This window comes from Mycetocola miduiensis (genome assembly GCF_900115155.1).
Lineage (GTDB): Bacteria > Actinomycetota > Actinomycetes > Actinomycetales > Microbacteriaceae > Mycetocola_A > Mycetocola_A miduiensis.
In genome coordinates this window covers 568,192-681,179 of sequence record NZ_FOVM01000001.1, presented here as the reverse complement: position 1 = coordinate 681,179, position 112,988 = coordinate 568,192, and the positions used below count along the sequence as shown (strand labels likewise).

At 63.6% G+C, this 112,988-nt stretch carries 117 protein-coding genes, 3 tRNA genes and 1 pseudogene (2 of these 121 only partly in view); 76 read left to right on the top strand and 45 right to left on the bottom strand.

What is annotated here, in order from left to right; translation table 11 throughout:
- On the top strand, positions 1-23 hold the 3' portion of the coding sequence (locus BM197_RS03375; protein ID WP_090708761.1) for a D-alanine--D-alanine ligase family protein. 931 nt of this gene lie to the left of the window's left edge; 23 of the gene's 954 nt are visible here — the last part of the coding sequence; its start codon lies beyond the left edge, outside the window; it ends in the stop codon at positions 21-23.
- Positions 24-44: 21 nt separating this feature from the next.
- Here BM197_RS03375 and BM197_RS03370 read toward each other — a convergent pair whose 3' ends face one another.
- From BM197_RS03370 to rpmH, 8 genes and pseudogenes are all read right to left on the bottom strand, one after another.
- The gene (locus tag BM197_RS03370) at positions 45-998 is read right to left on the bottom strand and encodes a ParB/RepB/Spo0J family partition protein (protein WP_090708758.1); all 954 of its coding nucleotides are present in this window, start codon (positions 996-998) and stop codon (positions 45-47) included.
- On the bottom strand, positions 998-1,900 hold the full coding sequence (locus BM197_RS03365) for a ParA family protein (RefSeq protein WP_090708756.1): 903 nt from the start codon (positions 1,898-1,900) through the stop codon (positions 998-1,000). Before BM197_RS03365 ends, BM197_RS03370 begins: the two co-directional genes overlap by 1 nt.
- An 865-nt stretch (positions 1,901-2,765) precedes the next feature.
- Positions 2,766-3,401 carry a 16S rRNA (guanine(527)-N(7))-methyltransferase RsmG gene (gene rsmG / locus BM197_RS03355; RefSeq protein WP_090708752.1) on the bottom strand — a complete coding sequence of 212 codons (636 nt, stop codon included), beginning with the start codon at positions 3,399-3,401 and terminating at the stop codon, positions 2,766-2,768.
- Positions 3,402-3,520: 119 nt separating this feature from the next.
- On the bottom strand, positions 3,521-4,039 hold the full coding sequence (locus BM197_RS03350) for a Jag family protein (RefSeq protein ID WP_090708750.1): 519 nt from the start codon (positions 4,037-4,039) through the stop codon (positions 3,521-3,523).
- 199 nt (positions 4,040-4,238) lie between these two features.
- Positions 4,239-5,195 (bottom strand): annotated as a pseudogene (gene yidC / locus BM197_RS03345) (membrane protein insertase YidC); the annotation flags it as partial.
- A gap of 6 nt (positions 5,196-5,201) precedes the next feature.
- Entirely contained in the window at positions 5,202-5,543 is a 342-nt protein-coding gene (yidD, locus tag BM197_RS03340) for a membrane protein insertion efficiency factor YidD (RefSeq protein WP_090708746.1), read from the bottom strand.
- Positions 5,540-5,881 (bottom strand): ribonuclease P protein component, encoded by a 342-nt coding sequence (gene rnpA, locus BM197_RS03335; RefSeq protein WP_090708745.1) that lies wholly within the window; start codon positions 5,879-5,881, stop codon positions 5,540-5,542. The genes yidD and rnpA overlap by 4 nt, the downstream gene beginning before the upstream one ends.
- 29 nt (positions 5,882-5,910) lie before the next feature.
- The gene (gene rpmH, locus BM197_RS03330) at positions 5,911-6,048 is read right to left on the bottom strand and encodes a 50S ribosomal protein L34 (RefSeq protein ID WP_010204566.1); all 138 of its coding nucleotides are present in this window, start codon (positions 6,046-6,048) and stop codon (positions 5,911-5,913) included.
- A gap of 330 nt (positions 6,049-6,378) precedes the next feature.
- On the opposite strand from rpmH, the gene dnaA reads away from it, so the two are divergent.
- The 10 genes from dnaA to BM197_RS03280 all read left to right on the top strand — a co-directional run bounded on the left by dnaA (position 6,379) and on the right by BM197_RS03280 (position 17,434).
- Entirely contained in the window at positions 6,379-7,812 is a 1,434-nt protein-coding gene (dnaA, locus tag BM197_RS03325; RefSeq protein ID WP_090708743.1) for a chromosomal replication initiator protein DnaA, read from the top strand.
- Positions 7,813-8,228: 416 nt separating this feature from the next.
- Entirely contained in the window at positions 8,229-9,377 is a 1,149-nt protein-coding gene (dnaN, locus tag BM197_RS03320) for a DNA polymerase III subunit beta (RefSeq protein WP_090708976.1), read from the top strand.
- A gap of 30 nt (positions 9,378-9,407) precedes the next feature.
- Positions 9,408-10,298 carry a phosphogluconate dehydrogenase (NAD(+)-dependent, decarboxylating) gene (gene gnd / locus BM197_RS03315; protein WP_090708741.1) on the top strand — a complete coding sequence of 297 codons (891 nt, stop codon included), beginning with the start codon at positions 9,408-9,410 and terminating at the stop codon, positions 10,296-10,298.
- Between the two features lie 56 nt (positions 10,299-10,354).
- On the top strand, positions 10,355-11,539 hold the full coding sequence (gene recF, locus BM197_RS03310) for a DNA replication/repair protein RecF (protein ID WP_090708739.1): 1,185 nt from the start codon (positions 10,355-10,357) through the stop codon (positions 11,537-11,539).
- A complete protein-coding gene (locus BM197_RS03305) occupies positions 11,532-12,038 on the top strand; it encodes a DciA family protein (protein WP_090708738.1) in 507 nt (168 codons plus the stop codon). Before recF ends, BM197_RS03305 begins: the two co-directional genes overlap by 8 nt.
- 122 nt (positions 12,039-12,160) lie before the next feature.
- The gene (gene gyrB / locus BM197_RS03300; protein ID WP_090708736.1) at positions 12,161-14,170 is read left to right on the top strand and encodes a DNA topoisomerase (ATP-hydrolyzing) subunit B; all 2,010 of its coding nucleotides are present in this window, start codon (positions 12,161-12,163) and stop codon (positions 14,168-14,170) included.
- Positions 14,171-14,201: 31 nt separating this feature from the next.
- Positions 14,202-16,772, top strand: coding sequence for a DNA gyrase subunit A (gene gyrA, locus BM197_RS03295; protein WP_245762365.1), 2,571 nt, complete (start codon positions 14,202-14,204; stop codon positions 16,770-16,772).
- Positions 16,769-17,173 carry a DUF3566 domain-containing protein gene (locus BM197_RS03290; protein WP_090708735.1) on the top strand — a complete coding sequence of 135 codons (405 nt, stop codon included), beginning with the start codon at positions 16,769-16,771 and terminating at the stop codon, positions 17,171-17,173. The genes gyrA and BM197_RS03290 overlap by 4 nt, the downstream gene beginning before the upstream one ends.
- Before the next feature lie 79 nt (positions 17,174-17,252).
- Positions 17,253-17,326, top strand: a tRNA-Ile gene (locus tag BM197_RS03285).
- Between the two features lie 35 nt (positions 17,327-17,361).
- Positions 17,362-17,434: transfer RNA gene (locus BM197_RS03280), tRNA-Ala, on the top strand.
- 635 nt (positions 17,435-18,069) lie between these two features.
- Here BM197_RS03280 and dnaE read toward each other — a convergent pair.
- Both dnaE and BM197_RS03270 read right to left on the bottom strand, forming a co-directional pair.
- Positions 18,070-21,405 carry a DNA polymerase III subunit alpha gene (dnaE, locus tag BM197_RS03275; protein ID WP_090708733.1) on the bottom strand — a complete coding sequence of 1,112 codons (3,336 nt, stop codon included), beginning with the start codon at positions 21,403-21,405 and terminating at the stop codon, positions 18,070-18,072.
- Entirely contained in the window at positions 21,402-21,689 is a 288-nt protein-coding gene (locus BM197_RS03270) for a hypothetical protein (RefSeq protein WP_090708732.1), read from the bottom strand. Before BM197_RS03270 ends, dnaE begins: the two co-directional genes overlap by 4 nt.
- Before the next feature lie 454 nt (positions 21,690-22,143).
- Between BM197_RS03270 and BM197_RS03265 the strand changes: the two genes are divergently transcribed.
- Positions 22,144-22,368 (top strand): hypothetical protein, encoded by a 225-nt coding sequence (locus BM197_RS03265; RefSeq protein ID WP_143094970.1) that lies wholly within the window; start codon positions 22,144-22,146, stop codon positions 22,366-22,368.
- Between the two features lie 394 nt (positions 22,369-22,762).
- Here the strand turns inward: BM197_RS03265 and BM197_RS03255 are convergent, their stop codons facing one another.
- A complete protein-coding gene (locus BM197_RS03255) occupies positions 22,763-22,951 on the bottom strand; it encodes a hypothetical protein (RefSeq protein ID WP_090708727.1) in 189 nt (62 codons plus the stop codon).
- A 291-nt stretch (positions 22,952-23,242) separates the two neighbouring features.
- Here BM197_RS03255 and BM197_RS03250 point away from each other — a divergent pair, with 291 nt between their 5' ends.
- The 7 genes from BM197_RS03250 to BM197_RS03220 are packed head-to-tail and all read left to right on the top strand — an operon-like array spanning position 23,243 to position 30,264.
- Complete coding sequence (locus tag BM197_RS03250) at positions 23,243-24,193, top strand: substrate-binding domain-containing protein (protein WP_218151800.1); 951 nt, start codon at positions 23,243-23,245, stop codon at positions 24,191-24,193.
- 8 nt (positions 24,194-24,201) lie between these two features.
- The gene (locus BM197_RS03245) at positions 24,202-25,239 is read left to right on the top strand and encodes an ABC transporter permease (protein WP_090708973.1); all 1,038 of its coding nucleotides are present in this window, start codon (positions 24,202-24,204) and stop codon (positions 25,237-25,239) included.
- A complete protein-coding gene (locus BM197_RS03240) occupies positions 25,236-26,036 on the top strand; it encodes an ATP-binding cassette domain-containing protein (protein ID WP_090708723.1) in 801 nt (266 codons plus the stop codon). The genes BM197_RS03245 and BM197_RS03240 overlap by 4 nt, the downstream gene beginning before the upstream one ends.
- On the top strand, positions 26,033-26,935 hold the full coding sequence (locus BM197_RS03235) for a sugar phosphate isomerase/epimerase family protein (RefSeq protein ID WP_090708722.1): 903 nt from the start codon (positions 26,033-26,035) through the stop codon (positions 26,933-26,935). Before BM197_RS03240 ends, BM197_RS03235 begins: the two co-directional genes overlap by 4 nt.
- 11 nt (positions 26,936-26,946) lie before the next feature.
- Positions 26,947-27,954, top strand: coding sequence for a LacI family DNA-binding transcriptional regulator (locus tag BM197_RS03230; protein WP_090708720.1), 1,008 nt, complete (start codon positions 26,947-26,949; stop codon positions 27,952-27,954).
- A gap of 43 nt (positions 27,955-27,997) precedes the next feature.
- Entirely contained in the window at positions 27,998-29,368 is a 1,371-nt protein-coding gene (locus tag BM197_RS03225; RefSeq protein WP_245762350.1) for a hypothetical protein, read from the top strand.
- Positions 29,365-30,264: a carbohydrate kinase family protein gene (locus tag BM197_RS03220; RefSeq protein ID WP_090708719.1), complete on the top strand. Its 900-nt coding sequence runs from the start codon at positions 29,365-29,367 to the stop codon at positions 30,262-30,264. Before BM197_RS03225 ends, BM197_RS03220 begins: the two co-directional genes overlap by 4 nt.
- A gap of 918 nt (positions 30,265-31,182) precedes the next feature.
- Here BM197_RS03220 and BM197_RS03215 read toward each other — a convergent pair.
- Positions 31,183-32,700, bottom strand: a complete 1,518-nt coding sequence (locus tag BM197_RS03215; protein WP_090708717.1) for an aspartate ammonia-lyase — start codon at positions 32,698-32,700, stop codon at positions 31,183-31,185.
- Positions 32,701-33,005: 305 nt separating this feature from the next.
- Here BM197_RS03215 and BM197_RS03210 point away from each other — a divergent pair, with 305 nt between their 5' ends.
- From BM197_RS03210 to BM197_RS03185, 6 genes are all read left to right on the top strand, one after another.
- The gene (locus BM197_RS03210; RefSeq protein ID WP_090708715.1) at positions 33,006-33,545 is read left to right on the top strand and encodes a hypothetical protein; all 540 of its coding nucleotides are present in this window, start codon (positions 33,006-33,008) and stop codon (positions 33,543-33,545) included.
- Positions 33,542-34,819 carry a Zn-dependent hydrolase gene (locus BM197_RS03205; protein ID WP_090708714.1) on the top strand — a complete coding sequence of 426 codons (1,278 nt, stop codon included), beginning with the start codon at positions 33,542-33,544 and terminating at the stop codon, positions 34,817-34,819. Before BM197_RS03210 ends, BM197_RS03205 begins: the two co-directional genes overlap by 4 nt.
- Positions 34,820-34,855: 36 nt before the next feature.
- Positions 34,856-36,145 carry a dihydroorotase gene (locus BM197_RS03200; RefSeq protein WP_090708712.1) on the top strand — a complete coding sequence of 430 codons (1,290 nt, stop codon included), beginning with the start codon at positions 34,856-34,858 and terminating at the stop codon, positions 36,143-36,145.
- A gap of 73 nt (positions 36,146-36,218) precedes the next feature.
- Positions 36,219-36,980 carry a maleate cis-trans isomerase family protein gene (locus BM197_RS03195; RefSeq protein WP_177216697.1) on the top strand — a complete coding sequence of 254 codons (762 nt, stop codon included), beginning with the start codon at positions 36,219-36,221 and terminating at the stop codon, positions 36,978-36,980.
- Positions 36,977-37,726 carry an SDR family NAD(P)-dependent oxidoreductase gene (locus BM197_RS03190; protein WP_090708709.1) on the top strand — a complete coding sequence of 250 codons (750 nt, stop codon included), beginning with the start codon at positions 36,977-36,979 and terminating at the stop codon, positions 37,724-37,726. Before BM197_RS03195 ends, BM197_RS03190 begins: the two co-directional genes overlap by 4 nt.
- Positions 37,727-37,760: 34 nt before the next feature.
- Positions 37,761-38,756 carry an ornithine cyclodeaminase family protein gene (locus tag BM197_RS03185; RefSeq protein WP_090708707.1) on the top strand — a complete coding sequence of 332 codons (996 nt, stop codon included), beginning with the start codon at positions 37,761-37,763 and terminating at the stop codon, positions 38,754-38,756.
- Positions 38,757-38,799: 43 nt separating this feature from the next.
- Here BM197_RS03185 and BM197_RS03180 read toward each other — a convergent pair whose 3' ends face one another.
- On the bottom strand, positions 38,800-39,540 hold the full coding sequence (locus BM197_RS03180) for an IclR family transcriptional regulator (RefSeq protein WP_090708706.1): 741 nt from the start codon (positions 39,538-39,540) through the stop codon (positions 38,800-38,802).
- Positions 39,541-39,802: 262 nt separating this feature from the next.
- On the opposite strand from BM197_RS03180, the gene BM197_RS03175 reads away from it, so the two are divergent.
- The 8 genes from BM197_RS03175 to BM197_RS03140 all read left to right on the top strand — a co-directional run bounded on the left by BM197_RS03175 (position 39,803) and on the right by BM197_RS03140 (position 47,442).
- A complete protein-coding gene (locus BM197_RS03175; protein ID WP_143094969.1) occupies positions 39,803-41,335 on the top strand; it encodes an amidohydrolase family protein in 1,533 nt (510 codons plus the stop codon).
- A 132-nt stretch (positions 41,336-41,467) separates the two neighbouring features.
- Positions 41,468-42,427: an ABC transporter substrate-binding protein gene (locus tag BM197_RS03170; RefSeq protein ID WP_177216696.1), complete on the top strand. Its 960-nt coding sequence runs from the start codon at positions 41,468-41,470 to the stop codon at positions 42,425-42,427.
- Between the two features lie 87 nt (positions 42,428-42,514).
- Positions 42,515-43,345 (top strand): ABC transporter permease, encoded by an 831-nt coding sequence (locus BM197_RS03165; RefSeq protein ID WP_143094968.1) that lies wholly within the window; start codon positions 42,515-42,517, stop codon positions 43,343-43,345.
- Entirely contained in the window at positions 43,342-44,163 is an 822-nt protein-coding gene (locus BM197_RS03160) for an ABC transporter ATP-binding protein (protein WP_143094967.1), read from the top strand. Before BM197_RS03165 ends, BM197_RS03160 begins: the two co-directional genes overlap by 4 nt.
- A 65-nt stretch (positions 44,164-44,228) precedes the next feature.
- Positions 44,229-44,939 carry an ABC transporter permease gene (locus tag BM197_RS03155; RefSeq protein ID WP_177216695.1) on the top strand — a complete coding sequence of 237 codons (711 nt, stop codon included), beginning with the start codon at positions 44,229-44,231 and terminating at the stop codon, positions 44,937-44,939.
- Between the two features lie 8 nt (positions 44,940-44,947).
- Complete coding sequence (locus BM197_RS03150; RefSeq protein WP_143094966.1) at positions 44,948-45,421, top strand: hypothetical protein; 474 nt, start codon at positions 44,948-44,950, stop codon at positions 45,419-45,421.
- A gap of 168 nt (positions 45,422-45,589) precedes the next feature.
- Positions 45,590-46,417, top strand: a complete 828-nt coding sequence (locus BM197_RS03145; RefSeq protein ID WP_090708694.1) for an HpcH/HpaI aldolase/citrate lyase family protein — start codon at positions 45,590-45,592, stop codon at positions 46,415-46,417.
- Positions 46,418-47,157: 740 nt separating this feature from the next.
- The gene (locus BM197_RS03140) at positions 47,158-47,442 is read left to right on the top strand and encodes a putative quinol monooxygenase (protein WP_090708692.1); all 285 of its coding nucleotides are present in this window, start codon (positions 47,158-47,160) and stop codon (positions 47,440-47,442) included.
- Between the two features lie 123 nt (positions 47,443-47,565).
- Here BM197_RS03140 and BM197_RS03135 read toward each other — a convergent pair whose 3' ends face one another.
- The gene (locus BM197_RS03135; protein ID WP_143094965.1) at positions 47,566-48,720 is read right to left on the bottom strand and encodes a hypothetical protein; all 1,155 of its coding nucleotides are present in this window, start codon (positions 48,718-48,720) and stop codon (positions 47,566-47,568) included.
- Between the two features lie 775 nt (positions 48,721-49,495).
- On the opposite strand from BM197_RS03135, the gene BM197_RS16415 reads away from it, so the two are divergent.
- On the top strand, positions 49,496-49,636 hold the full coding sequence (locus BM197_RS16415; RefSeq protein ID WP_218151798.1) for a hypothetical protein: 141 nt from the start codon (positions 49,496-49,498) through the stop codon (positions 49,634-49,636).
- 460 nt (positions 49,637-50,096) lie between these two features.
- On the top strand, positions 50,097-50,486 hold the full coding sequence (locus BM197_RS03130; protein WP_090708689.1) for a hypothetical protein: 390 nt from the start codon (positions 50,097-50,099) through the stop codon (positions 50,484-50,486).
- A gap of 168 nt (positions 50,487-50,654) precedes the next feature.
- On the opposite strand, the gene BM197_RS16200 is transcribed toward BM197_RS03130, so the two are convergent.
- On the bottom strand, positions 50,655-50,804 hold the full coding sequence (locus tag BM197_RS16200; RefSeq protein WP_177216694.1) for a hypothetical protein: 150 nt from the start codon (positions 50,802-50,804) through the stop codon (positions 50,655-50,657).
- 204 nt (positions 50,805-51,008) lie between these two features.
- On the opposite strand from BM197_RS16200, the gene BM197_RS03125 reads away from it, so the two are divergent.
- Positions 51,009-51,593: a DNA-binding protein gene (locus tag BM197_RS03125; RefSeq protein WP_090708688.1), complete on the top strand. Its 585-nt coding sequence runs from the start codon at positions 51,009-51,011 to the stop codon at positions 51,591-51,593.
- 4 nt (positions 51,594-51,597) lie between these two features.
- Here the strand turns inward: BM197_RS03125 and BM197_RS03120 are convergent, their stop codons facing one another.
- The 6 genes from BM197_RS03120 to BM197_RS16195 form a co-directional block, all read right to left on the bottom strand.
- Positions 51,598-52,755 (bottom strand): Wadjet anti-phage system protein JetD domain-containing protein, encoded by a 1,158-nt coding sequence (locus BM197_RS03120; protein WP_090708686.1) that lies wholly within the window; start codon positions 52,753-52,755, stop codon positions 51,598-51,600.
- Positions 52,752-56,159 carry an ATP-binding protein gene (locus BM197_RS03115; protein ID WP_090708685.1) on the bottom strand — a complete coding sequence of 1,136 codons (3,408 nt, stop codon included), beginning with the start codon at positions 56,157-56,159 and terminating at the stop codon, positions 52,752-52,754. The genes BM197_RS03120 and BM197_RS03115 overlap by 4 nt, the downstream gene beginning before the upstream one ends.
- The gene (locus BM197_RS03110; RefSeq protein ID WP_090708683.1) at positions 56,156-56,953 is read right to left on the bottom strand and encodes a DUF4194 domain-containing protein; all 798 of its coding nucleotides are present in this window, start codon (positions 56,951-56,953) and stop codon (positions 56,156-56,158) included. The genes BM197_RS03115 and BM197_RS03110 overlap by 4 nt, the downstream gene beginning before the upstream one ends.
- Positions 56,950-58,425, bottom strand: a complete 1,476-nt coding sequence (locus tag BM197_RS03105; protein ID WP_090708681.1) for a DUF3375 domain-containing protein — start codon at positions 58,423-58,425, stop codon at positions 56,950-56,952. The genes BM197_RS03110 and BM197_RS03105 overlap by 4 nt, the downstream gene beginning before the upstream one ends.
- Before the next feature lie 279 nt (positions 58,426-58,704).
- Positions 58,705-59,364 carry a hypothetical protein gene (locus BM197_RS03100; RefSeq protein WP_090708679.1) on the bottom strand — a complete coding sequence of 220 codons (660 nt, stop codon included), beginning with the start codon at positions 59,362-59,364 and terminating at the stop codon, positions 58,705-58,707.
- Between the two features lie 2,123 nt (positions 59,365-61,487).
- Positions 61,488-61,652 (bottom strand): hypothetical protein, encoded by a 165-nt coding sequence (locus BM197_RS16195; RefSeq protein ID WP_177216693.1) that lies wholly within the window; start codon positions 61,650-61,652, stop codon positions 61,488-61,490.
- 193 nt (positions 61,653-61,845) lie between these two features.
- Here BM197_RS16195 and BM197_RS16015 point away from each other — a divergent pair, with 193 nt between their 5' ends.
- From BM197_RS16015 to BM197_RS03085, 3 genes are all read left to right on the top strand, one after another.
- Positions 61,846-62,031, top strand: coding sequence for a hypothetical protein (locus BM197_RS16015; RefSeq protein ID WP_143094964.1), 186 nt, complete (start codon positions 61,846-61,848; stop codon positions 62,029-62,031).
- A 154-nt stretch (positions 62,032-62,185) separates the two neighbouring features.
- Positions 62,186-62,530, top strand: coding sequence for a GNAT family N-acetyltransferase (locus tag BM197_RS03090; RefSeq protein WP_090708675.1), 345 nt, complete (start codon positions 62,186-62,188; stop codon positions 62,528-62,530).
- Between the two features lie 467 nt (positions 62,531-62,997).
- Positions 62,998-63,198 carry a hypothetical protein gene (locus tag BM197_RS03085; protein ID WP_090708673.1) on the top strand — a complete coding sequence of 67 codons (201 nt, stop codon included), beginning with the start codon at positions 62,998-63,000 and terminating at the stop codon, positions 63,196-63,198.
- 384 nt (positions 63,199-63,582) lie between these two features.
- Here the strand turns inward: BM197_RS03085 and BM197_RS03080 are convergent, their stop codons facing one another.
- Complete coding sequence (locus BM197_RS03080; RefSeq protein WP_177216692.1) at positions 63,583-63,825, bottom strand: helix-turn-helix domain-containing protein; 243 nt, start codon at positions 63,823-63,825, stop codon at positions 63,583-63,585.
- A gap of 106 nt (positions 63,826-63,931) precedes the next feature.
- Here BM197_RS03080 and BM197_RS03075 point away from each other — a divergent pair, with 106 nt between their 5' ends.
- The 4 genes from BM197_RS03075 to BM197_RS03060 all read left to right on the top strand — a co-directional run bounded on the left by BM197_RS03075 (position 63,932) and on the right by BM197_RS03060 (position 66,862).
- A complete protein-coding gene (locus BM197_RS03075) occupies positions 63,932-64,393 on the top strand; it encodes a hypothetical protein (protein WP_090708669.1) in 462 nt (153 codons plus the stop codon).
- Positions 64,390-65,496, top strand: coding sequence for a tyrosine-type recombinase/integrase (locus BM197_RS03070; RefSeq protein ID WP_090708667.1), 1,107 nt, complete (start codon positions 64,390-64,392; stop codon positions 65,494-65,496). The genes BM197_RS03075 and BM197_RS03070 overlap by 4 nt, the downstream gene beginning before the upstream one ends.
- A gap of 115 nt (positions 65,497-65,611) precedes the next feature.
- Complete coding sequence (locus BM197_RS03065; RefSeq protein WP_245762349.1) at positions 65,612-66,265, top strand: uracil-DNA glycosylase; 654 nt, start codon at positions 65,612-65,614, stop codon at positions 66,263-66,265.
- 183 nt (positions 66,266-66,448) lie between these two features.
- Positions 66,449-66,862: an NUDIX hydrolase gene (locus BM197_RS03060; RefSeq protein ID WP_177216691.1), complete on the top strand. Its 414-nt coding sequence runs from the start codon at positions 66,449-66,451 to the stop codon at positions 66,860-66,862.
- Between the two features lie 118 nt (positions 66,863-66,980).
- On the opposite strand, the gene BM197_RS03055 is transcribed toward BM197_RS03060, so the two are convergent.
- Complete coding sequence (locus BM197_RS03055; protein ID WP_090708661.1) at positions 66,981-67,499, bottom strand: hypothetical protein; 519 nt, start codon at positions 67,497-67,499, stop codon at positions 66,981-66,983.
- Positions 67,500-67,606: 107 nt separating this feature from the next.
- Here BM197_RS03055 and BM197_RS03050 point away from each other — a divergent pair, with 107 nt between their 5' ends.
- From BM197_RS03050 to BM197_RS03015, 9 genes are all read left to right on the top strand, one after another.
- Entirely contained in the window at positions 67,607-68,149 is a 543-nt protein-coding gene (locus BM197_RS03050; RefSeq protein WP_090708659.1) for a peptidylprolyl isomerase, read from the top strand.
- Positions 68,150-68,188: 39 nt separating this feature from the next.
- Positions 68,189-69,061, top strand: a complete 873-nt coding sequence (locus BM197_RS03045) for a rhomboid family intramembrane serine protease (protein WP_090708657.1) — start codon at positions 68,189-68,191, stop codon at positions 69,059-69,061.
- An 18-nt stretch (positions 69,062-69,079) separates the two neighbouring features.
- Complete coding sequence (locus BM197_RS03040) at positions 69,080-69,325, top strand: cell division protein CrgA (RefSeq protein ID WP_090708656.1); 246 nt, start codon at positions 69,080-69,082, stop codon at positions 69,323-69,325.
- A gap of 195 nt (positions 69,326-69,520) precedes the next feature.
- A complete protein-coding gene (locus tag BM197_RS03035; RefSeq protein WP_090708654.1) occupies positions 69,521-70,273 on the top strand; it encodes a class E sortase in 753 nt (250 codons plus the stop codon).
- A 1-nt stretch (position 70,274) separates the two neighbouring features.
- Positions 70,275-70,433: a DUF4175 domain-containing protein gene (locus BM197_RS16010; protein WP_143094963.1), complete on the top strand. Its 159-nt coding sequence runs from the start codon at positions 70,275-70,277 to the stop codon at positions 70,431-70,433.
- Between the two features lie 9 nt (positions 70,434-70,442).
- Positions 70,443-71,078 (top strand): anthranilate synthase component II, encoded by a 636-nt coding sequence (locus BM197_RS03030; protein WP_090708653.1) that lies wholly within the window; start codon positions 70,443-70,445, stop codon positions 71,076-71,078.
- Between the two features lie 244 nt (positions 71,079-71,322).
- Positions 71,323-71,967: a hypothetical protein gene (locus BM197_RS03025; RefSeq protein WP_090708651.1), complete on the top strand. Its 645-nt coding sequence runs from the start codon at positions 71,323-71,325 to the stop codon at positions 71,965-71,967.
- Positions 71,964-72,371 (top strand): phage holin family protein, encoded by a 408-nt coding sequence (locus BM197_RS03020; RefSeq protein WP_090708649.1) that lies wholly within the window; start codon positions 71,964-71,966, stop codon positions 72,369-72,371. Before BM197_RS03025 ends, BM197_RS03020 begins: the two co-directional genes overlap by 4 nt.
- Before the next feature lie 2 nt (positions 72,372-72,373).
- Entirely contained in the window at positions 72,374-73,045 is a 672-nt protein-coding gene (locus BM197_RS03015) for a DUF3618 domain-containing protein (protein WP_090708647.1), read from the top strand.
- Between the two features lie 84 nt (positions 73,046-73,129).
- Here BM197_RS03015 and pknB read toward each other — a convergent pair whose 3' ends face one another.
- The 7 genes from pknB to BM197_RS02980 all read right to left on the bottom strand — a co-directional run bounded on the left by pknB (position 73,130) and on the right by BM197_RS02980 (position 82,045).
- Entirely contained in the window at positions 73,130-74,821 is a 1,692-nt protein-coding gene (pknB, locus tag BM197_RS03010) for a Stk1 family PASTA domain-containing Ser/Thr kinase (RefSeq protein WP_090708645.1), read from the bottom strand.
- A 61-nt stretch (positions 74,822-74,882) separates the two neighbouring features.
- Positions 74,883-76,604, bottom strand: a complete 1,722-nt coding sequence (locus BM197_RS03005; protein WP_090708644.1) for a serine/threonine-protein kinase — start codon at positions 76,602-76,604, stop codon at positions 74,883-74,885.
- Positions 76,601-78,055, bottom strand: coding sequence for a peptidoglycan D,D-transpeptidase FtsI family protein (locus BM197_RS03000; RefSeq protein ID WP_090708643.1), 1,455 nt, complete (start codon positions 78,053-78,055; stop codon positions 76,601-76,603). The genes BM197_RS03005 and BM197_RS03000 overlap by 4 nt, the downstream gene beginning before the upstream one ends.
- Positions 78,052-79,398: an FtsW/RodA/SpoVE family cell cycle protein gene (locus BM197_RS02995; protein ID WP_090708969.1), complete on the bottom strand. Its 1,347-nt coding sequence runs from the start codon at positions 79,396-79,398 to the stop codon at positions 78,052-78,054. The genes BM197_RS03000 and BM197_RS02995 overlap by 4 nt, the downstream gene beginning before the upstream one ends.
- Before the next feature lie 107 nt (positions 79,399-79,505).
- Positions 79,506-80,756 (bottom strand): Stp1/IreP family PP2C-type Ser/Thr phosphatase, encoded by a 1,251-nt coding sequence (locus BM197_RS02990; protein WP_090708641.1) that lies wholly within the window; start codon positions 80,754-80,756, stop codon positions 79,506-79,508.
- Between the two features lie 3 nt (positions 80,757-80,759).
- Positions 80,760-81,302: an FHA domain-containing protein FhaB/FipA gene (locus BM197_RS02985; protein ID WP_090708640.1), complete on the bottom strand. Its 543-nt coding sequence runs from the start codon at positions 81,300-81,302 to the stop codon at positions 80,760-80,762.
- Positions 81,299-82,045: an FHA domain-containing protein gene (locus tag BM197_RS02980; protein WP_090708638.1), complete on the bottom strand. Its 747-nt coding sequence runs from the start codon at positions 82,043-82,045 to the stop codon at positions 81,299-81,301. Before BM197_RS02980 ends, BM197_RS02985 begins: the two co-directional genes overlap by 4 nt.
- A gap of 197 nt (positions 82,046-82,242) precedes the next feature.
- Here BM197_RS02980 and BM197_RS02975 point away from each other — a divergent pair.
- Positions 82,243-82,326, top strand: a tRNA-Leu gene (locus BM197_RS02975).
- A gap of 177 nt (positions 82,327-82,503) precedes the next feature.
- Positions 82,504-82,743: a PLDc N-terminal domain-containing protein gene (locus tag BM197_RS02970; RefSeq protein ID WP_245762348.1), complete on the top strand. Its 240-nt coding sequence runs from the start codon at positions 82,504-82,506 to the stop codon at positions 82,741-82,743.
- A 23-nt stretch (positions 82,744-82,766) separates the two neighbouring features.
- Here the strand turns inward: BM197_RS02970 and BM197_RS02965 are convergent, their stop codons facing one another.
- Positions 82,767-83,225, bottom strand: a complete 459-nt coding sequence (locus BM197_RS02965; protein WP_090708637.1) for an iron chaperone — start codon at positions 83,223-83,225, stop codon at positions 82,767-82,769.
- Between the two features lie 64 nt (positions 83,226-83,289).
- Positions 83,290-83,895: a LysE/ArgO family amino acid transporter gene (locus tag BM197_RS02960; protein ID WP_090708636.1), complete on the bottom strand. Its 606-nt coding sequence runs from the start codon at positions 83,893-83,895 to the stop codon at positions 83,290-83,292.
- A gap of 71 nt (positions 83,896-83,966) precedes the next feature.
- Here BM197_RS02960 and BM197_RS02955 point away from each other — a divergent pair, with 71 nt between their 5' ends.
- Positions 83,967-84,854 carry a LysR family transcriptional regulator ArgP gene (locus BM197_RS02955; protein ID WP_090708634.1) on the top strand — a complete coding sequence of 296 codons (888 nt, stop codon included), beginning with the start codon at positions 83,967-83,969 and terminating at the stop codon, positions 84,852-84,854.
- Between the two features lie 10 nt (positions 84,855-84,864).
- Here the strand turns inward: BM197_RS02955 and BM197_RS02950 are convergent, their stop codons facing one another.
- The 3 genes from BM197_RS02950 to BM197_RS02940 all read right to left on the bottom strand — a co-directional run bounded on the left by BM197_RS02950 (position 84,865) and on the right by BM197_RS02940 (position 86,516).
- Positions 84,865-85,233: a thioredoxin family protein gene (locus BM197_RS02950; protein ID WP_090708633.1), complete on the bottom strand. Its 369-nt coding sequence runs from the start codon at positions 85,231-85,233 to the stop codon at positions 84,865-84,867.
- Positions 85,234-85,403: 170 nt separating this feature from the next.
- Positions 85,404-86,096 (bottom strand): hypothetical protein, encoded by a 693-nt coding sequence (locus BM197_RS02945; RefSeq protein ID WP_090708631.1) that lies wholly within the window; start codon positions 86,094-86,096, stop codon positions 85,404-85,406.
- Between the two features lie 69 nt (positions 86,097-86,165).
- Positions 86,166-86,516, bottom strand: coding sequence for an ArsR/SmtB family transcription factor (locus BM197_RS02940; RefSeq protein ID WP_090708629.1), 351 nt, complete (start codon positions 86,514-86,516; stop codon positions 86,166-86,168).
- A gap of 129 nt (positions 86,517-86,645) precedes the next feature.
- Here BM197_RS02940 and BM197_RS02935 point away from each other — a divergent pair, with 129 nt between their 5' ends.
- From BM197_RS02935 to BM197_RS02915, 5 genes are all read left to right on the top strand, one after another.
- Positions 86,646-87,056 carry an arsenate reductase ArsC gene (locus tag BM197_RS02935; protein ID WP_090708628.1) on the top strand — a complete coding sequence of 137 codons (411 nt, stop codon included), beginning with the start codon at positions 86,646-86,648 and terminating at the stop codon, positions 87,054-87,056.
- Between the two features lie 7 nt (positions 87,057-87,063).
- The gene (locus BM197_RS02930; protein ID WP_090708626.1) at positions 87,064-88,389 is read left to right on the top strand and encodes an FAD-dependent oxidoreductase; all 1,326 of its coding nucleotides are present in this window, start codon (positions 87,064-87,066) and stop codon (positions 88,387-88,389) included.
- Positions 88,390-88,545: 156 nt separating this feature from the next.
- Entirely contained in the window at positions 88,546-89,052 is a 507-nt protein-coding gene (locus BM197_RS02925; protein ID WP_090708624.1) for a universal stress protein, read from the top strand.
- The gene (locus BM197_RS02920) at positions 89,049-89,495 is read left to right on the top strand and encodes a fluoride efflux transporter FluC (RefSeq protein ID WP_177216690.1); all 447 of its coding nucleotides are present in this window, start codon (positions 89,049-89,051) and stop codon (positions 89,493-89,495) included. Before BM197_RS02925 ends, BM197_RS02920 begins: the two co-directional genes overlap by 4 nt.
- Positions 89,492-89,866, top strand: coding sequence for a fluoride efflux transporter FluC (locus tag BM197_RS02915; protein ID WP_090708623.1), 375 nt, complete (start codon positions 89,492-89,494; stop codon positions 89,864-89,866). Before BM197_RS02920 ends, BM197_RS02915 begins: the two co-directional genes overlap by 4 nt.
- Before the next feature lie 111 nt (positions 89,867-89,977).
- Here the strand turns inward: BM197_RS02915 and BM197_RS02910 are convergent, their stop codons facing one another.
- From BM197_RS02910 to BM197_RS02895, 4 genes are read right to left on the bottom strand one after another with little or no spacing between them, the layout of a single operon-like run.
- The gene (locus BM197_RS02910) at positions 89,978-90,586 is read right to left on the bottom strand and encodes a DUF2238 domain-containing protein (RefSeq protein ID WP_090708621.1); all 609 of its coding nucleotides are present in this window, start codon (positions 90,584-90,586) and stop codon (positions 89,978-89,980) included.
- 40 nt (positions 90,587-90,626) lie between these two features.
- On the bottom strand, positions 90,627-91,442 hold the full coding sequence (locus BM197_RS02905) for an endonuclease/exonuclease/phosphatase family protein (RefSeq protein WP_090708620.1): 816 nt from the start codon (positions 91,440-91,442) through the stop codon (positions 90,627-90,629).
- A gap of 55 nt (positions 91,443-91,497) precedes the next feature.
- Positions 91,498-92,067: a hypothetical protein gene (locus BM197_RS02900; RefSeq protein WP_090708618.1), complete on the bottom strand. Its 570-nt coding sequence runs from the start codon at positions 92,065-92,067 to the stop codon at positions 91,498-91,500.
- Between the two features lie 12 nt (positions 92,068-92,079).
- Positions 92,080-93,231 (bottom strand): zinc-dependent alcohol dehydrogenase, encoded by a 1,152-nt coding sequence (locus BM197_RS02895; protein WP_090708617.1) that lies wholly within the window; start codon positions 93,229-93,231, stop codon positions 92,080-92,082.
- A 116-nt stretch (positions 93,232-93,347) separates the two neighbouring features.
- Between BM197_RS02895 and BM197_RS02890 the strand changes: the two genes are divergently transcribed.
- The gene (locus BM197_RS02890) at positions 93,348-94,076 is read left to right on the top strand and encodes a DUF72 domain-containing protein (protein ID WP_090708615.1); all 729 of its coding nucleotides are present in this window, start codon (positions 93,348-93,350) and stop codon (positions 94,074-94,076) included.
- Positions 94,077-94,121: 45 nt separating this feature from the next.
- On the opposite strand, the gene BM197_RS02885 is transcribed toward BM197_RS02890, so the two are convergent.
- Positions 94,122-94,748, bottom strand: coding sequence for a LysE family transporter (locus BM197_RS02885; protein ID WP_177216689.1), 627 nt, complete (start codon positions 94,746-94,748; stop codon positions 94,122-94,124).
- A 67-nt stretch (positions 94,749-94,815) separates the two neighbouring features.
- On the opposite strand from BM197_RS02885, the gene BM197_RS02880 reads away from it, so the two are divergent.
- From BM197_RS02880 to BM197_RS02860, 5 genes are all read left to right on the top strand, one after another.
- Entirely contained in the window at positions 94,816-95,253 is a 438-nt protein-coding gene (locus BM197_RS02880) for an Lrp/AsnC family transcriptional regulator (RefSeq protein ID WP_090708612.1), read from the top strand.
- A 79-nt stretch (positions 95,254-95,332) separates the two neighbouring features.
- Complete coding sequence (locus BM197_RS02875; protein ID WP_090708611.1) at positions 95,333-95,869, top strand: hypothetical protein; 537 nt, start codon at positions 95,333-95,335, stop codon at positions 95,867-95,869.
- 253 nt (positions 95,870-96,122) lie between these two features.
- The gene (locus BM197_RS02870; RefSeq protein WP_245762347.1) at positions 96,123-96,770 is read left to right on the top strand and encodes an ATP-dependent endonuclease; all 648 of its coding nucleotides are present in this window, start codon (positions 96,123-96,125) and stop codon (positions 96,768-96,770) included.
- A 135-nt stretch (positions 96,771-96,905) separates the two neighbouring features.
- On the top strand, positions 96,906-98,141 hold the full coding sequence (locus BM197_RS02865; protein WP_090708608.1) for an MFS transporter: 1,236 nt from the start codon (positions 96,906-96,908) through the stop codon (positions 98,139-98,141).
- A gap of 14 nt (positions 98,142-98,155) precedes the next feature.
- Positions 98,156-99,550, top strand: a complete 1,395-nt coding sequence (locus BM197_RS02860; RefSeq protein WP_090708606.1) for a YibE/F family protein — start codon at positions 98,156-98,158, stop codon at positions 99,548-99,550.
- A 32-nt stretch (positions 99,551-99,582) separates the two neighbouring features.
- On the opposite strand, the gene BM197_RS02855 is transcribed toward BM197_RS02860, so the two are convergent.
- Together BM197_RS02855 and BM197_RS02850 are read right to left on the bottom strand one after the other, a co-directional pair.
- Positions 99,583-100,953: an FAD-binding oxidoreductase gene (locus BM197_RS02855; RefSeq protein WP_090708605.1), complete on the bottom strand. Its 1,371-nt coding sequence runs from the start codon at positions 100,951-100,953 to the stop codon at positions 99,583-99,585.
- Between the two features lie 87 nt (positions 100,954-101,040).
- Positions 101,041-102,186, bottom strand: a complete 1,146-nt coding sequence (locus tag BM197_RS02850) for an AI-2E family transporter (RefSeq protein WP_090708603.1) — start codon at positions 102,184-102,186, stop codon at positions 101,041-101,043.
- Between the two features lie 286 nt (positions 102,187-102,472).
- On the opposite strand from BM197_RS02850, the gene BM197_RS02845 reads away from it, so the two are divergent.
- From BM197_RS02845 to BM197_RS02825, 5 genes are all read left to right on the top strand, one after another.
- Positions 102,473-104,287: a hypothetical protein gene (locus BM197_RS02845; RefSeq protein ID WP_090708601.1), complete on the top strand. Its 1,815-nt coding sequence runs from the start codon at positions 102,473-102,475 to the stop codon at positions 104,285-104,287.
- A gap of 19 nt (positions 104,288-104,306) precedes the next feature.
- On the top strand, positions 104,307-105,134 hold the full coding sequence (locus BM197_RS02840) for a hypothetical protein (RefSeq protein ID WP_090708599.1): 828 nt from the start codon (positions 104,307-104,309) through the stop codon (positions 105,132-105,134).
- Positions 105,135-105,292: 158 nt separating this feature from the next.
- On the top strand, positions 105,293-105,601 hold the full coding sequence (locus tag BM197_RS02835; protein WP_090708598.1) for a hypothetical protein: 309 nt from the start codon (positions 105,293-105,295) through the stop codon (positions 105,599-105,601).
- Between the two features lie 7 nt (positions 105,602-105,608).
- The gene (locus BM197_RS02830; RefSeq protein WP_090708596.1) at positions 105,609-106,151 is read left to right on the top strand and encodes a hypothetical protein; all 543 of its coding nucleotides are present in this window, start codon (positions 105,609-105,611) and stop codon (positions 106,149-106,151) included.
- On the top strand, positions 106,148-106,939 hold the full coding sequence (locus BM197_RS02825; protein WP_090708595.1) for a hypothetical protein: 792 nt from the start codon (positions 106,148-106,150) through the stop codon (positions 106,937-106,939). The genes BM197_RS02830 and BM197_RS02825 overlap by 4 nt, the downstream gene beginning before the upstream one ends.
- A gap of 26 nt (positions 106,940-106,965) precedes the next feature.
- Here the strand turns inward: BM197_RS02825 and BM197_RS02820 are convergent, their stop codons facing one another.
- On the bottom strand, positions 106,966-107,490 hold the full coding sequence (locus tag BM197_RS02820) for a GNAT family N-acetyltransferase (RefSeq protein ID WP_090708593.1): 525 nt from the start codon (positions 107,488-107,490) through the stop codon (positions 106,966-106,968).
- A gap of 214 nt (positions 107,491-107,704) precedes the next feature.
- On the opposite strand from BM197_RS02820, the gene BM197_RS02815 reads away from it, so the two are divergent.
- The 5 genes from BM197_RS02815 to BM197_RS02795 all read left to right on the top strand — a co-directional run bounded on the left by BM197_RS02815 (position 107,705) and on the right by BM197_RS02795 (position 112,295).
- Positions 107,705-108,847, top strand: coding sequence for a M23 family metallopeptidase (locus BM197_RS02815; RefSeq protein ID WP_090708591.1), 1,143 nt, complete (start codon positions 107,705-107,707; stop codon positions 108,845-108,847).
- Positions 108,848-109,030: 183 nt separating this feature from the next.
- Positions 109,031-109,591, top strand: a complete 561-nt coding sequence (locus tag BM197_RS02810) for a flagellar protein FlgN (RefSeq protein WP_245762346.1) — start codon at positions 109,031-109,033, stop codon at positions 109,589-109,591.
- An 8-nt stretch (positions 109,592-109,599) separates the two neighbouring features.
- A complete protein-coding gene (gene flgK / locus BM197_RS02805; protein WP_090708590.1) occupies positions 109,600-111,027 on the top strand; it encodes a flagellar hook-associated protein FlgK in 1,428 nt (475 codons plus the stop codon).
- Positions 111,028-111,030: 3 nt separating this feature from the next.
- Positions 111,031-111,915, top strand: coding sequence for a flagellar hook-associated protein FlgL (gene flgL / locus BM197_RS02800; RefSeq protein WP_090708588.1), 885 nt, complete (start codon positions 111,031-111,033; stop codon positions 111,913-111,915).
- Positions 111,912-112,295 (top strand): flagellar assembly protein FliW, encoded by a 384-nt coding sequence (locus tag BM197_RS02795; RefSeq protein ID WP_090708587.1) that lies wholly within the window; start codon positions 111,912-111,914, stop codon positions 112,293-112,295. The genes flgL and BM197_RS02795 overlap by 4 nt, the downstream gene beginning before the upstream one ends.
- A gap of 97 nt (positions 112,296-112,392) precedes the next feature.
- Here BM197_RS02795 and csrA read toward each other — a convergent pair whose 3' ends face one another.
- Both csrA and BM197_RS02785 read right to left on the bottom strand, forming a co-directional pair.
- On the bottom strand, positions 112,393-112,638 hold the full coding sequence (gene csrA, locus BM197_RS02790) for a carbon storage regulator CsrA (RefSeq protein ID WP_090708585.1): 246 nt from the start codon (positions 112,636-112,638) through the stop codon (positions 112,393-112,395).
- A 4-nt stretch (positions 112,639-112,642) separates the two neighbouring features.
- A protein-coding gene (locus BM197_RS02785) for a hypothetical protein (protein WP_143094961.1) crosses the window boundary here: on the bottom strand, positions 112,643-112,988 show its 3' end. It continues 413 nt past the right edge of the window; only the last 346 of its 759 coding nucleotides appear in the window; its start codon lies off the right edge, out of view — the gene reads right to left on this strand; its stop codon occupies positions 112,643-112,645.

Genomic DNA, 112,988 nt, shown 5'->3' with positions numbered 1-112,988 from the left:
CTGTCACGGCGGCCGGGGAGTAACTCCCGGCCGCCGCAGGCGATTTAGGCTCCGTAGACCGGTTCCCCGATTTCACCGAGGATCCTGTTCAGGTCGCCAATTGTCGCGAAATCTATCGTGACCTGGCCTTTTTTGGCACCAAGCGTGACCTTGACACGGGTGTTGAGTCGGTCGCCAAGGCGTTCACCGATCTCGTCGAGGTGGCCGTGGCGGGGACCCGAAGCGGGCCTGGGCTTCTTCGGAGCGAGGCCCTGCGCGGCGGCGGCTTCTGCGGCGCGCACGGAAAGGTCCTCGTTCACGATCTTGTCGGCGAGACGCTGCATCCCCTCGGGGTGCCCGACGGAGAGTACGGCGCGGGCGTGGCCGGCAGTGAGTACGCCCGCCGCGACGCGCTTCTGCACCGATTCCGGCAGCTTGAGAAGCCGGATGGTATTCGTAATTTGTGGCCGTGACCGGCCAATTCTCTGCGCGAGCTGGTCCTGGGTGATGCCGAAGTCCGAGAGTAGTTGCTGGTAGGCGGATGCCTCTTCGAGCGGGTTGAGGTTGGACCGGTGCAGGTTTTCCAGAAGCGCGTCGCGGAGCATGTCCTCGTTCGCGGTGTCCTTGATGACCGCGGGTATGCTGTCGAGGCCGACCTCTTTGGTCGCCCGGAGCCGGCGCTCACCCATGATGAGCTCGTACTTGCCGTTTTCGGTCGCGTGCTGACGCACAACGATCGGCTGGAGGACCCCGACCTCGCGGATGCTGTGCACGAGTTCCGCGAGGTGGTCTGCGTCGAAGTGGGTGCGAGGCTGCACGGCGTTGGGAAGGATGTCATTCGGGTCGAGGTTGACGAGCCGCGCACCCGGAACCTCGACGAGGCGTTCGTTGTTCGCACGACTGCTGGAGTTGTCCGGGAAGAAAACGTCGACCGGTCGCCCGTTGTCGGTCATCTCCTGCGTCGCTGTGGGGATGAGTGAACCGATTCCGCGGCCGAGACCGGTACGTTTCGCAGCCATTAGTGTGTTGCTCCTTCAGTGAGTGTTGCTGTGTTGCTGTGTGTCTTAGCCGATTTGGCGTGCCGGGCAGCGATTTCGGCGGCGGCCTCGAGATATGAGATTGATCCGACCCCGCTCGGGTCGTGAGTGATCACGGTCTGACCGAAGCTCGGTGCCTCAGAGATTCGGACGGCTCGCGGGATCACCGTGTTCAGCACCTCGACGGGGAAGTGGGCACGGACGTCATCCGCCACCTGGTGCGCGAGGTTTGTACGCCCGTCGAACATCGTGAGGAGGATCGTGGAGAGCCGCAGGGGCGGATTCAGGTGTTTTTGGATCAACTGGATGCTGTTGAGCAGCTGACTGAGGCCTTCCAGGGCGTAATATTCGGCCTGAATCGGTATCAGAACCTCTTTAGCGGCCACGAATGCGTTGATTGTGAGCAGTCCGAGGGATGGCGGGCAGTCAATGAAGACGTAATGGAACGGGTCCTCGGCGTCGGCGATGAACTGTTCCAACGCGGTGCGCAGCCTGTGCTCACGGGCCACCTGTGACACCAGTTCGATCTCGGCGCCGGCCAGGTGGATCGTAGAGGGCGCACAAAAGAGGGTGTCGAACTCCGGACTCTTCTGAATGACCTCGGCGAGAGGAAATTCATCAATGAGCACGTCGTAGACGCTCGGGATCTCAGCGTGGTGGTCAACACCAAGCGCCGTGGATGCGTTGCCCTGGGGGTCGAGATCGATAACAAGAACACGCGCGCCCGACTTCGCGAGTGCTGCCGCGATGTTCACCGTCGTGGTTGTCTTGCCAACACCACCCTTCTGGTTGGAAATGGTGAAAACTCGCGTGGTTCCGGGGAGGGGAACGGTCGATTGAGCGAGATTCTTGCGCCGGTGGGTCAAATCGAGGATCTCCCGCATGAGCGGGGATGTCTCTTCTGCGACTGACGTTGCACTCACCGACTCTCGTTCAGATTGGGGATGTTTCACGTGAAACGGTCTCCGTTCTCTCGTTGTTTCAACCGTACCTGACCCTCCCCCTGCGGCCCGCCAACGCGCCGCGTGGCGGGAATGCAACGAGCCCGGATTGCTCGTCGGCTACGCCGAAGTAGGCGGCCTTGATAATGTCGCGAACTGTTGTTTCACGTGAAACATGCCCGGCTCCGCAGGTCTTCCGACGCCCCAACTATTCATACAACCGCCCCTCAGTGCGTGCACTCAGTGTCGAGGCCCCGACATGTTTCACGTGAAACGCTTGTGGTGGCGCAATGTCCGACACCACGGCTAGCCGGAGACCCGCGCGGCTTGTGTTTCACGTGAAACATAGTGAATATCCCGCAACTCTACGTAGCGTGCCCCACACACGTACTCGAGCCGCCTCACCAGCTGATTCGGTAGCGAGGGTCGACGCGACGACGCGTACCGAGATCACCTGGACTGTTTCACGTGAAACATGCACCAGGCACCAATCGGCCACGAAAGAGGTTCGGGCGGTGGAGCCACGCCCAGCACGGCCTACCAGTGCTGGACGCGACACCTGCTTGACCGCGAGACGTCCACAGCCGTACTCGTTCACATGACGCTGCCGCTCGACTCAATAGTGATCGCCCACAACCTCGCGAGAGACGGGCAGACCGAAGTTGGGTTGAGCCAGTGGCACGAGTTAGCTGGTGGAGGAGTGTCAGTCGACCGCTGTGCGTGGAGGCTTACGCCCGCGTTTCACGTGAAACTCGTGAGCAGGCAGGCTCAGGATGATACCGAGTCGCGGTGATCAGCCCCCGGCTCTCTAGGCGCGAACGGTCCCAAGGATGACGCGGGTCACGTCTTCCGTGAGTCCTTCTCCGAGAACCTGTACGCGCGCATCAGAAACCTTGTATTTGCGCATTTCCTTCTGGGCGGCCTCGATCTCCGCCTGCGCGCCGGCCCCCTTCATCAGGACCAGCTCACCACCGTCGCGAAGCAGGGGAGCGGTCAGCGGAAGAAGTTTGCGGAATGCGCTGACAGCCCTGGCAGTCACCTGGTCCAGTCGATTCGCGAGCTTCACATCTTCAGCGCGCTCTCGCAAAACGGTCACATTGTCCAGTTCAAGGTCGCTAACCTGATCATTCAGCCAAGCAACTCGGCGTTCCATCGGTTCGATCAGCACAAACTGCACATCGGGACGAGCGATCGCCAACACCAGGCCTGGAAGACCGGCCCCTGACCCGACGTCGCCGACGAGGCCGGGTCGCAGCAGGGGTGCCACCAGTGCGCTGTTGAGAACGTGCCGAGTCCAAAGCCGTGGCAGCTCGAGCGGCCCGATCAGACCGAGTTCTTCTCCATGCGTGGCCAGATTCTGTGTGAACCGCCGAGTCAGTTCGACGCGGTCCCCAAGGAGGGTGGCTGCCGCGGCGGGCTCGATCTCAAGCGTAGAGTCACTCATGTTGCTTTTACCCTATTCGTTGGCTGCACGGTCCGGCTGTTTGCAGGTGGCATCCGCGACCACGGAAACGTCTCAGCCCGGTCGCGAGGAGCGACGCGTTTCACGTGAAACCTTCGCGGTTATCCGCGGGTGATCACCGTGTGGCGATCCCGCCCCTCGCCGTGGGACGTGGAGACAAATCCCCGGTCAGACACAACATCGTGAACCAGTTTGCGCTCATAGCTGGACATTGCCGGAAGTGCCGCGGATGCCGCGCCAGCCTCGAGCTGTGCGATCGCACTGTCCACAAGAACGGCCAGCTCTGCCTGACGGGCGTCACGGGAGCCACCGATGTCGAGGATGAGGCGTGAGAACGCACCCGTCTTGCTCTGAACGGCGAGGCGCGTGAGCTCCTGAAGCGCGCTGACAACATCCGGCTTCGACAGAACACGGATGTTGCTGCCCTCGCTGGCTGTGACCGCCACGTACGCGCGGCCATTGCGCACATCAATGTCGATGTCGCCGTCGAGGTCACAGATGTCGAGGAACTCCTCGATGTAGTCCGCGGCTACGTCACCCTCTTCTTCAAGCTGCGTCACGGTGGGGGAGTCGTTCCGAACGACCTCAACGTCTGCCTGGTTATCAATCACGTCGCTCATGGCGCTACTTTCCATCGTTCTTGGAAGCCGTTCCGGCCTCGGGCTGGGCCTTGGCCGCCGGGGCCTGGGGAGTTCCGGAAGTTGCCGCAGGTGCGGTGCTCTTGGGGGCGGTGGCCGGGTTCTTCGACGCTGGTGCCGAAGGATTCTTCGGGCCGGTCGTCGCCGGATTCTTCGGCGCAGCAACGGCCGGGTTCTTCGGGGCGGCCTTCTTGGCGCGGTTCTTACCTACCGGCTGCTGGCGCTGCGATGGCTTCTTTTCCTCGACAACGAGCGTGTCGCCAGCGGCGGACTCGGCGGGCTTGAGCTTGCCCTTGCGGGCCAGGCGCTCTTCGCGCTCCTTGGCTGCTTCGGTCCCGGGCATCGGCATGTTCCGGATGATGATGAACTGCTGAACCATGGTCCAGATGTTCGAGACCAGCCAGTAGAACATGACGCCGAGCGGGAACGCGAATCCGGAGAAGAGGAAGACGAACGGAAGGATGTAGAGCAGGATCCGCTGCTGCTTGAACATCGGGCTTGCCTTCGTCTCATCCGAGATGTTCTTCGAGACGATCTGCAGTTGAGTGATGAACTGCGACGCCGTCATCAGCACCACCATGATGGCCGCAACGATCATGACACCGACTTCGGGGCCACCAGGCGCATTCATCGCCGAGGAGAAGCTCATGTGAAGGGGAGCAAAACCGAACAGCGACGACGATCCGAACTGTTCCGAGAGCTCCTCGTTCAGCGGTCCGACACCAGACTTACCGGTCTGTGAGTCGTTGAGAACCGAGAACAGGGCGAAGAAGATCGGCATCTGCACCAGAAGCGGGAGACAGGATCCGAGCGGGTTCGTCCCTGTCTTCTTGTACAGCTCCATCGTCTCGCGGCTCATGGCCTCACGACTGAACTGGTCTTTCTTGCCCTTGTACTTGTCCTGGATCTTCTTCAGCTGCGGGGCGACTTCCATCATCCGTCGCTGGTTCTTGATCTGCTTAACGAAGAGCGGGATCAGTAGCGCACGGACGACGAGCACCAGGCCGACGATCGACAGGACCCAGGTCAGTCCCTCCTCCGGCGGGAGGCCCAGCGCACTGAACAGTGAGTGCCAGCCGACGAGAATGAGCTCGACGGCCCACTTCAGCGGCCAGAGGATGAGCGACAAGAGATCCATGTGGGATTAGCCCTTTCGGTGGCTTGCTGGAACAACGAACCCGCGCGGGGTCACGGTGTATCTGAAGTTTTTCTTGAGAGGAGCATCATCGACACCGCCGGCAGCCCAGGGGTGACAACGTGCAATCCGTCGGAGGGCAAGTCCCGATCCGATCACAGCTCCATGCTGCGCAATCGCGTGCATCGCATAAGCCGAACAAGAGGGATAGTACCGGCAGACCTCGCCGTACAGCGGCGAGATCGCTGTGCGGTAGGCGATCAGCGCTGCCACCGCAGCATTGCGAGGCAGCAACAGGATGCTCTGCCCCACTGCCAAGTCCTGACTCTGGTTCGCGGTGACACCGGTCATGACTTCTCAGCCAACCGCGCGGCGGAGCGTTCGACCTCGGCCGACAGCACCGCAAAATCTGCCGTTGCCGACAGCGGAAGAGCCCGAAACACCGTCTCGGCACCCGCTGGAAGGCCAGGAGCCATTGACCAGGCCGCAGCCTTGAGGCGTCGACGAACCCGGTTACGGACCACGGCATTGCCCACGGATTTTGCAACAATGAACCCGAACCGCGGGGATCCGCCGTTCGGGTTCATCAGTTGGTACGTCACGCTGTTCGCGCCAGACATCCGTCGACCTCTGCGGACGACCCGTTTGTAGTCATCTGCGCTCGTGATGCGTTGAGCTTTAGCGAGCACGAGAACGACGGGTTGCCGAAGCCAGGGTGCTACGCGGAAAGTTCGGTGCGGCCCTTACGACGGCGTGCACCGAGGATGGCACGGCCGGCGCGGGTGCGCATGCGCAAACGGAAACCGTGCACCTTGGCGCGACGGCGGTTGTTCGGCTGGAACGTTCTCTTGCTCATAATCACTTACTCCACGTTTGGATCTCCGCTGCGGCGAGTCGCATGGCAGAGGAAAGAATTGGCGCCCAAGGGCACAAGTCAACTGATTAAACCTACGGCTTGAGCGTCGGATGGTCAAACTGAATCCCGTCAAACGATCGATTATCCACAGGTTTCCCAGCTACACCAGCACTGACACGCGGGCGTTTTTCTGCGGTAAATTTGGGGTAGACCGTCCGATTGGCTAGCGTGAGGGCTCAGTTATCCCCAGCCCCCACCATCCGGTTACCAATAGATCCGGGGGTGTGAGAGCATCCGTGGATAACTTTGTGAATAACTTTTTGGGGAAATATGGCAAACGAGCAAGAGTCAATCACGCAAACGTGGCAGACCGTGCTCGATGAGCTCGCAACAGACGAGCGCATCACACCTCCCCTGCATGGCTTCCTCAACCTGGTGGTGCCCAAGGGCATCATGGCCGGCACGCTCTATCTCGAGGTGCCGAACGAGTTCACCGCAGGTCAGCTCAACATGCGGATGCGTGCTCCGCTGCTCAAGGCGATCGGCACCCTTCAGGAGACTCACGGTGCGTCGACGTTCGCCGTCGTCGTGAACCCGGAGATCATCGACGAAGAATATGAGCCGCTTCCCCAGGCTCCGATGAACGCCCCGCAGCCGAGTTATGTCAATAACCAGACGTCCCACCTCTCGATGGCTGACACGGCGCTGCCGGCGCGTCAGAACGACACGCGCCTCAACTCCAAGTACTCCTTCGACAACTTCGTCATCGGCCAGTCCAACCGGTTCTCGCACGCAGCCGCCGTTGCCGTAGCCGAAGCGCCCGCGAAGGCGTACAATCCCCTCTTCATCTATGGCGACTCGGGGCTGGGCAAGACCCACCTTCTTCACGCCATCGGCCATTACGCCATGAGCCTCTACCCGGGCATCCGCGTTCGATATGTCTCGAGCGAGGAATTCACCAACGACTTCATCAACTCGATCGCCAACAACCGTGGAGCCGTATTCCAGGCGCGGTACCGAGACATCGACATTCTGCTGATCGACGACATCCAGTTCCTGCAGGGCAAGGCGGAGACGCAGGAAGCGTTCTTCCACACCTTCAACACCCTGCACGACCACAACAAGCAGGTCGCGATCACGAGCGACCTGCCGCCGAAAGCGCTCACCGGGTTTGAAGACCGGATGCGCTCGCGATTCGAATGGGGCCTCATCACCGACGTCCAGGTCCCCGACCTTGAGACCCGGATTGCGATCCTCCGTAAAAAAGCACAGAGCGAAAAACTGCAGATCCCGGACGAAGTGCTCGAGTTCATTGCCTCGAAGGTGTCGAGCAACATCCGCGAACTCGAGGGAACCCTCATCCGCGTTACAGCGTTCGCAAGTCTCAACCGCACTCCGGTGGACATGACCCTGGTCCAGACCGTCCTCAAGGACCTCATCACACTCGACGACGACAACGTCATCTCGCCGGTCGACATCATCAACATCACCGCCGCCTATTTCAAGCTCAGCGTGGACGACCTGTACGGTTCGAGCCGCTCGCAGGCCATAGCAACGGCTCGACAAATCGCCATGTACCTCTGCCGTGAACTGACGAATTTGTCGCTTCCGAAGATCGGACAGCTCTTCGGAAACCGCGATCACACGACTGTCATGTACGCGAATAAGAAGATTTCCGACCTCATGCAGGAGCGCCGGTCGATTTATAACCAGGTCACCGAATTGACCAGCCGGATCAAACAGGGCCATCGTTTTCCTCGTTAAAGCAGTGCTCACAGGCGGTTAACGCTGTGGAAACTGAGGCGTCGTACACAATGTGGATAACCCTGTGGAAACTCGCCTGAAAACTCCTCCGATTCTGTGAACGGATCTCTCCGGAATGTGCAGAACCGCCTCGGATGCCAGTAATCGCATGGAATGTAGCTGACAGCGATTGCACACACGACCAACAACTCACACAGTTGTAGTTCCCATGAAATCGCTAGCGTGTCGGAAGTTATCCACAGTTTCCACAGCGGTTAAGACCATTAACTAATCTTTAACTTTCTCTCTGGCCAATAACCTTTTCGGTCGGTCGCCTTGGGCTCGTGAACCTCGCGCGAAGACGTGAATGACAGTGCTTCTCCGACCCGACTAACATGGGGAACCACTCGTACCTTGAAACGACAGGGGATCCAACCGTGCGGTTTAGCGTCAATCGCGATGTCTTCAGTGAAGCAGTCTCATTCGCGGTGAAGCTGTTGCCTCAGAGAACGACCCTTCCGATTCTGAGCGGCGTGCTCATCGAGGCCACCAACGATGGACTGACCCTCTCGAGCTTCGACTACGAAGTCTCAGCGCAGACCCAGATCAACGCCCAGGTAGACGAACCCGGAACTGTCCTCGTCTCAGGCCGCCTGCTCGCTGACATTGCGAGCCGGCTTCCGAACGCACCGGTGCAGTTCACCACCAACGAGAACCGCATCGTCGTTTCATGCGGGTCTGCGAACTTCACGCTGTTGTCGATGCCTGTTGAGGAATATCCGAGCATCCCGCAGATCTCCGGCGAGACCGGCCTCGTGCCCGGTGAAGATTTCGCAGCAGCTGTATCTCAGGTCGCGGTCGCTGCATCACGAGATGATGTCACCCCCGTGATTACCGGCGTGCAGCTCGAAGTGACCGACAACCGGCTGAGCCTGGTCGCCACCGACCGCTACCGGGTCGCGGTTCGCGAGATCGACTGGGACAACGGCGACAACACCGCCCCAGACAGCCTCGTTGCACTGGTTCCGGCCCGCACCCTTCAGGAGGTCGGCAAGACTTTCGGCCACTCGTCGACGATTTCCGTCGCGTTCACCAGCAAGGACGACCGCGAGCTGATCGCTTTCACGGCTGACAAGAAAACCGTTACGTCGCTGCTGATCAAGGGTTCCTTTCCCCCGGTTCGCCGACTGTTCCCTGACACGAGCGAGAACTATGCCGTCATCAACACGGCCGAGTTGATCGAAGCAGTCCGCCGGGTATCCCTCGTCCTCGAGCGAGAAGCAGCACTTCGCTTCACCTTCACAATCGACGGTCTCACCATGGAGGCGGTCGGATCCGAGCAGGCACAGGCATCCGAAGCGATCGACGCCCTCCTCACCGGCGACGACATCGTCCTGAGCCTCAAACCGCAGTTCCTCATCGACGGCCTCACCGCCGTGCGCAGCGAATATGTGCGGTTCTCGTTCACGAAGAGCGAGAACACGAACAAGCCTGGCCCGATGCTGATTACCAGCCAGTCATCGAAAGACCAGCCAGGAGCTGACAGCTTCAAGTACCTGCTGCAGCCGAACCTGCTCCTGCGCTAACCCACACACCAAACCCGAAGGACTTCTCGCATGCACATCGGCCTCATCGGACTCGGCAAAATGGGCGGCAACATGCGAACCCGGCTGCGGAACGCAGGGATCGAAGTCACTGGTTTCGACCAGAATCCGGATGTCTGCGACGTCGCTACCGTGGAGGAGCTCATCGCGGCACTGCCATCGCCCCGCACGATCTGGGTGATGGTTCCCGCCGGAAAAATCACGTCGTCCGTCGTCGCTGACCTCAGCGACCGTCTCGACGCAGGCGACCTGGTCATCGATGGCGGCAACAGCCGGTTCACCGAAGACTTCAAGAACGCCGAGCTCCTCGCTGCCAAGGGCATCGACTACATCGACGTCGGTGTGTCCGGTGGTGTGTGGGGGCTGGAGAACGGTTACGGCCTCATGGTCGGCGGTTCAACAGCGCAGGTTGAGCGGCTCATGCCGGTCTTCGATGCCCTTCGACCGGAAGGACCGCGCGAAGAAGGATTTGTGCACGTCGGAGAAGTCGGCGCCGGCCACTACGCGAAAATGGTGCACAACGGCATCGAATACGCGCTTATGCAAGCGTATGCCGAGGGTTTTGAACTGCTCGAGAAGCGCGAAGACATCATCCGCGACGTCCCCGGAACCTTTAAAGCCTGGCAACGCGGCACCGTTGTACGTTCCTGGTTGCTCGAACTGCTGGTTCGTGCACTCGACGAAGATGATGATCTCTCCGAGATTGAGGGCTATGTCGAGGATTCGGGCGAGGGCCGCTGGACGATTGAGGAAGCCGTCGCGAATGCCGTCCCCGTGCCGACGATTTCAGCATCCATTTTCGCCCGTTTCGTATCGCGCCAGGACGACTCGCCAGCCATGAAGGCCGTTGCCGCACTGCGCAACCAGTTCGGCGGCCACTCGGTCAAGAAATCCGACGACTGACGCAGGCTGTCCGACAACTGACGCAGGCTGTCAGGCGTCATCGGTAGGCTTTACCGGTGATCGTCACCCACCTCAACCTCAGCAATTACCGCAACTATGCGGTCGCTGATGTGGCGATGGTGCCGGGAGCCAACCTTTTCGTCGGACGCAACGGCCAGGGCAAAACCAACCTCGTCGAAGCGCTTGGTTACCTCTCAACGCTCGGCTCCCATCGCGTCTCGACCGACGTCGCTCTGATTCGAGCCGGTGAAGACGCTGCAATCATTCGAGCCCGGCTGCAGCACAACGGTCGCGATCTCCTCGCCGAGGTCCAGATCAACCGCACGGGCGCGAACCGAGCCCAGATCAATCGCGGCCAGATCAAGCCGCGCGAGTTGCCCCGGTACTTCTCCAGCGTACTCTTCGCCCCCGAAGACCTCGGCATCATCCGCGGCGACCCGTCCGGCCGGCGCCGCTTTCTCGACCAACTGCTCGTGCTGCACACTCCCCGCCTCGCCGGGGTGCTCAGCGACTACGAGCGCACCCTGAAACAGCGCAACTCCCTTTTGAAGTCGGCCCGGGTGTCTGGTCTGAAGGCAAATCAGCTGACCACGCTTGAAATCTGGGACGACAAATTGGTGTCACTGGGTTCCGAAATCATCGACGAGCGCGTGGCACTGGTGGCAGCGCTTGAACAGCCGATCCGGGATGCCTACGCTTCCGTCGTCGGCGACGATCACGGTCCTGCCCTTTCCGCACTTCTCAGCATCGATGGGGTCGACACCGACGCGGATGCGCCGTCGACGAGCGGAAGCTCGGCAGCCTCCGAAGAACAAACCGCCGCGACGGCAGAACGGTTCCGCGCGGCGCTCGCCCTGCAGCGCCGCAGTGAGCTCGATCGCGGATTGACCCTCGTCGGACCGCACCGGGACGACGTGCTGTTCGAGCTGAATTCACTGCCGGTGAAGGGCTACGCCAGTCACGGCGAAACCTGGTCGTTCGCGCTCGCGCTCAAGCTCGCATCCGCAGAGTTGCTTCGTCGGGGCTCCAACTCCGGTGACCCGGTCCTCATTCTCGACGACGTGTTCGCCGAACTGGACCTGAACCGTCGGGCCCGGCTGGCCGCCGCCGTCGGCGGATTTGAGCAGGTCCTCATCACGGCCGCCGTTCTCGACGACGTCCCGGAGGGCCTCACCGCGCATACGGTGCACATCTCCGCCGGCCGCATCCTCGAAACGGCGGAGGAGGTTGCCCGTGGCTGAGCCGAACCAGGGAAACGAACCGCTCTCCGAATCCGCCCGGGTCTATATCCGATTCAAGGAACTCTTCGGCGGCCACAAGCACTTCACCCGATCCAAACGCAACCGCAAGATCGACCCGGCCGAGAGTGTTCCATTCGGCCACGGTCGCGATCCGAAGGGGGTCGGCGATGTGCTGGGTGCCCTCACGAGCCAGCTCGGGTGGGATTCGCCGCTCGCCCAATCCGACCTCGTCGCCAACTGGAAAGAGCTCGCCGGTGAAGAGACGGCGAACCACTCAACGCCGGTCGGGATCGAACAGGGTGTGCTCAGCGTGCAATGCGAATCGACGGCATGGGCGACACAGCTCCGGTTGATGCGCGTTGACATCATGACGCACATCGCCGTGAGGTACCCGGAAGCAGGAATCGAGAGCATCCGTTTTCTGGGACCCAACGTCCCAACCTTCAAACGCGGTCCCAGATCGGTTCAGGGGCGTGGCGTGCGCGATACCTATGGTTAACCAGACAAATCTGGTCGCCTGTCCGGTAAAAGTGGCTCAGATGGGCATATCCGCCCCGAAGCACTCTCGATCTTGATAGAATTACATGTCGAGCACGAAAACGGTTTGGAGCCTAATTTCATATGTCATCAGAACCGAACAGGTCCGCAGATAACAGCGACTACGGCGCAAGCCAGATTCAGGTTCTCGAAGGTCTCGAAGCCGTACGCAAACGTCCAGGAATGTACATCGGTTCCACCGGTCCGCGCGGTTTGCACCACTTGGTCTACGAGATCGTCGACAACGCCGTCGATGAGGCCCTGGCCGGCTACTGCGACAATATCGAGGTCACCATCCTTGCTGACGGCGCCGTACGTGTCGCCGACAACGGCCGCGGAATTCCGGTTGACATCCACCCCGTCGAAGGCAAATCGACGGTCGAAGTCGTCCTGACAATCCTTCACGCCGGCGGAAAGTTCGGTGGAGGCGGATACGCGGTCTCCGGCGGTCTCCACGGAGTCGGCAGCTCTGTAGTCAACGCGCTTTCGAGCCGCCTCGATGTCGAGGTCCGGCGCCAGGGTTTCGTCTGGCGGGCGACATTCCACGATGGAGTGGCGGATGCGCCGCTCGCCAGGGGCGAGGAGTCCGACGAGACCGGCACCACGGTGACGTTCTGGCCGAGCCCCGATATCTTCGAGACGATCGAGTTCGACTACGACACGCTTCGCACCCGGTTCCAGCAGATGGCGTTCCTCAACAAGGGACTCCGAATTGCCCTGAGTGACGAGCGGCCCGACCACCTGGTCGAGGTCTCCGCCGGCGCTGATGGCAAGGAGCCGGAACTCGGCCACCAGTCCGACGTCTTCCTCTATGAGCGAGGGCTCGTCGACTACGTGGAGTACCTCAACCACGCACGTAAGGCAGATCTCGTCAACGACGAAATCATCTCGTTCGAGACCGAGGACGACAACCGCAAGATCGCCCTCGAAGTCGCCATGCAGTGGACGACCGCGTACACCGAGAGCGTGCACACCTACGCCAACACCATCAACACCCATGAAGGTGGCACCCACGAGGAGGGGTTCCGTGCTGCGCTGACAACCCTCGTCAACCGGTACGCCCGTGAAAAGGGACTACTGAAGGAGAAGGACGACAACCTCTCCGGTGATGACGTTCGCGAGGGCCTCACCGCCGTCATCTCGGTGAAGCTGACCGAGCCGCAATTCGAAGGCCAGACGAAAACAAAGCTCGGAAACACCGAAGCGAAGGCTTTCGTCCAGAAGGTAGTCGGCGACCAGCTCGGCGACTGGTTCGGGCGCAACCCGATCCAGGCGAAAGAGATCATCCGCAAGGCGTTCCAGGCAGCGACCGCGCGGATGGCCGCCCGAAAAGCCCGCGAAACGGCGCGCCGCAAGGGACTCCTCGAGGGTGGCGGCATGCCCGGCAAGCTCAAGGACTGCCAGTCCAAGGACCCGTCGCTCTCTGAAATCTTCATTGTCGAGGGTGACTCGGCTGGCGGATCCGCCGTGCAGGGCAGAAACCCCGAAACCCAGGCGATCCTTCCGCTTCGGGGGAAGATCCTAAACGTCGAGAAGGCGCGGCTGGACCGTGCGCTCGGCAACGCCGAGGTCCAGGCGATGATCACGGCGTTCGGCGCCGGCATCGGCGAGGACTTCAACCCGGAGAAGGCCCGGTACCACAAGATCGTGCTGATGGCCGATGCTGACGTCGACGGTCAGCACATCACCACCCTGCTGCTCACGCTGTTGTTCCGGTACATGCGCCCGCTCATTGATTTCGGCTACGTGTATCTGGCACAGCCGCCACTGTTCAAACTCAAGTGGTCGAACGCGCCCCACGAGTATGTCTACAGCGATGCCGAACGTGACGCCCAGCTTGCCGCCGGGCAGGCAGCAGGCCGCCGGATTCCGAGGGAGAACGGCATCCAGCGGTACAAGGGCCTCGGTGAGATGGACTACAAGGAGCTGTGGGAAACCACCATGGCACCCGAGACCCGCACGCTGATGCAGGTCAACCTCGACGACGCAGCAGCTGCCGACGAGATCTTTTCCACCCTGATGGGCGAGGACGTCGAGTCGCGCCGTAACTTCATCCAAAAGAACGCGAAGGACGTGCGGTTCCTTGACATCTAACGACGACACCACCCCCGAAGGCGCCGAGGAGATCGTCGTAGATCCGCCGGAGGACCACGGCATCCACGGCCGGATTAGCCAGGTCGACCTGCAGCTCGAAATGCAGCGGTCCTATCTTGACTACGCGATGAGCGTCATCGTAGGCCGCGCGCTTCCCGAGGTGCGCGACGGTATGAAACCCGTCCACCGCCGCGTGATCTACGCGATGTATGACGGCGGTTACCGACCGGACAAGGCATTCTCCAAGTGCGCGCGTGTGGTCGGGGACGTCATGGGTCAGTTCCACCCCCACGGCGACTCGGCCATCTACGACGCTCTCGTGCGCCTGGTCCAGCCGTGGAGCCTGCGCTACCCGCTCGCCCTCGGTCAGGGCAACTTCGGTTCACCCGGAAACGACGGCGCAGCCGCACCGCGGTACACCGAGACCAAGATGGCCCCGCTGGCCATGGAAATGGTCCGGGACATCGACGAAGACACCGTCGACTTCCAGGACAACTACGACGGACGCACCCAGGAGCCCGCCGTGCTCCCGGCCCGCTTCCCGAACCTCCTGGTAAACGGTTCCGTCGGCATCGCGGTCGGAATGGCGACGAACATCCCGCCACACAACCTGCGCGAGGTTTCGGCAGGCGCCCTGTGGCACCTCGCCAATCCTGACGCCCCGCGGGAAGAGCTGCTTGAAGCTCTTATTCAGCGCATCAAGGGTCCCGACTTCCCGACCGGCGCCCAGATCCTCGGAGTCAAGGGGATCCAGGATGCCTACCGCACCGGCCGCGGCTCCATCACCATGCGCGCTGTCGTCAATGTCGAAGAGATCCAGGGCCGCACCTGCCTCGTCGTCACCGAGCTGCCGTACCAGGTAAACCCTGACAACCTGGCTGTGAAAATCGCTGACATGGTCAAGGACGGCAAGATCTCCGGCATCGCCGACATCCGTGACGAGACCTCCGGCCGCACCGGCCAGCGCCTCGTCATCGTTCTCAAGCGCGATGCCGTTGCCAAGGTCGTTCTCAACAACCTCTACAAGCACACGTCGCTCCAGGAGAACTTCGGCGCGAACATGCTTGCGATCGTCGACGGCATCCCGCGCACTCTGGCGCTCGACGGGTTCATCACGGCCTGGACAGCGCACCAGATCGATGTGATCATCCGCCGCACGACTCACCGCCTGATGAAGGCAGAGGAACGCGCGCACATTCTCCGTGGTTACCTCAAGGCCCTCGACGCGCTTGACGAAGTCATCGCACTCATCCGCCGCTCGGGAACCGTCGATGAGGCCCGTGACGGGTTGATTGACCTGCTCGACATCGACGAACTGCAGGCACGCGCCATCCTCGAGATGCAGCTGCGCCGCCTTGCTGCCCTCGAACGCCAGAAGATCATCGACGAGCACGACGAGATCGAACGCGAGATCACCGAGTTCAAGGCGATCCTTGCGAGCCCGGAGCGCCAGCGCACCATCGTCAGTGACGAGCTCACCGAGATCGTGGAACGCTACGGAGATGACCGGCGCACGGAGATCATGTTCGGGTACGACGGTGACATGTCCATCGAAGACCTCATTCCTGAGGAAGAGATGGTCATCTCCGTGACCCGTGGCGGATACATCAAGCGCACCCGAAGCGACAACTACCGCCAGCAGCACCGCGGCGGCAAGGGCGTCAAGGGAGCCCAGCTGCGTGCAGACGACGTCGTAGATCACTTCTTCGTCACGACAACCCACCACTGGCTGCTGTTCTTCAGCAACAAGGGCAGGGTCTATCGTGCCAAGGCGTACGAAGTGCAGGAAGCGGGGCGGGATGCCAAGGGGCAGCACGTCGCCAACCTCCTCGCCATGCAGCCGGATGAAGAGATCGCAGAGATTCTTGACATCCCGGATTATCAGGCAGCCACCTATCTCGTGCTCGCTACCCGCAACGGACTCGTGAAGAAGACCGCGCTCAGCGAATACGACACCAACCGGACCGGCGGTATCATCGCGATCAACCTGCGTGAGGGTGACGAACTGGTTGGCGCCCTCCTCGTCGAAGATGACAGCGACCTGTTCCTCGTATCGCGTCGCGGCATGTCCATCCGCTTCACCGCCGGCGATGACGTGCTGCGCCCGATGGGCCGTTCCACTTCGGGAGTCATCGGAATGCACTTCCGCGATGACGACGAGCTGCTGTCGGCATCGGTCCTTCCGGCTGACCCGGAGTCTGAGGCCTTCGTCTTCATCGCGACCGAAGGCGGGTACGCCAAGCGCACCGCCATCGAGCAGTACCGGGTCCAGAACCGCGGCGGACTGGGCATCAAGGTCGGCAAATACAACGAAGACCGCGGGCACCTGGCCGGGGCGCTCATCGTGAGTGAAGACGACGAAGTGCTTGTGGTTCTTGCCACAGGCAAGGTGGTAAGGTCTGCCGTGGCCGAAGTTCCCGCCAAGGGCAGGGACACCATGGGCGTCGTCTTCGCACGATTCGCTGACGACGACCGCATTATTGCCCTGGCCAGGAACAGTGACCGAAATCTTGTCGCCGCTGACGCAGAACCAGCCGAAGTTCTCACCGTGAACGAAGTTGCCGCGCCCGCAGGCGAGTCTGAGAAGGAAGAAGAAGTATGAGTAGCGTTGCCGAGAAGCTCGCGAACAAGTCGAGCAAGCGCACGTCGACCAAGCAGGTACGGCTGAAACTGGTCTACATCGACTTCTGGTCGGCAGTGAAGCTGTCGTTCCTCCTCGCGGTGGCTCTCGCCATCGTGACCATTGTCGTGTTCTTCTTGATCTACACGGTCCTCGATCAGACGAAGATCTTCGATCAGGTCAACTCGCTGTTTACCGAGGTTGCCGGAGCAGGCCAGGATCTCACCGCGATCTTCAACCTCGGTCGCGTGATGGGCTTCGCTGTCGTCGTTGCGATCCTCAACCTCGTCGTTGTGACCGCGCTCGGTGCGCTCTGTGCGGCTCTCTACAACCTCAGCGTGAAAATCACCGGTGGGCTGCTGGTCGGGTTCACAAACAACTAGCCGTGCTGGTCGAGGGGGCCCCAGGCCCCCTCGATTAGAACATATGGCGAAATTCAGGTAGTCTCAAAGCTGCCCAAACGGGGATATAGCTCAGGCGGTTAGAGCGCTTCGCTGATAACGAAGAGGTCCCAGGTTCAAGTCCTGGTATCCCCACTCGGGAGACGTTTTTCATAAAATTCTCCCGTAACGGGGCCTTAGCTCAATTGGTAGAGCGCCTGCTTTGCAAGCAGGAGGTCAGGGGTTCGATTCCCCTAGGCTCCACATTCCACTTTCCGCATCAACGTCCGCGCGATTAGACCCGGTCCTCAACAGAATCCCCGGTCCAAGGCTATTTCCCACGGGAAGTGGCCTTTTTGATTTGCTTAGGACGCTCCTGCCATCTCGCCTTTTCCAGTAGTTGATTGGTAGCACACGGTAGTAATACGTGTTTGGTTCGTTGCGCCTTGTGTGCCCGGGATCGTGCGGATCGTCGAGGATAATTCCTACCGGTGCGCCCGGGGTGCGCCCCTGAGCGGTCACCGCTCGTGGAGCCGGCAGGACACGACCGGGGGCCGCTTCACGAGACACTCTTTAAGGCCTTTGCACGCGGCACGACAATGGAGCGTCACTAGCGCGCGGCCCGGATCTGTCCACGTGCCGAGCAAGTGAAAATCCCCCGGTCGAAAGTTGTTAACAGCCTTATTAACAGTGTGGAATGTTATTAACACCCTTATTAACAGTGTGTATAACTACAGCCGTGTGATTACCTTAGTGCCGCGACGCTTGGCTCGACGCGGGGCAAATTCATCGGGCGCAGCCTGTGCTCTGGCGGCTACCCCGCTGCGAGTCCCCGTGCGTTGTTCTCATTGCGCCGGGGATGTCCCGATGCGTCTTAAAGCCGGTTCGCCGACTTCACCTCACACTGCGCGAAGGTGCCAACCCGCCACAGGTTCGACGTGGTGGACACCCGCTGAAGCGTGGGCATCTGCGTCTCGCTGTTCTGCCTTCAGTCTCGCCTTGACCTTGCGTTGCACGTCGAAGAGATCCCACATGTCGTCCACGGGGACGGATACTCCGCGCGCGCCGGATCGTCGAGTCTTCCCACGGATCAGCATGTAGCTGGTGCGGAACACTTTTCCGCCGATCCTCTGCTGAGCATCGCCGAAGACGACCGCGTTTGCGACCGGTCCGGACCCGTCGTCAAGGGAGAGGAACACGACCCGGCCGATGCCGTTCCGGGTCGGTGGTGTGTTCGTTGCTCGTCGGACGCCGGCGATGAGCACGTCGGTGCCGCCGGGCAGGTCGATGAGCTTCGCCGCCGGGGTCACTCCGAGTTCGCGGAACAGGTCGTGGAAGCGCGACATCTGGTGGTTCGATACGGCGACATTGAGGTCGCGAAGTTCGAGGTCGGTTTGGGTGCGGCCGCGGAGCTCGAGCGAGGTGACTGCTTTGAATCGGTTTCCTTCGTAGCCGAGCGGGGGCAGTTCGATGTTGAGGGCGAGCTGGTCGTCGCCGATGTGTAGGGCGGATCCTTGGAGTGACTGGATGTGGGCGAGGAGTTCGTGTCGGCGGTCCCGGTCGTAGCCGATGAAGCTGTCGAGTGCGCCGACGCGGGCGAGCGCTTCGAAGGTCCGGCGTTTCGGGCGGACCCGGTCGCGGAAGTCCTGGAGCGAGTCGAATGGTTGGTGCTTCGCGATCCGTGCGCGTTCGGCTTCGCTGCTGCCGTTCAGCTCGACCAGCGCCATCCGGATTCCCTGGATCCCGTCGGCCGTCTCCTCAACCCGGTACTCAAGACCTGATGTCTGCACGTCGAATCCGAGGATGGGGATACCGAGGCTCCGAGCTTCGGCGAGGATGAGGTCTTTCGGCCACATGCCGGGGTCGTGGGTGAGTAGACCGGCGAAGAACACCGTGGGGTGGTGTGTTTTCAGCCACGCGGACTGGTAGGTGGGGAGGGCGAAGGCCGCGCCGTGTGCCTTCGCGAATCCGAACGCTCCGAACCCGGCGAGGACCGTCCACGCCCGGTTGACGACGGCGTCGGAGAATCCGCGGAGGTTGGCGTGCTCGCGGACGTAGGACTCGATCGCGGGGAGCTCGTCGGGTTTTTCGAGGCGTCGGCGGAGCACGTCCGCTTTGCCAAGACCACACCCGGTGAGCTCGTCGAACATCCGCATGACCTGCTCGTGGAAGACGATGACGCCCATCGTTTCTTGGAGGAACGGCTTGAACCTCTCGTGGATGTAGTCGGGGGCGACTTCGCCGTGGCGGGCTTGGAGGAACTGGAGCGGCATGTTGTTCTGCATCGGGCCGGGGCGGAACAACGAGATTTCGACGGTGAGGTCGTTGAACACCTCCGGTTGAAGTTTTCCGACGAGTTCCATCTGGCCGGGGGATTCGAGTTGGAACACTCCGAGGGTGCGGGTGGAGCGGAGGAGCTCGAATGTGGGTTCGTCGTCGAGAGGCACTCTGTTCAGGTCGATCGTTTCACCGGTGAGCCGGCGGTGTTCGGCGACGGCGTGTGCCATCGCGGATTGCATCCGCACCCCGAGCACGTCGAGCTTGATCAAGCCGAGCGGATCCATGTCGTGCTTGTCGTACATCGACATGGGCAACCCCATCCCGGATGCCTGGACCGCGGTGCGGTCCAGCAGGGACCGGTCGGAGAGGATCACGCCGCAGGGGTGCACGGCGATGTGTCGCGGCAGCCGGTCGAGTCGCTGCGTCAGGTCGACGAGCATGTCCAGTTGCTGATCTTCCTGCACTGCCGTGGCGAGTCCGGCGAGTTCCGGGTTCTGTTTGAGCGCTTGGCGGAACTGGCGGGCGTTGAACCGCCACATCTGCCCGGCGATCTCTTTGATGTCGGCGTCGTCCATCCCGAGAGCGAGCCCGGCATCCCGGACTGCGCCGCGGCCGCGGTACGCATTCGTCATCGACAGGAGCGTCACTCGTTCCGACCCGAATTCCTTGAAAAGCATCCGGTAGATGTCGTGCCGTTTGGCGGACTCGACGTCGATGTCGATGTCGGGCAGGTTGACTCGTTCGGGGGAGAGGAATCGTTCCCAGATCAGGCCGTTGCTGATCGGTTCAACCGAGGAGGTGTGCAGGACGTAGTTGAGTACGCTGCCGACCCCGGACCCGCGCGCCTGGATCCGGATGCCTTGATTCCGGATGAGGTCGCACGCGTGCGCGACTGTGAGGAAGTACCCGGCCATCCCGAGCTGCTCAACGGTTCTCATCTCATGCTCGAGCGCGCGATGCGCGTCAGGAAGCAGCGTGCTGCCGGCGTATCGTTCGTCGACACCGTTGCGGCCACGGGCCCACAGCTCGGTGAGTGGGTCACCTGTGACCCCGATGACGGATGCTTCCGGCATCCGCGGTCTCCCCAACCCGATGTCGGTGGCACCGTCGAGGGCGCACTTCTCGGCGAGCTGCTCGGTGTCCCGGATCAGCTGGTCGACCGCACCCGGTTCGCGGGGGCCCGCGTCGACGACCATCCGTGCGACTTGGCGCATCGCCTGGCCTGATTTCAGCCACGCCTGTCCGTTGGTTTGCAGATCCTCCAGCTCTGCCAGCGGAGTAAGCATCCTGGCAGCGTCAGCGATATCGGCGGTCAGCGCCTCATCGGGGGTGCCGTACCGGACCGCGTTCGTGAGGACAGCGGGTAGCAGGGCGTTTTCGGCGAGCGATAGCATCCGAGTCGCCGGGGTTACCGATCCTGGGTTTCCTGGTTCCGCGAGGTGGCAGATGACCTCCAACGTCACTGAACCGGCGGGCATCGCCCGGGTCCAAGCCGTGAGGCGCTGCCGAGCCTCTGTTCCGTCGCGGCGTTCAATGGCCTGGCCGACGTCGGATGTGGGTCCGAGGAGCACGGTGAGCGAGTTCATTCCGGCGAGGAACGCGAGTCGTTCCCGAGACACGGATGGCTTCTTGGACCCGTTCTGGTGGGCGGCGGACACCAACCGGCAGAGCGCGGCGTACCCCCGGCCGTTGGTGTGGCCGTGCGCGAGGACGACAACTCGGCCGAGCGGCCGGTGCTCGTCATCGTGGATGGCGAGGTCGGCGCCGAGGCCCGGGCGGATGCCGGCGGCGATGCACGCACGGATGTGTTTGATGGCTCCGTAAAGGCCGTCACGGTCAGTGACGGCGAGGAAGTCGGACCCTTGCGCTGCAGTCTGTTCAGCGAGTTCCTCCGGCATGGTGACGCCGTAGTGCATCGAGTACGCGGAGTGGACGTGCAGATGCGGGAAGCTCATCCCCAGTCGAGGGCGAGCACCCAGGTGCCGTCGGCGTCTCGCCGAAGGTCGTACCTGTGCTGTTCCTCGCCTCCGGCTGCCAAGCCGGCCTTGACGGCGTCAACCCGCCACAGTTCCGTGTCGATTCGTTTCGGAGCTGAACCCTGCTCCCACCACCTGGTGCGAGTGAAGATTGCCTGCGGTTGCCCGATGATAGTGTGCTCGAACCGGTCGAGGAAGAACGCCGCCGGGTCACCGCCCGCGCTGAAGTCCACCGTGACCGGCTTGTCGATGATCGTCGGCATGAGTACTTCTTCCTTCGAACATTCGTATATGTGTTCGATTGTTGAAAGTGTACTCCCGACCGGCGACAGACTCGATACACCTGTCCAGGGTCCAACGCCGGAAGCGGTCCTTCGGGGCGCCGAATGGTTGTCGCATCCGAGGTGCCTGAGCGCGATTCTTCAACGGGCGGGGCATACGGGACTTTCCCCAGTCTCGGTGGATCCTCGCAGCCGCGCTATGGCTGGAAGTGTTCGTTTGAGCTCCGGCTTTCGGGTCGTCTGAGCGGTTCCCCGGGGATGCGACTGGACCCGCATTGTGCGGTCGGCTTCGCCCCCAAGAAGCCGCGAAAATCGTGTGTGGGCGGAGAGCTAGCCGACCGCGCCCGCGACGAGTCTTAAGGATTGAACGAGGCAAGAAGCCACCGGAAAGCTATGCCGGCGCCGGGAAGAATGGGAACCAAGCGGCATGAACTTAATGCCTGTAATGCTTATAGCGGGCATTCTGCTCGTCGCTGGCGGTGCCGCCTTCATCATTTTTGCTCGCCGCTTAGCGCCCGTCCGTTACGACGTCGAAAATGTCGTGTCGGAGAAGGAAAGGGCAAAGCGCGCGTCTCCGACCCGACTTCGTATCTGGTCGACCGGGATGCTGATAGTCGGCGTCGTTCTCGTCGCTTTGTCGCTCGGTGGTGTCTTCGGCTAAGGCTCAATAGCTGAGCGAACGTGTCCGGTCGTGGACCGGCACCGATCAGGGTCCCTGTTCTGCATGACACCGCTCTCCGTGAATCGCTTCCAGCATGGCGATGACTCCTGTACGGTCGGGGAACCCGAGCGCTGCTGATGTGGATCCTTACTGGATCGCTTTCAACCGGATCGGCGCTGTGCAAATGTCGGTGTCAGACCGCAGCTCGTGGAAGCGCGCCATATGGTGATTCGACACGGCGACGTTGAGGTCGTAGGTTGATCCTACCCCGCAACACAAAAGCCTGATCAGCGGCCTCTTTCGGTCCCTTACTAGGGAGAGCGAAAGGGCAGACTTGGCTAAAATCCGGCGCAGTGTCACACTGCGCCGGGTTTTTCTTTGCCCGTGCGACCCCTCACTCGGTGCGACTCGAGAACCCTGGGACGCGCTCGCGCGCCTGCGGTGCATGAGCGACTCCGAGCGCATCCTGCTGGCTGGCGAACTCGATGTGCGCGTTCGGGCCGGAGAATTGGAGGTAGATGCCGTCGCCGTGGGTGGTGTCGTAGACCGTCGCGTCGGACGAGTTGATGTCGGTGCCGTCCATGGTGGGCGGCGGTGTACTGCCTGCTGCGCCCGCGGTCGACAGGCTCAGACTCCAGGGATGCCCTGCGCTTGACAGATCCCTCCTGGTGATGCCACTCTACTGCTGTAGCTACTGCTGTAGATACTCGAACGACACGCCAGCTTGGCGTCACTCACCAAAGGAGTTGGGATGCATCGAAACCTGTCACGCCGTGGGCCCCTGGTGGCCGCGGCGGCCTTCGCCGGATTGGGCCTACTGCTCTCCGGGTGCTCGGCTCAGTCCGGGTCCTCGGTAAGCGAGGAAACGATCCACGTGACTATCATCACGAAGGACCCCAGTGACCCGTTCTGGGTCGCCATGGTCGACGGCGCGAAGAAAGAGGCCGAGAGCCAGAACGTCGAGATCACGGTCGCGGCGGGTAAGGATCAGACCGACAGCGACGGCCAAATCCAGGCCATCGAGAACGCCACCGCTCGCGGCGACGCCGCGATCCTCATCGCGAACAACGGCCCCGCGGTCAATGACGCGATCAAGAAGGCGCAGGATGCCGGTGTCCTCGTGCTCGCCCTGGACACCCCATTCAGCCCCGCGAACCTCGCGACCGCGACCTACGCCACCGACAACTTCGCCGCCGGCCAAGCCATCGGAAAGTGGGCCGCGGCCTCGCTTGAGGGCGAGAAGGCGGTCATCGCGATGCTTGACCTGTTCGCGGACAAGGTCGTCTCGGTCGACTACCAGCGCGACCAGGGCTTCCTTGACGGCATGGGCATCGCCCTCGGTGACCCCGAAAAGATCGGCGACGAGGCGAAGACCGGCACCTACTCCGGTGGCGAGTACGAGATTGCGTGCCACGAGTACAGCGATGGCGCGCAGGACGGCGGCCGCACGGCGATGGAGAAGTGTCTCTCGCTCAACCCGAACATCAACGTCGTCTACACCTCGAACACGGCCCCGGGCCTAGGCGCCTATCAGGCGCTGAAGGCGGCGAACGTCGACGCCCTCCTGACGTCGATCAACGGCGCATGCGAGGACATCAACACGATCATCGACGGTAAGTTCGGCGCCGGTTCGCAGCAGTTCCCGGGCAAGATGGGCGCCGAGGGCGTCAAGGCGGCAGTCGAGTACGTCCGCTCCGGCACCAAGCCCACGACGGACAACGCCGACGGCTTCATAGACACCGGTGTCGAGCTCGTCACCGACCAGCCGGTCGCCGGCCTGGAGAGTGTCACCGGCGCCGAAGCGATGAACGCCTGCACCTCCTGAGGTTGATGATGGCGACCACGATAAACACCGAACTGTCCGCGGCCGAGGCGTTCAAGACCCGCCCGCTAACCCCGCTCCAGAGGGTGCATCGCATCCTGCACCTGCATCCCGAGATCAGCCCGATGATCGCGCTAGTCATTGCGATGCTCGTATTCCAGCTGGCGAATGAGCGCTTCCTCAGCCCGGGGAACATCTCTCTGATCCTCCAGCAGGTTGCGGTCGTCGGGTCGCTTGCGGTCGCCCAGACGCTGGTGATCCTGACGGGCGGCATCGACCTCTCGGTCGGTGCGCTGATGATCCTCGTCTCGATGGTGATGGGATCCCTGGTGGGCCTAACCGGCCTGCCAGGGCCCATCGCCTTCGCAATCGGAATCCTGGTCGGGCTCCTCGCCGGCCTCCTGAACGGCGTGCTGGTCTCGGTGCTCCGGCTGCCACCGTTCATCACGACGCTCGGCACGCTGAGCATCTTCCTGGCTCTCGCGCTCCTCATGAGCAACGGCGTCGCGATTCAGGGCGAGAAGCTCGGCGGATTCCTCCTCTGGACGGCGGTGGCGTTCAGCGTCGGGCCGTTCAATTTCACGGTCGGCGTAATCCTCATGCTGCTGATGTATGTCGGGATGGGCTTCGTGCTGCATCAGACCGGGTGGGGCCGTCACGTGTACGCCGTCGGCAGCGACCCCCTCGCCGCCCGGCTGTCCGGCATCAACACGCGGCGCGTGCTGATGAGCGTGTATGCGGTCGCGGGCGTCCTCGTGACCCTGTCCGCGTGGATCCTCATCGGCCGCAACAACGCCGCGACGACCAGCGCGGCCGTCGACGTCAATCTCGACTCCATCACAGCGGTCGTCATCGGCGGCACGAGCCTCTTCGGCGGCCGCGGCGCGCTGCTCGGCACTTTCCTCGGGGCGATCACCGTCGCGGTCTTCCGCAACGGCCTCTCGCTCGCTCGCGTGGACGTGCTGTACCAGACTCTCGCGATCGGCATCCTGATCCTCTTCGCGGTCGCCCTCGACCAGTGGATCCGCCGGGCGGGGGTGAAGGGATGACCGCCGAGCCGATCCTGCGTGCGCGGGGAATTGTTAAGACGTACGGTGCGGTCGTCGCCCTCGACGGTGTGGACTTGGATCTGAACGCGGGGGAGATCCTGGCCGTGATCGGCGACAACGGCGCCGGGAAGTCGACTCTCATAAAATGTCTGACGGGAGCAGAGATCCCTGATGTCGGGAACCTCGAGGTCGCAGGGAGTGAAGTCCATTTCCGCCGCCCACAGGACGCGCACGCCGCCGGCATCGAGACCGTCTACCAGACGCTCTCGCTCGCGCCCGACCTCGACATCGCCTCCAACATGTTCCTCGGCCGCGAGATCCGCCGCCGAGGGCCACTCGGCGGCGTCCTCCGGATGCTCGACCACAAGCGGATGCGCCAGCTGGCGGCCGAGAACGTGTCCAAGCTCGGCATCCGCACCCTCCAGGACATCACCCAGGTCGTAGAGACGCTGTCCGGCGGCCAGCGTCAGGCGGTAGCGATCGCACGCGCCGTCGCGTTCGGCAGCCGCATCGTCGTGCTCGATGAGCCGACGGCTGCGCTCGGCGTGCGCGAGACCGCGCAGGTGCTCGATGTCGTGACAGGTCTGCGCGAGGCAGGACTGGGCGTCATCCTCATCAGCCATAACATGCCCAACGTGTTCCAGGTCGCCGACCGGATCCACATCCAGCGCCTCGGGCGGAGGATCGCCACGATCTCGCCCGAGTCGCACACGCCAGCAGAGGCGGTCGCGATCATGACCGGCGCCACCTCAGCGCCCGCCCACGTAGGCGCCCTATCGAAAGAAGATCGTCCATGACCTCTGACTCCCTCGTCGCTTCGACCTCTCATCGCTACGGCATCCATGCCCTCGTGTGGACCGGCGAATGGACGCCGGAGACGGCCGACGACGCGATCCGGCGCACGGCCGAGGCCGGCTACGACCTCATCGAGCTGGCGCTGCTCGATCCTTATGCGATCGACGTCGACGCGACGAGGAGATCCCTGGACCGGCACGGGCTCTCGATGGTTGCCTCGCTCGGGCTCTCGCCCGCGACGGACATCTCCAGCGAAGACGAGGAGATCCGGCGGCGCGGCGAGGACCTGCTGCACCGCGCCGCCGCGGTAGTCCGGGACCTCGGCGGCGACTACCTGTGCGGAGTCATCTACGGGAGCATGAGCAAGCACCCAGGGCCCGCGTCCCGGCGCTCCTACGCAAACAGCGTGGAGAGCATTCAGCGACTTGCGGACACGGGCGCTGCCTCCGGCGTCCGGCTCGGTCTTGAGGTCGTCAACCGCTACGAGTCGAACCTTCTGAACACCGCGCGCCAGGCTATGGACTACCTTGGCTCCGTGGACCGCGACAACGTCTATGTCCACCTCGACACGTACCACATGAACATCGAGGAGCCGGACATGGCCTCCCCGATCGCTGTGTGCGGCGACCGCCTGGGCTACGTGCACGTGGGGGAGAGCCATCGCGGCTACCTCGGGTCGGGCACGATCGACTTCCGCAGCTTCTTCGCGGCCCTGTCGAGTTCGGGCTACACTGGGCCGATCACGTTCGAGTCCTTCTCCTCGACCGTCGTGGATCCCGTGCTGTCGAACACGCTCGCGATCTGGCGGAATCTCTGGCGCGACTCGGACGACCTCGCCCGCCACGCCCGGACCTACATGCAGACGCAGATCGAGGGCGCGTCCGCCGTCCGGTTCCAGTAGGGAGGGATTACATGGTCAATCGAAATGACGTCGCGCGTCTCGCCGGGGTGAGTACCGCCGTCGTGAGCTACGTCATGAACGGGGGGCCACGAGTCGTCTCCGCGGAGTCGCGGGCGAAGGTGGAGGCTGCGGTGCGCGAGCTCGGGTACCGCCCGAACGGTCTCGCCCGCGCGCTGAAGCTGCAGCGCACGGCGGTCCTCGGGATCGTGGTGCCCGACAGCAGTAACCCGTACTTCGCGGAGCTGGCGCGCGCCATCGAGGAGGCGGCCTACGCGCAGGGAATGACGCTGCTGCTCGGCAACTCCGCGGAGGATCCCGCCCGGGAGCTCGCCTACCTCAGCACGTTCCTCAACGGACGGGTGGACGGCATCCTAATCGTCAGCTCCAGCCGGTCGCCCGACATCATTGACCTCCTCGACCGGTCGGGACTGCCCTCCGTGTTCGTGGACCGCTCGCCGGTGGGCAACCAGCACAGCGCGATCGAGGTGGACAATCGCGCCGGCGGACGCGAGGCCGTGGCCCACCTCCTCGAGCACGGCCACCGGAACGTGACGGTCGTGGTCGGCCCGTCGGCCCAGTCCGACGAGCGCATGAAGGGCGCGCTCGAGGCGGTAGTCGGACGCGACGACGTCATTGTCCGCCAGACGAGCTCCGTCCGTTTCGCCCGGAGCGCGGGGTACGCGGCCGGTCGCGAGATCCTCGCGACGGACGACCGCCCGTCCGCAGTGTTCACGGTCGCGGACGAGCTCGCAATCGGCGTGCTCCGCGCCGCGGCGGACTCGGGACTGCGCGTTCCCGAGGACCTCGCCGTCGTCTCGTTCGACGGCATCCCGGAAGCCGCCTTCACAGCTCCCGGACTCTCCACGATCGGCCAGCCCTTCGAGCGGATCGCGCAGGAGGCGGTCGGCCTCCTCATGGCGATGGTGGACTCGGACGTGCCGCCCCAGTGCGTCGTCCTGCCCGTCGCCCTGATCCGTCGCGGCAGCTGCGGCTGCCCCGACGATCTCCACATCACCTGAGCCATCCCATCCCATCCCATTCCTGATCGAGAGGCGAAAACCCATGAACGACGACCAAACTGTGCTCGCGGAGTACCGACTCGCGAACCCGACCGGCATGCCGCGCAGAAGCGAGCCGGTGTTCCTCGACGCGGTTGATACGGACTCCGTCATCTCCGTGCGCCTCGGGGACGGTCCGCTCGCGCCGGCGCAGCGACTCGCCTCCGGCGGGCTGGTCACGATCCTCGACATCCCGGATGGCACGGGGCCTTTCGTCCTCACGGTGGTCGAAGGGGCACCCGAGACGAACGGCGCCACAATCACCGAGGTGCCGGCCCTCGAGCAGGACGCCGTCGTGCGGCTTAACACCGGCCCCTTTGAGATCGAGCTGTGCCGGGGCACGGGCAAGGGTACGACAAGTTCCAAGTGGGGCATCCGGCACCTGCTCGCCAAGGAGCAGGGCGTCGACCTCATCCCGGGCGGGGACAACTGCATCGGCGGCTTCTACGCTCCGTTCTTCACGCCGGAGAACGGGCTCATCAACCCGCCCGAGCACGTCATCGCGGACGTCGAGGTCCTGGAGCGCGGCCCGCTCCTGCACAAGTACCGGCTGACCGGCCGCATCCCCGACGGGCTCCTGCCAGAGCTGCGCGGCAAGTGGTTCACGATCGACTGGCAGTTCACGGCCGGGTCCGCGTGGTTCGAGCGGCACTACGACATCTCGGACTTCGCGACGGAGGTGGACGGCCGCGCCGCCGTGAACAAGTTCACGGTCGGTGACGAGTTCGAGGCAGGGCCCGGCGACGTGCTCTTTGACCACTTCGCCTCCTGGGCGGGCACGACCTATCGCGAGGGCGACCCTTACGCGGGAATTCTCGCGGACCGCGTCCACCAAATCACGAGCGGGATCTCGGAGGAGTCCTCCCCGTCACTGCACGCGTACCACCAGGCGATCGGCGGCGACATCGAATCCGCCAACTGGGACTGGTACTGGCGGCTGTTCAGCGCGTGGGAGTCGTTCCTCACGCACGACGAGATCCGGGAGCACCTGTCCGAGGTGCGCGCCGAGGCCCACCGTGCCGCGGACTCCCCCGCGCGGGAGTGGAAGACGACGGACGAGCCCCTGGGCGTCGAGGTGCCAACGACGGAGGAGGCCACGGTCTTCGTCGGGCCCTCCAACAAGACCGCGGCGATCAACGCGGGCACCGGGTACGCCATGACGTGGTGGACGTCGAAGCCGGTCGGCCGGTTCCAGATCGTCCAGCGCCGTGAGTCGGGCTGGAGCAACTGGGGCACGAACGGCGAGAACGAGTGCCCGGAGCTGCCGACGGACGTGACCATCCGCGCCGCGTACGGCCGTTTCGCCGACTCGTGGCGGACGGTGGCCGCCTCGCTCGAGAACCCGGTACGGCTCGAAGCCCGCACCGATCGATGACCGACGTGCTCGTCGTCGGCGAGTCCCTCGTCGACATCGTCCGCACCGCCGGGGCGGATCCGTCCCACCGCCCCGGCGGGAGCCCGCTCAACGTCGCGGTCGGCGTGGCGCGCCTCGGCGTCCCCGTCGCGCTGCACACACGGATCGGAAGCGACGAACACGGGCGAGCGATTCTGGACCACTTGCGCGGGAGCGGCGTGGAGATCACCGCGGTGTCGGTGGTCGACGCTCCGACGAGCACGGCGCGGGCGGAGATCGACCCGAACGGCGCGGCCGAGTACGAGTTCGACCTCGACGCGTCCCTAGCCCCGGTCGGCGAGGCCGCCCAGGACGTCCGCTGGATCCACGCCGGATCGATCGCGGCGTTGCTCGAACCGGGCGCGAGCAGCGTGCGGACCGCGTTCGACGACGCGGGAGCGGGAGTCGTCCGCTCGTTCGACCCCAACATCCGGCCCGATTTGATCGGCGACCCCCGGGATCGTCGCGCCGCTATCGAGTGGTACATCTCCCGGAGCGACGTCGTGAAGGCAAGCGACGAGGATGCCGAGCTGCTGTATCCGGATCGCGACCCCCGGGAGACCCTGCGGGCATGGCGGGCCGGCGGCGCGCGCCTGACCGTGCTGACGCGCGGCGCGGACGGGGCGCACGCCGTGTTCGAGGGCGGCGAGCTCGCTGCGCCGGCGGCACGCGTTGACGTACGCGACACGATCGGGGCGGGCGACTCGTTCATGGCCGCGCTGATCTGGCGGCTCCTCGCAACGGCCGGCCGGGAAGGTCTCCGGATCGACGAGGAGACGATGGCCGACGCCGTCGGCGGCGCACTCGCATGCGCGGGCGTCACCGTCGCAAGAGAGGGCGCCGACCCGCCCCGCCTCGGAGAGGTGCCGTCATGGTGAGCGCACCCTGCTCGTAACGCCACGCGGTTCCTCGACGGCGGGCCATTGATCAACCGCGTGGATACGGTGGGGTTTTACTAGAGCAGCAGAGCGTGTGTTCCTCGAACACGGTCGTGGGCATATTGCTCGGGGCGTTCGGCATTGGTGTGGGAATACAAGCGGAGTCGGTGACCTCAGTAACCAGGCTGTGTTCGACTGTCCTATCCCGCAAGAAACCTCTCACGACAATCCGATCCGGCGTCAGCAAGATCGAGTATCGCCATGCTCGAACAGCAAGGAAAACACTGACTGCGATGACGGGGATAAGCACCATAGTGTCGTTCCCACCAGGAAGATCCACGTCTCGAACAAGGAGCGCCGCCATAAAGATGCTCCCGGCCGCTGGGATCATATTTGCGATCCGAGTAGCAGGGAGCGGACGGAGAACTATGGTTCGCGGTGGTCGTGTCACAGAGTTCCTCTCGCCGGCCGATCCATCCATCAGATTAGTGCTGCCTCATGGCCCTTCGCTTATGTCCCACAGGACGTACCATTAGGCGTCCCTTCTCGATCCCTCGCGGCCTCTCAGTCGACGGCCTGTTGCCGGGAAGACCACCGTGGGATACGGTCCCACTAGGACAGCTAGTTGTCTGCCACTCGAGGGGTGATTGATATGGAGTTCGATTCTTTGTTCTGGTGGAACTTCTGGGTCGTCATTCAGGTCCTCGCCGTAGCTGGGATAGTCCTGGCTTTCGCGCTTTTCATCCGCTGGGGAACACGCAAGAGCGCGATTCTTGAATCGAACAGAACCACCGAAGGTCACGGGCGGGCTGGCGCCGGAACGTAGCGAATTCAATTGCCCAACGGAGGTTCCCATAGCGGGTTCCCGCTGAGCGTCCGTGAAACAGCAAACTTGCCCCAACGGCACGACAGCGTCCGCTATTCGATGATAGGAACCGACGGTGCGGTCGCCAAGCCGGCCTCCATTCCCGAGAGACGTGCCGGCTCTAGCTCACGCATGACGTCCTCGCGACTCATGAGCTGGGATTCGACGACGAGATCCGCCACGTTGCGGCCCGTGAGTAGCGCTGTCTTTGCCAGCGCTGCGGCCGCCGAATAGCCGATGTGCGGGATTAGCGCGGTGATGACGCCGACGCTTGAGCCGACCATGGCTTCAAGGTGGTCCTCGTTGGCGGTGATGCCTTCGATGCAATTGACTCGAAGCGTCCACATCGCCTGGGTCATCCACGCGAGGCTCTGCAGCAGAGAATGCGCGATGACCGGCTCGAATGCGTTGAGCTGCAGCTGTCCGCCTTCGGCCGCCATGGTGACCGTGACGTCCGACCCGGCGACGGCAAACGCGACCTGGTTGACGACTTCTGGTATCACCGGATTGACCTTGCCGGGCATGATGCTCGATCCGGCCTGTTTGGGTGGCAGGTTGATCTCGCCGAAACCGGCTTGCGGGCCGGAAGAGAGCAGGCGCAGGTCATTGCAGATCTTCGATAGTTTGATGGCGCTGCGTTTAAGGTTCGCGCTGAACGACATGAACCCACCGGCGTCACTCGTCGATTCGATCAGGTCGGGCGCGGTCTCGAGCTTGAGACCGGTGATTTCATTGATCCAACGGATGGCGGTCGCGGCGTACCGAGGGCTGGCCGTGATGCCTGTGCCGATCGCGGTGGCGCCCAGATTGACCTCTGCCAGAAGCTGAACGGCCTCGGTGAGGCGGTCGTAGTCTTCGGCGAGGGTTGTCGCGAACCCATGGAACTCCTGGCCCAGAGTCATCGGAACGGCATCCTGCAGCTGGGTGCGCCCCACCTTCAGCACCTGGCCAAACTCGACGGACTTCGCCCTGAACGCACCCTGCAGTGCCTTGAGTTCGCGCAACAGGTGCTGAAGCGAAAGTGTGAGCGCAATCTTGATCGCGGTCGGGTACGTGTCGTTCGTCGACTGGCTGCGGTTGACGTCGTCGATCGGGCTGAGGATGTCGTAGCGCCCTTTCGCGTAGCCGGCGCGCTCGAGCGCGACGTTGCAGATCACCTCGTTGGCGTTCATATTCGTCGACGTGCCAGCGCCACCCTGGATCACGCCGACCACGAACTCGTCGTGGAACTTGCCATCGATGATGTCTTGGCATGCGCCGTCGATCCAGTCGGCCTTCTGCGCGGACAGTGTGCCAATCTCTTTGTTAGCCCTGGCGCAGGCCTGCTTCACCGAGGCGAGGGCAACGATCAAGTCCGGGTAGACCGAGATGGGCCGCTTGGCAATAGGGAAATTGTCTATCGCACGCTTCGTGTGTACGCCCCAGTATGCATCCGCTGGTACCTCGAGCGCGCCCAGTGAATCCCGTTCAATACGGAAACCTACGGCGGCCGCAGCGTGCGTCCCCGGCTCGGGAATGGGCCCGGTAGATACCTGTGGTGCTGCCACGTTTTTCGAGGCGGTGATTGGCATTCTGGCTCCTTATTGAAGGGAGGCGTTGTGGCCATTTGGCCTATCGGACGCCTCGACTTTGAAGTGATCAAACAACGCGGGCAACTTCTTGACCTGTGACGAGCGTCACACCGCACCTGCCCGTGTGCCGGACTCGCCTGGGGCGGGCACACACGCTCGAATCAGGTTGCTGTACTTATCCAGCATCAATATGACTATAATCCGTAGAATGGACATTGTTTGCGTAGAATGGAATATCGAAGACCACTTCTCGTTCCCCGGTGAACGCCGTGGTTAGAAGGTCGGCGACTGCTATCGATGCTGCCTTGAGCCCAGGAGCACTCGCTTCCGGTGCCTTCGTCCAGAACCCCGAATTCTGGAAACAGGAGCTCGCCAACGACATCGCGGCCGCCCTGCCCCTGCAGGCTGCGGCCCACCGGAGCGATGGCTGGGTAACACGTCCTGCCATCCTTCGACGAGTCGCCACCCTTATGGGCGCGAGCATTCCCGCGACAGCCGATCGCATCATCGCCTTCGGGGATGCCGCCCAGATCTTGGGCACAGCGGTTGCGCTCGAGACCGGCATACCGTTTTGTGTTGCTAACCCGCGTGCCGCAACAGAAGCGGAATTCCTGCAAACGGGAACGCTCCACGCGGGCGAGCGAGTGGCCGTGGTGAGCGTTCACCTGGACGCACCCGATCTGCTCGAATCACTCGCGGGGCACGATGTCGTCGTGGTCGTGTGGCGAGCCCTGATCTCACGCCCGGCCGATGCGACGATGCTCGCTGCAGACAGCCGCATTGCGGCCGAGTTCTCTGATGCCGGAATGGTCGCCGCCGCCCATGAGGGTGGAGACGCGGCATGACCTCGAAGCCATCTATCGGGGTTGAGGGAGCGGTCGCGCTCATTGACGCAAATCGACTGGAACAATTCATAGAGCGCATTGCGGAGATCACTGAGGCCGGCCCTGGGGTGACGAGGCTTGCCTACAGTCCGCTCGAGCGTAGGGCCCACGACGTGTTCCGGAACCGGATGTGCGAGCTTGGCCTCACCGTGACGGTGGACGCTGCGGGCAACTCGATCGCCGAGCTACCGGGCGTCGCGGAAGGTTCATCCGACGCGGTCGGAACCGGGTCACATCTCGACTCCGTACCGTCGGGCGGGCGGTTCGACGGGATCGCTGGTGTTGCCGCCGCGGTGGAAGTGGCGCGGTCCGTTGTAGAATCCGGGCTGCCTCACCGGCGCCCGTGGCGGTTTGTGGCCTTTGCGGCCGAGGAGGGTGCACGTTTCGGACAGGCGTGCAATGGAAGCCGCGCTGCATCAGGAGTTGCCACGTCCGCGGGGATCGCCGGTTTATACGACAACGGGGGGATCACCATGGCCGAGGCCATGGCTTCGGTCGGCTTGCGCCCCGATCGCATCGACACAGCGGCCTGGGCCTCCGAAGATTGGCACGGGTTCATCGAGCTCCATGTCGAGCAGGGCAACGTTCTCGAGACTTCGCGAACGCCGATTGGCATTGTCGACGTCATCTCCGGCAGCAGCAGGGTGATGGTCGAACTTGTGGGCACAGCGTCCCATACCGGAGCGACTCCCATGCACCTGCGGAGGGACGCACTCGTGGCGGCCGCCGAATGTGTGCTTTTGTGTGAGCAGATCGCCCAGAATTCGCAGCACAGAGGAACCCGCATCACGGTGGGCAAACTAGACGTGGAGCCAAGCTCGATCACGACGATCCCGGGTCGCGTCATATTCAGCGTCGATGTACGCGACATCGACGGTGACCGCCAGCGCACCACGGCACGCGACTTGCTCTCGCGGTTTCAGGTCATCGCCAAGGAACGAGACGTCGACATTGACATCCAGATCATCGGAGATACCTCGCCGGCCATCCTCCCAACGCGCCTGGTCGACCTCATTGCAGCCCAGGCCAGGGCACACGGTGTGCCGTACCGCATCATGCCGAGCGGTGCGAGCCACGACACCCAGCAGATCAGCAAGGTCACCTCGGCTGGAATGATCTTCGTGCCGAGCCAAGGGGGACTCAGCCATGTTCCCGACGAGTGGACGTCTTACCAGGAGCTCGCCCTGGGCACACAGGTGCTGCTCAGGGCACTCTACGCCCTCGACCTGGCCTGATTGTGGCGGCGAATGATGAATGAAAGAGAGCCAGCAATGAACATGCCCCCGACCGGTACGGAGGGATCGTTCGTCGTCGAAGGGGTGCGGATCCTGGGCGATGGACCCCTCGTCGACCTTCACGTCGAGCAGGGCAGGATCGTGCAAATAGCACCTGGCGATGCGACACAGGATGCAATGTTGGTGGCCTTGCCCGGGTTCGTCGACCTGCATACGCACCTGCGGGAGCCTGGGGGAGAGGACGCTGAGACAGTGGCCAGTGGAACTCGCGCGGCGGCGGCGGGCGGCTATACGGATGTGTTCCCGATGGCGAACACGAGTCCGGTTACCGACAGCGTCGACCTCATCGAGGAGCTGAGGGTCAGGGCACGCGAGGTTAGCACCAGGGTGCACCCCATCGCAGCGGCGACGCTTCGGCTGGCCGGTGAAGAGCTCGTCGACGTGGTGTCGCTGCGCAAGGCCGGCGTCACGGTTTTCTCCGACGACGGGCACTGTCTCACCGATGATGGCCTCGTCTACGAACTCCTGTCACTGCTGGCCGAGCACGGCGGCGTCTTCGCGCAGCACGCGCAGAGCGCATCGATCGTGCGCGATGGAATCATCAACGCTGAGGTGGCCGAAGAAGCAGGTTGCCGCGGGTGGCCGGGCGTGGGAGAAGAGGCGATCGTTGCCCGGGATATCGCCATCGCGAGGGCCACCGGCGGCAGGCTGCACGTTTGCCACGTGTCGACCAGGCGTACCGTTGATCTCATCCGCTGGGCCAAGTCTCTTGGTGCGCCGGTCAGCGCCGAGGTGACTCCACATCACCTCTCGCTGAGCGACCAGGATGCTGTGCGCCGAGGCGCCGCGCTGAAGGTGAACCCGCCCTTGCGTTCGAGAGACGACATCGAGGCGTTGAGGTCGGCGCTCCTCGACGGGACGATCGACGTGGTGGCGACCGATCATGCTCCCCACCCCGCCGAGAAGAAGAATCTTCCTTGGTCGTCAGCCGCATTCGGCATGACGGGCATTGAGACGGCATTGCCCATCGTGGCCGACGTGTTCGCCGTTGATGGTTTGGTCGACTGGCACGGAGTGATGAGAGTCATGTCGACCGCACCCGCCCGAATCGGCGGCATCGCCGACTGGCAGCAGCCGGAAATTGCAGTCGGGTCGGCGGCCACGTTCTGTGTTGTGCAGGGTGGAAGGCCTTGGGTGCTGCAGTCGTCCGATTTGCTCAGCAAATCGCGAAACACTCCGTTCGATGGGTTCGAATTCACACACCGAGTGCTGATGACGGTTCTGGAGGGCCGGGTTACCCACTCCTCCACCGGAGGAGGTCCGTGACCTGTCCGTAGATCATTTTCGATACGAACCATTACGTAGAACAAAGAACGGCGGAGACCATATGTTGGAAATTATGACAAACGGCTGGCGCGGCAGGATCGGTTTGATCCTGCCGGCGGACAACGTGCTCATTGAGCCGGAGTTGTATGCCCTCGAACTTTCCGGGGTGAGCTTCCACACGCTTCGAATGACTACCACCGACCATGAGGCGATGCGGCGCCAGGGTGTGGAACTCGCGAAGTCGATCACGGAGCTCGGCCTTGACGCTGTGGTCTACGCGTGTGCCGAGACGAGCTTCAACGGCGGCAGCGGTGTGCGCGAAACGCTGTCAGAGCTCATAGCCGAGGAATGTGGGTTGCCCGTTGTCACCGCCACGAACGCCATGCTGGCCGCCCTTGAAGCGATGACTGTACGACGAATCGCGGTACTGACGCCCTATAAAGAGGAGTCGGGTCAGGCCTTCGAAAGCACGATGCGCGAAGCAGGTTTGGTCGTCGTCTCAGCAGTCCATCGGGATTTCAGTCGTGAATCGACCGACGCCCGCGAATGGTTCATTACGAACCGGCAACCAGCGAGCACCGCGTACTCGATGGCGAGGGCCCTCGAGTCAGCCGATGCTGACGCGATCGTCATCGCATCCACCAATCTTGCGACCCTTGCCATGATTGCCCAGTTGGAACGCGACGCAAACAAACCCGTCGTGAGCACCAACCAGAGCATCCTGTGGTGGTGCTTGCAGACTTTGGGGATCGCCGCCGACGGCCTCGACCTCGGTTCCCTGATGGATCTGCCGCTCGGTACGCCCAAGCTGCCTGCGATGGAGGCTTTGCGATGAGGCTTGACGGCAAGCGGGCCTTAGTGACCGGCGCCAACGGGGGGCTCGGTTCGGCGATCGCCCTGGGCCTCGCCCGTGAAGGCGCGCAGGTAGCATTGCACACGCGCCGTGTGGGTGCGGCGCTGGAGCTGAGAAACGAAATCATGGAGAGCGGCGGCGTTGCCGAAACAGTCAGCGGCGATGTCTCGGTGGGAGGCGACGCGGAATCTGTGGTGGCACGCACGGTGGAAATCTTCGGTGGGATCGACATCCTGGTGAACAACGCCGGGATTATGAGCACCGCGAGCTTTTTGGAAATGCCTGAGGCGGAATGGCGCCGGGTGATCGACACGAACCTCACCGGTTACTTCCTGATGGGCCAGGCGGCATCGCGCCGCATGGTCGCCGCCGGTTCGGGTGCCATCGTCAACGTATCGTCTACCCGGCAAACGCAATCGTGGCCTGGAAGTCTCGCTTATGCATCGTCGAAGGGCGGTATCGCCATGCTCACACGTTCGATGGCCCTTGAACTCGCCCCGTTGGGAGTTCGGGTGAACAGTATTGCTCCGGGAACCTTCGTGACCAACCTCAATCGTGAGTACGCGGAAGACCCCCAATTCAAGAGCAAGCGGGTAGCGACGATACCCGCTGGACGCTATGGCGAGACGGATGAGGTGGTCGGCGCGGTAATCTACCTCACATCCGACGAGGCATCCTTCGTCGTCGGTGCCTCGCTGGTGATCGATGGAGGCCAAACACTATGGTGAGTAGCGCCCGCCCGTTAGTTCGTGAAGGGTATCCATGTTGATCCTCACCGCGTCCGACGTCTCCAAGGTCTTCGACATGGCTGCCGCCTTCGAGGCAGTGGAGGAGGCGGCCCTTGCCCATGTGCAAAGCCGCACCGCATCGCCACCGCGCACCGCGTTGAAGCTTCCGGTGGTACCCGCAGAGATCTTGGTGATGCCCGGCTCCGTGAATTCGCGGCTTTTCGGACTCAAAGTCTGGTACGCACTCGGGGAGCCCATCGGTTCGATCCCCCAGTCTTCAGCGGTTATCACGCTGCTCGATCCTGAACTCGGCCTGGAGATCGTGATGGATGGCGGCATCATCACCGATCTGCGTACAGGTGCCATGTCGGGGCTCGCCGCATCGCGACTGGCGCCGCCCCGATCGAAGACAGTCGGTCTCATTGGTGCTGGCATACAGGGCCGGGCCCAGGTGCTCGCCATGGTGCACGCCTGTGGCGAAGTCGAGACCGTGAAGGTTTTCTCGCGCGACCCGCTTCGGCGCCAGAGATTCGCTGAGATGCTCGAGGACGAGCTGGGCCAGAGCTACCCAGACCGACGCGTAACCGTGGTGCCGGCGGACTCAGCTGAATCCACCTGCCGCGGCTCGGACATCGTGGTCGCGGCCACCACGTCCAGGGTGCCGATCATCGAGGACGGCTGGATCGGGGATCGCACCCTGATATGCGGGGTGGGTAGCCATTCACCCACTGAATCGGAGATCGCGCCGGTGACGGTCGGGCGGGCCAGCCGAGTTGTCGTTGATACCTTCGGAGGCGGAGTTGACGGCGCCGGCGACATCGCGGGCGCCATCGATGCCGGACACATCAGGCGTGATGACGTGCTGGAGCTCGGTACTTTGCTGGCAGGAGAGTTAGGCCCTGCGTCCGGTGATGGTCCTACGGTGTTCAAGAGCGTTGGCTTTGGGGCGGCCGACACGGTGTCGGCCCGGCTCGTGGCGCATCGTGCCATCGAGCGCGGTTTCGGAACCACAATCGACCTGCATCGCTAGGAACCACGCGGTACGCCCATCACAGGTTCGAAAACGGTGAGGATCAGCCCAGATTCGCGGCGATCTCCGCGGCACCCTCCACAACGGCGTTAATCGCGGCTTCGCGCAACGACTTCGTTTTGAAACGCTCACCGGGAGCACCGATGCCGAGCGAACCGTGCACTTCGGTCTTATCCGTGAGGATGGGCGCCGCGGCCGCCCAAACTCCGCTGTCCAGTTCGTCGTCGCAGACGTCGTAGCCGGACACCCGCACATCGGAGAGGTGCGCGTAGACCTCTTCCTTGGTGCGAGGAGTGTTCACCGTGAACTGGTCCATGGGCTGCTCGGCGAGAAGCTGCTCGATCAGAGTTTGCGGAAGGAAGGCGAGGATGGAACGTGCGGATGCCGAGGCATGCCAAGGGAAGCGGTCGCCGACGCTCATATTCAGCCTCAGTGGGCGGCTGCTTTCGATGAGGCCGACGCAGACCGCCCGGTCGGTGGTCAAGGACGTGACATAGACGGTTTCCGCAAACTGGTGGCTCAGGCGCTGAAGTACGGGCGCCGCCAGATCCGGAAGCTTGTTCGAGCTCGCGTGCTTGGTGAACTCGGCAAGGGCTGGTCCTGCGATGTAGCGGCGGCTGAGCGGGTCGCGGATCACGTACTCTTCGTCGGTGAGGGCCGACAGGAGACGGTGCACTGTTGACGGTGGCAGTTCCAGACGGCTGCTGATGTCGTTCAGCGACAGCGGGCTCACTGATTTGGCGACGCAACGCAGCACATCTAGTGCCCGGAACACGACTTGCATGTCTGGCCCTTCCTCTTCAGTTGATGGCGGCGCGGATGACGAATCCGAGTGCCGCTACACACATTCTTGCCCAATTCCTGCCGACAATTTCCGTTCTACGGCGGTGGGTCGCTGACGCGAGGGCGACGCGTGACGGTTTGGTGTCCGGAATTTGACGTTCACATTACGATTCGGCTGCGAAGCAGATAGTTGTGTCTTTGCAGGAAGTTAACCCCTATAGTGAAAACACTTTCTATTCTACGGAACTTAACGAGGAGGCAGTGTGGTCCAATCGTCATCCAGGGTGCTGGTAATTCGGAACGGTCAGTACTTCGCAGGTCCGGGTCCTGAGGCAGGCCTCATCACCCAGGACCTCGTTGCGGAGAACGGCATCATCGTCAAGATGGGACCCGGTGTAGGAGAGGAGCTCACGCCCTCCGACTCCGTCGAGATCGTCGACGCAACCGACCGCCTGGTCCTTCCTGGGTTCATCAACGCCCATTACCACTCCCACGACGTGCTGGCCAAAGGCACCATGGAGGAAGAGCCGCTCGAATGGTGGGCACTCCTCGCGTTGCCCCCGTCCTTTCCTGCGCGCAGCACCGAAGAGGTCCGCGTGCGCACCATTTTGGGCGCTCTCGAATGCCTGCGTGGCGGCATAACGACCGTGCAAGATATGGTCACGCTTTTCCCGTTCGAGCCAGAGCAACTCGAAACGGTCGTCGAAGCGTATGAATCGATCGGGATCCGCGCAGTCGTCGGCCCCCAATATGCCGATAAAACCGGCATCGGTACCCGGCCATTCTGGGAAGAGGTGATTCCGGAGGAATACCATTCACGTGTCAAATCTTTTGCGGAACCGGACCTCGATTTTGACCTGCTCGACTACCTCGAGGAGAAGTACTTCGCAGAGGGCTCCGCGAATGGCAGGGTTACCTGGGCGCTGGCCCCCACCGCCCCGGAGTCATGCACGGACGGGCTGCTCAAGCGCACAGTCGCTCTTTCCGAGAGATACGACCTCCCCATCTTCACGCACATCTATGAGTCGAAGAGCATGGCTCTGGAAGCGCGCATCCATTACGGCGAACACGACGGTTCACTCATCAACTGGCTCGGAACGCTCGGCATGCTCGGGCCGCGGGTGAACCTCGCCCACAGCGTCTGGCTACTCGAGCATGAGCTGAAAAAACTCGCCGAGACCGACACCAAGGTGGTGTTCAACCTGCTCAGCAACCTCAAGCTGAAGAGTGGAATCCCGCCGATCGAGGCTGTGCAGCGGATGGGTATCAGCTACGCGCTCGGCTGCGACAACCCGTCGTGCAGCGACAGCCAGAACATGTTCCAGGCGATGAAGCTCACGGCCACGCTCAATGCGATCACGCACCCGGATCCCCTGCCAGAGCAGGCATACCAAGTCTTCGACGCGGCGACGCGAGGTGGCGCTCGGGCAATCGGCAAGTCCGACTCACTGGGCGAGCTTGCTGTAGGTTTCCGCGCCGACTGCTATCTCGTAGACCTGAACGACCCGTCGTGGCTACCCCTCAACAGCGCGGTCAGACAGCTTGTCTACTCGGAATCCGGCAGGGGGGTCGAGACGGTGATCGTCGACGGCGACGTGGTTATCAGGAACGGCCGCAGTACCAAGATCGACGAGGCGGCGTTGCGCGCACAACTGGCAGATGTCATGCCGACCTTCCTCACAGACTTCGCAAACGCTCGTGAACGAGTGAGCGAATTGCGCCCATACCTTCTCGAAGCGCACCAGCGGGTGTGGGCCGAGGATGTCGGGCTCAATCGCCTTTTTAGCGGGAGCTAAACGCACTTCCTGTTTGCCTCGCCCACTCAGCCTTCGGCTGGAACAGAGCAGTACATACTCATAAGGAGAAATGCAATGAATCATTCAAACGCACGGAAAGTGAAGGGTCGAGTTCTCGCGGGCTTGTCGATTGTGGCACTCGGGTTCGGTATGACAGGTTGCGCATCCAGCGACACTGCGACCGCCTCCGGCGAATCCGGTGAGGAGGTAACAGTTCGCGTTGTGACTGCTGTAGACAACGCCTACTTTTTCGCGCCAGTTCAATACCACGAGTTCCTAGGCACTTGGGAAGATGCCGGGATCAACGTCGAATTCGTCGCTGGTACGACTCCGACGCTGGGCCAGATTCTCGCCTCGGGTGAGGCGGACATTGCGCTCGGTGGTGGCACCACTGAGGCAGCCCTCCGCGATCAGGGCATCGAACAAACGATCGTCGGGTCCAACTTCTCGCCGTGGGCGATGTACGTCGTCGCGAACAATAACACCGATGCGACAACGATCGAAGAACTGAAAGGCGCGAACTTCGGCATCACAGGAGCCGGCGCACCTTCCGATTTTTCCGTCCACAAGATCGCAGAAGACCTTGGTTGGAACGAAGGCGACTACAGCACCACTGCGTTCGGTGACGTCGGATCAATGGTCGCCGGATTCCGCTCGGGCGCGGTAGATGCCATTATCTGGATGTCTGACACTGCCATCTCCCTGGAAGAAGAGGGAAGCGGCCGGATCTTGGGCGATTCCTCCGACTATGTGGGTCCGACAGTGCTCGAGTCCTTCTCGGTGATGGACAAGTTTGCGGCCGAGAATCCAGAAGCCGTGCGAGTGTTCTTCGAGAAGTACTACGAAATGGTCGAAAAGCTCCAGGCTGAGCCAGAGCTGTTTGAGAGCGTGCTCGTCGAAGAGGGCAAGTATAGCCCGGAGGTTGCCAAGCGTCTCGCAGAGCTTGAGCTCCCCCGCATGTCCGCCGATGGCCGCATCAGCGATGAGGAGCTCGACGGGCTTTCCGAAGGTGCCGCATTCAGCACCGGAGACCGCACCAACGAGAACCCGTTAGCCATCGAGTACACCTACTGGCAGGACCTCCTCAAGTAGACCCTGAAAGCGCGGCTTCGGGGCCGGCGGCCATGCACTGGCGCGCGGCCCCGATGTCGCAGTCACGACGCAGACAAGAGGCAATCATTGGATACGAAGACCATGGTCAAAGCTCCGCGCAAGCTCCCGGCTGCGCGACTCGACCCATCCGCCCTCGCACGCAAGGCGGCCCTCTACCGCACCCTCCTGGTGATCGGCTTCTTCGTTCTCTGGGAAGTGCTGGCGAATATCGGAGCGATCGACGAGAGAAGTGCGTCCAAGCCGACGGCGATTCTTGCTGCCTTCGGCGAGATGTTCGCCGGCAACACCGACACCTATCAGGCGCTCAGTGACACGCTCTACGTGCTCGTCATAGCCTTCATCATCGCCGTCGCCATCGGCATGCCGCTCGGTCTGGCGCTCGCGCTCAACGCCACCATCCGCGAGGCGTACATGTCGATCGTCATCTACCTGCTCGGCATTCCCAAGACGATCTTCCTGCCGCTCTTCGTGCTGTTCTTCGGGCTCGGAAATGGATCTGCCATCGCCTTCGGCGCAGTACTCGGTTTCCTGCAGATCACCGTCAACGTTGTCGCCGGGGTTGACTCCATCGAGCCGCGATTCTTCCGCGTGGCCTCGGCGTTTGGCGGGTCCAAATGGCACTCCTTCGTGCATGTCATTCTTCCCGGGGCGGCGCCCGCGATCTTCGCTGGCCTTTGGCACGGCGTCCGTAACGCATTCATCGGCGTTCTCATTGCCCAGATGTTCGTGTCGAACATCGGCATCGGCTACTTGGTGAAGGTTTACACCAACAATTTCAATATCGACAGCGCCATGGTTCTGATCATCATTTCCGCCGTGGCGGTAATCCTGCTCGGAACCCTGTGGGAGCTCGGCGAAGCCCGCTTGACCAAGTGGAAGAGCACGGTGAGGTCATGATGCTGCCCAATCGGACTGTCCGCGAGACGAAGGAAACCAAAATGATAAGTCACCTAAACGTCGAAAACCTCGAGATCCGCTACAACGTCAATGCTGCCGAGCCTGCGATCACCGGTGTCAACCTGGAAATCAAGCAAGGCGAATTCGTGACGGTCATCGGCCCCAGCGGCTGCGGCAAGTCCACACTGCTTCATGCGATGGGTGGCATGCTTTCACCCTCCTCGGGTGGGATCTATTTGGACGGAATTGAGATGGCACGGCCGGATCCGCGGCAGGCCGCTTTCGTATTCCAGGACTACAGCCTCTTCCCGTGGAAGAAGGTCGTCGACAACGTCGCGATGGGCCTGCGCTTCGCAGGGGAAGACAAGAAGGTCGCGCTGGAGAAGGCGAGAGCCGAATTGGGGTTCGTGGGGCTCGCCGACAAGGCCGACAAGTACCCGGGCGAACTCTCCGGAGGTATGCAGCAACGCGTCGCCGTGGCACGAGCGCTCGCCCTGAAACCCAAGTTCCTGCTCATGGACGAGCCGTTCGGTGCCCTGGATGAACAGACCCGACGCTCGTTAGGCCAGGAGTTGACCCAGATTCTGCACGATGCGGGTCAGAGCGTCGTCCTGATCACGCACAGTTTGGAAGAGGCGATATTCTGGGCGGACCGCATCGTCGTGATGAAGGCCGGCCCGGGGGAGATCAGCAAGGAAATCGTCGTCGACGAACCGTGGCCACGCAGCCTCGAATTCATGACGACGGCCAGGTTCGACGACCTGCGCGCCGAGTTGTTTCACCGTATTCAGCCCACGACAGCGAGTGAGGCCAAATGAGGCCCTCAACTTCTGCGGGCCCACGAAGGACCATCGTTTGGAGCCTGCGCATCCTCTTTGTTGTCGTGGTCTTCGGCGGGTGGATTCTGGCGAACGCCACGGGCTCCATTTCGCCGATCATCCTGCCCCAACTTGGTGCAGTTCTATCCGAATCGATCGAGCTCTTGCGCGAGTCGGAGGTCTGGGCCGCGGCGGGCATAACCGTATTCGAAATGATCGCCGGGTTCGGCATCGCGGCGGTGGCTGGTCTGTTAGTCGGGTTCGTGTTGAGTCGTAAACCTCTGCGGTCGGCCATCTTCGAGAAGCTCCTCGCCTGGGGGTACATCTTTCCGATCTCGCTGGTTTACCCACTGTTCCTCATCTGGGCCGGAGTGGGGCTACCGTCCAAGATCCTGTTCGCCGCCGCCAGTGCGTTCTTCCCGATCGCCTACAACACGATGAAGGGCCTGAGCGCGGTACCAGTGCGATACCTGAAGGTCGGACAGGCCTTCGGGGCGTCGGCGCAGGCAACCGACTGGCACATCCGTGCTGGAGCATCCCGCCCCATGATCTTGTCAGGCCTGCGGCTCGGAGTATCGATGGCTACGGTGTCGGTCGTGCTCGCTGAAATGTTGGGTGCGAACGCGGGCCTGGGCTTTATGGCGCAACAGGCGTCCAGCCAGTTCCAGATCCCCAAGGCGTATGCGGTGGTCCTTATCCTTGTGGTGATCACGTCGCTTCTGCTGTGGTTGATGGAAACGCTTCTGCGAGACCCCAACGAGAAACTAAAGAAATGAGTTCCGGTATGGCACGCGACGATCGCGAATCAACCATCGGCCTGGCAGAGGCGATTGTCGCGCTCACTGTGGTTGGCGAGGATGGCAGGGTGGATGTCGATCTCGGCCTCGACCCGATTTGCGCCGAGACCATCGGTGACACGTTGGCGACGCTGCTGGCAGAGCACAACGCGAGTTTGGTGCTGAGTTGGGCGGGCGAGAATGACACCGTGCTGGCGCATATGGTCGCAAGGCGACTCGGGGTTCCGCGGGCATCCATAGAGCTTGATTTGGGACTCCTGACTGTCGGCCAGCCGGTGAAGGAGGGCACGCGGGCCGTGCTTGTGGGCGTGGAATCGTCTGCGAGTCGGTCGGCTCAGGTCGTCGCAACCCTTCTCGCTGGGCACAGTTCCGAGCTAGTGACGGTTGGTTACATCAAGCGATCACGTGCGGATGCGGGCACTAGTGACCCCAGTGTTCCCACCGTGGTGCTCGAGAAGTAGCTAGCCCGGCTTCGGGAACGGCCGCTTCCAGCGTCATGGCAGAGAACTTCACGATGCACAGGTAATCCGAGCATTTTTGTGACAGCGTGATCGGAAAAATGATTCCGCTGTTCACGTCACGGATTGTGCACGCGTACTGCCCGATCGACCTCGAAAAGTAGAAGGACTATGACCGAAAGCGCTATCGCACCCGAGATCGCGCGTTCATGGCTGCTCGTCTCAGGCATCCGGACCAGCGATTTTGACGCGGCCGCCTGCTCCCGCGCCGACCAGATCATTCTCGACATCGAAGATGCCGTCGATCCAAAACTGAAGACGGACGCTCGAGCCTCGGTGATCGACTGGCTTACCGCCGGCGGGTCGGGGTGGGTGCGTATCAACGACCGTTCGAGCGACTTCTGGTCTGATGATGTCGACGGGCTCAAGGGTGTTCCTGGGTTGGCAGGCGTGATGCTCGCTAAGACCGAATCGGCGAGCCACGTCACGGAGACATTCGACCGTCTCGGCGGAATCGTGCCTATCCTTGCCCTTGTCGAGTCCGCGCTCGGCATCGAGGAATCGCCGTCGATCGCGCGAGCCCGGGGCGCATTCAGGCTCGGCTTCGGCAGCGGCGACTATCGCCGCGACACGGGCACAAGTGCCGATGATCTCGCGATGGCGTACCCCCGTTCACGGCTCGTCATCGCCAGTAGAATCGGCAACTTGCCAGGCCCTATCGACGGCCCCACGGTCGGAAGCAGCCATCCGGTTCTGCGCCAGAAAGCAGAACATGCTGTTGCCCTTGGGCTAACCGGGAAGCTCTGCCTCGAGCTGGATCAGCTCACGGTGATCAACGAGGCCATCAGCCCCACCCAATCTGATGCGATGTGGGCGCGGGACTTCCTCGATGACTTCGAATCACGCGGCCGCGTCATCCGGGACGGCAGCGACCTGCCGAGGCTCGGCCGTGCCGAAAAGATCGACCGCCTCGCCAAGGCCTTCGGCGTCATGCCGTAACGACTTAGCGTGGATCCACCGGTTCGGTTAATAAGCAGGTTCGTTTTCGGCGGGAGGTGAGTTTCCCGCTGCTGGGCATGCGAGGTTTCCGCTCAAATGACGCTATTCATCACAATCTCCTCCATGCAGGCGTGCCCCGCCGGCGGCATGGAGGTTAATTCATCTCAGGGAGTTCGCAATCTTTCCCCCGGACGCCTGTCGCCCACGTGCTGGAGCGTAGGCGCGGGCGTACCTCTTCTCCTTCGATTGCGTCAGAGGTTGCCTGGAAACATCCAGCTTCGTGATCACGGCAGCGCTGCTCGTGACGGTCGGAAGCTTCCTGGTCCTCGTTGCCGGCTGGGCGATTGGGGTTGTCATGGTGTAAATGTCGCGAACATGGCGAACTTAGGAAAAAGTGGGTGGCGACTCTCGTCCCGCTTTTGGTCATTCTGTCTTCTGTTCTCTAGAACGCGCGCAGTGCGACAGAAGACTTGATGCTGTTCGCGTGTTCCCCGTCTATTTGACGCTGGTTCTTCTATCACCTGCCACCTTGATCGTCGGTATCTGGTTGCTGTGGCGCGCTCGTCGGTGCACCGCAGGCTGAAGACCGGGCGGTACGCGCCGCCGCTCTCGTTAACGGCCTGTTCAAGGTTCCGAAGTGATAAGTCGCCAACACTCCGCAAAGTTTAGAAGTGCGGCCACAATTCTGTGTCCGTAGACGTCCGTCTATTGGACACCGAGTTGCGTCATATGGTGGGTACATGAGCGAAATACACCTCACCGGCCAACTCATTTGCAAGTCCGAGGATGAGGCGCGGATCGTAACTTTTCACCTCGCTGAACACATCGAGCGCACGCGCGCCGAGCCCGGGTGTGTCTCGTTCGAAGTTACCGCGGCTGGGGACCCTTTGGTCTGGTCCGTTGAGGAGCGTTTCGAGGACGAGCGTGTCTTCAAGCTGCACCAGGAGCGCGTCGCGGGGAGCGAATGGGGCCGAGTCACGGCAGGAATTGAACGCCGTTACTCAATCGAAGGCCTGGCCCGGTAGGCCATCCGCTTCGATTGCCGCGTCCCGGAGGGCGTTCCCGCTTAGGGTTCCCGGTTAGGGTCCCCTTCATCCTCCTTGATGACAGTCCGGTTTACGAGCAGTGCAGAAGGGCTCTGGTGGCCGTTACGGACGGACGACGATCACCTTGTCCCTGGGGGCGAAATCACGCGCGTCACCCTTCGAATAGGACGCGATCCACTTCATCTTCGTGATGACATTGCCCGCCTCGTCACGCCCCAGCGACGGGTACGGCTGGTGTCGCCAGTGCCCGCGGACGCTCCATGCAGGTCGGTCGATGAAATTGCTCGGGTCGTCGTTCCGATAGACCTGCGCGTGATCGGTGCCCGCCTTCACCCGCACGATGGTCAAGTCGCCGCGCTCCGGATTCTCGGCCGAAGGGCCGCGATCCGAAGTTTGATGATCGGACTCCGTGATTCCGCCTTGCGCCATCAAAGCCCAGACGGCCGCCAGGAGTTTCGACTCTGGGCGGCTTTCGTCCCAGACCGGCACGAACGGCAGCCGTCCGGCCAGTCGCTCACCGACTTCCTTGGGGTCGTTGCCGATTCCGGCAGCGAAGGTGCGCATCCGCCAGACGACCTCACCCTGCCGGTACCAGACTGCGCGGACGTGTCGCTCGCTGCCGTCGGGCCGCCGCATGATGATCGGCCGGGCGAAGACCCACAGCCCGTTGAGGTGCACGGGCAGCGGGTCGAGCTGCTCGTCGCTGTCGAGACTGTCGACGGCGAGCTGAAGCAGCTCTTCATGCAGCAGGAACGCTTCTTCCGGGCTGTCTTGGGGCGCGCTGAGGTCGCGCGCGAGCGCCGGAACGTGCTCTGGATAGAAAATCTGCGCCCTGTCTGCCAGCCGGGCGGGCGGACCCGCTAGCACCTCAGGGATCGGCTCCGAGGTGGTCGCGTCCAGGAACGGCCCCTTCGGCCGCGTCTGGAAGGACCGGCTGAACCAAGCGCGTCTGTTCGGCACGTCGACGGCAATGAACATGTTCGGGGGCATGAGCGCGTGGTCCCGGTACTGGCGATCGAGCGCACGAAGCGGACCGAGGAGCGCATCTCTGGTGACCCCGCTCGCGGTTGGCGGCATCCAAGGCTTGCGGCTCAAGGTGGATAAGCCGTACTCGGGTCGCAGACGTGCATCGTGGTAGATGACGACGACACCGCCCGCGGCAGGTGAACTGCCACAGCGGAGCAGCAGGTCGTACAGGCTTGGGATCATCTGCAGAACCGCGTTCGTGTGCTCCAGGCCGAGAACGTTTTTCGGCATCGGCCGGAGCGTCCGTTGCGGTCGCGAGAGTGTCCGTTTGGTTCGGTCGACTACCGGTCGAGCAGGAGCCCGGCGAACCGGCGGCTGCCACGGCGACTCCAGTACAGCCTCAGGTGTGATCGAGGGCACGCCAAGTGCACCGCCAAGCTTCCGCGTTAGGCCGGGGTCGAGTCGCTTTGTCGGCTCGGTCACGTCGGATCCGAGCCTCGCCAGTGCGGCGAGAGCCGTCTGCACGTCGACACCGGCGTCATTCGCTATCTCGAATACTCGCCGACTCCCCATGCTTCGATGATGTCGCATGCCATCGGGAGCCGAAACTCCCCAAGGTGGTGCCGCGATCGGGAAGCTGGAGGATCTCGACTGGTGTCCATGGATTAGGTCGACGAGGAACGGAAAAGCATGCTGAAGCACGTCTTTCCAGGGGTGAAAACCGTGCACCGCCGATCCACAACGATCAGCGGTGCGGTAATGCGCTCGATCAACGACGCTAAAGTACCTGATGAGACTCCAAATCCGATGCACATATGGCACTGCCGACAAGAACGTGCACCGCCGATTGCACCGCGACGCAAAACACGGTTTTCGCCGCCCCATCAGGCTAAATAACCCAATGCACCGTATGCACCGCGAGATTTCAACTTTTCTATGTGTGCGTGTGTGCGCGCATGTGTGTGTATAGATTCTCGAAACTGGCGGTGCATAAGGTGCATCTCTCTGGTTTCTCTATCTTTTTATTGAAAAATCAAGAGAAAACACCCAAAACCGTGCACCGCCGATGGAAATTGGCAAATCAATCGGCGGTGCAGGCAAAACCAGAAACACGTCCTCACCCGCCATTCTCACCGACGAGCATGCACCGCCGAATTTTCAATCGGCGGTGCATTTGCTGTTTGTCGCTGAAAAACAGCGCCCCTAAGCACGTAAGAGGAGGCAAATAACTAGCGCAACAGCGAGCAAGCCCTCAGCACCGCCACCGGCGAGCTCAACTGCCTGAGCACACACCGGCCCGCCTCACTCGAAGAACTCATGCACTGAGCGCCGCGCGCGATTGCACCAACGAGTTGCTTCGTTCTTGCGTCGACCAAATACGCACAGATGCGCCGCTGGCCAAATCCTGGTCCGCGATCGCCGATGCGCTCGAAGCCTTGGCAGCCTCCAACGTCCGACAGAAATACGGCACCAAGCGCACCGTCCCAAGCGCTCGCGTCCATCTCCTCGAGAGCGGAAATGGCGGCATGCTGCCGGCGGAATGCAAAAGCTTTACGACACGAAGCCCGGGACGGCAGTAGGCTGACCAGGCTGGGCATTGCACCCGACATATTGCCCGACAAGAGACCGCACTCTAGGATGACAGCAAGACCACCGGAGGTGGAATCATGACCGATTCAGCGACACGAGTCTCGGGGCCGCGGGTGCAGATAAACGCCCACGCACGGTCAGTTGAGCTCAGCGTCACCGATGTCGCCGCTGCGCTGCAAGAGCAGCTGGGCCAGGCGCTCCTCAGCGTCATCGTCGGGCGGGACACGCGGACGGTCGCCCGTTGGGTGAGCGGTGACGTTCAGCCTCCGCAAGCATCAGAGCAGCGCCTCCGCGACACGCTTCAGATCATGACCCTGCTCACGACGACGGACGCCGCGCCTGTCGCTCGAGCCTGGTTCATGGGAATGAACCCACGGCTGAATGACGAGACCCCGGCTGAGGTTCTCGCCGAAGGCCGCGCACGAGAAGTGCTCGCCGCCGCACGAGCCTTCATTAATGCCGCATAGCCGAGACCCCGCGCTCAACAAGGTGGCGCATCTGCTTTGGCGGGTAGATCCGCCACCGTCGGGCGGATATTCGGCCGCCACTTCGAGCCCGACTAGGTTGACGCTCCGACCATCACCCGGCCTCCTGGACTACCACAGATGGTTACGACGGACTGAGAACGCCTAGTATCAGCCGATCGCCACATAGCTGAGATGCGCCGAGCGACAGACAGGACACAGCCAGTACGGATGCTCAATCGTCCCTGCCAGGTCGAGCCGCACAAGGCACTGCGGGCAGTTCGGAGCCTCGAACGAGGCGTCGTCGTCGTCGTCGTCCATGGTGGCAGTATGCGCCGGTGGCCCGCAGGAGGGAAACCCCTGTTGCTACTGGCTCGACCGCGACGTCCGCGCTTCTGGTGCCCGCCGCGGCTCTTCGATAGCGACCCCGGTAGTAGTACCAGTAGTAGTAATTACGAGTAGCGGTGATAATGACACTAGTGGTAGCGTGTCGGTGGCGACCATGTTACTACCGAATTGAGGACCATGAGCGAGACCAGCACCGAAGCGCGAGTCCACGCAGCTGCCGACAGCATCGAGCGCGACGGAGGAAAGCCTACTGTCGCAACCGTCCGGGAGCGCGCCGGCGTCAACAACGCTGACGCCACCCGCTATCTCCGTGGATGGCGAGAGGTGCAAGCTTCGTCAGGCGCGACGATCGGTGCGCTTCCCGCGGCGCTCGTGGAACAGTTGCATCGAGTCGCCGGCCTGATGTGGGGGGAGGCGTCGACGCTGGCCGCTGCATCGCACGCGGCTGTCGAGCGGGAATGGCGGGCGCAGGTAATGCTGCAGGAGGAGGAGATCACCGAGCTTGGGGAGAATCTCGACGCTGCGGATCAGGCTGCGATCGTTGCAGCCGAGGCTCACGCGAACGAACGCACGGCGCTTGAGGCGGCGCTCGAAGCAGCTCGAGCCGATGAAACGCGTGCGACGGCAGAGTTGCAGGCTGCTGGACAGGCACGGGCCGATCTGGAGAGGCAGCTCGTTGAGGAACGGGTTACCAATCAGACGCTGCGTGAGACGCTCGCTGCGTTGATTGCGCGTATCCCAGGAGCCGACGAGGACAGGTAACCCTTCAGCCGCCACTTGCCACGACAGCCTTGGCGCGGGCAACTGCGAGAGGAATCCTCTCCTGCTCGATGCGGCGGTTCCGTGACCATGACGGGTGCACCAGACCGAGGTAAAGCTTGCGCTCGTCGTCAGTGAGATACGGCACGGGACGAGGCTCCCGCGCTGTCAGCACAACGCCGTGCTTGTTGACGTTGGTCCCGTACCGCTCCCAGAAATCGAACGACTCAGTGTCCATGAACATCGAGCGCGCCGGGACACCAGCTGCGCGGAAGCCGTCCAATATCTCCAGCCCGTCTGCGTCCATGTCGCCCCAGTAGATGATGGCCGAGGCGTTCACGAGCCAGCCGAAGGATGCGATCGTCCCGCCTCCTCGGCCCACCCCTTCGACGCTGATGGCACCAGGAAGCTCGGGGAAGTTGACGGCGGTGTCCTTATTTTCGGAGATGATCACAACCTGCGGGGCATACGCCGGCGCGAAGCTATCTCCAACGCTGGCGCTGTCGTGCTTGCGTCCTCCTCGCGCGAGGTAATCAGGGTCGAGATAGCTGAAGTGGATCCTCGGCGGATGATTACGGGCAAGAGCGAGGTCCGGCTTTCCGGCGAGGGTCGCTACCAGATGCTGTCTGGTGTCCAGCCATTTCGCGTGGAAGCCCTCCAGCGGCACCTGCCGTGGCGTGAGACCGTCCGCAGAGTTCTCGGCGAACCACGCGCCTGCCCGCAGCAGTAAGTCGAAGTCGACGTCGGTGAAGCCGTCGACTGCTTTCAGAAGGCCGGAGAGCCCCACCAGCTCCGGGAACCGCAGGCGCAGCTCGGTCAGCCGGTCACGACCCCTCTCAAGACGGCTCTGCCACTCGGCGCCCAAAATCCGTGCAGCCTCGTCGATCGAAGGGACGAACAGGTGCGAGGGAATCGAGTGGGTGACGACACCAATACGCTTGGCACGGTCCACGAGCTCGGCGTTGAATCCCTGCGCCCAGTCGCGCCAGTCCGCGACAACACGGACCACGGTGGTGAAGTCATCTCCGATGGCGCGTGAAGAGCCCCCCGACAGCGGGAATCGATGCGGCCACGCCGCTTTGTCGCTCTCAAGGGTGAGCGTCTGCGCCCACGTCTTCGTCAGGCGGCTCTCGATCGCAGCGACAATGTCAGCGGGTTGCTTCATACTGTGGTGCTCCCGTCATCGAGCCCACGCATCTCGAGGACGTAGGACCGGTTCGTGGTGAGGTTCTTGGCGATCTCCACGATGACCTCTGCGTGGGGCTCAAGAGAAGGTGCCTTGTCGACAGGGGCACCGATGATCAGCTGAAAGCCCAGGCCGCGCCACGCCTCAACAGCGCGCGCCGTGAACTGCCCGTCCGCCTTAATGAATCCCTCGTCGAGGAAGACCGGGGCGAACCTCGGACGCGAGCGTTGCTGGTCCCCGAGCTGGAACCGCAGTGCACTACCGACGATGAAGGCGATCAGCTCCTGCATCTCGCCACCGCTCTTCCCTTGGAGCGACGTGTAGACGCTCAGGGTGGCCCCAGCGAGGTCCCGACGCTCAGCGCTGATCTCGACGTGCTGGCGGACATCGAGAAGACGGTCGCGATTTGCCACGTCGACAAGCTCCCGAGGAAGCCGCACATCGTCCTTGCGCCGGATCTGGGCCATGAATCGCCGCAGGTCCTTGAAGCGCTTCTCCAGTTCCTCGTCGCTGAACCCTGTGGTCGCCATCCGGGCATGCTGGTGCAGTTCCTTGCGGAACTGCACCACCAGGTCGCGTGTGAGTCGGCGCAAGTGGATGTGGAGCCGGTCGCTCGTGGCGCCGAACGGCAGGTCTTTGAGGATCAGGTTGATGGGTTCGAGGCGGTCCTCGATCTCCTCGATAGCCGAGCTCAGACCAGTGGCCAGCTGCTGCAAGTGCTCGCCACTCCATACCAGCAACCGGCGCCGCCACTCGTCGCGCCGCTCGCGCAAACCTGACTGCACGATGCCATCGAGAATGGCTGCGTAATCGTCGTAGAAGGAAACCGTCTCGCCGCGATTCGGGTCGTCGTCGTAATCCTTGTTGTACCGCTTGAAGATCGCCTCAAGCTGCTGCGTCAAACGCATCACCTCGACCTGGGCTTCATCGTTCCGGCGTTTCAGTTCGGTGCGCAGGCGGCTGAGCTGCCGCTCGAAGGACTCCGGGAGTTCAGCTTCGTCTACGATCACCTTCGCCCACAGGGCGTCCAGATCGCGCGCCAACTCGTCGCGAAGTAGGACTCCGGCATCGTCCACGCGGGCAAGAACGGGATTGATCTCGTCTTCACGCTCGCAATACTTCAGGTGAACATCGTTGAGGTCGCTGATCGCACGATTCAACAGGTGACGCTGCCCCTGCACGCGTTCCAGCTCGTCGCTGAGCTCTGATATCTGGCGGTCGAGCTCGCCCAAGACGTCGTTGTTGTCGCGAATCTCGTCGCGACGTCGCGACAGATCCTGCATTTCCGCCACCGCGGCGGCAACGTCGAGATCCGGCCATATCTCGCTCAGGACGCGTCCGTACGCTTCTTTCCTCGAACTGAGGGACGCGATTCCTGCGCCAATCCGGGCAGCCTCATCTTCGATTGTCTTCAGCTGCGCCTCGAGGATCTGCCGCTCCTGTGCAAGTTCAACCTTGAGGTCGGCGTTGTCGAAGCCGATGACGTTGCGCGAAGACTGGCGGCCATGGCTGCCTCGCCGCCCTCGCCGGGTCTGGCCCGCAAGAGTGATCCGCAGGTCGTTGCCATCCAGCTGCCCAGGACCCGCGACGCAGAGTGCGTTGCGTGAGGGATGCTGCACGTAGTCGGTGACCCAGCTCTGGTACGGCGAGTCCTTGAAGCGAAGCTTCCCTGCAACGCGGTCTGGCTCGAGGATCGACTGCTGCTGGGTCTTCGACCGGGCAACTCCCTCAAAGTTGAGACGCCCCTTCAGGTGCAGGGTGTCGATATTCCGGGAGAAGCGCTCCAGGTGCTCCAGCGGGACCAGCATGAGCCGGGCGCCGCTGTACAAAGAGGTCTCGATGGCGGTTCGCCAGTGCTCCTCCTCAGGCATGACGTCAATCAACTCAGCCACGAACGGGAGATCTGACAGATCGAGCCCTGAGGCCTCGGCGACCGCCTCACGCATGTCGTGGAGGTGCTGGTCGACCCGCCCCGAGCGGTTATCAAGGGAGTCCAGCTCCAGGCGGATATCTTTCAGGCGATCCCTGATCGGCCAGCTGCCCTCGCGGACCTCGTCGCGCCGAGTACTCAACCGTTCCGCTGCGTTTTCATGCTCGGTGAGGAACTCACGACCCTTTTCCTGGAGGCTCTCAAACTCCTCGCGGGATGTGATCGTCGCTGTCAGCGACATGGTGTCCTTCACCAGTCGAGCCCGGCGTTCCTCGCGTGTCTTTACCTGAGTCCCGGCAGCCTCGATCAAGTTGCCGAGGTCGATCAGCAGATCACCGCCTGCCTCGCTGTGCGCCTTCTTCGTCGCTGCGAGCTGGCTCGTGAGTCGCTGCTCCGTTGCGTGGAGTTCGTTCAGCGTCGCGCGGTCATCAAACGCAGCGGAGCGGTTCTTCTCTATGGCGCGGGCGAGGATCCCGCTATGCCGGCGCATACGCCAGAGCCCGGCTGGGGAGGATTCAGCATCCAGCGCACCGAGCTCGTTGTCATTGTCGATCGCGTCCTGCGCCCGGACCAGCGCCTCGTAGGCGCTTGTGATCGGCTCAAGCAACTCAGCGCGTTCCTGAGCCGTCACCATCTCCTGGTAGACGTCTTCCAGCCGGTCGAAGTGCTCGATCGCGGAGTCGGCCTTCTCATACGAGTCGGGCCGATCGATCACGAGGTCCTTGTACAGCTTGTCGACCGTGGAGATGTCCTCGCTGGCCTGGATGCGTGCCAAGAGACGCAGCGCGTTCGTGCCGTCACCACCCGTGCCGATGCCGAGCTTGACAAAGAGCGCCTGCGCGAAGGAGTTGTACGAGTCGAAAGTGGCCATATCTGGCCATGAGGCCTTCAGCTGGCGCGGCGGGAAGTGAAACTCGCCCATGGTCGCGAACGGCTTCAGTTCGCGCAGGTCCAATTCGCCGGGGACCGTCATCAAACGCATGACGTTGATGTCGGCTGAGCGCGCGGCACGCGCAGGAACGAAGTATGCCCGCGCCGCCGTGTGGCGCTCACCGGTCTCGCTGACGAACGTCATCGCCACAGCGCCCCAGGTGGGCGTCCCGCGGCCCCGCATCACGCGGTCGACGACTTCGCCTTCTTCGAGCGTGTCGTCGAGTTTGCCGCGGAGATAGCTCAGCAGGTTTCGCTGCTCGGCCGAGCGGGCGCGGCCTGATCCGGAGTCGTTAGACGCGCCGTTGAACGGCACGTTCGGAGGCATCATCAGCGCGAGGTACGCGTCCAGCAGCGAGCTTTTCCCTGCGCCAGACAACCCACTGATAACGGTCACCTCGGGGGCAAAACGTACGCTCGCGTGCCCGTGGAAGCCGCCCCAGTTCACGACCTGAAGCTGCTCTGCCCGCCACTGCGGCTCGTTGGTCTCGATCATCGCCGAGATCTGCTGGAGCAAGGTCACGAGGATTCCTCTTCGGTCGGTTCGGCTTCAGCCTCGGGGCCGATCTCGGGGCCGATCTGGGGGCCGGATTCATTGCGTACGTTGATCCACGTCAGCAGGTTGTTCAAAACGGGCGCCGGAAGCATCGTCTCGATCGCTGACGAGATCCGGAACACGCCGTCTTCGTTGGTTTTCATGAGAAGCCCCGCGCTCGTGAGGGCCTTGATCGCCCTGCCCGCCCTCTTGTCGTCCGAGACCTGGTTGGTGGCAGACTCCGGTCTGTTGTCGCGGAGGAACTCCAGCATGTCTGCCTCGCTGATGGGGGACTGCACCTCGCCACGAATCTCGTCGTTCCGGGCTTGGACCCGGAGGAAAACCAGCAGCGCAGTCTCCTCACGCTGCCAGATCGTGTCGTGCACGAGGGTGGGGAAATCGCGCCCACCGGTGTCGGAGCTGACAGGGCGCTTGTAGGCGACTTCGCGCTTTGCGTCGAACTTCAGCTCGAGGAAGAGGTCGTTAAGTCGCTTGCTGATCGCCTGCCGCGAGGCGATGAGCGTATTCCACTCCTTCGGGTGGCTCTCGGATGTGATGAACCGATTCTTCAGCAGCACGACAAGGGCGCGACGCTCCTCGAGGTAGAGCCCGCCCTCGTCACCGTCGAAGTATGAGTTTGTGGAGGCTGGCTCAACGTCCTCAACAGCCGTGCTCGCGACTTCGTCGCGGATGTCCTCGACTATTCCCTCGGCAACAGGCACAGCCGGGTCACCCCATTCGGGTTCCACGACGTCGCCGCGGGTCTGCTCGATAAAGCTCACAGTTCTTCCTCCTCCGGGGAGCTGCCTGGTGCAAGCACCGGCACATTGAACATCCGCGTGGTCCCATCGGGGCGGATAGCGAAATAAGTCTCAGTCTCGGGTGTCGGGGCGAGGTCGTCATTGTTGGTCGCCAGGTGAAGCAGGCCCAGCACGTCCACCGGCCGGCGTAACTCTTTGGGCAGTTCAGCAAACAGCTCGCCCAGACTCCACTCTCCTGCCCGGTGCTGTGCCTCCTCCAGCGCAGCGTGAAGCTCCGCCATCCGGGGACCACCTCGTTGACGAAGCTCTTCCATCGAGAGCCCTTCGGGCTGCTCGTCATCAGCCTCCGGAAGATCGGGAAGAGGCACGTCGTCGGAGGGGTCGTAATACCGCTCCCGCAGGTGCTCGATTTCCACCTGTCCTGGCAGCAGGCTGACCGGTACGCTTTCCCGCGGCCCTGCTGTCGATAGCCACGTGGACACTGCGCCCTCCAGCGACCTCAAAACACGGTCGAGCTCTCGGTCCTTGGCTGCGTCTCTTGTGGTGATGTAGGTCCGCAACACCTCCGTGACCCGGCTCCGCTGATCCAGCACAGAGTCGAGGCCCTGCCTCATCAAAGGCACGATGCCGCGCAACTCCACACGGTCGCTATCCACGAGGAACGACTCACCCTGGTCAATCAGGACGTTCACATCCTGGCGGAGCTGACCCAGAAGCTCGTCATCGCGCAGGAGCACGAAGGCCCCGTCGAATGCCCGCCCCTCCGGTGTGGAGGCGTGCAGCTGGTCGATGCGTTCCAGATACCGGTCGATGACCTCTCCCGGGACCCGGCGCTCTGAACGAAAGTCCTCCAGGATCTCGCTGCGCACTGTACGGAAAGCCTCTTCGACGCGCTTGAAATCCGATGGCAGCTGCGCAACGAGCGAAAGCAACTCAGCGAATCCCTCCGCCATGCGGTCTTCATTTATCGCCTTGATCTCGCCGCCGGCGTTCAGCCTGTCGCGCTCCACCGTCCGCTCGATGATCTCCGCATCCAGAATGGCGACGCGCGACTCGCGGTCAGGGTTGCTCTCGAGATTGATCCGCCTGGCCGTTGCGAGGATGTTCGAGATACGGTGCTCGCTCAGGCCCGTTCGCTCTTGACGGAGATTCGCGATGAAGTCGAGCGCCTGCTGCGCATGCGACGTCAGCGAGTAGACCTCGTTGCCATCCTGAGTTGTGGACTTGATGAGCCACTGGGACTTCGTCCACCGCATGCAAACCTCCCGGCCAGACCCCGTGGGCACATCATCAGCGCCCGAGGTGGTCATCTCGGCGAGCAGGCTGTCGACCAGAATGTGCAGCCTCGCCGTCGGCACCATCCGCGTCTCGCGCGAGAAACAGGTATTCAGCACAGCGACGACCGCAGGTGCCTGCCGCTGGTGCAGGAGCGTCAGCGTCGGCCGCTCGAACGCGTCAGAGACCCGAGCAAGCTCTCCTGTGATCTCGCTCACTCGTCAGTCCCCTCGCCGGTGAATGCACTGTCGTGTCCCAGCTTGACAGCGACCACGGACATTCCGGACTATGAAGGACGCCTTTCGCACACCCAGTAAGGGTGGGCGCGTTTCACGCACGGTTACGAACCCGAACGGGAACGTTGCTGGCGCTCGAGACCGCGTCGACGGCGGGTTCGCAAGCGGTTCGTACGGGTCTATCCCGCTTCCTAGAGGGACAGAACGCGCGTCCGTCCGTCAGCCGCCGCGACAAGTGCGGCTGCCGCCCGAACACGTTCATCACCACCAATCGTCGGACTCGACAATCGCGCGCACTTCGCTCACGTCGCCTCCATCGCGGAGGAACACGGCCGGCGTCTTGCGGCCTTTTGCGACTAAATCCTCCTGGGGTGTTGACATGAAGCCAGCCACGCTGTGCCAACCCCATCGCGGGGTTAGTACCTTGATGACTTCGGCGAGCCCCGGAAGGAGTTTGTCGGGGGATCCCAAGTTGAATTGCCAGCTGGGGAAACGGAGTCGGCCGGAAATCTCGACTCCGTACAGGCGCCCCTCGGAGACGGCCGTCGTTACGGCTCCTTCATCCCATCCCAGGAAGCCGGCGGCGTCTTCAAGGGACATCGTGGCACAGAGGTTCGACAAGAAAGCGTCGATCGCACCGAGTTGCAGCGAGCCTTTGTCGACGTCTCTCTTCGCGTCTGCCAGCTCCTCGGCAGTGAAGCTACCCGATTCAATCAAGAACTCCTCCTGCTGTTTGCTCAGTCGCCCATCCCGCGAAACAGGCCTGAGGGTGAGCGCGAACTCCGTCACGGCGTCCACCAGATAAGGTCCGTCCGCGGCCAGATGGGCAATCGCGTCCGCGAGGCGCCTGACGGCCTCATCCGAAACTGGGGTGCCGATTAGTCCATCGGCGTTGTCGGGGCTGGGTGTGGAATCGGTCACATCCAGCAGGGTAAGGGCTTATCGAAGCGATCGCGAGGGCGCCCGAAGACCTTGAAGCGAGGGCAGTGGGGCGAATGTTGTCGTACACGAGCGCAAACGGTCATCGCAAAATCAACAAAAAATGTTGGTCCCCAGAGGGCATGTGCAGATACGAAGAAGTGGACGGAAGAAGTTCGTTTCGGAGGCTTCACGGCATGCAACGTCCACCGCTACCAGTGCCGAGGGGCATTCGTCGATTTGCCCTTACAGCTTTCCGCTGTTCAGTCATCAATAATTCAATACTGCTCAATCGCAGGACCGCAATTTGAACCGATGCTGGCCAGAATTTGGACCGATGCTGGCCAGAATTTGCCCATATAGGACCAGATCATGGCCTCTTCCGGACCAGCTCGTGGACACTGGCTGCCCACAGAGGATGGCGCTCAAGTCTGGCCGCGATTAGACCAGGAGGTGGCCGTCTAACGGTCGGCTCGTGGTCACTCACTGGACTCCGGGCATCAGGCCCTACAGGTCGACCGCAGCGGGGCCGTGGTGTGGGCATCTGCTGGTCAGCTTACGGTCATGCGGTGCCCGGTGGCATCTAGATAGCGCTCTTGAACGCTTCCTTCTCTCTGCTCGAGAGCAGGACTCGAATATTCGCCGGAACCGTTCAGTCTTCATGGCGCGCGCGCTCGATCCCGGCGCGGGTCCAGGGCGGCTTTCAAAGGCGGTATCAGGCACTTCGGGACAGCAACGGGCGGTTGGAGCCACGTTGCGGACGTGCTCGAAACAGGGGTCTTAATCAAGCCCCGCAACTTCGGCAGAACAACGTTTCCGGCTGCACCTCAGGGACCAGAATCCGATTTCACGTGCGGAACCTTCTGGCGTGAATGCGCCCTTCCGGATAGTGAAGAGGTCTCCGCGATGCTCCGACCTGCGCTGTCGTGAGGCGAAGGCAGCCGCGTACCCGCGTCTGCGTCGGTGTCAGGCGAGCATGATGTCAAGGGGTATCAATACGCGCTCCGTCGCTTCGCTCGATGCTTGGACCCACGGTGCCACTTCGTTCTAAACCGTGGGTCCAAGCAAACCCCGACTTACCAGCGAAAAATGATGGCACTGGACCCACCACTTCGCATTGGAACCTGCGGTTTCAGCAGTGGGTCCAGACACGTTGGAACCATCCTTTTCCGCTGATCACATCAGCAATATGACTCGATCCTCCGCTAAAGCTCCGGATTCGAGGGAAAAAGGAAGAAGGGCATAAGGAAAATTGGCACCACCCTGCGTTTCCATTCCGCTTCGCTGCATGGAATCTTGCTTGGTGGTCGGCGTAGCCGACGATTTCTCGCAGCCCACAGGACCATCGCTTCGCTCGGTCTGTTGGGCTTCTCGCCGCTCGTCACTGCGCTCCTCGGGTCCTTACTGCGTCGCTACGCTCCTTGCCCTTCGACGCCCCATCTGGGGCCTCGAAGGGTGCCCGCCAACGATGCCTCGGCTCCGCTTCGCTGCGTCTTGGACACCGTTGGTCGATCACGCGCTTCGCGACATTGATCACGGATGCGGCAAGGCCGCTGAGGAGGGCAACGGAAAGGCTGGCGCCGATCGGTCGCAGCACGCTGTTCATCGAGCGGCCCGAGATGAGGAGTGCTCGACCGAATCTCGAAGGTCTGATCGATTGGTCGTGGTCCTCAGTGACATCCTCTGGACGAGCGTCTGACAACCACGTCCTTTCGGTAATGACTCTTTGGAAAGATTCCGCATGCGAAAGCCGTGCGCTCTTAGCGATCGCACCGGCCGGACGCTGCCTACTGAAAGGCGCGACCCGCGGGACCATGACGAATATCGCGGCTCTTTTTCAGGGGTCGGCGAACTCGGATGGCGAGGTGTGGGCGTTGTTTTTCTAACACGGCGCTGCAGTTCGAGACCTACGAGACCGACCTCGCGGAGAAGCAGAGCGGGCAGCGAAGATGCGCGCACTACTCTCGGAGCGCCTCGACTACGAGCCGCTGCCCGCAGACGACGATGCGCTCCGCGACCGCCTCAGGCGTTGGCCCAGACGAACCTCCTGCTACAAACACGGATTCGAAGTCCGCACAGCCTGCGCAGCGGCGTCAAGGCGTAGTTGCTCACCGTTCTGGCTGAGGCTAGCTGTCTCGGTGGAGCTGCGACGCGAGTTCCGACACAGATTGGGCAAGGAAGTCGACGGCCCTGGCTAGATCGACAACACCCGGATCGTCAGCAATTCCGTTCACTCGCTTCGCTGCCGTTGATGCCTTATCCGCCAGTTCGCGAGCCGTGATATATGACATGTACTTGCCTTCGTCCACCGGTATCCGGTATGCAGAGCCATCTGTGCACACAACTGCCCACACAAGCTCACTCGACGGCGCGAAGAACCGCCAGAACGTTACGGAACGAGTGCTCAATCAGCCTGATTAACAATCAGATACTCCCCGCGCGGGGGCTACCGGTTGCCCCAGGTCGCCCGTATAGACTCTCTACATGGTTCCCCCGCTGACACTAGAACGGCCCGTCGACCGGGTACACGCTCCGGTTGGCAACGACGGCCTAACTGACACCGAGCGTGAGGGTTATGCAGCTGCGTATCGGCTAGGTGCCGCCCGGCCACTCGACGAGGCGGAGCACGAAGCGATGGCGCAGTGGCTCGCCAAGCGTGACCAACGCTAACCATCTGGAGTGGGTGAAGGGCGATAGAACCCATCTCTCCGCCCTTGAACGTTTCGTATGTACTACTCCGGCCGGACGAACCTACGACCCTCATCGCGGTAGATACCACCCTCGCCCATGGGAGCTCGAGGTTCAGTCTTGGTTTCGAGGACAGATGCTCCCCGTGCCCCCCTCAGAGGTAGCCCTGCTGGCGCTCGATCCCGAGACCGACTGCGTAGCTAGTGCTTGTCACTTCGGATTCGATGAGTCCGGAGAACAGTTCATCATTCGTGCTCTCGCGATCAACGTCGACTATCAGCGACGAGGACTCGGTACCAAGACGCTCGGAATCGCCCTCAATGCTCTTGCAGACACAAAAAAGGCATCCGGGATCGACTGCGGTGTGTTCGCCCGGATTCACCCCTTGAACGAGCCGAGCCGCCAACTCTTCACGAACGCCGGATTTATATGCCTAGGTACGTTTACTGCAAATCTCGACACTTGGGTGTACATGGAGTAGGCCGTGAGGCGGCCGAGAAGCCCAGCGATGGAGAACGACGCGCCGAATTGCCCGCGCTGCTTGGTGCGCCTCGAGGTGGCTGGTACCGAGCAGCACCCTTACTGGATGTGCCCAGAATGCCGCGTCGCGTACGTGGGCCGGGTTGCCCTCATTTGATGATGGATTGCCGCCTGCCACGGGGGCAGTAGCAGGCGACCAACCTCACCGTATCGCCAGGATGCACACACATTTGCCCGCACGTTGCCCGTCTGGAGCGAGGGTCGCGCGCCATCACTGAGGGCACGGGCAGAAGGCGATCTGATTCAGAGTCAGATACGCCGTCCAACACGCATACCCAAAGGTCCCTACGTCGCTCACTTGGCGCCGCGGAAGGCTCAACCGACTCGCCCAAGGAGAACTGTGCGGGCTCGTTGCTCCTCCTACAGTTGAGCCAGCGATGTTAGATACCGCACCGATCGAGGAGAAACATGATGAGCGCCAGGCACGACTTTCCGAAGACCGCACAGCAGTTTGCTGAGAACGCGGCAGATCATGCCGACTCCGCCGTGCGTGTGATGAACGACGCCGAGCTGTCCGACTTCCGAGACCGCGCCTTCGAAGAGATGGGGTTCGCAATCCACCAGCTTGGGCTCGCCGTCGCAAAGATCGCGGAGAGCAAGAACCTCTGAGCCAATCTCAACCGCACGAGCCGCGGCCGATCAGCTGACGCACACGTGCACGCGGCTGCGCGCGCGTTTCGGACTGAACTGGTGCACCACTCGCGTTCATGACGTACATGCGCACAGGCACGCGCACGGGTGGTGTCGAATGTTGACCGGAGAGACGCTCGGGCTGGCTGCGTGACTTACGTGTGCACGCGTCTCCGCGCATTTGAGCCGAGACCGGTCAACGCTTCCCTGATTGTCAGAGCGCCCATTGCAGACGTAGATAACCGCTGATGCACCGTTTCAACATGGTCAACGCCATCGGCGCATATCGCCTCCTCAGCGGTGTGCCTCAGTTCCGTCGCGCCAGTGGGCAACGGACGGTGAGGCATGGGGCAAGCGCGCTCTTCACGCCGCCATCAGGTCGCGCGGTCGGTTCTCCCGGCTAACCAGCCAGGCGCTAAGGTCCTCCGGGTCAATGCGCCACCGCGCTGACTTCCCGTAAGACCCGACGTTCATTGCACGGATCTCTCCCTTCGCGATGAGCTGACGCACCCACCACTCGGTGAGTCCAGTCAGCTCGGCTGCGTCCTTGACGGTAAGAAGCGTGCACTCACCCTTGGCTTGCCTTAGTTGCGTAGTAATAGTCACGGTACCAATTTACTACATTTTGTAGCATATGGTAGTAAATCTGTGGCAGTCTGTATTAGGTAAATCAGCGACCATCTAATCACGGAGAACAACAGGAGGGCCCAACATGGCTTTGCACGACTTCACCTCTGGCAGTGAGCCACCGCAGCCATCGAGCGACTCGATGCAACTCCCCGCAGAGTCCTTAATCCTCAACGCTACGTACAAGAAGTCCGGTCTGACTGCGGCCGACCTGGCTGCCGCTACCGGCCTGAGCCTGGGAGCCACCCGGATTGCGCTCTCCGGGATCCGGTACCGCGACGGGGAACCCAAGGTGACCGTCCCGCCCGACCAGACGCTCGCCCTACTTGCCTCCGCTTTGGGAATCGCGCCGGCCGTCCTAAGTGGTCTCGGCCGCGACAGGGCAGCCGAACTCCTCGCCGAAGCGAAGAGCACCGTGGCTGCCCCCGACCTCAACACCACGGCTGCCATCGCTGCGCGGGAGTCTCTGACCCGTCAGGTGCTCGCTGTGTTCTCAACCGACGAGCTGCGGGCCGAGATCGCCCGCCGAACCGAGTCTGAGCGATGACCGTCTATGACCTTTGGAAGAACCTCCCCAAAGACGAAATTGCTAGACGCCGGCAGGCGGGCCGTGATCGCTGGCAGCGACGCTGGCGCGAAGGAACAGGCCGCGACGCCTCGCAGCGCAAGCAGTCATACAAAGAGCATCAGAAGGCTCAGGCGCTTCTCGACGATGCGAACCAGATGCAGAACCCGAAGGCGCAACGCATCCGTCGGGATTCGCTCACCGTCGGTACGCTCCTCGACCGCCACGTAGCTGCCAAAGCTGACCGAGCACCGAAGACCCTCGAGGCCGATCGTCACCACGCCCAAGGCGTCCGAAACCACTTCGGTGATCGACTGGTGTCCACGATCGACACCACGGAGATCGAGATCTGGTCGCAGCGGAATGATGTTGCCCGCTCGAGCCGGAAGAAGCAGCTTGAGATCCTACGTGCTGCAATCAAGCGGGGGATCCGTGACACTTTGGTCGACCGTGACCCCACCGACGGTATCGTCGTCTCACTCGGGCACAAGGAGCTCCCGCATTGGTCGTCCGCGGAGCTGATCGCCGTGATCGGAGCTGCGGCAAGCGACAGGGAGAAGGCTCTTTTGTCGGTTCTCGGCCTCATGGGGCTACGGTCGGGCGAAGCCCGCACGCTGCTCGTTGGCGACCTGGCGCGTGGCCACCTCAGCGTCAAGAACTCTGGCGGTGAGACCGACACAACGAAGACCAGGGCGAGTCGTCGCGTACTCCCAGTTCCAAAAGCGGTGTTGCCCCTTCTTGAGTATCAGGTCGGCGGGCGCCTCCAGACCGATTGGATGTTCCCGAGTCCGCGGACGCCTGGTCAGCCGATCGGCAAGAGTTACGTCTCGGACGCTGTGACCCGTGCCGTGGCTCGAGCGAACCAGGATCGCCGACAACCCGTCGAGCGCATCAACGTCCATGGACTTCGCCACACCTTCGCGGCCATCGCGCTTTCGGAGGCGGGAGCTGACTTGCTGTCGGTATCTCGCGCCATGGGCCACGCCAGACCGTCGATCACGCTCGACCAGTACGGCCATCTAGCCCCGGCGGGACTTGCGCCTCTCATGGCCAAGATGGACGCGCTTACCGACGGTGTGCTCTAGAGGCGAACCGGGCAACAGGCAGCCTCCCGATGTTCCTCTTGACAGAGCCTCCTCCTCTTCCTCCTAATAGCTCCTGCTGTCCTCTTAATAGAAGGACGCTTCGGTGGATACGCTGATGAGCATGTTCCTTAGCTCCCCTCGCGGCTTTCGCTCCTCCCAGACTCGTGACGAGCGTCTCGCAATGCTGGACGAGGTCGACCGTGTCCAGCCTCTCCGGGAGTGGGCGATGTCGGTGGAGGCCCGAATGCCAGGCCGCATCGTTCCGAGCTTCGATCCCGCCGAGGCCGGCGTTGAAGCTCGCACGCTGTTCGTACTTGAAGCTCCCGGACCGATGACCAATGCTGTTAGCGGGAGTCGGCGCCCAGGATCCGGGTTCATCTCCGTCGACAACGATGACGTGACCGCGGAGAATCTCTGGCGGGCAAGGGAGGCGGCGGGATTGCACAGCGGCTTCCTCGCCTGGAACATAGTCCGGTGGTATCTCGGACCGGCATCCGTGAAGCCGAAGGTCGCCGAAGTGGCCGAGGGAGCGGCCTCTCTACTTGAGCTGATGCGACTGCTTCCACGGCTCGAGACGGTCGTGCTGTCCGGCCGGTTTGCTCAGCGCGGCTGGCAAGCGAACATAGAACGATCGTTGCGGCGACCTGTACTGAACGTGGTCGAGACTTGGCATCCGGGGCCGAAATCGATGAACCAGCCCGGGAAGCGCGCCGATTTGATCGCCGCTCTGCGAGGCGTGGCAAACGGTCAGCGAAACGGTGCGCCCTAGGTGCGCCTCGACTAATTCCCACACTGCCCCTGATCAGGGAAAACGCGCTCTATCATCATGCTTTGCAAGCAGGAGGTCAGGGGTTCGATTCCCCTAGGCTCCACAAAAAATACGCCTTCCTCATCATGAGGTGGGCCTTTTTCGTACCAGGCACCGAAGCAGCCGCATGAGTATGGTGACCTCATGGATATTCGAGTGGCTGCGTACGGAGTTATCATCGATGGCGATCGCATCCTCCTCGCCCACTGGCGTGAACACGGCCGCAGCGGCTGGACGTTGCCCGGTGGTGGCATTGATCCGGGCGAAGACCCAGCGGACGCCGCCGTTCGCGAGATCTTCGAGGAGACCGGCTATACAGCCGAGCTGGCTGACCTTCTCGGTATCTCCTCATTCGTGGCGCAGCCGGAGGACCGCCTTACGCCGGGTGCGACAGAAGCGCTGCACGGCCTGCGGATCATTTACCGGGCCCACGTGACCGGCGGCGAGCTCACCCACGAGATCGGCGGATCGACTGATCAGGCCGCATGGCATCCTCTGGCAGCGATCCCGTCCCTCAACCACGTGGCTCTCGTCGACGTGGCCCTCGGCATGCTGTAACCTCTCGGCACAGTTACATTGAGGCGGTCCGCACCCCAGCCCGGATCGCAAACAGGGCTTGCCCTCAACAGAAAATGGCCGGTCCCAAACGGGACCGGCCATTTTCAGAAGCAGGAATTCAGAGGTTGGGCAGTGCCGGCTCTTCATCCGCGACCCAGAGCTCGTCGTCTGCCCGGAAGGTCTGCCAGACGGCATACGCCACGCCGGCAGCAGCGAGAACGCCTGCGCCGACGGCGATGACGCTGCCGACATTGGACTTCTTGGGCGGCGGCTTCGGCTGGAAGCGCTCGAGGGCCGCACGGACCCGGTGGTCCTTCGCGATGTCTCCGATGGACAACGCTGTACCGACGACCCCACCGAGAACCGGGAGGACCGTCTTGTCGAGGCCACGCTTTGCACCCTCGACAACGCCGCGAGACGCAGCGTATCCGCGGTCGACGACCGGCTGGACCTTGTGCTCGTACGTGCTCACGACGGAGGGAACGACCTGTTCACGGCCATATGCACCCAACTGCCTGCTCGCCTCACGGGCGACATGGTTGGCGTGGTCAAGAATCTCCTGTTGGGCTCGCCACAACTCATTGGCCTCACCCTTGAGTCGCTTGAGTTCTTTCTTGCGCTTGCGTGACAGACTCACCGCTGACCTCCATTGATCTCGTTTTTGACGCGACAGAACTCCATCTTGCCACCGAATGCCCCGAACACCACCCGGACGGGGTCGATGGTTGTGTAAGAATTGAAAACATGTCAAAGCACACCGCTGTCGCAACCCTCCACACCAACTACGGCGATATCAAGGTCAACCTCTTCGGAGACCACGCCCCCAAGACGGTCAAGAACTTCGTAGGACTCGCCACGGGCGAGGCGGACTGGACCGACGAGCGCACCGGTGAGACCAAGAAGAACACGCCGCTCTACAACGGCGTCATCTTCCACCGCATCATCCCCGGCTTCATGATCCAGGGCGGAGACCCGCTCGGCAACGGTACCGGTGGCCCCGGATACAAGTTCGACGACGAGATCAACCCGGAACTCAACTTCAACGAGCCGTACATGCTCGCGATGGCAAACGCCGGAAAAATCGCAGGCAAGGGCACCAACGGGTCGCAGTTCTTCATCACCGTCGGCAACACGAGCTGGCTCCAGGGCAAGCACACTATCTTCGGTGCTGTCGAAGATGAAGCCAGCCGCAAGGTCGTCGACAAGCTCGCTGAGGTTCCTCGTGACGCCCGTGACCGCCCCCTCGACGACATCGTCATCGAGAGCGTCACGGTTGCCGACGCCTAAACAGCGAACAACAACCGGCTCTCCTCTGAGACATGTCCGATGAGCCAGTCGTCCGTGCCGCCTGTTCGCTCAGGTAATTTCTGTTACCGGCATCCCGATCGGCAGAGCTTTGTTCTCTGCCAGCGGTGCGGGCGCACGATCTGTGGTGAATGCCAGACCCCGGGCGCTGTCGGAGTGATCTGCCCGGAGTGCATGAGGGAGCAGCGCAAGACGACGCCGCGCGCTCGGACAGGGTTCTTCAGCCGGAGCGGAGACCGTCCCCTCGTCACATACATCCTGATCGCCGTTACGGCGTTCGTGTTCCTGCTGCAGCTCATCCCGGGACTCGGGGTGACGCAGCAGCTCCTGTACGCCGGCGTGTACTCGCTCCCGTCTGGTTTTTATCCGGGATATGACTTCGAGCCCTGGCGGATGCTCACCACGGTGTTCGCTCATTCCCAGGGCTTCATATTCCACATCGCCCTGAACATGTACTCGCTGTGGCTCTTCGGCCAGGCGCTCGAGCCGATGCTGGGGCGAGCGAGATTCCTCACGCTTTATCTCATTTCCGGTTTCGCCGGGTCGCTCGGAGTATCGTTCCTCGCCGGAGATTTCGTTCCGGTGGTCGGAGCATCCGGTGCCATCTTCGGCCTGATGGGAGCGTTCCTCGTCATCCAGCGCAAGCGCGGCGGCAACATGAACGGGCTGCTCGTCCTAGTCGGAATCAACCTCGTGATCGGCTTCATCCCCGGAATCAACGTGGCCTGGCAGGCGCACGTCGGCGGGCTTGTCGGTGGTGCACTGGCTGGGCTGATCTACTACGAAACGCGACACCTCAAACACAAGAGCAGGCAGATCGTCCTGATCGTCGCGCTCTGCGTGGTTCTCGTGGCACTGAGTCTCGTCCCGTTCGTGAGCACTTTCATTCTCTAACCGACTAGAATCGCCCATATGGCACGCGACAAGACGAAGAGCACCCAGGCCGCCCCGAGCACTCAGCGCTCCGGTGAGCAGGCACCCAACCCCGTGTGGTTCAAGCCAGTCATGTTCGGCTTCATGCTCCTCGGCCTGGCCTGGATCATTGTGTTCTACGTGAGCCAGGGCGCGTTGCCCGTCCCCGCGCTCGAGTCCTGGAACATCGTTGTCGGCTTCGGTATCGCATTCATCGGCTTCCTGATGACAACCCGCTGGCGCTAGTTTCCACAGGTCGATCCACACACGCCCGGGATTCTCCACACCTCGGTTGTCGCGGATTTAGAAAAGCCCAGACCAGAGTTATTAACAGGGTTATTAACACTGTGGACAATTACACGGGTGTAATTATCCCCAGCATGTGGATAACCCTGTGCAGAAGTCTCCGGTCACACAACGGCACACGGATAGACTGACGAAATGCCCGCCAGCCCGCCGTCCGATCGCTCGCGGTCCCGCAGGGGGCGAAAACACGCACGGGTAACCGGGCTCGGGGTGCTCGGCGAACTGCTCGTCACCGGCGGCGTCCTCGTCCTGCTGTTCCTCGTCTGGCAGTTATGGGTCAACGACGCAGTCCTTCGTGCCTCCCAGGACCGTGCAGCCTCACAGTTGAGCGAAAGCTGGCGGGCCAGCCTTCCCGTGCAGGAACAGTCGTCAGCGGAACTGATGGATCCGGTTGTTCTCCCTCAGCCCGGCGACGGCAAGGTGTTCGGCATCTTGCGGGTGCCACGCTTCGGAGGCGACTACGCGGCCAAGCTCGCCGGCGGCGTGTCCGCCTCCCGCACGCTTAACCCCCTTGGTCTCGGGCATTACCCCGACACCCAGATGCCGGGCGAGCTGGGCAACTTTGCCATCGCCGGGCATCGCAACACTCACGGTAAACCTCTGAATCTGATCGGTGAGCTTCACGTCGGTGACGCGATCGTCGTGGAGATTCGTGAGGGCTGGTACACCTACCGCTTCCGGACACTCGAGTACGTGGCACCGTCCGGGGTCGGGGTCCTGAATCCGGTGCCGCAAGTCGACGCGGTCGAAGCATCCGACTCCATCATCACCCTGACAAGCTGCAACCCGGCTTTCTCAACCGCGGAGCGTATCATCGCTTATGGTGCGTTCGAATCGTGGACACCCCGCAGCGCAGGGACACCCGCATCGCTGACCCAGGAGAACTGACGTGTACGGAGCGTTGTGGCGAGCCTTGCCCGGCCCGGTCTGGGTTCGGGTGCTGCTCGTGTTCGTTCTCATCGCTGTAGTTTTGTATGTGTTGGGAACCTGGGTGTTCCCCTGGGTCCAGTCGTTCGTTGACACCCAGGAAGTAACCGTTGAAGAATGAGAGGCCCACGTGACGCGCGTATTGGTGATCGACAACTACGACAGCTTCGTCTATACACTCAACGGTTATCTTCTCCAGTTGGGCGCTGAGACCGACGTACTTCGGAACGACACCTTTTCCGAAGCGGATGCCGCAGCGCGGCTCGCCGAGTACGACGCGGTCCTCGTGTCGCCCGGCCCGGGAAAACCCGCTGATGCCGGCGTTTCGGTAGCGATGGTGAAAGCCGCTCTTGCGGCGGACACCCCACTGCTCGGCGTCTGCCTCGGCCACCAGGCGATCGCTGAGGCGTTCGGTGCAACCGTGACCAACGCCGACGAGCTGATGCACGGCAAGACGAGTATCGTCGAGCACGATGCCAGCGCCTTCTATGCCGGTGTACCGCAGCCATTCACGGCGACCAGGTATCACTCCCTCGCTGTTGTCGACGGAACGGTGCCTGATGACCTCGTCGTCACGAGCCGCACCAGCGGCGGCGTCATCATGGGTCTCCGACACAGGGACGCACCAATCTATGGGGTTCAGTTTCACCCCGAGAGCGTGCTCACCGAGGGTGGCTACCTCATGCTCGGCAATTGGCTTGCAGCATCCGGACTGCCAGGCGCCGCTGAGACGGCCAAGGGGCTGTCTCCCCTCGTGCACGTCTAGCATTCCTCGCACAGCGAATATTGCGGGGTCGATGACGCTGAGTGACTGCGGACTGGCGGTTTCTCGGGCGAGAAGCCCGCGGTATCGGGCGCACGCGATACTCCCCTGTTCGCGGGGTGTCAAGCCTTAGGCCGAAGCTTGGCGTTGGCAGTGGGTCGGGCGAAGATTTCTTCACACGACTCGAGGCCGTGCTGCCGTGTCATTCCTGACCCGGTTGGCCGGTCTCCTCCGAGGAGGAAGAATCATGACAGAAACCTCATCAAGCGCCGCCGACACGTCGACCACCGACCGCGTGCGTGGCGCTGGATCGCATATTGCCGGCACCGCAGCAGACGAGGCTGCCAACGTGAAGAACGAAGTCGGATATCAGGCCAAGAACCTGGTCGGGCAGGTTCGCACCCAGGTGACCGGTCAGGTTTCCACACAGAAGGACCGCGCGGCGGACGGCATCCGCACAGTCAGTGACCAGCTCCGCTCTATGGCGGACTCGTCAGAGACCGAAGGGATGGCGTCCAACCTCGTCTCCCAGGCGGCATCACGCGCCGGTGACGTCGCGGGATGGCTGGAATCGCGCGACCCCGGTGACCTGCTCAATGAGGTCAAGCGTTTCGCACGCCGTCGCCCAGGCGTCTTCATTGCCATCGCCGCCGGTACCGGAATCGTTGTCGGTCGACTCGCGAAATCGCTGACGAGCGGAAACGACTCGTCTGACCAGGACACTAGCTACCGGGCAGGCCGCACGGACTACATCGGCGAAGACCCGACGATCGCCACCGGTGCTACGTACAGCGGAACGACCGCATACGGTGAGAACGGATACACCACCACACCTGGATACAGTGCTCCGACGGGTTCTCCGGATTACCAGACAAGTGGTGACGTTCGATGAGTCAGCCTTACGTACCCGAACCTGACGACCGGCGCGAGTCTCTCGGCCAGCTTCTCGGCGAGGTTACGAAGGACATATCCACGCTCTTCCGCCAGGAGGTCGAACTGGCCAAGGCCGAGATCTCCGCGTCGGCGAAGAAAGCGGGTAAGGGCGCCGGCATGTTCGGCGGCGCTGGCGTCGCCGGATTGCTGGCGCTCGTCTTCGTTTCGGTCGCGTTGTGGTGGGGTCTTGGGTTCCTGACCGGCCTGGTCTGGTCCGCCATCATTGTCGCCGTCATCTGGGGCATCGTTGCCGCGATTCTCGCCATGCGCGGCAAGAAGGAAATCGAAGAGATCCAGGGTGTCCCCAAGACGGTGGAGACGCTGAAAGAAGTTCCCGAGGCATTCAAAACGAGTGAGGACTAAAGATGACAAACGATCCTGAAGCAATCCGACAGGAAATCGAAGAGACCAGGAGCAACCTCAGCTACGACGTGGACGCCCTGGCCGACAAGGTGAGCCCCTCGAGCATCGCTCAGCGGCAGACGGAGAAGGTGAAAGGTATGGCCAGGAAGGTCAAGGACAGTGTCATGGGTGCGGCGGAGGACGCCAAGTCCCACGTCAGCGACGCCGCATCGAACGTCGGCGACAAAGCATCCAGTGTCGGAGACGTCTCGCACCGGGCCGTCGACAAGGCGAAGGGCAACCCGATTGCCGTCGGCCTGATCGCGTTCGGAGCCGGTCTGCTCGCCGCATCCCTCATTCCGGCATCCGAGAAGGAGAAGGAACTCGCGCAGACCGCGAAGGAGAAGGCCGCCCCGCTCGTCGATGACCTCAAGGAGACCGCGAAGGGCGTCGCTGAGGACCTGAAGGAGCCGGCGAAGGATGCCGCTGAGTCCGTCAAGGGCGCCGCCGCTGATGCCATCTCCAACGTCAAAGACGACGCAACCAGCCAAGCGAACAACGTCAAGGGCAACGCTGGCGACTCATCCGAAACCACGTTCACCACGGGGTATGTCTCCCCGGACAGTGGCGCATCGCCCCTTCTGGACGACGAGCCCGTCTACGACGGGACTCGCACCGACGAGCCGTTGCGCTAGTTCGACGGCCGATTTAGAAGCTGACGACAAAGGAACGGCGGTCGGGACAGATGTCGCGGCCGCCGTTCCTCGTGCTCTGGTGAACTAGCCCGAGCAATAGGTCAGTTCGATCATGGAACGCTGCGGCACATCACCAGGGGCAAGCGACTGGGCCGTGACCGGGTTACCGGGAAGGGCCGCGCACGCCGGGTCAGGAACTGGCAGAACGGTCAGGCCGATCGCCGGGTCCTGCATCAGGTCGGTGGCGACCTCGAGGCTCTGGGCGCGCACGTCCTTAATGGTGACCAGGCCGCTGGAGACGACGAGGTTTATCGTCGAGCCCTCTGCGACCTCCGTTGCGGCAGCGGGATTGGTGCTGATCACCGAGCCCGCGGCGCGATCGGGAGAGTTTTGCTTCGAGATCGAACCGGATGCCAGTCCAACGGCGGCCAGGTCGGCTTGCGCCTGTTCCGTGGTCTTGTTGGTGACATCGGGGACGGTGACCCTCGCGGCGCCCAGGGAGACGTAGAGCCGGACGACATCCTTTGGTAGCACCCGGCTGTCTTTGTTGGGGTCGGTGCGGATGACCAGTCCTTCGTCGACCGTCGCGCTCTCTTCCGTCACCACGCTGGCCACGAGGTCGAGGTCGGTCAACGTGTTGATCGCGCTCTCCTCGCTCACGCCGACGAGGTCGGGAATCGGCCGGGACTCGGTCTGCAGGACGGGTGCCTGGCTCAGTGACATGACCCAGATCATGACGGCGACCAGCACGACGGCAATTGATGCGATGCCCGCCCAGATCCACACCACCGGTGGCCGACGCTGGGTCCGGGTGACGGTGTCGTCACTGGTCAGCTGGCGGAGCGCCTGCTCAGTCCGCGACGCCGCAGTGGGAGAGGGGCCGAAGAGCGCGGTGCCGGCGTCATCGTTGTGGTGAGCCGGAATCTTGCCCGCCGCGGCAACGGCGAGATCATCTCGGAAGTCCGCGGCGGTCTGGTAGCGCTCGAATCGGTCCTTCGCAAGCCCCCGCATCACGACGTGGTCGAGCGCCGGGGAGACTTTTCGGTTGACCGATGAGGGCCGGACGGCGGTTTCGCTGACGTGCTGGTACGCAACGGCCACGGCGGTGTCGCCGCGGAACGGTGCGCGTCCGGTCAGCATCTCGAACAGCACGACGGCGGTCGAGTAGAGGTCGGTTCTGGCGTCAACGACCTCACCCTTCGCCTGCTCCGGCGAGAAGTACGAGGCCGTGCCCAGTATCGCCGTGGTCTGGGCGACGGTTGACGACGAGTCGGAGACAGCCCTGGCAATGCCGAAGTCCATCACCTTGACTTGCTCGTCCGGCGTGATCATCACGTTGCCGGGCTTGATGTCGCGGTGGACGACGCCGGCCCGATGCGAATACTCGAGGGCGGTGAGGATGCCTTCGGCAATCGCGACAGCGCGCGCCGACTCCATAGGGCCCTCCGCGATCACCGTCTTGAGGGTGCGCCCGTGGACGTATTCCATGACGATGAAGGGTTCACGTGAAACACGATCGCCCTGCTTCACGGTTTCTTCGCCGGCGTCGAAGACGCGCACGATGGTGGGGTGCGCCATCCGTGACGCCGCCTGTGCTTCCTGGCGGAAGCGAGTCCGGAAGGCCGGATCGTTCGCCAGGTCTGGTTTGAGGATCTTGATGGCGACGGTGCGGCCGAGTTTGGTATCCGTGCCGCGGAATACGTTGGCCATGCCACCGCGCCCGATCAGGTCACCGACGAGATACCGCCCCGCGAGCAGGCGTTGTTCGTCAGCCACTCATTAACTCCTTAATTTCGACCACAAACGGGTCAGGAATATCTTAGTCGTTGACGAATGCTCATTCTTCGACGGTCCGGATCTGGGCGGTGGCTGCCGGGGATTCGCCCGAAGCCGAAGATCCGCAGTAGGCGCTGTAGGTGACGCTCAGGGTGCCGGCGGTGTCTCCGACGACGACCTCGCCCCGGTTGGTGTTGACGTTGCCGCCCTCGGTGGTCGGTGTTCCGCCGGTTGCCGTGATCCGGTAACCGAGCATCTGCATCCCGGCCGGGCACTGCGAGTACGCAGGCCAGTTCACGGTGACCGTTGAGCCGGCCGCGACGTTGACGCACTGGCCCGCCGCGTCACAGCCTTCACCGGACAGGGTGGGAGGAGCCGTCGGAGTGGGGATCTCTGCCATCGGCCCGTACACCGTGACGGTGACGATCTGGCCCTTCTGGAGGTTGCCTTCAGGGTTGATGGCGTACACGATGCCGACCTGGTCCTCAGAAGTCGCTGCGTTCCCGGTCGACCGCTCAGACGCGAGGCCGAGGGTTCTCAGCTTCGCCGCCGCCTCGTCGTAGGTGTCGCCGATGAAGTCCGATGCGCTTACCGTGATGAATTCGTTGGTCGGCGTCGGTGTGGGTTCTGCCGATGGTGTCGCCTCCGGCGTCGTTTCGACCGGCGTCGGCGTACTCGATGTCGCCGAAGGGTTCGCGTCCTCTTCCTGGTTGACCAGGGCGATGACGGTTCCGGTCAGGACGATGGCGAGGATTGCGATGAGCGCGATCAGTGGCCAGGTCCACGCGCTGCGCTTCTTCTTCTTGGTTTCTTCGGTGGTCGGCACTTCTGCGGTGGTCGTCGGAACGGCCGCGGTCCCGAGGAGCTGCGTCGTCGCATCCCCTCCTGTTCCCATCACCGTCGTCGCGCCGGTGAGTGCAGCCCCTGCGGCGATCGCCGGCACGGCAGCGGCCGCCGCGGCAGTGTCTCCGCGGCGAAGTGCCTGTGCTGCACGTGCGACATGGGCGGCAGACGCCGGACGGTCGGCCGGGTTCTTGGCGATCATCGAGAGCACGAGGTTGCGCACCGGTTCAGGGACCGTTACCGGCAGTGGCGGCGGCGCCTCGTTGATCTGCGCCATCGCGATCGCGACCTGCGACTCGCCCGTAAAAGGACGTTTGCCGGCAAGGCACTCGTACGCGACGATGCCCAGTGAGTATATGTCCGTCGACGGCGACGCCGGGTGACCGGATGCCTGCTCCGGTGAGAGGTATTGGACAGTGCCCATGACCTGGCCGGTGGCGGTCAACGGCACCTGGTCGGCGATGCGCGCGATACCGAAGTCTGTGATCTTGACGCGGCCGTCGGGCGTGATCAGCAGGTTGCCCGGTTTGATGTCGCGGTGCACGAGACCGGCTGCGTGAGCGGCCTGGAGGGCGAGTGCGGTCTGGGCGGTGATGTCGAGGACCTTGTCGGTCGACAGCACGTGCTCCCGCTCGAGCATGGTGGAGAGTGCTTCGCCTGGGACGAGTTCCATCACCAGGAAGGCGCTGCCGTCCTCCTCCCCGTAGTCGAAGACGTTGGCGATGCCCTCGTGGTTCACGAGCGCAGCGTGCCGGGCTTCGGAGCGGAACCGCTCGAGGAAGTTCGGATCGCCAAGGTACTCGTCTTTGAGGATCTTGATGGCAACGGTTCGACCGATGACGAGGTCGGTGGCCTTCCACACTTCGCCCATGCCGCCGATGGCGATCCTGGACTCCAGTTCGTAGCGTCCCCCGAAGGTGACCCCTGCTGTGGGTCTCATCTGTTCAGCACCGCCTCTAGGACTTTCTTGGCAATTGGCGCGGCGACGATATTTCCCGAGCTGTGACGACCCAGATTTCCGTCGTTCTCGACGACAACCGCGACCGCGACCTCTGGGTTTTTGGCTGGGGCGAATCCGGTAAACCACAGTGAATATGGTTCGTCTTCACCGTTCTGCGCTGTGCCAGTCTTCCCTGCCACGTCGACCCCCTCTATTCTTGCACCGTTCGATTGACCGCTAGCCACACTGTCGAGCATCATGTCGGTGACAGATGCCGCCGTTTCGCTGGTCACGGCGTCGTTCATCACCTGTGGTTCAAAGCTCTTGAGAACCTCGAGGTTCCTGCCCGTCACCCGGTCGACGAGGGTCGGCTGCATGACGGTCCCCTCGTTGGCGATTCCAGCCGAGACGAGTGCCATCTGAAGCGGCGTGGCCCGGACTTCATACTGGCCAAAGGCGGTCAGCCCGGTCTGGGCGTCATCGAGATTTTTCGGGTAGACGCTGATGCCAGCGGGCATCGGCAGCGTCATCCTCGAGTTGAATCCGAACTTTTCAGCGGTCTCCCGGATGGCGTCGTCGCCCAGTTCCATGCCCAGCTGGGCGAGGGGGACGTTGCAGCTCAGCCGGATCGCTTCGGCCAGGGTCACGGTCTCGCCTGGGCCGCAGCTGAGACGGTTCCAGTTGTACACCGTCGCGCTACTGCCGGGGAGCTGGAGGCTGACCGGGTTCGGGAAGGTCGAGTCGGCGGTGTATTTTCCGCTTGCGACCGCTGCAGCGGCGACCACGACCTTGAACGACGAGCCAGGCGGGTTCATGTTCCCGCTCGACGCGCGGTTGCTGAGGGGTTTGAGCGGATCGTCCTCAAGCGCACCGAAGGCGGAGATGACGGCCTGGGAGTCATGGGAGGCGAGCACGTTCGGGTCGTAGGTCGGCGTCGACACCATCGCGAGGATCCGGCCCGTGGACGGCTCGATCGCGACAACAGCGCCCTGTCGGTCGCCGAGCGCGTCGAATGCTGCCTGCTGCACCGCCGGGTCGATGCTCACTTCGACGGCGGCACCCTTCGGGGCCTGGCCGGCGACGATCCGGTTGATAGTGTCAAGGAATTGTGAGTTCGACGTGCCAGAGAGGTAGTCGTTCATGTACTGCTCGATACCGGCGGACCCCTGGGTGGGGCTGAAGTAACCGGTGACCGGCGCGTACAACTGGCCCTGCGGGTATTCGCGCTGGAACACGTACTCGTCTCCGGTGGGCACCGACTGGGCGATGACCGTGCTGCCGGCGAGGATCGGCCCGCGTTCGGTGTCGTAGCTGTCGTAGAGGGCGCGTGTGTTCCGGGGGTCGAGACGGAGAGCATCCGCCTGCACCGCCTGAATGACCGTGGTCGACCCGAACAAGGCGAAGAACATGACGAGGACGAGCGCACTGACGCGCTTCAGTTCGCGATTCATGAGGGGACCTCCTGTGTCGGTCCTGTGCGGATGCTGTCGCTCACGCGAAGAAGGAGGGCGACGATGATCCAGTTGGCGACGAGTGATGATCCACCCGCAGCGAGGAATGGCGTGGTCAGCCCGGTCAGTGGGATGACGCGGGTGACGCCGCCGACCATGATGAAGACCTGGAGGGCGATGGTGAAGGCGAGACCGACGGCCAGGAGCTTGCCGAAGTCATCCTGCCCGCGGAAGCCGATGCGGATCCCCCGCGACACGAACAGCAGGTAGAGGCCGAGGATGGCGAAAAGACCGGCAAGGCCTAGTTCCTCGCCGAGGCTCGCCATAATGTAATCGCTCTGCGACAGCGGGGTCAGGTGCGGGCGGCCCTGGCCGAGACCGGTACCGATGAGCCCCCCGTGGGCGAGGCCGAAGATTCCCTGGACCAGCTGATAGCTGCCGCCCTGTGCGTCGTAGACCTGCGTGCTGAAAGCATCCAGCCAGTTCTGGAACCGGCCGTGCACATAGGTGAGGGTCTGGCTGGCGAAGAAAGCCCCGACTCCGAACAGGGCGAAACCGATGAGGATCCAGCTGAGCCGCCCAGTCGAGACGTAGAGCATGACGGTGAACAGGCCGAAGAACAGCAGCGCGGTTCCCATGTCGTGCTGGAACACGATGATGGCCATCGAGAGGGCCCAGACGACGATGATCGGCCCGAGGTCGCGCAGCCGCGGGAACTGCATCCCGAGAAATTTCTTGCCGACCATCGACAGGCTGTCGCGCGTGCGAACGAGGTAGCCGGCGAAGAAGATGGCCAGGGCGATCTTCGCGATCTCACCGGGCTGGAAACTGACGAGGTCGCCGATGCCGATCCAGACGCGGGCGCCACTGACCTCGCGGCCGATGCCGGGCACGAGGGGAAGAAGCAGCAACACGAAGGCGAAAGCCCCGAACAGGTAGGTGTAGCGGAACAACACGCGGTGGTTCTTGATCAGGACGATGATCGCGATGGCGGCGAGCACGGCGATCGCGCTCCAGGTGATCTGTCGTGTCGATGCCGCGGACCAGCCGCTCGCGCCGGTTGCCAGGTCGACGCGGTAGATCATCGCGACGCCGAGCCCGTTGAGCACAGTGGCGATCGGAAGCAGCAGCGGATCGGCCTGTGGCGCGACGTAGCGCAGGCAGATGTGCAGTCCGAACACGAGCGCGGAGAGACCAGCACCGAGGTAGATCAGGTCAAGGTCGACCGTGCCGAGCGCACCGAGCTGGACGAGCAGGATGGCGACGGAGTTGATGGCGCATGCGAACATCAGCAGCGTGAGCTCGCGGTTTCGGAGCTTGAGTGGCAGCCGCAGTTTGCGCATGGTGCGGATCACGGCTGTGTCGGCTTTGAAGTCCTCCTGGCTTGCCGGGACTTCAACGATCCGGCCGCGGACAGCGGCGGTAGCGCGGGTTCTCGAGTTCTCCGTCATCATCCATCGTCCTTTGACGTGGTGGTGCGGAGCCGGGAGACGATTTCCTGTGCTTCTTCGAGTGAGGAGGCGCTGATAGTCCGCTCCACCTGTTGGCGGTCATAAGTGGAAAGCATGGAGATCGGGATTCCGGTGTCATTGTGCTCTGAAGACAAGCTGAACGGCCCGATGTCCTGCTGAATCCCCTGGTAGATCACGACGGTGTTGTCATCGGCGCCGACGAAGTATCGGGTCTGCGTCCAGGCATAGCCGAGCAGGAGGCCGAGCGCGATGGCGAGAACCAGGACGATCGAACCCACCAGCCAGGTGAGCCGGCGGCGTTTCGCGCGACGGGCATCCTCTTCGATCAGTTCGTCGAGGTAGTCATCGGATGCCGGTTCGAAGTGGCTGGGGCCCGAAGGCGTGCTGCGACCGTGAAGCCGGAGCGATGGCAGAAGGCCGGTGCGCTTGGGCGGGTCGTTCTGGAATGCCAGGGGGCGAGAGGCCGAACCGACGGTGACCGGGGTCTGGGCGGTTGCGGAGCGTTCGGCGCCGACGTCGTAGATTACGACGGTGACGTTGTCGGGCGCTCCGCCGTCGAGGGCCTTGCGGATGAGCTGTTCGCCGACCTGTCGTGCCGGGAGGTCCTGTGCAAGGGTGACCTGGATCGCGTCTTTATCGACGACGCCGGAGAGGCCGTCCGAGCAGAGCAGCCAGCGGTCGCCTGGGTGCGTGCGCATGACCATGGTGTCGATCTCGGGGTTCGAGTCGACGTCGCCGAGCACACGCATGAGCACGGAGCGACGTGGATGCACCATCGCTTCTTCCTCCGTGATCCGGCCGGAGTCAACGAGGCGCTGGACGAAGGTGTGGTCGGTGGTGATCTGGCTCAGTTCGCCGTCACGGAGCAGGTAGATGCGGGAGTCGCCGATGTGCGCGATGGCGACCTCGTCGCCGACCGCGACGATGGCATCCACCGTCGTGCCCATTCCCCCGAGTTCGGGGTGTTCGAAGACCGTTTCGGCGAGCTCGGCGTTGGCGGAGCTGATCGCCGTTTGCAGGGCTGCTTCGGCGTCCTGAGCACTGGTGAACTCGGCATCCGCCTGCATGATGCGTTGAAGGGCGATGGCGCTGGCAACGTCGCCTCCCGCGTGGCCGCCCATGCCGTCGGCAACGACGAACAAGTGGGTTCCGGCATAACCGGAATCCTGATTGTTCGAGCGGATCTTCCCGACGTGCGAGATCGCCGCAGAGTCGCCTGCTTTGGTCACCGTCTACCGCCGCAGTTCAAAACTGGTCGCGCCGACCTTGATCGGAGTACCGAGAGTGATCTGCGTCGGTGAACTGATGCGTTTTCCTCCGAGGAACGTGCCGTTGGTGGAGTCGAGGTCCTGGATCATCCAGTCCTCGTTCCAGAGCAACAGTTTGGCGTGGTGAGTGGAGGTGTAGTCGTCGCGGATGACGAGCCCGGAGTCGGGCGCCCGTCCGATCGTCAGCGGGTCGCGACCGAGCGACACCTCAAGTCCCTCTTTTGGGCCTGCGGTGATCACGAGCCGGCTGACGTTGTGGATGGTCGCCTTTTCATGCCTGCGGTTGCTGGGGGGAACCACAGGAGGCGCTGGGTTGTTCGGCAGAACCGGAGGTGCGGCCGCGGCGCGCGGCGCCCGTTGCTGGGCCTGGCCGGCCTGCGCTGGCTGGGGCTTGCGTGGGCCCGGGCCGAAGATATCCGAGCGGAGCGCGTAGACGACGGCGAAGACGAAAAGCCACAACAGAAGAAGGAATCCGATGCGGAGCACCAGAAGGGTGAGTTCACTCACGACGCGGGCCCCCAGAATCCTCCCTCCGCGCCGTAAGCGCGGGTGGAGTCGTCGACGGAGTCGGGTGAACTCGGGGTGGAAGATTGTGCCAGCACTCGGAACACAATACGGGTTCGACCGATCTGAACGACCGAGTCAGGCGTCAGCGCGACCTGTGTGAACGGCATGCCGTCGAGGGTGGAGCCGTTGGTTGAGCCGAGGTCGCGTGCCTGGGCGCGCTCGCCGTCCCAGAGGATTTCGACGTGTTTCCGGCTCGTTCCGGAGTCGTCGATGGTGATGTCGGCGTCGCTTCCGCGACCGATCACGGTGCGCGCCTTGGTGATCGGGTAACGCTTGCCGCCCACGTCGAGGACCGGGGTCCACGAAACCTGGCCCTTCACGTTGACCGAATCGATTTGCAGCATCCCGTCGGACAGGCTGCCGTCGGACTTCAAACGGATGCTGATTCCGCCGGCGAACGTGTAGCCCTGGTGGGTCGCGTGCTTCTGGACGATGCTGGTGAGCTCATCGATGAGAGCGGGGCCGATGCCTGTCATGCGCTCGTGATCGTTGGGCGACATGGCAACGACGAACTGGTTCGGTGCGAGGATCCGGTCGCGGCTCACCACTGCTGCTTTGGTGTCGAGTTCACGCTTGAGCGCAGAGGTGATTTCGACCGGTTGCAGCCCCGAACGGAAGGTCTTGGCGAACGCGCCGTTCACGGCACGTTCGAGACCCTTCTCGAAGTTGTCCAGAATGCCCACAGGTCTCCCGATCGTGTCAAATGGCTAAAGCACATGCTAGTAGGCGGGGCTGAGAGTGCGGCTCAAGCTGCACTCCAGCTTCCTGATCAAGAACGCATGCCCTATGTATCGAGATCGCAGCCCCACCCGCGCTCGAATGGCGATTCGCTCGGCGCCATGCTAATCTCGCTGAGTTGACACGCAGGTGTCGCAACACTGCGCGAGTGGCGGAATTGGCAGACGCGCTGGCTTCAGGTGCCAGTGCTCGAAAGGGCGTGGGGGTTCAAGTCCCCCCTCGCGCACAGTGGTGAAATCATGAAAAGGCCTCCGAGGTATCGGAGGCTTTTTTTGTTGAATATCCCCGCACGTCGAGGCATCGCACGGGGGCCCCCGGCCGTGGGCACGGGTTGCGCTCAGGAAGCGATGCCAGGAGTCTTGGAGACGAACGAACATCGTCGCCAGGAAAAGGAGCAACTGACGTGACGAAGAAGTCGAATAAGAAGCAGCTGACCTGGAAAAACATGGAACCGGGCCAGAAGGCCGCCGTCTTCGTGACGGGAACGGTGCAGATGATTTTGGCGGGAACGGCGTGGCGGGATCTCTCCAAGAGATCCGCTTCTCAGATCAACGGTCCTAAGGGTCTGTGGGCCGTGATCATCGCGGTGAACTGGGTGGGCCCCATCGCCTACTTCATCGGGGGTCGCCGAAAAGGCGCCTGAGGCACACTGTCCTCGAGAAATCGTCAGCGCACGGCTTTCTTCACCAGCGCGGCGAGCCTGTTCTCGTCCTCGTCCGACAACTGTGTCAGGGCGAACGACGTCTCCCACATGCTTCCCTCGTCGAGATTCGCCGTCTCGCTGAAACCGAACGTTGAGTAGCGCGTCTTGAACTTAGCCGAGCTCTGGAAGAAGCAGACGACCTCGCCGTCCCTCGCCCAGGCCGGCTGGCCATACCAGGTCTTCGGCATCAGATCCGGGGCAACCTCGGTGATCATCGCGTGCAGCCGCTCGGCTATGGCGCGATCGGACTCAGGCATCTCGGCGATCTTGGCGCGCAGGTCGGCCTCGCCCTTCTCCCGTACCTTTGTCTCCTTCTCTCCGCGACGGGCCTCTGCCTTGAGCTCCTTGGCGCGCTCCTTCATGGCATCGCGTTCTTCGTCGGAGAACCCGTCGTACTTCTTGCCGCCGGTTGTTTCGTCCATGGCCGAACCTCCTGAATGAGCCTGTGACGACGACTCTATTCCCAGGCTGTGCTCGCCGCACCGGTCATAAGCCGATAAGGAGGCTGGCGGCGAGAGCAAGCATCACGAGGGCTATTGCGGCATCGAGGATGCGCCAGGCGATCGGCCTCGCGAAGAGAGGCTCAAGCAGTCGGGAGCCGAACCCGAGTGCCGAAAACCACAGGACACTGCCGAGCATCGCCCCGACGGCGAACCACCATTGATCGTCCCCGTATGACGCGCCGATCGAGCCCAGCAGAACGACCGTGTCGAGGTAGACGTGCGGGTTCAGCCACGTGAGGGCGAGCACGGTGATCACGGCCGTGCGAAACGGGATGGGGGATCCACCCGATTCCGCGCCAAGCGTCCCGGGGCGGAAAGACCTCACTGCTGAACGGATGCCGTACCAGACCAGAAAGGCGGCTCCCGCGATCCGCACCACCGCGAGCAGCCAGCCCGCCTGTTCGATGAGGGTGCCGAGCCCCCAGACTCCCAGGGCGATCAGGACGGCATCCGAGAGTGCGCAGAGAAGCACGACCACCGCGACATGTTCACGCCGGAGTCCCTGGCGCAGTACGAAAGCGTTCTGGGCGCCGATCGCGACAATGAGGGACAAACCAAGGCCGAGGCCGGCCAGCAGAGGGGAGAGCACCGCTCCACGCTACGGGGCAAACTGCCATGAGACCAGCTACTTTTTATTGTCTCTGATTAGAGTGGCTAATTATGGATATTGCACAATTGCAGGCGCTGGCCGCCGCAGTCGACGAAGGAACCTTCGAAGCGGCGGCACGAGCGCTGCACGTGACCCCGTCGGCGATCAGCCAGCGGATCCGCGCTCTCGAGAACGCGGTGGGCGGCGTGCTCCTCCAGCGCAGCAAACCGATCGTCGTTACGCCCGCCGGCATCAGTTATCTGCGGTTGGCTCGCCAAATCGAGGCGCTCGCGGCAGAAGCCGAAGCGAGTGCGGCGCAGCGAGCAACGCAACGCTGGCCGGCTGTATCCATGGCCATCAACGGCGACTCCCTCGCTACCTGGGTGATGGCGGCGCTCGCCCCACTCGCGAACGAGATCACATTCGACATCCACCGGGAGGATCAGGATCACTCAGCTGCGCTCCTTCGCGACGGGACGGTGATGGCCGCGATCACCACCGAAGAGCGGCCGGTTCAAGGGTGTACCTCGACCCGTCTCGGCGTCATGCACTACCGGGCGATGGCCTCGCCCTCATTCGTGGAACGGTGGTTCGCGAGCGGCGTCGACGCCGACACCCTCGGGCTCGCGCCGGTCGTCAATTTCGACCAGAAGGACGACATCCAGCATCGCTTCCTGCGTGCTGCCTCAGGAGCGACGCTGGCACCGCCGCAACACTTCGTTCCCGTCTCCGCCGACTTCGCTGAGGCGGTCCGACTGGGTTTCGGGTGGGCAATGCTGCCCGACCAGCAGTCCCGCGAGTTGGTGTCGCGCGGGGAGCTGGTCGAGCTGGCGGCGGGGCAAGCTGTCAGTGTGACTCTTTATTGGCAGCAGTGGGCCCTGCAGATGACGGCCCTCGGCCGAGTGGCCGATGCGTTGGGCACCGCGGCGAAACGGATGCTCGCGGAGCCGTCGATTTGAGCCGAGGGGCCTATTGCGCCTGTTCCGCTTCGGCGAGCGTCTTGCGCACCGCGTCCATGTCGAGGCCTTTCACGGCCGTGATGACCTGATCGAGCTGCGGCGGGTTCAGAGCGCCCGGCTGCGAAAAGACGAGGATCTGGTCCCGGAAGACCATCAGGGTCGGAATCGAGGTGATGCCGGCGGCTGCCGAGAGTTGCTGCTCCGCTTCGGTGTCGACCTTGCCGAACGTGATGTCCGGGTGCTTTTCGGATGCTGACTGGAACGTGGGTGCGAAGGCGCGGCACGGGCCACACCAGGCAGCCCAAAAGTCGACGAAGAGGATGTCGTTGTCTTCGACGGCTGAGTTGAATGAGTCGGTGGTCAGGTCGATCGTGGTCATGAGGTCCTCTCGGCGCGGGTATCCCTAATCCAACACGACCCGCCAGCCGATAATTCCCGCGGACTGAATCGTGTTCACCAGCTCGCCGCGAAGCGGTTCCACGGCGGCCACAGGGATGTCAGACGAATCCACGATCACGCGGTACGACCCAGCCTTCTCCGCTGAGGGACTTAGTACACGAAGCGGAGGGCGAGGGCGCAGCCGATGGTCTGCCCCTCGATTTCGGTGTAGTCCAGCAGCTCGCCCGTGGTCACTTCTTCGCGTGCGTCGAACAGCTCAGCTGCGCGCCGGGCAATGAGGGCCGTGTCCACGTCGCCGGCGATGTCGACGGCGTTGATGGTGAGGTTCACACCGTATTCATTCGTCGCCTGTCCGCTGATCCTGCCGATCACCGACTGGATCTCGCGGTCCATGCGCGTTTTCTGGGCGACGTCCGTACCGCGGGCGAGGACGAGCACCTGGGCGGGCTGCGCCAGCAGCGGAAGCAGTCGGCGGAGGGTGCCGAACAGGGTCTGTGCGAGCTCCTTGCGGGCGGCGCGGGCGGACAGGCCCGCAGCATCGATCATCAGGACAACGCCGGTCGCCTTGTTCTCGTGCAGCGACGCGGCGCATGCCGAGATCTCGTGCGCCCTGACCGCATCAACACCGTGGTGGGCCAACTCGCCGAGGATCGCCTCGAAGGTGGAATCCGCATCTCCGAGAACGAGTACCCGATTGGGGGCGATGCCATAGTCCGTCCCAGAGGATGGACGGGGAGAAACATCCGAGCGCTCGCCATGAACGCTCTCTGTATCGGGCCACTCCGGCTCGACCAACGCCGCGAGCGTGGAAATTTCGCTCGCCGACCTGACTTTTCCGAACACGAGGGTCGAGCTTACACACCCGCAATGGGAATGCAAGCAGAGCCAGATGCGGATGCCTCCGGCTGGCTGTCAGAGGCCGCTGATCAGTCCGGACACAGACGTGAGCGCGTCGGGTGTCAGGCTGTAGTACGCCCAGGTTCCCCGCTTCTCGCGCTCGAGGTAGCCGGCGTCGACGAGGACCTTGAGGTGGTGGGAGACGGTGGGCTGGCTGAGGCCGAGTGGTTCGGTGAGGTCGCAGACGCACGCTTCGGAATCCTCATGGGAGGCGACGAGGGACAGCAGGCGAAGCCGCGCCGGGTCCGCCAGTGCCTTGAGTGACTTCGCGAGCAGCTCCGCACCTGCGGCATCCATCGGTTCGCGCGTGATCGGCGTGCAGCACGCGCTGATGTCCGTGACCGACAGGACCTCGGTTGGCGACATGGAAAAGATCTCCCCAATAGATTGACAACGGTCGATGTATTGATCACACTGTTGTATAAATCACTATAGATCGATACGCATCAATGTACCACGCGCCTGTCCCTGAGGCGAGAAAGTCGAGCAGTCCCGATGAGCGAGAAGCCCTCCGTCCTCTTTGTCTGCGTGCACAACGCAGGCCGTTCGCAGATGGCCGCCGGCTATATGGCAGCGCTGTCGAATGGGCAGGTCGAGGTACTGTCCGCCGGGTCTGAGCCAAAGGATGCGATCAACCCCGTCGCCGTCCAGGCCATGGCGGAAGAAGGCATCGACATCGCGGGCAACACCCCCAAGATCCTGACGACAGACGCGGTCAGGGACTCCGATGTCGTCATCACCATGGGCTGTGGTGATACCTGCCCGATCTTCCCCGGGAAGCGCTACGAGGACTGGGAACTCGACGACCCCGCCGGCCAGGGCATCGACGCCGTTCGCCCGATCCGCGACGACATCAAGGCGCGGATCGAACAGTTGCTGTCTGAAATCCTCCCCGCGAAGGCGTGAGCCGGCCATGACCATTGCAGAGCTGCCCACCCTCACCGTTCCCTCGACGCGAAAGCTGGACGGGCTCCCGGTTGTCGTCATCGGCGCTGGGCCGGTCGGCCTGGCTGCCGCCGCGCAGCTGCTCGAACGCGGCATCGACGTTCTCGTTCTGGAAGCCGGCGAGACCGCAGGAGCATCCGTTCGCGCCTGGGGACACACCAAACTTTTCTCGCCGTGGGAGTACCTCGTGGACGAGGCCGCCGGGAGGCTTCTCGACAAAGCCGGGTGGCAGGCGCCAGCCGCGAAGACACTTCCGTTCGGACGGGAACTTGTTGAGGAGTACCTGGTGCCGTTGGCGGCGGCCCCGGAGCTGGCCTCACGGATCCAGTACGACAGCACGGTCACAGATGTAACGCGGCAGGGAATGGACCGCACCCGCTCAATAGGCCGCAGCTCCACGCCCTTTCTGCTCCGGATTCGCCGTGGCGGCCGCGTCGCCCTGCAGCTCGCCCGCGCCGTCATCGACGCGTCCGGGACATACGGCACACCCAATGGACTGACCGCAGGCGGCATCAGCCCAACCGACCCTGACAGTGTGCGAAACAATATTCTCCCCGCCCTCCCGGACGTGCTTGGCGCTGACCGCGCACGATTCGCCGGCAAACACACCCTTGTCGTCGGGGCGGGCCACTCGGCCGCCAACACGCTTCTCAAACTCTCGGTGCTGGCGCTGGAGGCCAGCGGAACGACCGTTACCTGGACCATCCGAGGCGCGGACCCTGTGCGCGTCTTTGGATCGGAGAACGATGAACTTGAGGCCCGTGGCCAGCTGGGGAATTCGACCCACGACCTTGTCCGACAGGGGCGGATCTCGCTGCTCGACTCTTTCGAGATCGATGATCTCCGCCCTGCCGCAGGCGACCGCGTCGTCGTCGATGGCCGGCGGCGAGGCGAAGCGGTTTCGATAGAGGTCGACCAGGTCGTCAACGCCACCGGATTCCGGCCTAACCTCGACATGCTGCGGGAAATCCGGCTGTCACTCGACGAAATCGTAGAAGCACCTCGGGCACTCGCGCCGTTGATCGATCCGAACCTGCACGGCTGCGGCACCGTCCATCCGCACGGCGTGGCCGAACTCGCTCATCCCGAGCCGAACTTCTTTCTCGCCGGCATGAAGAGCTACGGCCGAGCACCGACGTTCCTCTTGCTCACCGGATACGAACAGGTCCGTTCGATCGCGGATGAACTGGCCGGCAACCACGGGGCCGCGCGCCAGGTGCGCCTGGTCCTGCCAGAGACGGGTGTGTGCTCAACGGCAAACGCCGCGGAGTCCGCCTCGGCATGCTGTAACTAGCCAGCCTGCGGCGGCGGCCAGCCGACTCCGTGCAGGGTCTGCTTTCGCCGACGGGAGATTTCTGGAACACTTCTGTCATCGCAAGATTCTGCTGCGATGGTGGGGCCTGTTCGGTTCCCGTCTCGGGTGCCAAACGGTTCAGAGAGGGGAACTCCGATGCCAGACCCAAATGTGGTCCTCGTCGGTGTCGTGCCGCGCCAGTTGGACACTGTGCTCGGGAAGGCTGCCGAGTTCGCGTCGCGGTTCAATGCGATGCTCGTCTGCGCCCGAGTCGACCCCAGCCGGTATGTGGTGGAACGGTTCCAGGACGGCCGGTTTTCGTCGATGCCGATCGACCCGGACATTGCTGACCTTCGCATTGAGACGTTTGACGAGTCGCTGCGCGAGCGGATCGCGAAGATCCTCGAACCAACCGGCGTCCGCTGGAGCGTTCAGCCCCTCGTTGGCGACCCGAGCCGCGAGCTGGCGGCGCTCGCCGATCGTGTCGACGCGCTGATGATCGTCGTCGGGACTCGTGCACCTGGCTTCCGCGGCACGCTGCAGGAGTTCTTCACAGGTTCCGTCGCCGCCCAGCTGGCGCACCGGCAGCACCGGCCGCTCGTCGTCGTGCCCAACCCGAGCACGCGCACCTCCGCCCCGCCGCCGTGGGTGGCCGGGGAGTGAGCGACGTCTCACCCGCCAGAGCGGTTCGACCGCCGCACCTCCGCCCGGCCCTCATCGGCCTCGTCCTGCTCGGCGGATCCCTCGGCACCGCCGCTCGGGAGGGCCTCGTTCTCGCTGTGCCGTCGCTCGGCTCCTTTCCGCTCGTCATCTTCCTCATCAACGTCGGCGGCGCGTTCGCTTTGGGCGGCCTGCTGGGGAGCATCGTCGACCGGGGATCGCGAGCCAACCGGGCGCTGAGCATCCGTCTCTTCGCCGGCACCGGGTTTTTGGGCGGGTTTACCACATACAGCGCGCTCGCCACCGGCACCGACCTGTTGCTTCGCAACGGGGACGTGGCGGCGGGCATCCTCTACGCCGGCGGATCGCTCGTGCTCGGGCTTGCCGCCGCTGCAGCGGGACTGGCGATTGCCGGGTCCAGCCGTGGTCGTGAGGACGCCGCATGACGCCCGTCCTCTTTCTCGCCGTGGCGCTCGCCGGCGGGGTCGGCGCCGCGGCGAGGTTCATGCTCGACGGGGTGATGCAATCCCGTGCGACGTCGTACCCGCTCGGAACCCTCGTGATCAACATCTCAGGCTCGTTCCTGCTCGGGCTCGCCACGGGGCTGGCCCTCTCGGCGGCGTTGCCGCCGGAGGCCGTGACGATCGTCGGCTCGGGGTTCCTCGGCGGCTACACGACATTCAGCACAGCGAGCGTCGAGTCGGTACGGCTGATTGCGGCGCGCCGATACGGCGCGGCGTTCGTCGGCAGCGTGGGGATGCTCGTGCTCTCGGTCGCCGCGAGCGCTGGAGGACTCGTGCTCGGCACCCTGGCGTAGGGCGCGGTGTTCAACTTCGGAGATTCTTGCTGAATCGTGCCGCCGGAAACCGCACGCCGCGATTCTCGCGAAAACTCCGCAGTTGCAAGCGGCATTCACGAACCGGCGAGGTCAAGCCGCGGCGCGACTGGCCGGTGTTGCTCCGATGAACCGGCTCTCGGCGGAGAGGTAGCCGCCGGCGAAACCGACGAGCAGCGAGCCGAGTCCGCCGGCGGCGAGGTCGCCGATCGTGTCGGTGTAGTCGACGAAGATCGTGTCGTCGATGTAGGTGTTTCCCACCCACTCGGCCAGCTCCCAGATCACGCCGGCCGCGAGCCCGAGCACCGTCGTCAGGATGACGATCGACCGCAGGCGGACAGCACTCGTGGCGGGGTCAGGGACGATCCCTGCCCTGATGGCGAGGACGTAGAGAACAGCAGCCGTCAGTCCGTTCAGGGCGAAATGGACCACGGTGTCCCAGTAAGAGATGGCTTCATAGAGGTTGAGCAGGGCGCTCCATGCCGCGACGAGGACGGAGATCCCGAAGACTGCGTCGAGTGCTGGACGGATGCCGAGGAAGCGCGGAACAACAAGCCCGAGCAGTCCAAGCGCGAAGACCGCGACGTCGACTGCTGACCAGCCGACGAACGCCACAATGATGCTGAGCACGCCCACGACCCGGACCCCGTCTGCGGCCAGTTCGGCACGCCCTCGAGGAGCCCGCAGGAACGTCTCGATCATGGCCACAGAATATCCCGTCCCCCCCGAAGAGGCACCGCTCTCAGAGGGTGAGGCGTGCTTGCACCGGCTCATGATCCGAGGCCGCCGTACCGCGAAACCGCGACGCGTTGATCCCGATGGCCTTGACGGTTATCGTCCCGGTAACGAGCAGCCAATCGATGCGCTTGCCGCCGTACTTCGGCCGACGGTAACCCGAGAAGGTGCCCCATGCGGGCGAGAGGCGTTCGTTCGCGGTCGTCCAGGCATCCCGGAGCGGACCGCTGGTGAGGATCCGGTACGGGGCCGACCGCACGCCGGCGTTCATGTCGCCGAGGACGATCGCCGGCGCATCCGTCGCCTTGACCAGATCGTTGAGCATTGTCGCCGATCGAGCGCGTGACGTGCGGGAGAAATGGTCAAAGTGCGCGTTGAAGACCGAGAAGCGGATGCCGGTGGCCTTGTCGGTGAGGTCGGCGGACACAACGATCCGCGGCAGCCTGTTGCCCCAGGACCGGGAGCCGGCGACGTAAGGGTTGTCCGAGAGCGCCCGCTGCTTCCAGTCGTGAAGGGTGAGCCGACGGGTGTCGAAGAAGATCGCACACTGCTCGCCGCTGCCGTCGGCGTTGCGGCCACGGCCAATTCGCTTGTAATCGGAGCCGAGCGCCTGGGCGACGAACTCAAGCTGATCGGGAAGCCCCTCCTGGGTGGCGAGGATCGTCGGCATCTCCCGTTGGAGCAGTGTCTTCAGGAGGGGTCGGCGGCGGGTCCACAGGTCAGGGCTGTGCTGGGTCACGTGTGCCACGCGTCGACGGATGTTGTACGTCATGACATGCAGGTCCGGTGGTTCCACCGGGCCGATCATGGCGGCATCCGTCATGTGCCCAGCGTATGGCCGACGTCGCCTTCTGCGGCGAACCTCGACTGCGTGCACGTCAGCGTCGCCGGGCGAGAGCCCTCACGGTGGTGTAGAGCAGGCCGGCGGCCAGGACCCACGGACCCGCGACGAGGATCGGATCCATCCATTGATGCTTCACGTCGGCGCGGTTCCTGCCAACCCGCGAGGAATACCCGTGCCGGGTGAGCTCACTGAGGACTCCGGTTTCAGTGATCGGGTTGTCCGGGCGCAGGCTCGCGAAAGACAGTAGGTGACTCTCCACGGCGTCAACGCGGTCGGCTGCCAGCAGAATCAGCCAGTGAGCAGCCTGGCCTTCGCTGTACTCCCGGTAAGCGTACTTTCGGAGGACCCCGGACACTCCCCTCGGTGGCACCGTCGTTCCGAAGACCGGGGTAAGCATCTTGTGTTCGACCGACCGCTCGCGGGGCCATTTCTCCGGCTGACGGTCAGGAAAGTCCCAGTGCGCACCGGTCGCAGCGGGATCGAAACGTTCCCTCGGTACGGCTGGACGGTTTTTCGGGTCAAGGTCGGCACCCCAACCGGGGATGCGTGCCCGGAGGTCGTCGTTCGACTCGCGTCGTTTCGGTTGCTCGGCGGTGTACGGCATGTCCGTTCCCTTCTAGGCGCTCTGGCTCGGCACGATGACCGGCTTGATGCAGTTATCGAGCTTGGCCGAGAAGATGTGATATCCCTCGGCGATGTGCTCGAGGGGGATGCGGTGAGTGACGATGTCGCTCGGCTTGAGGTACCCGTTCTGAATGTGTTCGAACAGGCGCGGCCACTGCCGTTTCACCGGGCACTGGTTCATGTGCAGGGTGAGGCCTTTGTTCATGGCGTCACCGAACTTCACGGCGCTGAACAGCGGACCGTATGCGCCCATCACGGATACCGTCCCACCCTTGCGGACCGAGTCGATCGCCCAGTTCAGGGCGACGGGTGATCCGCCCTGCAGCTTGAACTTGGCTGAGGTGAGGTGTTGGGTCAGGTTGCCGTCCGCTTCGGCGCCGACAGCATCGATCACGGCGTCCGCTCCGAGGTAGTCGGTTGTCTTCTTCATCTCTCGGACGATGTCGTCGTACTCCGCGAAGTTGAAGGTTTCAGCGTGCGCGAATGTGCGGGCCTTCTCAAGCCGGTAGTCGAGATGGTCGATCACCAGAACCCGCCCAGCACCCATCAGCCAGGCCGACTTCGCAGCGAACAAACCGACGGGCCCGGCGCCGAAGACCGCGACAGTGTCTCCTTCATGGATGTCACCGAGCTGCGCACCGAAATAGCCGGTGGCAAGGGCGTCGGTGCAGAGGAGCGCATCCTCGTCGTCCATCCATTCGGGGATCAGGGCCGGGCCGACATCCGCGAACGGCACCCGAACGTACTCGGACTGCCCACCGTCATATCCGCCGCACGTGTGCGAATAGCCGTAGATGCCGCCAACCGCGGTGGCGTTCGGATTCACGTTGTGGCAGTTGGAGTACAGGCCCCTGGCACAGAAATAGCAGGAGCCGCAGTAGATGTTGAACGGGACCATCACGCGGTCGCCTCGTTTGAGGTTCTGGACCGAGGAGCCGACCTCCTCGACGACGCCGATGAACTCGTGACCGAACGTCATTCCTACCCGGGTGTCGGGCATCATGCCGTGGTACAGGTGCAGGTCGGATCCGCAAATCGCGGCGAGCGTCACGCGGATGATCGCGTCATTGGGATGCTCGATGGGCGGGATGTCCTTCTCGTCGACCCGAACCTTGTACGGTCCGCGGTACACCATCGCTCGCATGGGAATCCTCCGCTCGGTAGTTCCTCTTCATTCGTCGTGCAGGCAAGCGTCGCCGTGGCTCCTTCATGCCGCAAGGGGGTTGTGGCTGATCCGGCCCCGACTTATACGGTGGGCAAATGGGAAGCATCTCGATCGGCACGTCGGGGTGGAGCTACAACCACTGGGAGCACGTTCTCTACCCGGAGGGGCTCGCCCGATGGCACCGGTTGGCGCACTACGTCGACCGGTTCGATACCGTCGAGCTGAACGCCAGCTTCTACAGGTGGCCGAAGGACGCCTCGTTCGCGAGTTGGCGCAGGCGGCTCCCGCCGGGGTTCCGGCTCTCGGTGAAGGCGCCGCGCGGGCTCACGCACGGCAAGAAACTGTACGACCCGGATGCCTGGATCGACCGCGTCGCCCGCGGCTGGCACGAGCTGGGCGACAAACGGGCGGTACTCCTCGTGCAGTTGCCGCCGGGTATGGTGCGCGACGATGCGCGGCTCGACTACTTTCTTCGGCGGTTGCCGGACTGGATCCCGGTGGCAGTGGAGTTCCGGCATCCGAGTTGGCACGACGATGCGGTGTTCCGGCTGCTTGAAGCGCACGGCGCAGCGTATTGCGTGATGAGCGGCGCGAATCTGCCGTGCATTCTTCGGGTGACCTCGTCGATCGCGTATGTCCGTATGCACGGCCCGGACCACGACCACCTCTACGGCGGTTCGTACTCCGACGACGACCTGCGTTGGTGGGCGGATCGGATCCGCGAGTGGAGAAACTCAGGAACGGATGTCTACGTCTACTTCAACAACGACGGGAACGGCAACGCGGTGAGGAACGCCGAGACGTTGCGGGCCCTGGTGGGTTGACGAGGATGGATGGAGAAAGAGGCCAGGCGCGGGTGAGCCGTTCGGTCAGGTCCCGGCGTGGTGGACCGCAGCAGCGACCAGTGCCGCGATGCCCAACGCGAGGACCATGGCCGAGCCCGCGGTGCTGAGCATCCGTTGCCCGGAAGGCCGCAGTCGTCTGGCGAGGAGCGCGCCGGTACCGGCAAGGCCCAACTGCCAGCCCATCGATGCGACACCGACGCCAGCGACGAACGCCGCGCTGGATCCTTCGAGCCGGAACGTCGACGTGAGGGTCGCGGCGAGGGCGAGAAAGTACAGGAGCGTCGCCGGGTTGATCGCTGTGAGGCCAGCGAAGCGCGCGAACACACCGATGGAGGAGCGGGGACTCGAAGCATCCGTCGGCGTCGCCGCGTCGCGGGCCCGCGCCAGTCCGGCGCTGCCCAGTGCGACGAGTACGACCCCGGAGACCAGGGCGGGTGCGGCGCCGAGCGCGTCGATCCAGGATTCGGCGAGAAACCCGAGCGTGACCGCGACAGCACAGTAGGCCGCGTCGACCGTGGCGACAGCGATGGCTCCGACGGCAGCGATCCGGAAGCCGGAAACGATGCCCTCCCGGATCAGCAGCACGCCGATCGCGCCGAGGGGCATTGCAACCCCGAGGCCCGCCAGAGTGCCGATCAAGAACAGGGACATACCGTCAGGATCCTCCGCGCACCAGAACCCACTGCCCATCCCACCGCTGGTCGGATATATTCACGGCATGGATGGCATCGACGACGAAATTCTCCGTCACCTCAGCACCAATGGCAGGATCTCCTTCAGTGAACTCGGCACCCTGGTCGGGCTGAGCACGAACGCTGCCGCTGCGCGGGTACGGAAGCTTGAGCGGTCGGGCGTCATCATCGGCTACCGGGCGGTCCTTGCCGATGACTACCCAGACGCTCCTTCGCGAGGCACCGGCCTTGAGGCGTTCATCGATGTGCGGCTGCGCCCGGACGGCGATTCGGACGCATTCCTCGCCTTTGTCGAGAAGCTGCCGCAGGTGCGGGATGCCGTGCACGTCACGGGGCCGTACGACTACCTGCTCCACATCATCGTCGACGACACCGGCCTCTTCGATGCGCTGCTGCGCAGGCTGAAGACCGAGGCGGGTGCCGCCCAGACCCAGACCAGGCTGGCCCTTCGGGCGCCTCGGTAGGCTGGGTCCCATGAGTTGGTTCGGACCTCGCGAGGCTCGCGGCAGCTCTCTCGTACTGCTCGCGTCAGGACGGTGACGGATGCCGACAGCCGCAGACAACCAACGGATCGCTGCGGAGGTTCACGCTCTTCTCGATCGTGCCGTTGAACGGCTCGGTGCTTCTGGCGCGCGCACGGAGGCGCTCGCCGAGTACGTCCCCGAACACCGGGTGCTGCTCGTTTCACGTCCCGCCGTGCTTCGGTCGATGGGCCGCGTCTGGCGGCTCGGGGTGTTTTTGCTCGGAGCGGACGGCTCCCTCTATGAGACGGGGCACACTACCCGAGCTTTGGAGCCGGGGCGCCCGGCATACCAGTCGCAGTCGGCGGAGCAGCGTCGCGCTTACCGAGCCGCGGCATCCCGCGGGCGATTCCCGTATGGCGAGACGGTCAACTTCGATGCGGCACCGGTGGTGATCGACGCCGAAAAGCTTCGGACGTCGCCCGGTCGCCTGTTCCTCGACGGCGACCAGCCGCGGGTGCGCTGGAATGCGACCGCTGGCGACGCGGATGCCGTCGACCTCGCGTCCTACCTCGATGATCGGGTGGAGTTGCTGGCCGATCCGCCTGCGGGGGCTTGAGGGGGACGGCGCGCGGCGAAGTCCTGCACCGTCGCCCATGGGCGCTCGGCCACACCCTCGGCACAGGACTTCGTCGCCTGCCTGAGTTGTGCAGAAGAAGTTCTTGGTCGCACGGTTAGAAGGAGATTGCAGGGTTTCAGGATGCTTTTGGCCGTTTGGTCCTGATAAGCGTGCCATCTCCTGCAAAACGTTCGCGACGGCATCCGCCTCTGTCGCCAGCGGCACCAGCGCGCAACAATGGGCGATGGGCGACATGGCGCGGTTTCGAGCCGCGGTCTCGAGCTACGCGCGAAGGGACGCGGATGCGCAGGAGGCTGTCCGCGAACTCGCCGGCACCGTCCGACGCGCAGTGCTGGTCGAAGGCGAGAGCGACCGGATGGCTATCGAGGCGCTCGCCGAAGCCCGGCATCGCGACTTCGAGGAGGAGCGGGTGGCGATCATCCCTCTGGGCGGCGCCATGAACATCCGCAGCTTCGTGGAACTTCTGGGCCCGGCGGGTCTCGGGCTCGACCTCGCCGGCCTGTGCGACGTGGGAGAAGAGGGCTTCTTCCGTCGCGCCCTGGAACACGCTGGGCTTGGGCAGGCCCTGAGCCGCAACGACATGGAGAACCTGGGATTCTCGGTGTGCAGCGCCGACCTTGAGGATGAGCTCATCCGGGCGCTCGGAACGGATGCCGTCGAACAGGTTCTCGACGCACAGGGCGACCTGCGAGCCTTCCGCACGTTTCAGAACCAGCCTGCCCAGAGAAGCAGAGCCGTGGATGCGCAATTGCGGAGGTTCCTCGGCTCGATCGGCGGCCGCAAGAGCCGGTATGCCCGCGCCCTCGTCGAGGCGTTGGGCGAGAACCCGGCACCACGTCCGCTCGAGCGCCTGCTTGATGCCACCGCGCCCGTGCCGTGACTCAGCTTTGTGGGTCTGCCCGGCCGGCAGGATCACCATCCTGGGCTCGGAGTCGATTAGGCTGTATCGCCTAGCGCGCCGCCCATAGGAGTTCGGATCCGCGCATCATGCCCACTTCCCTGATCGGCGACGCCTGTGTCTACTCACACGAACTCAACGAACCCCACGACCGCTCCGGGCGCATCCGCTGCGTTCCCGTGGATCGGCCTCCTCACCCTCGCGGGTGCAATTTTCGTCTCGGTGACCAGCGAGTTCCTCCCCACCGGCCTCCTGCCCGAGATGGCCGCCGAATTGGATGTCAGCCTGTCGACAGCCGGGTTGCTCGTCACCGTCTTCGCCGGCACCGTTGTGGTCGCGACGACGCCGCTCGCCGCGCTTACCCGAAAGTATTCGCGCAAAGGGCTCGTCTTCGTGGTCCTGCTCGTCGTCGCCCTCGCGAATGTGCTCGCCGCTATCGCCCCGACCTACGAGATCCTCGTCGGCGCCCGCATTCTCGGCGGTCTCGCCCACGGGCTGTTCTGGGCGGTCGTCGCCGCGTACTCGGCTCACCTCGTGCCGAAACACCAGCTTGGCAAGGCGGTCGCGATCACCTCGGGTGGCGGCTCCGCCGCATTCGTCCTCGGCGTCCCCGTCGGAACGGCTCTCGGGCACGCTCTGGGCTGGCGCGTGGCGTTCGGCATCATCGCCGTTATCGTCGTGCTTCTGGCTCTCGCCGTGCTGAAGTTCCTTCCGCCGGTGAACCATCATGTGCCCGTTAAAACGGGTGAGATCCGGCTGCCGATGCACAAGGACCGCAGCATGCGCGGGGTGCTGCTGCTCTGCCTCGTCATCATGGTCATTCTCACCGGGCAGAACACCTATTACACCTACATCGCACCATGGCTGATCGATGCAGCACGGTTCCAGGAGGCGTCGGTGCCGTTCCTCCTCTTCCTCTTCGGCGGCGCGGGTGCGATCGGGCTCGTGCTCGCCGGCTTGGCATCTGATCGGTTCCCCAAACGCGGCTTTGCGATCGCCCTGATCGCCGTCATGGTCTCGGTTCTCGTGCTCGCGCTCTGGTCGGCCAACGCTGTGGTGGTCGTCGTCGCTTTCGTCGTCTGGGGTGTCGCGTTCGGCGGGGTCCCCGCGATGCTTCAGACCCGGATGCTCCACACCGCCTCGTTCCGGACCCGCGACTTCGCGGCCGCTCTGCAAACCACCGCGTTCAACGTCGGCATCGGCGGCGGAGCATTGCTCGGCGGCCTCCTGCTCGACCGGAACGGCATCCAGTCGCTTCCCTTCGCCCTGATCATCTTTCTCGCCGGTGGCCTTATCGTGATGGTCGCCACCGATGCAGCGAGATCCGCACGGGCTCGACGCCTCCGGCACTGACATCGAAGGACACCATGGGCCATAGCCACTCTCACGAGCACGTCGACGCTTCGCCTGAGGCGGCTGCCACGCGCCGTCGCGCCAACCGGCTCCTCGCCGCCATTCTGATTCCGATCACCCTGGTGACGATTCTGGGAATGTTCCTGCTCTGGCCGTCCGGAACTCCGACTGACGTGGAGATCGGCAACCCGTACTCGGCTGCGCAAGGTGCAAGTTTCCAGGTTGGAACCGTCGAGCGCACCAGCCTTGCGCCGTGCCTGTACCCGTCCACCGAGGCCAGCGTCGACCAGGAATGTGCGACGGTCCATCTCGCACCCGACAGTGGCGGCGCCACCGTCGCCGTTGAGGTGCCTCCTGAGGTGGACCGGGAAGCCGACGTGAAAGTCGGTGACCGCATCCGTTACCTCGACCTCGGCGCCGCCGGTGAGGGCGCTCAGTCCCGCTACTCCTTCATGGACTTCGTGCGGACGGTCCCGATGGCCCTCCTCGCCGCTGTGTACGCGTTTGTCGTTGTGCTTGTCGCACGGTGGCGGGGCTTGCGTGCCCTTCTCGGTCTGGCCGGTGCCTATGCCGTCGTTGCCCATTTCATCATCCCCGGGCTTGTTCAAGGGGCGCCGCCGATCTTGCTGGGGCTCGTGGGTTCGAGCGTGATCATGATCGGGGTCCTCTATTTCGCTCATGGTTTCTCGGCACGGACATCAACGGCCCTGCTTGGAACGATTTTCGGCCTCGTCACCACCTCCCTCATCGCGGCTTGGGCGACCGGCGCAGCCCATCTCACGGGGCTGAACGATGAGGCCGACTACACCCTCTCGTATGCGACCGGATCGATCTCGCTCTCCGGAATCCTCGTCTGCGGCCTGATCATCTCAGGTTTGGGAGTGCTCAACGACGTGACGATCACACAGTCATCGGCCGTATGGGAGATGCATGAACTGGCCCCCGAGTCGAGCGCCAGGCGCCTGTTCGCGGGCGCCATGAGGGTCGGACGCGATCACATCGCCTCGACGGTGTACACGATCGTGTTCGCCTACGCCGGCGCGGCGCTTCCACTGCTCATCCTGCTCTCGCTTCAGGAACGCCCGTTCGTCGAGACAATCAGCAGCGGCGAACTGGCCGAGGAGATCGTCCGCACACTGGTCGGGTCGATCGGGCTCGTTCTGGCCATTCCGGTCACGACAGGCATCGCTGTGCTCGTCGTGAAAGCGGTCGGCACGAAAGGCGGATCCGCTTCAACGGCGCTCCGCGAGCCGGTCGATGCAACGACCGAGCCCACCGGTTCACGGGCACGTCCGACAGCCGACTTCCCCGTGGCGGATGTACCGATTACCAGTAGGGTTCTTCGCCGCGAGCCCGCAGTCGAAAGCGGGACTGCGCGGGGCCCGGCAGGGTGGGGCGACGACGACTGAGGCCCGGACCCCGTGCGGGGCGTTGAGAACGTCTATGACGGCCGGATGTTGTGGTTACGGCTGAACAGGTTCTCCGGATCGAACCTCCGCTTGACCTCTACGAGCTTGGCGAGAATGTCCGGCGGGTACAGAAGCGCCGGATCCTCCCCGTCAGGGGCGTTCGAGAAACCGGTATACGTTCCCTGAAGGTGCGGTTCGACCGTCGCCCAGAGCTGGTGCACCCGCTCGGCCGCCTCGACCGGGGCATCCGTCGGGAGGAATGCCACCGAGATGAGAAGCACTTCGCTGTCCCGATAGCCGAAGGCCGTCGCGTCCTTGGGAATCCTGCTGAACGCTCCGGTAAGGCTTCGGATCATGAGGACCGAGCCGCCGAGTTGCCGGTACATGGATGCCAGTGAGGCGATCAGCTCGTCGTCGAGAACCCGGGCGAAAGCGTTGTGGCCAACGATCGTGATGCCCTCCGGCGGGTGTGCTTCTTCCAGAATATCCGCATATGCCTTAAGCGTTATATCGTCGCTCCGTAGCCCGGGAAGCGCGCGCAGCGGAGCTAGAGCGGCCGTCGCTGCGGCCTCATCGTTTCCTCCGTAACAGGCGAGGACCTGCACTCCTCCCGGCATCTCCGGGAAGTCGGGCATCGCCAGAAAAGTGGTGTTGAGCTCCTCGGGCGCCGCTCGCATGACATCGCGCCAGCAGGTCAGGAGGGTGGCGAGGTCTCCGTCGCCGAACTGGAGCGTCCCGGCGACGATGCCGGGCAGCACGTGGGCTCCGAAGGTGAGGTCGGTCACGACACCGAAGTTCCCGCCTCCGCCGCGAAGAGCCCAGAACAGATCGGCGTTCTCGTCGGCGCTCGCTCGGAGCCTCTCGCTTCCGGCGGTGACGACCGTTGCCTCGAGAAGACTGTCGAAGGCGAGACCGTACTTTCGAACCAGCCAGCCGATTCCGCCCCCGAGGGTCAGGCCACCGACACCCACGGTCGCCGTATCGCCGGAGCTGAGCGCGAGGCCGGCGGCTCCCAACGTCGTCGCAACGTCGCCCCAGACTGCTCCGGCCCCGATCCGGACCAGGTGGCGCTTCCGATCCACGATCTCGATCTCGTTCAGTCGCCTCACATCGATCACGAGCCCGCCGACGTTCGTACTGAATCCGCTTCCGCTGTGACCGCCGCTCCGGACAGAGAGCACGAGATCATGTGACCGGGCGAATGCGATCGCGACTCCGACGTCGTCCGCGTCCGCCACCTGTACGACGAGCGCTGGGGCGCTGACCTGACCGTAGATCGTGCCGTAGACGGCGCTCGCACTTTCGTACTCGGGGTCTTCAGGAAGAACGACGGTGCCGGTGACGGACTGCCTGAGGTCGGCGACAGCGTCAGGATGCAGGCTGGGAAAATCGGTGGTAGTCACGGGTCTCGCTCCGACGGGTTGGGGTTTTTTCCGTCGAGTGTTCTCCGGTGACTGCCCGAGGTCAAGGGGAGCAGAAGACGAGCCCGGTCACGCCCCGCTCGGCGACCGCTTCGAGTCCTGCAGGGGGAAGACCACCTTCTGCACGATGATGATGGCGGATGCCGCAACCGGGATCGCGACGAGCGCCCCCAGCACACCCCCGATCGCACCGCCGGCGACGGCGGCGATGACGACCAGCGCCCCGGGAACGGCAACGGCGCGGTTCATGATGCGCGGGCTCAGCACGTATGCCTCGATCTGCATGTAGATGAGATAGTAGATTCCGGCGATCAGCGCGGTCACCGGCGAGACGAACAGGCAGATCAGGGTGTTGATGACTGATGCGGTCAGGGTGCCGACGAGGGGGATGAGCGAGCCGAGGAAGGCGATCATCGCCAGGAGGAACGGAAGCGGCGCCCCGATGATCGACAGGAAGATGAGGCTGAGAACTCCGTTGCACAGGGCGAGGCTGAGTTGGCCGACGACATAGCGCCCCACCGCTCCGGTGATCTCCTCGGTGATCGTCGCGAATCCGACCCGGCGGTACTGGGGAACGAAGCGGTAGGCGACACCCTTCATCGAGCGCAGGGAAGCGAGGAAGTACAGGGTCAGGATGAGCACGATGACGGCCCCGGTCACGCCGCTGGCAACACCGGCGCCGACCGCCGCAAGTCCACCGCCGATCGCGACGAGGTTCTTCGGGTCGCTGACGAATTCGATGGCGCTCGCGAGAGCGTCGCTGATGCTGAGCGAACCGCCGAAGGATTCTTCGAGCCCCTTGATGAAATCGCTCCCCTGGATCTCCCTCTGCACACGGGGAAAGTCATCCACGAGGTTCGTTGCCTGCTCGACGAGCACCGGAATCACGGCGAAGAGCAGCCCGGCGAAAACGCCAAGCACCGCGAGGACGACGAGGGCGATGGCGACGCCGCGCTGGATCCGCTTCTCCAGCCAGGTGACGAGGGGGTCGAGGCCGAGGGCAAGGAACAGGGCGAGTCCGATGTAGATGAGGACGGTGCCCAGCTGGCCGAGGATGCTGCCGATGGTCAGGGCGGTGAGGACACCGAGTCCGCCCACGAGGCCGATGCGGAACGAAGCGATGCTGAACCCGGGGGCGCCCGCGCCGCGTTGCAGCGCGAAGTCCGGCTTGATGTCGGCATGATCGATCTCAGCAGTCTGTTTCTTTTTACGCATGTCCCCACACCCTCGCTCGAACCAGGCGGCTCGCGGCTGACGCCTGCCTAATATCGTGCCGTACGGCGGCACTGCATGGGTTCGGCACGCCGCAAGGACCAGTGGAAATGGCCGGGGCCTGGTGCCGGCGGACCCAGTGCCAGGCACACGTTCCTCACCCTTGCGGCGGCCGGGCGCGGGTCTTACGCTGTGACGCCAGGGCGGTTGGGCACGCTACTCGGAACCGGCCGCCTCATTCCCGCCGACGGAGTGGAGGGCCAGAATCGTGCTCGAATATCGCAGTCTGATGGGCTCCCTTCTCGAATTCAAGAACGCGCTCTCGGCAGAGAGCATCGCCGACCCGGCTGAGGCGCAAACGCGGGATCGTCACCTGGCGGTGATGACGGCCGCGGATGCGCATGCCAGTCTCGGCTGTCTCCTCACCCCGCTGACCTGGTTCGCGACGGTCGGTGAGCGGGAGGCGGAACTGCTCGGAGACATCGCGGGCGTGTGGACGAAAGGACTCGCGCTGTACACCGCCATTGGGCGGTACCGGATGTCGCTGCAATCGATCCTCGACAGGGCGCCAGACACTTCCTCCGTTGCGGAGTTGAATGCGGCGGGGGATGAGGTTCGGAACTTCGCCCCAGAGGTGCAGCAGCTCATGGCGCAATTGCAGCAACTTCGTTCCCGCGTTGCGACTCACGACCACCTGCCTCCGCATCCACGCCAGGAAGATCGCAGCATCGATGCCTGGAACTGGAACGACGTGCTCCTCGGACGACGCACCGACGCCCTCGTCCGGGCTCTGATGCGTCTGGCAGGCACACCGGAGACGGAGGCGTTCGGCCTCGGCGCCTGTGCCGGCTACGGCGCCCAGGTCTCTGGCTCGATGTATATCGGGCAATCCGTCGGGGGTCCGCGCAGGGCACATCGGCTGCGTGACCGCCTTGGACGCAACGCTGTGGGGTCATGGATCGCCGCGAACCGCCCGGACGTTCCCCGGTTCGGCGTCCTTGCCGACCGACTCGAGGCCGCCATGCCGGGAGGCATCGACGCGGATGTCGCGAATCTCCTGTCCGAAGCGCTCGCCGAGGTCTACCCTCTGGATTCTCTCGAGACGACCCCGGACATCGGGATCGGGTTTGGGCGGATGATCGCGCACCTTCGGGCACTCGAGATGATCCAGACGCCGGCTGCGCCGCCGCCGTTGTCCGATGCGATCGCCGCAGCCGTCTTCGCCGACCCGACCGCGCCGTACACGCCGAAGCTCCCCGATCAGTCGGTGCTCACCGAGTCGGGCGGAGAACCGGGCGTTCCCGGGAGCGGCGGCGGTGTGCATATCTTGTCGGCCGGTGACGACGGCCCCGCTCATCAGGAACCGCCTGACTCAACCGAAGTGAAATGTGGAGCATTCTGGGAGGCGCTCGGCCAAAGCATCCTGTTCCTGCTCGGGGGATGGTTTGTCTGCATCATCGAGGTCGCCAATGGTGACCCGTGCTCGCTGTGGGACGACATGGAGGCGAACTGGTCGGCCGCGTTCTCGAATGGCGTCTATGTCGGAGGAGAGCACGACACCGATTGGGGCACCGCCCAGTTGAGCGTCGGCGACGCGGAGTCGCTCGCGCAGCGCGCCGAATCGACTCAGCTCGCGGCCGACCTGTTCACCCTGCAGTCGACGATGTGGGAAGGGTTCCAGAAGGCCGCCGAGTTCCTTGCGCTGCACGGGGTCCTCTACCCGGATGCCTTCCTCAAGACCTGGCGTTACCGCCAGTTCACCGTGATGCCGCCGACCGAGGAGGGGAGCTGGCCGCAGCTTCCATACGACGGTGACCGGTTCGACCTGTACCCGGCCACTGGGGTGGAGCAGCCGTCCGGTTCTGCGCCGTTCCACACGGGATCGGCGCCACAGGCGATCCTCTCCGGCCTTGGTGGAGGCGGGCAGTTCTCGGCGAAGTCGGTGAGCATTCCGCTCTGGCGGCAGGTTGTAACCGGGGTGGACGACGCAGACAATTACGACCTCGATGCCGACCGCGGGTGGCGGCATCCGTGCTGGCAGACGGGCGGGTCGATAACCGACCAGCCCGTCGACGTGGTCGCGCTCGGCTACAACGAGGTCTGACGCGAGAGGATGCGACGCCATGCCCAGAGAACACGTGGCCGACGCCAGGCCCTACCTGGCGATCCCGTACTGGTCTCCCGGCGATACCGGGGAGGACCGGCCGCTGCCTGGAACGGTCACGTGGTACCTCTGCGACGGCATCCGAACATCGACGTACCAGCCGGGGCAGGTGCTCGAAGTCGCGGTGGATGTACGCAACAGCGGCGGATCGAATGCGTCGTCGCTCGCGCAGGTGACGGTCTGGTGGTCGGACCCCACGCTCGGGTTCGTTCTGCGGCCCGAGAATCTCATCGGATTCCGCCAGGTGGCCGTGGAGCCGCGGGGCGGCGCTGGCACCACGGCGCTCATGACACGGCAGATGCCGCCGGATGCCCCGAACCATATCTGCCTTCTCGCACGGGTGTCGCATCCGCTTGACCCAGCACCGCCGGTACCTGACCCGGTGAACGACCGCCACTGGGCGCAGCGGAACCTCTCGGTCGTCGCTGTTCCGGCCGGTGCCACCGCCGTTCTGCCATTTCTCGTGGCGAACCCGTTTCCGGATGCTGCCGGTTTCACGATCCGCCTTGCACCGGCCGAGAATCCCATGCCGCTGGTCGGGCAGGACGGTGTGACCGGCCAGGCGTTCACCGACTTCGTCGCGTTGCTCCGCGTCGAAGACGCCGTCGGCGAGCGTTCGCTGGAATTCGGGGTGGACCTCGAGGCGGGCGAAGAGCGCTCCCTCACGGCGGAGATCGAGGTGCGTGATCTCCAGCCGGGAAGCTTCGCTGCCTTCGAGATCTCCCAGACCGTCGGCGAGCGTCTCGTCGGCGGCATCGGCGCGGTTCTCGTGGCCGAGGACCGGTGACGCTCGCACCGGATGTTTCGGGTGTTGCTCGTGAAAACCAGAGTGACAAAAGAGGGCCCTCCGACCCGTTGCGTGGCGCGCCGGGCACCTGCCACGCTGATCGCAGCGCTCCGGGCTCATGCTTGCCCGGCCTGACATACGAACCGTCGGAGGTCGCAATGAAATCTGGGGAAGCACGTTCCTCCCTCACGCCGAAAGAACTGGCAAGTCTTGACCTGATGATCACCGCAGCCCAACAGCGCGGCGTCGGACTGGACTCCATCGCATCGGATGATGACGAAGCCGAAGCCCACGCTGACCGGGCCGAGGCGATGTGGGAAGCCCGTCATGGCGGAATCGAATTCTCGGACCGTGATCGTGAGGTACTGGCCCAGATCCGCGACCTCGCGAGTTCGCTCGAGACCCGGGTGACGCTTGGTCAGCTCATCGAGCTGCGGGCCGAGGCCGTGAGAAACCTCTCGGAATAGCGTCGGCGTGACCCTGCCTGACGGGGCGCTTCTCGGCGCGCTCACGATCGTCTTCACCCTGTGGCTGCTCGCGAGCATCCCGAACCAGTTCCGGTGGGAGTGGTGGGACAACACCGCCCGCCGGGACGTACTCGCGCTGCTGCCGCGCTGGACGTTCTTCGCCCCGCGGCCCGGCCGTCACGACCTGCACATCCTGATCCGCGACTGGTCGGCAGGCAGCCCTGGGCAGTGGCGTGAGCTCGAAAGACGTCCACCGGCCCCGTGGCTCCGCGCCTTCTGGAACCCCGACCGCTTCGTCCGCAAGACGGTGACCGACACCGGAAACGCACTCATACGCGCTGCCGCCCGCCCCGAGGCTGGCTCGTCGACGTCGATCCAGCTGCACGCTGCCTACCTCGAGATACTCGGTTGGGTTGTGGCGGCCCCGCCACCGGTGCAGGACACGTCCCCCGGCGACGCCCGGCAGTTCGTCCTCGTGCGCACACAGACGGCCCGGCCCGGGCGACGGCTTGATGTGGCCTTCATCTCTTTCGAGCACCCCCGCTTGTGAGCGCCGCCGGGTGGGCGCTCGACGTCGCGTGCCGCCTTGTGGCCATCGGAGTGTTTGTCGGCGCCGTTGAACAGTGGTCGGTCCGCGAGCAGTTCCAGCCAGGTGGCGTGCTCTTCACCCCCGCCCACCGAATGTCGCGAGTGCGGGCGCTCGTCAGTGGTCGGCACACGCTGGCCGTGCTCGTGCTCGCCCAACTGACCACAGCGCTGGTTGTTCTCGCCAGCGGGGTCGAGACTGTGCTCGGGTGGGCTGCGCTGTGCGTCCTCACGATCGCGTTCGTCGCGCTGCGGTGGTTCCGGCGCTCCGGCGGCGATGGCGCTGAGCAGATGGCGAGCATCGTCCTCATCTCCACCGTCCTCGTCGCACCAGCATTTCCCGGCGACGCCCGACTTGCCCTCGGCGTCGGTTTCATCGCCGCGCAGTCGGTGCTCGCCTACTCGACCTCGGGGATCGCCAAACTCGTGTCACCGGTGTGGCGCGATGGCACCGGGCTCGCGGGCATCCTCTCGACAATCGACCACGGCACTCCGGCGCTCGGGCAGTGGCTGGTACGGCATCCGACCCTGTCGAAGCTGGCGAGCTGGGGCACAATCGCCTTCGAGTGCGCCTTCGTTCTTGTGCTCGTGCTGCCGCCGCCTCTCGCAGCCGGCATGCTCCTGGCGGGGCTTGCATTCCACGCTGCCTGCGCCGCGCTGATGGGGCTCAATTCGTTCCTGTGGGCATTCCCTGCGACGTACCCGTGCGTCTGGGTTGCCGCCGGATTCGTTCGTGGTCTTGCATCAGGGTGAAACGGGTTGTGGCGGCGGTATCCGACTCAGCCGACCGGAGACGCTGGGCGCAGCATCCGGATCGCTGTCAGGTCGGCTCCCTGGTGTGGTCGCTTATCCCGGCTGCCATCGGGGGTGAAGCCGTTGCGGCGGTAGAAGGCCTGTGCCCGAGGATTTTGTTCGGCCACCCAGAGCTGGGCCGCCTCGCCGGCGAAAAGCACCGCGTCGAGCAATTGCTGCCCAATTCCGCTGCCGTGGAATGAGCGTTTCAGATACAGCATGCGAACCTCGAGCGCCTCGGCCGGCGGCACATCGGGGTGTTCCCTCGACACGGCGACCCCAGCGAGGGCGAACCCGACGATGGAGCCGTCGACCTCGGCAACGACCAGGCGGCGTTGAGGTTCCTGTCGGCGGAGCATCCGTTCCCACATACCGATCCGGCGGGCTTCTGTGGAGTGCTCCCAGAACTCTCGAGGAACGAGGTCTTCATACGTTTCGACCCAGCATTGCTGGTGGACCCGGCCCAGATCAGCGGCGTCCTCGAGCGACGGTTCGCGCAGTAATACGGCCATGGAAGTCGACCGTACCCGCTCGTCGCCGACCAAGTCACCCGAACTGGGATGGTCCTCTCAGGAATGATCCAGTACCCTCGGATGTACCCGAAAGTCCGGCGCGGCTCAATTTGGCCGCTGCCCGCCCGAGAACGTTAGGCGTCAGGACGACCGCGCGGAGTATCCACAAAACGGATGCCGCGGGGCCGATCGCTGCCACGCACGGAGATTATTGATGAGTGACGAGACCAGCCGCGAGCCCGACAACGGCACCGGCGGTGACTCTGCGCTCGACGTGACGACCGCCCTCCCGACCCGCAGGAGCCTGCGTGCTGCTGCCCGCTCGGCCGCCGCAACCGGCGCTCCGGCGGACAATTCAGCTGTCGTCCCCGTCGAGCAGCCGGCCGCTTCCGCGACCGCTGACACCGCCGAGCCGACCGAGACCGACGACCGTGACGAGCCGGCTGAGGTGGCGCAACCCGTCGTCATGGTCGATGCCGAACCGACCGCACAGCCCGCAACCACCGCAGTGCCGACGAGTTCTGTCCCGGCGCCATCGCGCGCTCGCCTGGCCGCACGGATGGCGGCAACGCCCGTGCCAGCTTCGGTACGGTCCGTTCCCAAGCAGTCCAGGTGGAAGTCGATCCGGTCTCTCCTGATCGTCGCGATCGCCGTGCCCTCCATCTTCGGCACGGTCGCGCTTCCGGCATACGCCTTCTCCACCGAGGACGCCGTAACGGCCGCTCCGGTCCACGCCACTGGTGCCCAGTCGCTCACTGTTCCGACCTGGACCCGCCCCGCGCTTGCGCGCGACAGCTACTCAGCCACGTCGGCAGAAGAGCTCCAGGCGGCAGCAGCAGCGAAGGCGGCAGCAGAGGCCGCCAAGCTCGCGGCCAGCCGCGCCAAGTCGTCCACGTCCACTTCCACGTCCACCGACTACGCAGCGTTCGTTGGCGGCGACGGCACCTGGATCCGGCCTCTCGCAGGCGCGATTTCATCGAGGTACGGTCCTCGCGGGCTGATCTGTAACAGTGCGGGCTGCTCGAATTCGTTCCACGACGGTGTCGACTTCAGCGCAAGCTGCGGCACCCCGATCAAGGCAGTTTCTGCCGGCCGGGTCACCTTCACCGGCTCGGGCGGTGCTTATGGACAGCGTGTGATCGTCGACCACGGCGGCGGAGTCGAGTCCATCTACGGGCACGTCCAGACCGGCTCCTTCAAGGTGTCACAGGGCCAGCTCGTTGAGCCGGGCACAGTCGTCGCGAACGTCGGTGCTACGGGTGTCGTGAGCGGCTGCCACCTCGACCTCAAGATCCGCATCGGCGGCGACTTCACCAACCCGGAGCCGTTCATGGCTGCCAAGGGCGTCAAGCTCTAGGTTCTCCACCGGTAGGTTGGGACATGGTCGGCAGCGAGCACGTCCACCGAACCGCCGGATCCGCCGCCCGGCTTCGCCGAAATGGTCACCGGAAAATAGCGCCGATGTCGCGGGCATACGCCCTAACATGGTCCTCACCCTCGCCGATAGTTGGAAATGACCAACGACGAGGAGTGCTCACGCATGAGCGAAGCCGACATCGCACTCCTGCCCCGCGCAGCGAGTGCACTACCCGACGGATCCCGGAAGTTGGATGACATGGGCGCCAACGAGCTCTCTGCGCTGATCTGGCGAGAACGAGAGCTCCTCGAGCTGCTCGTCTTCAAACTCGAGGTCGAGCACCTCCTACTGACAACCGGGAAGACCAGGTGGCTGCACCACGCCACGAACGAGATAGAACAGGTGGTGGCTAGCCTCCGCGATGTCGGGCTCGCCCGCAGTGTTGAAGTGTCCACCGTCGCCCTGACCTGGGGAACCAGCGAGGATGCCACCCTCCGCCACCTCATCGACCACGCGCCGGCTGGCCCATGGTCGGATATCTTCGCGAACCACCTGGCCGCCCTGACGCAGCTGACGGCCGACATCACTGTTCTCCGCGACACCAACGAGCGCATGCTCCGCGCAGCTTCCCGGTCGACCCAGGAGACACTCGCACAGGCATCCGCTGAATCAGGCGTTTACAACGCGAGCGGTGCCGCCGACGCCCAGTCCAGCGCCGCCCGCCTTTTCGACAAGGACCTGTGACGGAAGCAATGAGCACTTTCAGCGGCTTGAACACCGCATACACCGGACTGATTGCCGCACGGCAGGGGCTCGACGTCGTCGGCCAGAATATCGCCAACGCAAACACCGTCGGCTACACCCGGCAGCGGGTCACCACGAGCGCCATCGGCGCTCTCGGCTCAGTCGGGCCACTGGCGACCTCAACCCCCCGGCCGGGCGGCGGGGTCTCTGTCGATTCGATCGCGAGGCTCGGAAACGTCTACCTCGACGCGCGGGTACGGTCATCGGCTGGCCTCGCCGGATATTCCGCCGTTCGGGCCAACGTCCTCGGCGACGTCGAGTCTTCGCTCCGCGAACCGGGTGAGAACGGGCTCTCTGCGCAGCTACAGGAGTTCTGGGCATCGTGGCAGGGCCTGTCCAACAGCGCAGGGACATCGGCGGCCGCCGGCATCGTCCTCGAGCAGGCCGGTGTACTCGTCTCCCAGATCGAGCGCGGTTACGGCGAGATGGACGCACAGTGGTCCCACGCGCGCAGCGAGCTCAGTGGAATGGCCGAGGAACTCAACTCGGCCGCGGCACAGGTCGCGAACCTGAACGTGAGCATCCGCACCACCCTCGCCGCAGGCGGATCAGTCAACGAACTCGTCGACCAGCGCAACTCGCTCACGACGACCATTGCCGCCCTGACGGGGGCGACAGTAGCCGAACGCCCGGACGGCACGATCGACGTTCTCCTCGCCGGCAACGCGATTGTCTCGGGCGACACGGTCCGGCCGGTGAGCGTGGTTGGTTCCTACCGCCTGGACGGTGCTGCGGACGCCCCGGTGCGGCTCGAGTGGGCGCATCGCCCCGGCAGCGCGGTGGCACTGGCCGGAGGAGAAATCGCCGGAGCGGTCTCTGTGCTCGCCCCCAGCGACGCCACGAGAACGGGCGGAGCTATCGCCGAGGCGGCCCAGTCATACAACGACCTCGCCACCGCGCTTGCGACCCAGGTCAACGCCATTCACCGCACCGGCGCCACCGCGACCGGCACTGTCGGTCTCGACTTCTTCACCATCAGCGCAACCGGCCCCGCTGCTCGCGGGCTGTCGGTGGTTCCGCAAGACGCGAGCGGTATCGCCGCAGCTTCCCCCGGCGCCGGCGGACTCGACGGATCGACCGCCGATGCCATCTCCCAGATCGGCACCACGGCGGCTTCGCCGGACGCCGTCTGGGCGGGTTTCGTCACCCGCACCGGCGTGATCGCCCGCACCGAACTGCAGCAGGCCGCTCTCGCCGAATTGGCCGCGTCATCCGCGTCGAATGCGCAACTGGCCAACGCCTCCGTCGACCTGGACGAGGAGAACGTCAACCTGGTCATGTTCCAGTCCGCGTACCAGGGTGCAGCCCGGGTGATGACCGCCGTCGACGAAATGCTCGATACGCTGATCAATCGCACCGGAATTGTCGGGAGGTAGGCCGTGATCGCACGCGTGACAAGCCAGACGATGATGCGCTCTGCGCTCACCAACCTGCAGTCGAACATGAGCCAGATGGCGAAGCTGCAGGAGCAGGCATCCAGTCAGAAGCTCATCGGTCGACCGTCGGATGATCCGACCGGCACGGCGACCGCCCTCTCGATCCGTGCTGATCAGCGCGCCAACGAGCAGTACGGCCGAAACATCAGCGATGGCGACGCCTGGCTGACCACCGTCGACTCCGCTCTCTCGAATGCGACGGTTCTGATGCACAAGATCCGCGACCTGACGGTGAAGGGCGCCAACGATGGCGCTTTGTCGCCGGCGGCCAAAGAGGCGATCGCTGTTGAGCTCGAGAGTCTGCAGTCCGAACTGCTCAGCGAGGCGAACACCACCTACCTCGGCCGCTCCGTCTTCGCGGGCAACTCCGACGTCGGTAAGGCATTCACTGCAACGTTCGCTCACACTGGTGCGGCCGGTGCCAGTGTGGAGCGTCGGGTCGGATCGGGCACAACCGTACGGGTCGACGCCGACGGCGCCGCCGTCTTCGGAGTCGGAAGCGATTCCGTGTTCGCGCTCGTCTCAACCATCGTCAGCGACCTGCGCGGCGGCGCCAATATTGGCAGCCACCTTGCTGCGGTCGACGGACACCAGCAGGCAATTCTTGGCCAGCACGCCACAGTCGGCGCCCGTCACGCCGAAATCCAGCGGGCCATGGAGGTCAACGTGGAAAAGTCCGTGTCACTCGAAGCACAGCGCTCCGAAGTGGAGGATGTCGACCTCGCGAAGATCATCCTCGACCTCCAGGTCCAGCAGGTGTCGTACCAGACCGCCCTCGCGGTCACGGCTCGCGTCCTGCAGCCAACCCTGATGGACTTCCTCCGGTGAGCGCGCTCCGCTTCCTCGTCCCTCCGCCCGGGCTTGAACCGCTGGTGGACTTCTCCCTGGTCGAGACCGACGGCGCACCGGGGCTGTATTCGCTGACATCGACGGCCGAGGGCGGTCCCCGGCTGTTCGTCCTCGACGCCGGGCTCCACCTTCGGCGCTACCAGCCGACGATCACTGACGAGCAGTGCGAACTGCTCGGCCTGAAGGCCGCAGAGGACGCGTCCGTCCTCGTCGTGATCAACCCGGGAGAGAACGAAGCGACGACGGTCAACCTCATGGCCCCGATCGTTCTCAACCGGGTGACGGGCGGATGCGCCCAGATCATTCTCGAAGGTCAGGACTGGCCGCTGAAGGCCGAACTGGCGTCCGCCGCCCGATAGCCGCAACGACGGCCTCGCGTCGCCCGATCACGCGGTGCGGACGGCGTCACGCGGTGCGCCGGGGGTGTACGTCCGAAGTGCGTGAAAGCGCGCGCGGTCAGCCGGCGGTCGGGGGCAGGTAGCCCAGCGCCGCCTTGATGCGGTCTTCGGCGGAGGAGTCCACCTCTACCGCTGCGCGGTTGGCCTCGGTGACGGCCTGGACGATCTCGTCGCGCTGGATCTTGACGCCCGACGGTGCGTCGATACCGATCCGGATGCTGTCGCCACGGGATTCGAGGAAAGTCACGACGATGTCGTCGCCGATGAGGATACGCTCGCCGGGTTTGCGTGTGAGAACTAGCATCCGCTCAACTATCCCATACCGGTCGGGGCGACCGGGCCGTCCCAGGCGCGAGGCCGTCCACCCAACCGATGGGCAGGTTCAGTTCCTCGACCGTCTCCGGGCTCGCGGTGAGCGCGCTGCCTTCGACGGCCACCGCATCGACCGGGATGCGGGACGCGACGGTGTTGACCCAGAGCGCCGTGTCGTCCGGCTTCCGGCCGGCATCGACGGCGACCCACACCTGGTCGGGCGAGATGCTCTGCACGAGCTTGTCCCAGCCAGAGCGTGTGACCGAGTCGCGGTCGAGCCCGAACGCGACGAAGACCGGGCTGGCGGTGTGCACTCCGATCGCACGGGCGCGAACTGCGGTG

Excerpts from the sequence above, each read along its gene's own strand:
- BM197_RS03370 (WP_090708758.1), bottom strand. The coding sequence starts at position 998 with ATGGCTGCGAAACGTACCGGTCTCGGCCGCGGAATCGGTTCACTCATC.
- BM197_RS03365 (WP_090708756.1), bottom strand. The coding sequence starts at position 1,900 with ATGCGGGAGATCCTCGATTTGACCCACCGGCGCAAGAATCTCGCTCAA.
- rsmG (WP_090708752.1), bottom strand. The coding sequence starts at position 3,401 with ATGAGTGACTCTACGCTTGAGATCGAGCCCGCCGCGGCAGCCACCCTC.
- BM197_RS03350 (WP_090708750.1), bottom strand. The coding sequence starts at position 4,039 with ATGAGCGACGTGATTGATAACCAGGCAGACGTTGAGGTCGTTCGGAAC.
- yidD (WP_090708746.1), bottom strand. The coding sequence starts at position 5,543 with ATGACCGGTGTCACCGCGAACCAGAGTCAGGACTTGGCAGTGGGGCAG.
- rpmH (WP_010204566.1), bottom strand. The coding sequence starts at position 6,048 with ATGAGCAAGAGAACGTTCCAGCCGAACAACCGCCGTCGCGCCAAGGTG.
- dnaA (WP_090708743.1), top strand. The coding sequence starts at position 6,379 with ATGGCAAACGAGCAAGAGTCAATCACGCAAACGTGGCAGACCGTGCTC.
- gnd (WP_090708741.1), top strand. The coding sequence starts at position 9,408 with ATGCACATCGGCCTCATCGGACTCGGCAAAATGGGCGGCAACATGCGA.
- gyrB (WP_090708736.1), top strand. The coding sequence starts at position 12,161 with ATGTCATCAGAACCGAACAGGTCCGCAGATAACAGCGACTACGGCGCA.
- BM197_RS03290 (WP_090708735.1), top strand. The coding sequence starts at position 16,769 with ATGAGTAGCGTTGCCGAGAAGCTCGCGAACAAGTCGAGCAAGCGCACG.
- dnaE (WP_090708733.1), bottom strand. The coding sequence starts at position 21,405 with ATGAGCTTCCCGCATCTGCACGTCCACTCCGCGTACTCGATGCACTAC.
- BM197_RS03270 (WP_090708732.1), bottom strand. The coding sequence starts at position 21,689 with ATGCCGACGATCATCGACAAGCCGGTCACGGTGGACTTCAGCGCGGGC.
- BM197_RS03265 (WP_143094970.1), top strand. The coding sequence starts at position 22,144 with ATGCCTGTAATGCTTATAGCGGGCATTCTGCTCGTCGCTGGCGGTGCC.
- BM197_RS03255 (WP_090708727.1), bottom strand. The coding sequence starts at position 22,951 with ATGGACGGCACCGACATCAACTCGTCCGACGCGACGGTCTACGACACC.
- BM197_RS03245 (WP_090708973.1), top strand. The coding sequence starts at position 24,202 with ATGGCGACCACGATAAACACCGAACTGTCCGCGGCCGAGGCGTTCAAG.
- BM197_RS03240 (WP_090708723.1), top strand. The coding sequence starts at position 25,236 with ATGACCGCCGAGCCGATCCTGCGTGCGCGGGGAATTGTTAAGACGTAC.
- BM197_RS03235 (WP_090708722.1), top strand. The coding sequence starts at position 26,033 with ATGACCTCTGACTCCCTCGTCGCTTCGACCTCTCATCGCTACGGCATC.
- BM197_RS03230 (WP_090708720.1), top strand. The coding sequence starts at position 26,947 with ATGGTCAATCGAAATGACGTCGCGCGTCTCGCCGGGGTGAGTACCGCC.
- BM197_RS03225 (WP_245762350.1), top strand. The coding sequence starts at position 27,998 with ATGAACGACGACCAAACTGTGCTCGCGGAGTACCGACTCGCGAACCCG.
- BM197_RS03220 (WP_090708719.1), top strand. The coding sequence starts at position 29,365 with ATGACCGACGTGCTCGTCGTCGGCGAGTCCCTCGTCGACATCGTCCGC.
- BM197_RS03215 (WP_090708717.1), bottom strand. The coding sequence starts at position 32,700 with ATGCCAATCACCGCCTCGAAAAACGTGGCAGCACCACAGGTATCTACC.
- BM197_RS03205 (WP_090708714.1), top strand. The coding sequence starts at position 33,542 with ATGACCTCGAAGCCATCTATCGGGGTTGAGGGAGCGGTCGCGCTCATT.
- BM197_RS03200 (WP_090708712.1), top strand. The coding sequence starts at position 34,856 with ATGAACATGCCCCCGACCGGTACGGAGGGATCGTTCGTCGTCGAAGGG.
- BM197_RS03195 (WP_177216697.1), top strand. The coding sequence starts at position 36,219 with ATGACAAACGGCTGGCGCGGCAGGATCGGTTTGATCCTGCCGGCGGAC.
- BM197_RS03190 (WP_090708709.1), top strand. The coding sequence starts at position 36,977 with ATGAGGCTTGACGGCAAGCGGGCCTTAGTGACCGGCGCCAACGGGGGG.
- BM197_RS03185 (WP_090708707.1), top strand. The coding sequence starts at position 37,761 with ATGTTGATCCTCACCGCGTCCGACGTCTCCAAGGTCTTCGACATGGCT.
- BM197_RS03180 (WP_090708706.1), bottom strand. The coding sequence starts at position 39,540 with ATGCAAGTCGTGTTCCGGGCACTAGATGTGCTGCGTTGCGTCGCCAAA.
- BM197_RS03160 (WP_143094967.1), top strand. The coding sequence starts at position 43,342 with ATGATGCTGCCCAATCGGACTGTCCGCGAGACGAAGGAAACCAAAATG.
- BM197_RS03150 (WP_143094966.1), top strand. The coding sequence starts at position 44,948 with ATGGCACGCGACGATCGCGAATCAACCATCGGCCTGGCAGAGGCGATT.
- BM197_RS03145 (WP_090708694.1), top strand. The coding sequence starts at position 45,590 with ATGACCGAAAGCGCTATCGCACCCGAGATCGCGCGTTCATGGCTGCTC.
- BM197_RS03140 (WP_090708692.1), top strand. The coding sequence starts at position 47,158 with ATGAGCGAAATACACCTCACCGGCCAACTCATTTGCAAGTCCGAGGAT.
- BM197_RS03135 (WP_143094965.1), bottom strand. The coding sequence starts at position 48,720 with ATGCCGAAAAACGTTCTCGGCCTGGAGCACACGAACGCGGTTCTGCAG.
- BM197_RS16415 (WP_218151798.1), top strand. The coding sequence starts at position 49,496 with ATGGAAATTGGCAAATCAATCGGCGGTGCAGGCAAAACCAGAAACACG.
- BM197_RS03130 (WP_090708689.1), top strand. The coding sequence starts at position 50,097 with ATGACCGATTCAGCGACACGAGTCTCGGGGCCGCGGGTGCAGATAAAC.
- BM197_RS16200 (WP_177216694.1), bottom strand. The coding sequence starts at position 50,804 with ATGGACGACGACGACGACGACGCCTCGTTCGAGGCTCCGAACTGCCCG.
- BM197_RS03125 (WP_090708688.1), top strand. The coding sequence starts at position 51,009 with ATGAGCGAGACCAGCACCGAAGCGCGAGTCCACGCAGCTGCCGACAGC.
- BM197_RS03120 (WP_090708686.1), bottom strand. The coding sequence starts at position 52,755 with ATGAAGCAACCCGCTGACATTGTCGCTGCGATCGAGAGCCGCCTGACG.
- BM197_RS16195 (WP_177216693.1), bottom strand. The coding sequence starts at position 61,652 with ATGTCATATATCACGGCTCGCGAACTGGCGGATAAGGCATCAACGGCA.
- BM197_RS16015 (WP_143094964.1), top strand. The coding sequence starts at position 61,846 with ATGGTTCCCCCGCTGACACTAGAACGGCCCGTCGACCGGGTACACGCT.
- BM197_RS03090 (WP_090708675.1), top strand. The coding sequence starts at position 62,186 with ATGCTCCCCGTGCCCCCCTCAGAGGTAGCCCTGCTGGCGCTCGATCCC.
- BM197_RS03085 (WP_090708673.1), top strand. The coding sequence starts at position 62,998 with ATGATGAGCGCCAGGCACGACTTTCCGAAGACCGCACAGCAGTTTGCT.
- BM197_RS03075 (WP_090708669.1), top strand. The coding sequence starts at position 63,932 with ATGGCTTTGCACGACTTCACCTCTGGCAGTGAGCCACCGCAGCCATCG.
- BM197_RS03070 (WP_090708667.1), top strand. The coding sequence starts at position 64,390 with ATGACCGTCTATGACCTTTGGAAGAACCTCCCCAAAGACGAAATTGCT.
- BM197_RS03065 (WP_245762349.1), top strand. The coding sequence starts at position 65,612 with ATGAGCATGTTCCTTAGCTCCCCTCGCGGCTTTCGCTCCTCCCAGACT.
- BM197_RS03060 (WP_177216691.1), top strand. The coding sequence starts at position 66,449 with ATGGATATTCGAGTGGCTGCGTACGGAGTTATCATCGATGGCGATCGC.
- BM197_RS03050 (WP_090708659.1), top strand. The coding sequence starts at position 67,607 with ATGTCAAAGCACACCGCTGTCGCAACCCTCCACACCAACTACGGCGAT.
- BM197_RS03045 (WP_090708657.1), top strand. The coding sequence starts at position 68,189 with ATGAGCCAGTCGTCCGTGCCGCCTGTTCGCTCAGGTAATTTCTGTTAC.
- BM197_RS03040 (WP_090708656.1), top strand. The coding sequence starts at position 69,080 with ATGGCACGCGACAAGACGAAGAGCACCCAGGCCGCCCCGAGCACTCAG.
- BM197_RS03035 (WP_090708654.1), top strand. The coding sequence starts at position 69,521 with ATGCCCGCCAGCCCGCCGTCCGATCGCTCGCGGTCCCGCAGGGGGCGA.
- BM197_RS03025 (WP_090708651.1), top strand. The coding sequence starts at position 71,323 with ATGACAGAAACCTCATCAAGCGCCGCCGACACGTCGACCACCGACCGC.
- BM197_RS03020 (WP_090708649.1), top strand. The coding sequence starts at position 71,964 with ATGAGTCAGCCTTACGTACCCGAACCTGACGACCGGCGCGAGTCTCTC.
- BM197_RS03015 (WP_090708647.1), top strand. The coding sequence starts at position 72,374 with ATGACAAACGATCCTGAAGCAATCCGACAGGAAATCGAAGAGACCAGG.
- BM197_RS03005 (WP_090708644.1), bottom strand. The coding sequence starts at position 76,604 with ATGAGACCCACAGCAGGGGTCACCTTCGGGGGACGCTACGAACTGGAG.
- BM197_RS03000 (WP_090708643.1), bottom strand. The coding sequence starts at position 78,055 with ATGAATCGCGAACTGAAGCGCGTCAGTGCGCTCGTCCTCGTCATGTTC.
- BM197_RS02995 (WP_090708969.1), bottom strand. The coding sequence starts at position 79,398 with ATGCGCAAACTGCGGCTGCCACTCAAGCTCCGAAACCGCGAGCTCACG.
- BM197_RS02965 (WP_090708637.1), bottom strand. The coding sequence starts at position 83,225 with ATGGACGAAACAACCGGCGGCAAGAAGTACGACGGGTTCTCCGACGAA.
- BM197_RS02955 (WP_090708634.1), top strand. The coding sequence starts at position 83,967 with ATGGATATTGCACAATTGCAGGCGCTGGCCGCCGCAGTCGACGAAGGA.
- BM197_RS02950 (WP_090708633.1), bottom strand. The coding sequence starts at position 85,233 with ATGACCACGATCGACCTGACCACCGACTCATTCAACTCAGCCGTCGAA.
- BM197_RS02940 (WP_090708629.1), bottom strand. The coding sequence starts at position 86,516 with ATGTCGCCAACCGAGGTCCTGTCGGTCACGGACATCAGCGCGTGCTGC.
- BM197_RS02935 (WP_090708628.1), top strand. The coding sequence starts at position 86,646 with ATGAGCGAGAAGCCCTCCGTCCTCTTTGTCTGCGTGCACAACGCAGGC.
- BM197_RS02930 (WP_090708626.1), top strand. The coding sequence starts at position 87,064 with ATGACCATTGCAGAGCTGCCCACCCTCACCGTTCCCTCGACGCGAAAG.
- BM197_RS02925 (WP_090708624.1), top strand. The coding sequence starts at position 88,546 with ATGCCAGACCCAAATGTGGTCCTCGTCGGTGTCGTGCCGCGCCAGTTG.
- BM197_RS02915 (WP_090708623.1), top strand. The coding sequence starts at position 89,492 with ATGACGCCCGTCCTCTTTCTCGCCGTGGCGCTCGCCGGCGGGGTCGGC.
- BM197_RS02910 (WP_090708621.1), bottom strand. The coding sequence starts at position 90,586 with ATGATCGAGACGTTCCTGCGGGCTCCTCGAGGGCGTGCCGAACTGGCC.
- BM197_RS02905 (WP_090708620.1), bottom strand. The coding sequence starts at position 91,442 with ATGACGGATGCCGCCATGATCGGCCCGGTGGAACCACCGGACCTGCAT.
- BM197_RS02900 (WP_090708618.1), bottom strand. The coding sequence starts at position 92,067 with ATGCCGTACACCGCCGAGCAACCGAAACGACGCGAGTCGAACGACGAC.
- BM197_RS02895 (WP_090708617.1), bottom strand. The coding sequence starts at position 93,231 with ATGCGAGCGATGGTGTACCGCGGACCGTACAAGGTTCGGGTCGACGAG.
- BM197_RS02890 (WP_090708615.1), top strand. The coding sequence starts at position 93,348 with ATGGGAAGCATCTCGATCGGCACGTCGGGGTGGAGCTACAACCACTGG.
- BM197_RS02885 (WP_177216689.1), bottom strand. The coding sequence starts at position 94,748 with ATGTCCCTGTTCTTGATCGGCACTCTGGCGGGCCTCGGGGTTGCAATG.
- BM197_RS02880 (WP_090708612.1), top strand. The coding sequence starts at position 94,816 with ATGGATGGCATCGACGACGAAATTCTCCGTCACCTCAGCACCAATGGC.
- BM197_RS02875 (WP_090708611.1), top strand. The coding sequence starts at position 95,333 with ATGCCGACAGCCGCAGACAACCAACGGATCGCTGCGGAGGTTCACGCT.
- BM197_RS02870 (WP_245762347.1), top strand. The coding sequence starts at position 96,123 with ATGGCGCGGTTTCGAGCCGCGGTCTCGAGCTACGCGCGAAGGGACGCG.
- BM197_RS02860 (WP_090708606.1), top strand. The coding sequence starts at position 98,156 with ATGGGCCATAGCCACTCTCACGAGCACGTCGACGCTTCGCCTGAGGCG.
- BM197_RS02850 (WP_090708603.1), bottom strand. The coding sequence starts at position 102,186 with ATGCGTAAAAAGAAACAGACTGCTGAGATCGATCATGCCGACATCAAG.
- BM197_RS02845 (WP_090708601.1), top strand. The coding sequence starts at position 102,473 with ATGGGCTCCCTTCTCGAATTCAAGAACGCGCTCTCGGCAGAGAGCATC.
- BM197_RS02840 (WP_090708599.1), top strand. The coding sequence starts at position 104,307 with ATGCCCAGAGAACACGTGGCCGACGCCAGGCCCTACCTGGCGATCCCG.
- BM197_RS02835 (WP_090708598.1), top strand. The coding sequence starts at position 105,293 with ATGAAATCTGGGGAAGCACGTTCCTCCCTCACGCCGAAAGAACTGGCA.
- BM197_RS02820 (WP_090708593.1), bottom strand. The coding sequence starts at position 107,490 with ATGGCCGTATTACTGCGCGAACCGTCGCTCGAGGACGCCGCTGATCTG.
- BM197_RS02815 (WP_090708591.1), top strand. The coding sequence starts at position 107,705 with ATGAGTGACGAGACCAGCCGCGAGCCCGACAACGGCACCGGCGGTGAC.
- BM197_RS02810 (WP_245762346.1), top strand. The coding sequence starts at position 109,031 with ATGAGCGAAGCCGACATCGCACTCCTGCCCCGCGCAGCGAGTGCACTA.
- flgK (WP_090708590.1), top strand. The coding sequence starts at position 109,600 with ATGAGCACTTTCAGCGGCTTGAACACCGCATACACCGGACTGATTGCC.
- csrA (WP_090708585.1), bottom strand. The coding sequence starts at position 112,638 with ATGCTAGTTCTCACACGCAAACCCGGCGAGCGTATCCTCATCGGCGAC.